Raw genomic sequence first — 113,161 nt, forward strand, 5'->3', positions numbered from 1 at the left:
TGTGGCTGAAGGCCGACGAGAAGATGTGGACGTCGAAGGCCAACCCGCAGGCGGCCGAGCTGCTCAAGGGCCGCTACGTCTCCGGCCCCACCAGCGAGCCCAAGCTCAGCGGCATGACGAAGGCGTGCAACCTGGCCGCGATGCAGGCGCAGATGGGCCAGGACGACAGCGGCACGGAGACGATCACCAAGGGCGCGGTCACCACCGTCGACGGGCAGCAGGCCGTCCCGATCAGCGCCAAGGGCACCACCATCAGCGTCGCCACCACCGGCAAGCCTTACCCGCTGAAGATCGAGGACACCAAGGACGGCACCGTCACCACCCTGACGGACTGGGACAAGCCGGTCCCGGCGAAGGCGCCGCCGGCCGACCAGACCATCGACATCACCAAGCTGCAGAAGTCCGGGCAGCAGGGGCTGTGACCGCCGCCGGCTTAGCCCGCCCCCGGCGGGACGGACGGGACGGACAGAGGGCACCGGGACGCGCTCCCGGTGCCCTCCACGCGCTCCCGGACGCCCCCACGGCGCACCCCGCTCCCGCAACTCCCGTTTTGAGTCGGCCGCCTGTGGGTCACTAGGATCTTCGGATGATCATCACAAGACGGCTGGCGGCGGGCGCCTGCGCTCTGCTCGCCGCACTGGCCGGAGGTGTCGTGCCGGCGCAGGCCGCCGACGGGCCCTCCAAGGATTCCCCGAAGGTCGAGCTCGTACTCGACGTCAGCGGTTCGATGCGGGCCCGCGACATCGACGGCCAGTCCCGCATGGCCGCCGCCCAGCAGGCGTTCAACGAGGTCATCGACGCCACCCCGGAGAGCGTGCGGCTCGGCATCCGTACGCTCGGCTCCCGCTACCCCGGGGACGACAAGGCGGTCGGCTGCAAGGACAGCACGCAGGAGTACCCCGTCGGCCGCCTCGACCGGACCGAGGCCAAGGCACGCGTCGCCACCCTGCGCCCCACCGGCTGGACGCCCATCGGCTACGCCCTGCGCGGCGCCGACCAGGACCTCGGCGAGGACGGCGGCACCCGCCGCATCGTCCTCATCACCGACGGCGAGGACTCCTGCGGCCAGCCCGACCCGTGCGACGTGGCGCGCGAACTCGCCGCCAAGGGCACGCACTTGACCATCGACACGCTCGGCCTGGCGCACGACGACAAGACCCGCGAGCAGCTCACCTGCATCGCCGAGGCCACCGGCGGCACGTACACCACCGTGCGGCACACCAAGGAGCTGTCGGGCCGCATCAAGCAGCTCGTCCGCCGCTCCGAGACGCCCGTCGACGACACGCCCAAGCCCACCAAGGGCGCGGACGCCTGCTCCGCGGCGCCCGAGATCGGCGCCGGTGTGTGGACCGACCGCGAGACCTTCGGCGAGCACCGCTGGTACAAGGTCAAGGTCAAGCCCGGCCAGGAGCTGCGCGCCGCCGCGAGCGTCGGCGCCGACCGGCCCGTGGACCGCGACTACGGCATCCTCGTCAGAGCCGTCGGCGACGGCGGCCAGGAGCTCGTCCGCGGCTCCGACGCCGGCAACGGGCGCACCGACGTGATGTCCTCCGGCCTGCGCTACCCGGTGAGCAAGGGCAAGAAGGACTCCAAGGGCGACGCCGACGCGCGCACGGTCTGCCTGGAGGTCTCGCACTCCTTCTCCGCGCCGGCCTCCGTCAAGCGCGACCCCGGCCTGCCCGTCGAACTGGCCGTCGACCTGGTGAAGTCCCCGGACAAGCCCTCCGACCTGGCCGCGTTCGGCCTCGGCCGGGGCTGGGTGCTGCTCGCCGTCCTCGTCGTCACCGGCCTGGTCGCCGGTCTGCTGTGGGGCTGGCTGGCCCGCTGGCGCGTCGCGATCTGGAGGGCCAACTGATGCGTGTCGCACGGACCCTGACCGCCGGGCTGCTCGCGGCCGGCGCGCTGTTCACCGTCTCCGGCACGGCGGTGGCCGACGCCCCCGCCGGGACCAAGGGCCAGAACGGCGACCCGACCGAGGCGGGTACGTCGTTCCGTACCGCCACGGCCGTCAAGCAGGACCAGAAGGCCACCGCCGACGGTACGACCGGTGACTACCTCTACTGGCAGTTCCCGGCCGGAGCCGGACAGCGGCCCACCGCCAAGGCCACGGTCAAGCTGCCGGAGGCGAGCGCCCGGCACGGTGCCGCCACCTGGCAGCTGGACGTCTTCGACGGCCTGCGCCGCCGCCAGGCGTGCGCCGAGGGGGAGCAGACGAAGCGGGTGTCCCAGCAGGACGCCACCGTCACCCTCAGCTGCACCCTGCGCGCGGTCCGGCCGTACGCCGAGCGCTGGTCCAACGACCCGCTGCCGGGCGCGTACTACATCCGCCTCACCGTCGCCGACGGGCCCGACCAGGACATGGGCCTGCCGGTGCACGCCGAGGTGGAGGCGACCGCCGAGGACGCCGGCGGCAAGTACGCCGAGGGCGGCGAGCTCGGCGCGCCGCTGCACGCCGGGGCCGTCTCCGAGCCGGAGGACGGCTGGAACGGGAGCTGGTGGTCGGACCGCTGGCTGTGGACCGTCGGCGGCGCCGTGCTGGGCGCCCTCGCGGCCATCGGCGGCTACACGCTGACGCGGCGCCCGCGCCGCGCCTGACCCGCGCGCCGCGCACGGGAAGAGGCCCCCGGGGATCCGTTCCCCGGGGGCCTCTCCGTCTTTCAGCCCGCCGGCGGCTCGCCGTGCACCGCGTCGACGTACAGGTCCAGCAGGTCCTCGGTGAAGTAGGAGCTGTACGAGATGTCCGGAGTGTCACCGCCCGTGTGGTAGCCGCCGATCACGCCGATCAGCGTGTACCCGCCCGCCGCGCCGCGGATCAGGAACGGGCCGCCCGAAGTGCCGCCGACGTATCCGGCGCAGGGGATCTCCAGGAAGTCGCCGGGGGCCTTGGGGTCCGTACTGGTGTAACGGCGGGTGGTGGAGCGGCAGTCGAGGGGCTTGGGGTACTTGGCGTCGCTGTTGCCCGGGTAGCCGATCAGCCGGACGTCGGAGTGCCGGTAGCCGGGGTGGAAGGCGAGGTCGAAGCCGCCGGTCACGCGCTCGACCGGGGTGCCGTCCGCGCGGTCGCCGAGCCGGACGACGGTGTAGTCCCAGCGGGCGCCGCCGTCGGTGCCCAGGTCGTAGTAGCGCTGGTCGATGTAGATCGCCTCGACCGGGAAGACGCCGTGCGGTTTCAGCCCGTCGTGGTACTGGGGGACGAACGACAGCCGGCGCTTGGGATCGGGGCGGCGCAGGCAGTGCGCCGCGCTCACCACCAGGTTGTGGTACGGGCTGCGGACCACCGTCCCGCCGCAGAACCGGCCCTGGCCCTGGCCGTCGGTCCAGAAGAAGGTGCCCACCTGGGGCAGTCCGTCGAAGGGGTGGCTCGGGGGGACGGGCGCCTTGCGGGCGTCGGGGGCCCCGGGGGTGCCGGGAGCGGCCGCCGCCGCGCGGCGCGCGGCCTCGGCGGGGAGGGCGGCGGCCATCCGGTCGGCGGTCCAGTAGGCGTCGGCCGCGGCGGCCAGGGCGCGTTGTCCGGGGTCGGCGGCGGCGCGGCCGCCGGGGGAGAGGGCCGTGAGGCCGAGGAGGAGGGCTGCGAGAGCGGTTGCGGCGAGGGGTCTGCGCATGGGCGGGTTCCTCTCCGGTGCGCGGGGGCACATACGAGGTGAGCGTGTCATCCTCCACCCGGCGGGAGGGGTGTGGCGAGAGGCGGACGCGACAGGATTCACCAGGACGCCGGAGCCGGCCCCCACGGGCTCGGCCGCTTGGTCCAGCCCTTTCTGACCTGCCATCAACCGACGGTTAAGTCCGTCATCCGCTCGTAATCCGGAACGGACTAGTGCTGGGCGTCCGCGCGTGACAGGATGCCCATCGCGACCCCTCAGGGCTTAACCGGCCGTGAGGTGGCCGTGCGAAACCAGGCACCTGGAACGGGGGGACACATGGCGGTCAGGGGGGACAGAGCGGCGGGAGACACGGGCAGCCCACTGGCGGGGCGGCTCAACTACCTGTTCGCCAACATGCACCCGCCGGGTGCGCCGTACACCAACGCCCATGTCGCGGAGGAGATCAGCCGCGGCACGGAGGAGTACGGCGGGGTCACGCTCACCGAGCAGTACCTGTCGATGCTGCGCAACGGCAAGCGAGCCAACCCCAGCCCGGACGTGCTGCGGGCGCTGGCGAAGTTCTTCGCTGTGCCGGTCGGCTACCTGATGGGCGACCTGTCGGCGCCGCAGACCGCCAGGGTGGAGGAGGAGGTCCGCTTCCTCGTCGCGATGCGGGACCAGCGGGTACGGGCCATCGCCCTGCGCTCGGTGGGCCTGCCGCCCGAGGTCCAGGACAGCCTGACCACCATCATCTCCCAGTTCCGGCAGCAGATGAACCTGCCGTCGGACCCGCCGGGGGCGGGGGGTGAGGAGCGCCCGTGACCGTCGTGGCGGACGATCGGCTCTTCACCCACTGGCGGCGTACCGAGGACGAGGACGGTGCAGTCATGCGGGTGGGGCGGATTCGCCGACGGTGCAAGCAGCTCATCGCCGAGCTCGCGCTGCCGGCCTCCACCGATCTCCGCGGCCTGTGCGACGTCGTCGCCCGCCGCGTGGGACGGCCGATCCACCTGGTGCCGATGAGCCTCGACGGCGTCGTCTCCGGCATGACCGCCACCACCGACGACGGCTACTGGGTCGTCTACGAGCTCAAGACCTCGCCCTGGCACCAGGTCCACATCGTGCTGCACGAGATCGGGCACCTGCTGCTCGGCCACGACCAGGACCCGACGGTCACCGAGGACGCCCTCAAGGTGTGGACGCCGTCCGTCGACGTCGCCACCGCCATGCGCCGGATGGGGCTCACCATGGGCCTGGCCCGGCACCACTGCTACGACAACCTCACCGAGCGCGAGACCGAGATCCTCGGCACCCTCCTGATGGAGAAGGTCGTACCGCCCCCGCCCGGCCAGGAGCAGCCGCTGGAGGGCCCGGCCGCCGAACTCGCCGCCTCCCTCGGCCCCGCGCTCCAGCACGTCCGCCGGACCCGGGCCGACGACGGTGACGCCGGCGGGACGGACGGGGGCGGTGGTGCCGGTGTTTGACGCCCTCTACCTCACCTTCTCCGCCGTCACCTGGGTCATCGTCGCTTACAAGGCCCGCGCCTGGTTCCGCGACCGCGGCAACACCGACCTGGGCCTGACCGCGCTGATGACCGCCGGCGTGCCCGTCGTCTTCCTGTTCTCCGCGCCGAGCGTCTACCGCGCCTTCGACCGGCTCACCGGCGTCGCCAACCTGGCCATGGTCTTCCTCTACTCGGCCGTCGTGCTGTTCGCCTCCGGCGCCACCGTGCTGCTGCTCCGCTGGACCAGCCGCGGGGACGCCGCGGCGCACGCCCGCGCGGTGGCCCGGTCCCGGTTCGCGGTGGCCGCCGTGGCGGCGGCCTGGACGGCGGCGATCGTCTGCTTCGCCGTCGGCCGCCCGGACGCCGTCGAGCACCCCCGCGACTTCAGCACCGCCTACGCCGACGCCCCCGGCGTGGTCGCCTTCCTGGCGCTCTACCTCGCCATCTTCGGGACCAGCCTGGCCGGACTCGGCGTGCTGTGCCCCCGCTACGCCGCCACCCTCGGCCCGTCCTGGCTCTCCAAGGGGCTGCGGACGCTCGCCGCGGGCTGCTGGCTGGGGCTGCTCTACTGCGCCTGCAAGCTCGCCGGGTTCGTCCTCACCTGGGCCGGCCGCGACGTGTACTGGCTGTCCAACGGCGTGGCCCCGATGAGCGCCTCGGTGGCGGCCCTGCTGGTCCTCCTCGGCTTCTCGCTGCCCGCCGTCGGCCCCCGCGCCACCGCCTGGCGCCGGCTGCGCCGCCTCCACCCGCTCTGGGAGGAGGTCACGGCGCACGTCCCCGAGGTGACCATCGGCACCTCCCGCTGGGCGTCCCGGTGGCCGCTGGCCGACCTGGAGTGGCGGGCCAACCGGCAGATGGCCGAGATCCGCGACATCCAGCGCGGCGTCCGCCGCCACGTCGAGCCCGCCGCCCTGGAGATCGCCCACCGCAGGGCGGACGCCGCCGCGCTGGACGAGCGCCGGCTCGCCGCCGTGGTGGAGGCCGCGGCCTTCCGCCGGGGCCTGGCCAACCAGGCGACCGGCCACGTCCCGGTCCCGCACGCGGACAGCGTGGTGGTGACCGTCAGTTCCGACCCGGCGGCCGAGCACGAGCACCTGGCGCTCGTCGCCGACGTCTTCCACGACCAGCTGGTCGACGCCGTGCTCAAGGAGTTACGGGAGACCAGTGCGGAGCGCCGTCCCTCCTGAGGGCGCGCGACCCACAGACGTGGCGGCCATGGACGGGGGTCACGGCCGCCCGCGGCGCGGGCCGGTGCCGGTGCCCGTTCTCACGGGACCGCCGCCGGCCCGCGCCGAACTCCTGCCCGGGGCGGGGGAAAAAGCCGGATCGCCCGGGGCGGGTGAAAAGCCGGACCGGGCGCGTCCGCCCACCGACCGCCCGCCTAGGGTCGGAGCCATGCGACCCATCGACCTACGCCCCCTCATCGCCGACCCGCACGGCACCCTCGCCGCCCTCCGGGAAGCCGGCCCGGTCCACCGCGTCCAGGGCGCGGACGGCAACCCCGCCTGGCTGGTGACCCGTTACGAGGACGTGCGCCGGGCGCTCGCCGATCCGCGGCTCTCCCTCGACAAGCGCAACGCCAAGCCCGGCAACTACGCCGGCCTCTCCCTGCCCCCGGCCCTCGACGCCAACCTGCTCAACATGGACCCCCCGGACCACACCCGCGTCCGCCGACTGGTGGTCAAGGCGTTCACCCCCGGCCGGGTGGAGAAGCTGCGGGAGCCGGTGCGCCGCCTCGCCGACGGGCTGCTCGACGGCGTCGAACCGGCGGGCGCCGCCGATCTGCTGGCCGCCTACGCCGGACCGCTGCCCATCATGGTCATGTGCGACCTGCTGGGCATTCCGCAGGAGCGGCGGCTGGACTTCCGGGCCTGGACGGACGCCCTGATCACCCCCGACCCGGCCCGGCCGGAGGCGGCCCGCGAGGCGGTGGGGAACATGATCCGCTTCTTCACCGGCCTGATCGCCGCCAAGCGCGCCGAGCCCGCGGACGACCTGCTGTCCGACCTGATCGCCGTCCGGGACGCCGGCGACCGGCTCTCCGAGGACGAACTGACGTCACTCGCCTTCCTCCTGCTGTTCGCCGGCTACGAGAACACCGTCCACCTGATCGCCAACTCCGTGCTGGCGCTCCTCGACCACCCCGAGGAGCTCCGCGCCCTGCGAAAGAATCCGGACGGACTCGCGGCGGCCGTGGAGGAGCTGAACCGCTGGGACGGCCCCGGTCCGCTGGCCATCCGCCGCTTCCCGCTGGAGGACGTCGAGATCGGCGGCGTCACCGTCCCGGCCGGCGAGACCGTCCTCCTCTCGCTGGCCTCCGCCAACCGCGACCCCGCCCGCTTCCCCGACCCCGACCGCCTTGACCTGCACCGCAACAACTCCGGGTCGCTGGCGCTGGGCCACGGCATCCACTACTGCCTGGGCGCCGCGCTGGGCCGGATGGAGACCGAGACCGCGCTGGCGGCCCTGCTCGACCGCTTCGAAAAACTGGAACTCGCCGTTCCGAGAGAGGAACTGAAGTGGCGTCCGTCCATCCGCGCGCGTGGCTTGATTTCGCTCCCCGTGCGCTGGTCGGCGACAAGCCGAACACGTTTTTGATGCATAACCCATCCTTGATGCGGTAGAACTGTCTTCGAGCCCGCCCGGTGTGCATCCCCCGTCGCACCGGGCGGGCCTTCGCGTACCCGGATCCGGGCGCACGACGAACCGGCCCGTCGCGATGACGGGCCGGGGGAACCGGGTGAGTGCTCCGCGCGGCGCCGGAGCGCCGGGAGCCGCCGTGGCGGCGCCCGCTCAGCCGCTGCCCGGCGGGAACTTCAGCAGGGCCACCGCCGCCAGCATCTGGATGCTCACCGCCGCCATCGCCTTGCGGGTCGGCAGGTGGTGCTGGCCGCGGATCAGGAGGGTGGCCAGGGCGCAGCCGAAGACGGCGGAGGCCGCGGCGGTGGCGCGGACGGGGATCGAGGCGCTCGGCAGGCAGGAGTCCAGGGCCAGCCGGGGGAGGTCGGTGGTCCAGAAGACGAGGACGAACAGGCTCGCCGTGGGACCGGGCCGGCCGTTGCCGCCCAGCCGGCGGGCGATGGCGTGGGTGACCAGGCCCAGCAGCACGCTGGCGAGCAGCACGACGCCCGAGCCGATGGCCATGGCCTCCAGGGCGAGCGCGGGGCTCACGTCCCACTGGGCCCAGAACGAGTCCTTGGCCATGGTCCCCAGCGCCCCGCAGAGCAGGCAGAGGAACATGGCGGCGCCCCAGACGCTCCGGTCCCGGGCCTCGTCGAGCACTTCGACGGGCCGGTACCAGAGCCCGAATATGAGCCGGTGCCAGAGCAGCTTGCGCCGTCCGGAGTCCGGGGGGCGGGGGGACGTCGTGGTGGTCAGGGGCATGGGGGCGATTCTCTCACCGCCCTGGGCGGTGATCCCGGGGCGGGCGCGGGGACCGCCCCAGGGCGCGGGTCCCGACGGGGCGTCAGGCGGGCGTGGGCTCCACCGGGCCGGCGCCCGCATCCGGTTCCGGGGCGGCGCCCTCACCGGCGCCCCCATCAGCGCCCCCGCCCGTGTCCCCACCGGCCCCCGGCAGGTACTCCTCGCTGATCTCCCGCGGCCCGAACGGCCACACCCGCTCCACCCGCGCCCACAGCAGGAAGGCCAGACAGCCCGCGCCGAACCAGGCCAGCGACCACTCGATGGGGTGCCGCCCGGGCGAATTGCGGTCCGCGTAGCCGTAGATGACGAGCCACCCGACCAGCGCCACCAGGCTCGGCAGCGGGTAGAGCCACATCCGGTACGGGCGCGGCAGCGTCGGCTGGCGGCGCCGGAGGACGGTCACGGCCGCGATCTGCCCCAGCGCCTGGACGAGCACCATCACCGTGGTCAGCAGCTGGATCAGCGTCGCCAGGTCGGTGTGACGGCCGATCAGGAAGCCGACGCAGCCGATGGCCCCCATGCTCAGCAGGCCGAGGACGGGGAAGCGGTGACGCGGGTGCAGGGTGCCGAACGCACGGAAGAACACCTTCTCCCGGGCCGCGTCGTAGGGGATCCGGGAGGCGCCCAGGAGGCCGGTGAAGACCGACGCCACGGCGGTGATCAGGATGAGCACGGTGACGGCTTCGGCGGCCCCCTTCCCCCAGGTGCGCTCCAGCACGGCGGAGGCCACGGAGGACGAGGCGACGTTGTCCGCGTCGAGCATGTCCCGCCAGTCCACGACGCCCAGGGTGCCGATCTGGAGCAGCAGGTAGATGCCCATGATGCCGAGGATGGAGTAGATGATGGAACGCGGGATGGTGCGTCCGGGGTCCTTGATCTCGGCGCCCATGTAGGCGGTCGTCCAGTAACCGCCGTAGTCGTAGATGCCGATGGTCAGCCCGGCCGCGAAGCCGATCCAGAAGTGATTGCTCGTCAGCTCGAAGGCGTGCGGCGGGTAGGTGAACGCCCGGTCCGGGCTGAAGTGGGTGAACGCGGCGGTGATCACCAGCACCACGGCCGCGATCATCACGCACCAGAGCACCGCCGTGATCCGGGCCATGTTCTCCACCCGGCCCCACAGCAGCGCCACGACGACCACGATGAGCGCGAGACCCGTCAGGTCGCCCTGCGTCGGGGTCATGCCGGGCCAGAGGTACCCCAGGTACTGCACGAAGCCCATCACGCCGCTCGCCATGGCCAGCGGCACGTAGAGCATGGCCGTCCAGACGAACAGGAAGGGCATCAGCCGGCCCGTCCGGTACTGGAACGCCTGCCGGAGGTAGACGTAACTGCCGCCCGCGCCCGGCAGGGAAGCGCCCAGTTCGGCCCACACCAGGCCGTCCGCGAGGGCCAGCAGCGCCCCCGCGAGGAAGCCGATGACGGCCTGCGGGCCGCCGAAGGCCGCGACCATCAGCGGGATGGTGACGAACGGGCCGATCCCGCACATCTGGCTCATGTTGATGGCGGTGGCCTGGAACGGCCCGACGCGGCGGACGAATCCGCCCTGACCGTCCGGCGCGTCGGCTCGCTCTCCCGCTCTCTCCGCCATGGCGGCCACCCTTCCCGTCGGCGCGATACCTGCACTCGTACACCGGCCCGCCCGGCCCGTCCATCACCCCGGACGAGGCGGGCCGGACCGGTGCCCGGCCACCGCCCGAACGGCGCACGGGAGTTGGGGACCGTGGGCCGGACGGGATGCTGGGTGACTCTGGCCGGGCGCTCCGCACCGAGTCAAGACCCGGGGCGCACAGGACCGGAGCGCGGCACGGGACGGAAGCCGGTACCGCGACCGGAGCGCCCCCCGAGGCAGGACATGACAATCGCCACTCTCGGTGCATCCGCACTGGCAGGGGCGTTACAGTGACCCGGCCGTGGTGTTCGGGAAGACCGGTGCAGGACCCTCCCCAAGGAGGATCCGATTCCGGAGCGGCCCTCGCCACTGTGATCGGGGAGTGACCGTCCCGTTCCGCGCGGCCCACCGGGCGCGTGGAGCCACTGGCCGCAGCCGGCTGCCGGGAAGGCGGGGGCGGACGCGAACGAACCCGTCAGCCAGGAGACCGGCCACGGCATCTCAGTGAACCGATCCACGAGGTGCTGGAGCGTGAACCCCCAATGACCCTGCCCACCGACGCGTCCACCGGTGCGCCCGCCGATGTGGCCGCCGGGCCGTCCGCCGCCTTCCGCTGGCGCCGCCAGGACACCATGCGGACCGCCGGCCTGCTCGCCGTCATAGCCGCCCTGCACGTCGTCGCCTTCGGCGTGCTCTTCCTGCTCGTCGTCCCCAACCACTACGAAGTGGGCTCCAAGGTGTACGGCGTCGGCCTCGGCGTCACCGCCTACACCCTCGGCATGCGGCACGCCTTCGACGCCGACCACATCGCCGCCATCGACAACACCACCCGCAAGCTGATGGCCGACGGCAAGCGCCCGGTCTCCGTCGGCTTCTGGTTCGCCCTCGGCCACTCCAGCGTCGTGGTCGTCATGGCCGCCCTGGTCTCGGGCGGGACGCACATGGCGAGCACGCTGATGGACGAGGACTCGTCCACCCACCAGACCCTCGGCGTCGTCGGCACCTCCGTCTCCGGCGGCTTCCTCTACCTCATCGCCGCCCTCAACCTCGTCGCCCTCGCCGGCATCCTGCGCATCTTCCGTGCCATGCGCGAGGGCCGCTACGACGAGACGGAGCTGGAGAAGCAGCTCGACTCGCGCGGCTTCATGAACCGGATCCTCGGCCGGTTCACCCGCTCCATCAGCCGCCCCGGCCAGATGTACCCGCTGGGCTTCCTCTTCGGCCTGGGCTTCGACACCGCCACCGAGGTCACCCTGATGGTCATGGCCGGCAGCGGCGCCGCCGCCGGGCTGCCCTGGTACGCGATCCTCTGCCTGCCGCTGCTGTTCGCCGCCGGCATGAGCCTCTTCGACACGCTCGACGGCACGTTCATGAACTTCGCCTACCAGTGGGCGTTCTCCAACCCCGTCCGCAAGGTCTACTACAACCTCACCATCACCGGCCTGTCGATCGCCGTGGCCTTCCTCATCGGCACCATCGAACTGGTCGGCGTGCTGCACGAGAAGCTGGACCTGGACGACGCGGTCACCGGCTGGATCGCCGGGCTCAACCTCGACAACGTCGGCTTCGTCATCGTCGGCCTGTTCGTGGTGGTCTGGGCCGCGGCCCTCGCCTACTGGCGCCTCGCCAAGGTCGAGCAGCGCTGGGCCGCGCGCGGCGCGACGGCCCCGGCGGCCGAGGGCTGACGGCTCTACGTCCCGGCGGCGTCCGTCCTCCGTCCTCCGTTCTCCGTTCTCCCGGCGACAGGACTTCCTTCCGGTCGTGCTACGGCGGAGGGGCGGACGGGCGGACGCCGCCGGGGCTACCGTGGGAACGGAAGCGTCCGCTCTTCGACGAGGAGGCCCATGGAACGCGAGAAGATCACCCTCACCGGTGTCCCGGAAACCCTCCTCTCCACCCTCTACGCCCGCGCCGTGGACAGCCGCTCCCGCCACTCCCTGCTCCACGACCGCACGGCCCTGGACACCGTCCGGCGCGTCGACTACGACTTCCGCAGGACCGGCATGACGTCCGTGAACGCGGCCGGCGTCGCCCTGCGCGCCCGCTGCCTGGACGACTGGACGGCCGAGTTCCTGGCCCGGCACCCCCGCGCCACCGTGCTCCATCTGGCGTGCGGCCTCGACACCCGGGCGCACCGCGTCGCCCGGTTCCCGGAGACCCGCTGGATCGACGTCGACCTCCCCGAGGTCGTCGCCCTCCGCAACCGCCTCCTCCCGCCCGCCGACGGCGATCACCGCACCCTCGCGACCTCCGTGACCGCCGACGGCTGGCTGGAGGAACTCCCCGCGGACCGGCCCGTGGTGGCCGTCCTCGAAGGACTCGTCCCGTACCTGCGGCAGGAGGACGGCGAGCGCCTGATCCGGCGGATCACCGCCCATTTCCCGGGCGGACAGCTCCTGTTCGACTGCCTCAACGGCCTGGGCGTCCGCGCGCAGCGGCTGATCCCCCTCTTCCGCAGGACCGGCGCGACGCTGCACTGGGGCATCGACGACCCCCGCGCCCTGGAACGCCTGCACCCCGGCCTCACCTGCCTCGATGTCATCCGCGGCTGCGACCTCCCCGGCGTCCGCCGGATCCCGCCGCTGTCCCGCGCGGAGGCCCGCCTGACGAGCCTCGTGCCGGGGCTGCGGGACGTGTTCCGGCTGGTGCGGTTCGAGTTCCCGGCCGGCGAAGGGCGTTGAGAGGCGCGGAGGGGCCCCCGCGCCCTTACCGGGCACGTGCCGCGCGAAGAAGGAACGCACCAGCCGCCGCACCGCCGGGACCGACCGCTCGGGCCGGGCCGGGCCGACGAGCGCGTTCCGGTCCCGGGCCGGCATCAGCCCCGCCGCCTGCAACCGGGGTGCCAGGGCCGCGTAGTCGGTGAACACCCAGTGCCCGGCGCCGTCGAGGCGGCGGCGCCGGGCCCGCCCGAGCGGGCCGGCACGGACGGCCAGGAGCGCTCGAACCGCTCGTCGTGGAAGCCGTCCGTCCCGACCAGGAGCAGCGGCCGGTCCGTGCCCTCCCGCGCCACGGGCTGCCCACCTTCCACTGGACGGGTCACCCGCTCGTCGCCGACCTCCCCGACGGCCCGCTCGGCCTCACCTACCCGGCCGGCCCCGGCCTGCCGCTCGACCCCGCCGCGGCGGAGGGACCGGCCGAACCGCTGACCGCCGTCCTCGGCCGGACCCGCCACGACGCCCTGCTCCCGCTCGCGGACGAACACACCACGACCGGCCTCGCCCGCCGCCTGGGCGTCGGCAACGCCACCGCCTCCGCCCACGCCGCCGCCCTGCGCGGCGCGGGCCTGGTCGCCTCGGCCCGCCGGGGCCGGGCGGTGCTCCACCGCAGGACGGCGCTGGGGGACCTGCTGGTACGGCGGTGAGGCGCCGTCCGACCGCGTCGCCTACGCCCCCGCCGCCCCGATGTGCCGGCGGTAGGAGGTGCTCAGCTCGCCCACGTTCACCGACGCGTGCACCACCCCCTCCGCCCCCGCCGTGTGCTCCCGCACCAGTGCCAGCACCGCCTCGCTCAGCGCGGCCTTCGCCTCGTCGGTGCGTCCCGGCAGCACCGCGACCTCGACGTGCACCAGCGACTGCCCCGGCAGCCCGTCCGCCACCACGACCTCCTCGCAGCGGCGGAACCGCGTCTTGCAGTTGGTCGCGGCCGTGTCGAGGACCCGGGCGGTCAGCGGGTGGAGGGCCAGCGCGAAGGCGCGCGGGTCGAAGGCGCCGGCCAGGGACGCGGAGTAGTCGACGGCGAAGTGCGGCATGGGAGGCTCCCGGTGTTCACGATGCGCGAGTGGATACGACCGAACGAGTGATCATCCTCTCGTACGTCCCCTCCGGCGCCGACTTGCCCGACCCGTCACCCCCGTCACACTGGAACCATGCCCGAACTGCCGGAAGTCGAGGCGCTCGCGGCCTTCCTCGGCGAGCGGCTGGCCGGCCGTACGGTCGAGAAGGTACTGCCGGTCGCGGTGAGCGTGCTCAAGACGTACGACCCGCCGCTCACCGCCCTGGAGGGCCGGCCGGTGGCCGGGGTCCGCCGGCACGGGAAGTTCCTGGACATCGCCACCGATGACGGCCGCGCCGGCCCTCACCTCGTCCTCCACCTCGCCCGGGCCGGCTGGCTGCGCTGGCAGGACGCCCTCCCCGCCGCCCCGCCGCGCCCCGGCAAGGGGCCGCTGGCCCTGCGCGTCCGGCTGGCCGGCGGTGCCGGCTTCGACGTGACCGAGGCCGGCACCCGGAAGCGCCTCGCCGCGTACTGCGTGCACGACCCCGCCGACGTGCCGGGCGTCGCCCGCCTCGGCCCGGACCCGCTGGCCGACGCGTTCACGCCCGAGGTCTTCACCCGGCTGCTGCGCGACGAGAAGCGCCGGCAGGTCAAGGGCTTCCTGCGGGACCAGAGCGTGATCGCCGGCATCGGCAACGCCTACTCCGACGAGATCCTGCACGCGGCCCGGATGTCCCCGTTCAAGCCGACGTCGGGCCTGACGGACGAGGAGGCCGCCGCCCTCTACGAGGCGCTGCGGACGACGCTCCGGGACGCCGTCGAGCGCTCGCGAGGGCAGGCGGCGGCGGGGCTGAAGTCCGGGAAGAAGAGCGGGCTGCGGGTGCACGGGCGGACCGGCGAGCCCTGCCCGGTGTGCGGCGACACCATCCGCGAGGTGTCGTTCAGCGACTCGTCCCTCCAGTACTGCCCCACCTGCCAGACGGGCGGCAAGCCGCTCGCCGACCGGCGGCTGTCCCGGCTGCTGAAGTAGCGCGGGGTCAGTCCCGAGGAACCCCGCGCGCGTCCGCGTGCGCCAGCTCCGAGTGCCGGTACGAGTAGGTGAAGTACACGACGAGCCCGATCACGAACCACACCGCGAACCGCACCCACGTCTGCCACGCCAGATAGGTGATCAGCCAGATCGAGGCGGCCACCCCGATGCCCGGCACCACCGGCACGCCCGGGCAGCGGAAGCCGCGGGGCAGCTCCGGCCGCTTGTAGCGGAGGACGATGACGGCGGTGCAGACGACGGCGAAGGCCAGCAGGATGCCGATGTTGGTGAGTTCCGCGGCCTCCCCGATCGGGACGAACCCCGCGATGAGCGCCGAGGCGACGCCCACGATCCAGGTGACCCGGGTGGGCACGTGCCGCGTCGGGTGGGTGTGCGCGAACCACTTGGGCAGCAGCCCGTCGCGGCTCATCGCGAACCACACCCGCGTCACCCCCAGCATGAAGGTGAACATCACGGTGAGGATGCCGATGATCGCCCCGACCGCGACGACATCCGCGATGCCGTTGAGCCCCACCGACTTGAAGGCGGTGGAGAAACCGCTCTCCTTGTCGATCTCCGTGTAGTGCTGCATCCCCGTCAGCACCAGGCACGCCAGCACGTACAGCACCATCGAGATGCCCAGCGAGTACAGGATCGCCCGGGGCATGTGCCGCTGCGCGTCCTTGGACTCCTCGGCGGCCGTCGACATCGCGTCGTAGCCGAAGACCGCGAAGAAGACGGTGGCGGCGCCGGTGAACGCACCGCTGACGCCGAACGGGAAGAAGGGGTGGTAGTTCTCGGTCTTCACGTGGAAGAAGCCGACGACCACGACCAGCAGCACCACCACGATCTTCAGGCCGACGACGATCGTCTCGAAGCGGGCCGCGTTCTTGATGCCCAGGGTGAGCAGATAGGCGATCAGCAGGCAGAGCACGGCGGCGAACAGGTCCACCCGGTGGCCGTCCCCGGTGCCGGGCGCGCCCAGCATCCAGTGGGGGAGGTGCGCGCCCGACTCGGTCACCAGGAAGTTGGCGTACCCGGAGATGCCGATGGCGACGACGGAGACGATGGCCGTGTACTCCAGCAGCAGGTCCCAGCCGATGAACCAGCCGCCGATCTCGCCGAGCACCGCGTAGCCGTAGGTGTAGGCGGAGCCGGCGCGCGGGATGAGGCCCGCGAACTCGGCGTACGAGAACGCCGCCGCCGCGCTGGCCACGCCCGCGATGAGGAACGAGACGAGCACCGCGGGCCCGGCCGTGCCGTTGGCGATCGTCCCGGCGAGGCTGAAGATGCCGGCGCCGATGATGCCGCCGACGCCGATGGCCGTGAGCTGCCACAGCCCCAGGGTGCGGGTCAGGTGCTCGCCGTGCGCCTCCGCCGTCTCCGCCTCTTCGATGGTCTCGATGGGTTTGCGGCGCAGCATGCCGTGCCCGGCCCGGAGCCCTGCCATGTCGTGTCCTCTCGTCGCCCTGTCCCCGTGTCGGCGGGACGCTGACGGCGGCTCATGATGGTGCACCGGAACCGGTGACGGAAGACGCCGCTCCGGTCCCGTCCGGCCTTCGGCCGATCCGTCGTCTCCCGTGACTCTCCCCGGCGCCTCAGCCGGTCAGTCTCCGGCCGATGGCGGGCACCGCCGCCGACCGCCCGGTGCCCCAGCGGCCCGGCTTCGGGCCGACGGTCAGCTCCAGCCGCTCCCCGCGCCGGAGCGCCGCCGTCGTCAGGTACGTCCGGTCGAAGGCGGTGCCGTCCAGCCGGGCGGTCTGGATGTAGCGGTCGGTGGCGGAGGTGCCGGCCGCGGTCACGGTGAACCGGCCGTGCGGGTACCAGTGGCGGTCCAGCCGCAGTTCGACGCGGTCGAAGACCGGGGTGCTCAGCCCCCACACGTCCGTCCCCGGCCGCACCGGGTAGACGCCGATGGCCGAGAGGACCATCCAGGACGACATCGTGCCCAGGTCGTCGTTGCCGGTCATGCCGTCGGGCGCGTCCGTGAACAGGGTCAGCGCGGCGTGCACGACGTCCGTGGTCTTCCAGGGCCGGCCGGTGGCGAGGTAGGTGTACGGCGCGATGAGGTCCGGCTCGTTCTGCGGGTTGTACTTGTCGGCGTTGTAGTAGTCGTACGGGCCGTGCACCCACACCTCGCGGGCGGTGCGGGCCGGGTCGGCGAGCAGCTTGTCGTACGCGAAGAAGGAGTCCAGCCGCTTCTCCGCCGCCTCCCGGCCGCCGATCAGCTCGATCATCCCCGGCAGGTCCTGCGGGACCAGCCACTGGTACTGCCAGGCGGTGCCCTCGTGGAAGCCGGGGCTCTTCGCCGGGTCCGCGGAGCCGGTGAACGCGCCCTTGGCGTCGCGGGGCCGGAAGAAGCCCGTCGCCGGGTCGAACAGCTTCCGGTAGTTGCGCGAGCGGTCCGCGTACCGCCGGGCGTCGTCGTGGTGGCCGAGTGCCTCCGCCGTCTCCGCCAGTACCCCGTCGGCCAGCGCGTATTCGAGGGTCGCGGAGGCGCCCTGCTGGAAGTCGGAGTCGCCGGGCTTGTGCCGGGACAGCTCGGGCGCCAGCGGAACGTAACCGTCCGTCAGATAGCGCTCGTTGCCCTCCCGGCCCAGGTACGGGGAGTCGGCGGGCGGCGCCCCGTCCGCGTTGCGCTTCAGCGCCCGGTACGCCTCCTCCTCGTGCCCCGCGAGCAGCCCCTGCCGGTAGGCGTTGGTGAGGTACGGGGTGACGGGGTCGCCGGTCATGATGTTGGTCTCCACCGGCCCGTACCCCCACTTGGGCAGCCACCCGCCCTCGGCGTCGATCCGCAGTACGGACAGCGCCATGTCACGGGCCTCGGCCGGCGCCAGCAGGGCCAGGAGCTGCGCCTGGGTGCGGTAGGTGTCCCACAGCGACCAGTTCTGGTAGTACGTGAACCCCTTGGCCTCGTGCGGCTTCCCGTCCCAGCCGAGGTAGCGGCCGTCGGTGTCGCTGCCGGTGTTGGGGGAGAGGAACGACCGGTAGAGCGCCGAGTAGAAGGTGCGGCGCAGCGTCCGGGTCCCGCCCTGGACGGCGACGTCGCCCAGCCGCTTCTCCCACGCGGCGCGCGCCGCCTCCGCCGTCCGGTCGAAACCGGCCTCCTCGGCGGCCAGATTGCGCCCGGCGCCGTCCGCGTCCACGTAGCTGACGGCGGTGGTCGCCTCCACCCGCTGCTCGGTACGGGTGTCGAAGCGCACCCAGGCGCCGTTCCGCCCGGTCCCGGAGGACGCCCGGGAACCGCTGGTCACCCGCTCGCCCTCCCAGGTGCCGTAGGCGGTGAACGGCCGGTCGAAGCGGGTCAGCGTGTGGACGGTGTACGGCCGGGTGTCCTGGCAGAAGCCGCGCCCGGTGACCGAGGCCCGCACCGTGCGGTCGTCGACGATCTCCACCTTGCTGGAGACGCCCCGGTGCAGCGACTGACCCGCGTTGATCAGGACGTTGGCCTTGTCGGTGGCGGGAAAGGTGAAGCGCTGCCGCCCGGTGTGCGTGGTGGCCGTGAGCTCGGCGGTGACGCCCGAGCCGAGCTTGACGCGGTAGTAGCCGGGCCGGGCGGTCTCGTCGGCGTGCGAGAACGCGGCGGCGTACTTGGCGTTGTCGGTCTCGGTGACCTCCCCCGTGGTCGGCAGGACGGGCAGGTCCCCGCCGATCCGGCAGCCGACCCCGGAGAGATGCACGGCAGAGAAGCCGCGGATATGCGTGTGCTTGTAGTCGTAGCCCATGGCGTGGCCGGTGTCGGGGGAGAGCTGCACCATGCCGAACGGGACGGCGGCGCCGGGGAAGGTGTTGCCCTCGTTCTTGGTGCCGATGAAGGGGTTGACGAGGTCGGTGAGCCGCTCGGCGGCTTCCTGCCCCGCAGGCGTGTCGGCCTGTCCCGCAGGTGTGTCGGCGGGGGCGGCAGTGGCGGTGGGGGCCGGTGGTGCGAGGGCGGCCGTACCGCCCAGGGCCGCCGCCAGGGCGAGGAGGGCGACCCTGGTGCGCAGCCGCGGATGTCCGGTCCGTCTCCGTCTCATCGTCCACGTCCCTCGCGTGCCGGCGGAAGGGTGTCGGTACGCCCCCGGGCGGTTCCGGCGCGCCACCGACATCGCTTTTCAGGGGGAGGCTCGTCCCCGAGGGACGGGGAGTCAAGGATGCGCCGAGTGGTGGGCGTGGTGTTCCGGCCGCCCGGCGGACGGCACCGCGACGGGCGGTGACCGGCGTGCGGAGGTGGAGCGCGTGACGGGCGAACTGCCGGTGTACGGCGGGGAATGGCGGTGTCGTGGGCGGTGGTGCCGGTGTACAGTACCGGCGACCAGTTCGAACAATTGACGGAGCGTCGGCTCCGCGCGGAGGCGATGGCCTTCCGCACGGGAAACGGCGTCCTCGTCCGACGACAACCGAATGAGCGGCGCACCCGGGGAAAGCCGGTGGAAGACCGGCGCTGACCTGCAACCGTGAGCGGAGCCCTGCCGGGCGGCGATGACGAAGGCCGGCGGAACCGCGAGCCGGACCGCCCGGCGCGCCGTGGTACCGCTTCCCACTGTCACGGTCTGCAGCGTGGAGCCCTGAGCCCTTGATCCTCCGGCTTCCGGTCCGGGTCCGGTCTCCGTCCGGACCACCGGCGGGGCGCCGCGCGGGCCCGGGGGCCCGGGCGCGGGCCCCAACGAAGGGCGTTTGATGGCCGGTCGGATACGCGCGTCGGTGGCCGCTCTGGCGCTGGCCGCCGCTTCCGTCGCTTCCGGGCTCGCCACCGCGGGCGACGCCGCCGCCGTGGACACCGGCCGCGGCAGGCCCGGCTTCTGTCCCGACGGCGACGGGGTCACCGTGGTCGTCGACTTCCAGGGACTCGGCGGCAGCACGATCGTCCGCTGTGCGCCCGGCGGCCAGTCCACCGGCCTGACCGCCCTGAAGAACGCCGGATTCCGGATCGCCGGGACCCTGCGGTGGGGCGAGAGCTTCGTCTGCCGGATCGAGAGCAGGCCCGAGCCGCGCCGGGAGTCCTGCGCGGACACGCCGCCCGCCGACGCGTACTGGTCCTACTGGCACGCGCCGAACGACGGACGCTGGACGTACAGCCAGTGGGGCGTCACCAACCGCACGCCGCCCGCGGGGAGTTTCGAGGGCTGGTCGTTCTCGCTGGGCAAGGAGGCGGGCGGAGCGCCCGCGCCCCGGGTGGCGCCCCGGCGCCCGGGAACGCCCGTACCGCCGCGAGGGGAATCCCAGCGGCCCCGGCCGGGCGGCGGCGAGCCGGGACGCCCGGCGGGCGGCGGGGGAGGGGGCGCCGGCGCCCCGCAGGGCGGCGGTTCGGGCGACGGCGGGCCGGGTGCCGGGCGGCCCGCCGGGACCGGCGGCTCCACCGGAAGTGGCGGTTCCGGGGGGAACGGCGGTTCCGTGGGCGGTGGCGGGTCGGCGGCCGGGAGCGGTGGCTCCGGCGACCGCCGGGATCAGGGCCGGGACCAGGGCTCCGGCCGCCCGTCCGCACCCGGGAGCGGGCCCTCCGGCCCGGCGGCCCCCGCCCAGGGCGGCCCGGCCACACCCGGGGCGCCCGGGGTGGGGGACGAGCGGACCCCGGGCCCCCAGGACACGCCCACCGAGGCCGCCGACTGGACCGGTGGCGAGGACGGCGGCAAGCGCACGTCCGCCGACAGCCCGCGGACCGTCGCGCACAGCTCGGACGGCGGTGGTGGTGTGCCCGTCGGCACGATCCTGGTGGCCGCCGCCGCGGCCGGACTCGCCGGCACCGCGTCCGCCACGGCCTGGCGCCGCAAACGTGCCGCACGAGGTGACAGCGCACCGTGATGTCCGCACGCCCTCACGGCGTCCCGCGCGCTCCGCTGGTCCTGCCGCGCGCCCTGCACCCGGGCGCGTGGTGGCTGTGGGCCCTGGGCCTGGCCACCGCCGCCGGACGCACCTCCAACCCGCTGCTGCTGGTGCTCCTCGTCGCGGCGGCGGGCTGCGTCGTCGTCCGCCGCCGCGGGGACAACCCGTGGGCGCTCGCCTTCCCCATGTACCTGACGCTCGGCGCGTTCATCGTCGTCTCGCGCGTCGTCTTCCGCGTGGTCTTCGGCGGCGGCCAGGGGGAGCACGTCCTGTTCACCCTGCCGGAGGTGCCGCTGCCGCACTGGGCCGCCGGCATCCGGCTGTTCGGCCCGGTGGCCGCCGAACAGGTGCTGGGCGGCGTCTACGACGGACTCCGGCTCGCCGCCATGGTCGTCTGCGTCGGCGCCGCCAACGCCCTCGCCAACCCGAAGCGGATGCTCAAGGCGCTGCCCGGCGCCCTGTACGAGATCGGCACCGCCGTCGTCGTGGCCCTGACGGTGGCGCCCCAACTCGCCGAGAGCGTCCGCCGCGTACGCCGTGCCCGAGCCCTGCGGGGCGGCCGGCAGCGGGGCCTGCGCGCCCTGCGCGGCATCGTCATCCCGGTCCTGGAGGACGCGCTCAACCGCTCGCTGGCCCTGGCCGCCGCCATGGCCTCGCACGGTTACGGCAGCACCGGCCGCGCGAGCCGCCCCGCCCCCGGGCCCCGCCGGCTGACCGGCGCCCTCGTCGTCGTCGGGCTGCTCGGCGTCTGCGCGGGGCTGTACGGCGTCCTCGGCTCCGACACCCCGCGCCGGCTGGGAACGCCGTTGCTGCTCGGCGGGCTCGCCGTCGCCGTCCTGGGCTTCGTGCTCGGCGGGCTGCGCGCGGGGCGCAGCCGCTACCGGCCCGACCGCTGGCGGGCCGCCGAGTTCCTCGTCGCCGGCTCCGGCATCGCCACCGGCGCCCTGCTGTACCTGGCCTCGCGCGCGGACGCCGCCGACCTCTACCCGTCGCTCTCCCCGCTCACCTGGCCCGAGGCGGGCCCGCTGCCCGTCGCCGCGATCCTCGTCGGCGCCCTCCCGGCGTGGCTGGCCCCGGCGGCGCCGGTGGCCGTGCCCCGGGGACCGGACGACGAGCCCGGCCTGACAGCCGCTCGGGGAACGGCCGTCGGGAGGGTGATCATTGACGAGGCGCCTGAGGTGTCCGAGGCGGCCGAGACGCCCGAGGTGTCTGAAGTCCACGAGACGCTTGAGGCCCACGAGACGCCCGACGCTCACAAGGCCCCCGACGCTCACAAGGCTCCCGACGCCCACGAGGCGTCCGCCGGGAAAACCGCCCCCGCCGGGTCGTCCGCGCGGGAGGCGCTCGCGTGATCACCTTCGACGACGTCACCGTCACCTACACCGGGGCCGGCCGGCCCACCCTGCGAGATGTCCGCCTCCACCTGCCCGAAGGGGAACTCTGCCTGGTCACCGGCCGTACGGGCGTCGGCAAGTCCACCCTCCTCGGCGCCGTCAACGGCCTCGTCCCGCACTTCACCGGCGGGCACCTGAGCGGTGAGGTGACCGTCGCCGGCGTCTCCACCCGGCAGGCGCCGCCGCAGGAGCTCGCGCACCTCGTCGGCGTCGTCGGCCAGGACCCGCTCGCCGGGTTCGTCACCGACACCGTCGAGGAGGAACTGGCCTACGGAATGGAGCAGTTGGGCACCCCGCCCGACGTGATGCGCAAACGCGTCGAGGAGACCCTCGACCTGCTCGGCATCGCCCCCTTGCGGCACCGCGCCCTCCGCACCCTCTCGGGCGGCCAGCAGCAGCGGGTCGCCATAGGTTCCGTCCTCACCCGCCATCCGCGCGTCCTCGTCCTCGACGAGCCGACGTCGGCGCTCGATCCCACCGCGGCGGAGGAGGTTCTGGCCGCGATCACCCGGCTCGTCCACGACCTCGGCACCACCGTGCTGATCGCCGAGCACCGGCTGGAGCGCGTTCTGCAGTACGCCGACCGGGTCGTGCACCTGCCCGGCGACGGCCGGGTGGCCGTCGGCACCCCGGCCGCGGCCGTCCGTGACGCGGACGTGGCCCCGCCGGTGGTCCGCCTCGGCCGGCTCGCCGGCTGGGACCCGCTCCCCCTGTCCGTCCGCGACGCCCGCCGCCTGGCCGGGCCGCTGCGGGAACGCCTGGCCGGGCGGGCGCCGGAGGCGGTCGCGCCGCCGGGCGCCGGGGGAGCCGACGACGCGCGGAGGACCGTGCTCGCGGCCCGGGACGTCGTCGTGGGGTACGGATCCGTGCGGGCGGTCCGAGGGGTGTCCCTGGACCTGGCGGCCGGTGAGGTCGTCGCGCTGATGGGCCGCAACGGATCGGGCAAGTCCTCGCTGCTGTGGGCCCTCCAGGGCTCCGGCCCCCGGCGCTCCGGCCGGGTCGACGTGGCCGGCACGGACCCGGGCCGCGTCCCGGCGCGGAAGGCGCGCGGCCTGGTGGGGCTGGTGCCGCAGACGGCGAGCGACCTGCTGTACCTGGAGAGCGTCGACGCGGAATGCGCCCAGGCCGACCAGGAGTCCGGCGCCGCGCCGGGCACCGCGCGCGCTCTCCTCGACGACCTGGCCCCCGGCATCCCCGGCGCCCGGCACCCCCGCGACCTGTCCGAGGGGCAGCGGCTCGCCCTCGTCCTCGCCGTCCAACTCGCCGCCGCGCCGCGCGCGGTGCTGCTGGACGAGCCGACGCGGGGGCTCGACCTGCCCGCGAAGGAACGTTTCACGGCACTGGTGCGGCGCCTCGCCGGCGAGGGCCGCGCGGTGGTCGTCGCCACGCACGACGTCGAGTTCGCGGCCCTTACGGCGGACCGCGTCGTGATCACGGCCGAGGGCGAGATCGTCGCCGACGGGCCGGCGGCCGAGGTGATCGTCGCGTCCCCGGCGTTCGCGCCCCAGGTGGCCAAGGTGCTGGCGCCGCAGGCGTGGCTGACGGTGGAACAGGTAGCGGGGGCGCTGGCTCCCGCCGGACGGCCGGTCGCGGTGGAGAGGGCGGGGGCGTGAGCGGGAAGGACGTGGCCTACGAGGCGGCCGGGGCGGGTGCGTTCGCCGAAGGGGGCGCCGGCCGGGGCGCTCGTCGCGGGGAGTCGGGTGAACCCGGGGAGCGTCGGACCGCCGGCTCCCATGACCGGGCCCCCGGCGCTCAACCGTCCGGCGGTACGGCCTCCGCATATACGGGAGACAGGGGAGGCGGCATGACCGCTGCAGCGCCCGCGGCAGACGGCGTTCCCACCGGTGTGCGGGCCGCGGGCGGCTGCGCCGCGGGCGCGGACGCGCGGGGCGGCGGGCCCGCACCGGTGACGGCCGAGCCGTCGGCCGCCACCGGCGGGACGGCGTCGACCGCCCCGGCAGGCCCCGCGCGAAAGAACGGTGCGGAGGACGGCGGGCCCACCCGTCCCGCGAGGATCGCGAAGCCCGGGCGGAGCGCCGCCGCCCGCCCCACCCGCCGTGTGCCCGTCATCCGCATCCGTTTCCGCAGCGGCCTCGTGCTGATCCTGGCGAGCCTCGCCGGACTCGCCATGTTCTTCTGGCCGTTGTTCGGCTCGGCGGAGCCGCGCGTCGGCGGCATGGCACACACCGCCGACGCGCCGCTGGTCTTCGTCGTCGCCATGCCGGTGCTGCTCGCCGTCGTCCTGGCGGAGATGGCCTCCGGGGACATCGACACCAAGGCGCTCGCGATGCTCGGCGTCCTGTCGGCCGTCAACGCGGGGCTGCGCCCGCTGGGCGCGGGGACGGCGGGCATCGAGACGGTGTTCTTCCTGCTCGTGCTCGCCGGACGGGTCTTCGGGCCCGGCTTCGGCTTCGTCCTCGGCGCCACATCGCTGTTCGCGTCGGCGCTGCTCACCGGGGGTGTCGGGCCGTGGCTGCCGTTCCAGATGATCGCGTCCGCGTGGATCGGGCTCGGCGCCGGCCTGCTGCCCAAGCGGGTCACCGGACGAGCGGAGATCGCGCTGCTCGTCGGGTACGGGATCGTCGTCGCCTACGGATTCGGCTTCCTCATGAACATGTGGTTCTGGCCGTTCACGGCCGGGCCCGACACCCAGCTGTCGTTCCAGCCGGGCGCCCCGCTCCTGGACAACCTGCACCGCTTCGCGGCGTTCACGCTCGTCACGTCCACCTTCGGCTGGGACACCGGCCGAGCCGTCACCAACACCGTCGCCATCCTGCTCACCGGTCCCGCCGTCCTCACCGTGCTGCGGCGCGCCGCCCGCCGGGCGGCGTTCGACGCACCGGTCACCTTCACTCCGGCGTCCCGCCGATGATTCCCGAGGAGAGAACCGCATGACACAGTCCGTACGTTCGGGCAGAGGCGCCGCCCTGCCGCTGGCGCTGGTCGGGGCGGCGCTGCTGTCCGCCGGTACGGCGGGGCTCGCGTTCGCCGGCGAGGCGCCGGCGGAGGGGCAGAAGGGTGCTCAGGCGCCCCTGCCCGCAGCGGCCGAGGCCGCCGCCGCCTGGGCGGCACACCAGTTGGACGCGCGCTCCAACGCCCAGTGGGACCATGGCTTGACCGCCGACATCGTCATGGGGCTGGCCTCCACCGGTACCGCCGGAAAGACGGCCGAGCGGGCGACGGACTTTCTGGAGGTCAACGCCGGGCAGTTCATCCAGGCCAAGGGCAAGGGCAAGGTGAACGCCGGAGGAACTGCCAAGCTGGCGCTGGTCGCGGAGATCATGCACCGCAAGCTCAAGGACTTCGGCGGGTACGACCTGTCGGCCCTGCTGCAGGGATCTCTGCAGAAGAACGGCCGGTTCAAGGGCTATGAGGGCGACTCCTCCAATCAGTTCACCCAGTCCCTCGGTGTCCTCGCTCTGCAGCGTGCCGGCGGTGCGCCCAAGGAGGCCGTCGACGTCATCGCGGCCAGCGAGTGCAAGAACGGTGGCTTCCCGCTCGCCCTCAAGGAGAAGCCCAACCCCGACACCTGCACCCCGCACACGGATGCCACCGGCATGGCGGTGCAGGCCCTCCTCGCGGCGGGGCGGACGGCCGAGGCGGAAGCCGGCCTGAAGTGGCTCGTCGAGGAACAGCAACTGCCCAACGGCGGCTTCGCCGACACCAGCCAGACGCCGGGCGCGCCGAAGGACAAGTGGGAAGCGAACGCCAACACCACCGCGCTGGCCGTACAGGCGCTGGTGGCCGGAAGGCGCACCACCGAGGCGGACCGGGGCATCGACTGGCTGCGCAGTGTCCAGGTGGCGTGTGAGGCCAAGAACCCCCATGACCGGGGGGCGGTCGGATGGAAGCAGCGCGTCGTCGACGGCAGCACCCTGCGCGCCACCGCCCAGGCCATCCCCGCACTGGCGCGGCAGCCCCTGGCCGACATCAACGGCGGGAACATGAAGGACGACTCGGTCCCGATGGTCTGCGCTGGAGACACCGGCGACACCGGTTCCAACGGTGGGCGCACGAAGTCGCCCAGCCCTTCCCAGTCCGCCACGACGGGCAACAGCCCGTCCCCCGAACCGTCGACAGCCGCTCCGAGTCAGACGGCCACCGCCACGGCCACGCCGACGGCGACCGCGACGTCCACGTCGGACACCACGACCGGAGGCGGTTCCGGCGGTACGGGTGGCTCCTCGTCCGACACCGGCACGTCGTCCGGTACGAGCACGGGCGCCACCACCGGCTCCGGAACCGACAACGCCAGCGGCAGCCTCGCGCGCACCGGTGCGAACACCGCGTACCCCGTGGCCATCGGCGCGGGCGCGCTGCTGCTCGCCGGGTCGGCCGCTGTCGTCGTGTCGCGGCGGCGCCGCCGGGACGACGCGGGCTGAGCCGCCCACAGCCCCCCCACCACACCACGAAAGGTACGTTCCATGCTCGCTCCGCTGACCCGTAAGGCCCTCGTCGCCACCGCCGCCCTCGGCCTGGCCCTCGCCGCGCCGGCCACCGGCGCCGTGGCCGCCGCCCCCAAGGCCGCCGCCCCGGCGCCCATCACCGTCAACCTCACGGTGAAGGGCTCCGGCGGAGTCCTCTTCAGCGGTGACATCAAGACCACCGGTCACGACGTCACCACCGCCACCGGCGGCACCCACAAGTGCGACGGCACCAACAACAAGGCCAACCCGACCCCGGGTGCCACGCCCACCGCCGCCCTCGACGACGCCTCCAAGAAGAAGGGCTTCACCTGGGACGGCACCTGGTACGCGTCGTTCGACGACTACCTCGTCAACCGCATAGCCAAGGACACCGGGAACGACGAGTACTACTGGAACATCGCCGTCAACGGCACCCCGACCAGCGTCGGCGGCTGCCAGTACAAGCTCAAGCAGGGTGACAAGGTGGCCTTCACCTGGACCGCCCTCTGATCCGCCGCTAACGCGCCCACCCGACCCGCCGCATCCTGAGGACCGTACGCACCATGCACCTCACCGAACTCGCCGCCGTAGGACCCTTCTTCGCGCTCCGCACGGACGACGACGAGCTCGGCGGCCCCGGCCCCGGTGGCTACCTGCCGCTGGGGGAGGGGGCCGTGCGGCTGCGGGTGGAGACCGTGGGGCGGCGGTTGGGGACGGAGGAGGGGCGGGTCGCGGCTTCGGTGGCGTTCCAGGGGGTCGCCGGGCGGCTGCTGTCGGTGGCGCTCGGTGCCGCCGTGCTCGTCGGGCGGGTGCCGGACCTCGCCGGGGACGGGCTCCGGTGGCACCCGCTGCTGACCGCGCCCGACGACCTGTGGCTGCCGGACGCGCCGTTCCTGCCGTCCGGCACGGATCCGGTGGCCGGGATCGCCGCCGCCGTCGTCGAGGGGCGCCTCGCGCCGCTGCACGATCTGTTCCGGACCGCCGTCCCCGTCTCGTCGCGAGTGCTCTGGGGCAACGCGGGGTCGGCGCTCGGGGGCGCCCTGCGGGTGCTGCACGCCTGGTGTGCGGAGCGGGGGCGGGGCGGGGAGGCCGCGCGGGCGGTCGGGTACGCCCGTTCGCTGCTGGAGCATCCGCTGCTGGCGGGGACCGGCCGGCTGACCGGCTCGGCGACCGGGCCGGAGTTCGTCCGTACCACCTGCTGCCTGTACTACCGGGTGCCCTCCGGCGGTATGTGCGGCGACTGCGTCCTGCGCCACCCGCCCCGGGCCGCCGCCGGGGCCGCGCGGGGCTGACGGGCGCGTCCCGTCAGTCGCCGGACGCGGCGCGGGCGCGCGGTCGGGCGCGTACGTGCATCCGCTCGCCCTGCCGCCCGAAGATGCTGAGCATCTCGACCGGGCCCTCCCCAGTGGTGCCGAACCAGTGCGGCAGCCGGGTGTCGAACTCGGCGGCCTCGCCCGGGCCGAGGACCAGGTCGTGGTCGGCCAGGACGAGGCGCAGCCGGCCCGAGAGGACGTAGAGCCACTCGTACCCCTCGTGTGTGCACAGCTCCGGCGTCTTCCTGCTCGCGGGCAGGACGGACTTGAAGGTCTGGAGCGGGCCGGGCTGCCGGGTGAGCGGGACGACGACCTGGCCGTTGGCGCGCCGGGGCGTCATGCGGACGCGGGGGTCGCCGACCTCCGGGGCGCCGACCAGTTCGTCCAGCGGCACCTGGTGCGCCTGCGCGATGGGCAGCAGCAGCTCCAGGCTGGGCCGTCGCTGACCGGACTCCAGGCGCGACAGGGTGCTCTTGGAGATGCCGGTGGCCTCGGACAGCGCCGCCAGGGTCACCCCGCGCTCGGTGCGCAGGCGCTTGAGGCGCGGGCCGACCTCGGACAGGGCGCGGGAGATGGCGGGTGAGTGGTCCACGCCGTCATTGCTACCCGGACGTCCCGGAAATGGCAAGTGGTGTTGCCGCTACGGGGAAGGGGGTGTCCATGGCGGCGCCCACGCGGCTGCTTCCGGGGTGCGGCCAGGGCGCGCGCCCTGGCCTCCGAACGGATCGCCGACGCCCGCGTCCCGCTCGGCGCCGGACCCACCCGAACCGCCGTCGCCGCCGAGCCGCGGGCCTCCCGATGGACACGGGGCCGCGCCCCCTGCGTCCCGGTGACGGCCGCCACCGAGGGCCGAAGCTTGACCGCGGCGGAAAGCCTCGGCCCGTTGCGCCGATCGCGGAAGAGGGCGGGCTAGCCGTCGCGTCGGCGGCCGTCGCGGACCACCGCCAGCCCGCCGACCCGGGTCGTGATGCCCGTCGGCCCGCGTCGGGCCGAAGCGAGCACGCTGGCCGGTCGGCCGAGGGCGTCACCCTGCTCCACCTCGATCGCGACCGTCCGCGCCCCCGTCGTGTCGAGCAGGTGGGCGGCCAGGCAGCCGGTGCTGTTGGCGTTGGCGACGTCCTCGTCGACACCGATCGCCGGCGCGAACATCCGCGCCGCGCCCGGCCGGTCGTCCACCGGCGGTACGTACACGAAGCAGCCGAGGAGCCCGTACCGCCGGCTCGCCTCGGTCAGCGTGCCGAAACGCGGACGGACCCGGAGCAGCGCCGACCGGTCGCGGACCGGTACCAGCATGCGTGGTGTGCCGGGTGAGGCGATCCGCGGCGCGTCGGTCGGATGCAGGTCGTCCGCGGTGAGCCCGAGCGCGGTGACGATCGCGGTGCGCTCGTCCGGTGCCGGGTGACGCAGCGCGACGAGGCCCTGGTCGAACCACACCTCGATGCCGGCGGGGCGGCGGATCGCGATGGTGTCGAACGTGCGGCCGCCGGTGTGCTGGCGGTCGTTCAGCTCGCCCAGCGCGGTGCGGGCCAACCGGACGGCCTGCGCGGCGACGGTGCCGTGGCCGCAGCCGGACAGTTCGGCGGCGGTGAAGAACCGGACCGGAAGGCCACCGTCCGGCGTCCGCACCGGGCCGAGGAACGCCGCGTGCGAGGCGCCGGCCGCGGCGGCGACCGTACGCCGGTCCGCGTCCGTCGCCGCCGGATCGTCGTCGGCGACCGCCGTGGGGCTGCCGCCCCGGCCGTCGCGCCGTACACACGCGTCGACCACCGTGACATCCGGCCAGGACATCGGCCCCCCTTTGACCCTCGACGAATCGGCAACCACAAACGACGTCCCGCCGCCGGCCGGACCCGGCTGCAACGGCCGACCGAACGCGTCCCGGGGCGTACCGTAATGCATCGGCCGGTCCTGTCATCGGCCGGTACCGCCCCGCACCGGATGGCGGATGACGACCGCGCCGCCGGCGGCACGGTGGACGAGGTCTCTTCACGGCGCGAACCCGCGGGCCGCGGACTGTTGCCGGATTGCGCCGGTTCGCGCCGGACCTTGGCTACAGCCCCTTCCCGTTCTTCCCGCAGAGTGCCGCGCCGAGGAAGCGGAAGGCGTCGGCGCCCGCCTTGTCGTTCTTGGTGATGTCGGGGTCGCTGCCGAGGGCGAGCGTCACCTGCCGCCGGCCGTCCGCCGTGCCGAAGCTGAAGGTGGCGTAGCCCGGCACGCTGCCCGTGTGGCCCAGCATGAGCGTGCCGTCCGCGCAGATGTTGGTGGTGCCCTCCAGGCCCAGCCCGTAGGACCGGCCCTCGCGTTCCCCGCCGTCCGGCGTCAGTTCGCGCATCTCCTTGTTCAGCCGGGCGGGCAGCAGGCGGCCTTCGCCGAGGGCGCGGTAGAAGGTGTTCAGGTCGTGGGCGTTGGAGACGACGTTGCCCGGGCCCCGGAAGACGTCCGGGTCGTACGCGGTGATGTCGGTGTAGGGCGCGGTCGGGCGCGGGAACCGCTCGTAGCCGTGCAGGTGGCGGCCGGGGAGCCGGGTGTCGGACGGGACGGAGGTGTTCCGCAGGCGCAGCGGCCGGACGACGCGACGGTCGATCTCGTGGCCGAGCGAGTGGCCGGTGAGGCGCTCGATCAGCAGCCCCAGCACCACGTAGTTGGTGTTCGAGTACTCCCACTTGCCCTTCTCGCCGGGCTCGAAGGGGGACGGCTCGGTGAGGGCCAGGGCGATCAGCTCACGTGGTGTCCAGTGGCGGGTGCGCAGCTTGCCGAGGTCGCCTCCGATGCTCTTGACCAGCGCGTCGGTGTAGTTGGGCAGGCCACTGGTGTGGTGCAGGAGCTGGCGTACGGTGATCCGCTTGCCGTGGCGGCCGGCCGGGATGACGCCCGGCAGGCTGCGGTCCACCGGGTCGTCCAGGCCGACGCGCCCCTCCGCCACCAGTTGCAGCACCACCGTGGCGACCAGGCTCTTGGTGACGCTGCCGGCGCGGAACCGGTCGTCGGGGGAGGGCAGCCGCCCGGAGCGGAGATCCTCCACCCCGGCGGCGCCGCGCCAGACCCCGCGCTCGTCGCGGACCTCCGCGACCGCTCCGGGTATGCCGTCGGCCACCACCGCGCGCAGCGCCCGCCGCAGGTCGGCCCGGTCGGTGGCGCCGTGCTCGCGCGTCCCGTCCGTCCCCTCCGCCCCAGCCGTCCCGCCCGCCCCGCTCGTCCCGGCCGGGGCGGCGAGCGCGGGCGCCGCCCCGGCCAGCAGGGTGGCGGCGAGGAGAGCGGTGACGGTGCGGGTGCGGCGGCGGTGCTGGACGGTCACGGTCATGGAGGCGCCGGGCCTTTCGGAGGGTCGCGGGCGGTGGCCGGCACGGAGTCGGCGGTCACCGCTGGGATGCGCGGTTGTGCGCGATCACCAAGCTTGGCGCCCGCCCCCGCCTTGTTGATCATGCCGGGGGAGGACGCCGTCCCCTAGGGGGATCCGTTACGAACAGGGGGACCCGCCCTCGAACAGCCCGTCCAAGTGCCGGTCGACGGCCGCGAGGGCCGCCTCGGGCGTGACCACGCGCAGTTCGAGGAGGGTGGTGAACCCGGTGAGCGCGAGCAGCAGGTCGGTCTCGATCGCCGGATCGCGGTCGGGGGCGATGTGGCCGTCGGCGATGGCCTGGCGCACCAGGCGTTCCACCGCCTCCCGCCCCTGGAGGAGCCCGGAGCGCGCCCGCGCGTGGACCTCCTCGTCGTGCAGCGCCTCCAGGACGTAGGCGGCGCTCATCCGGCTGTTCGCGCGGGCGTCGGGGTGCAGCGGGAGGGTCTCGGCGAGCATCGCCCGGAGGACGTCCTGGGGGTGCGGGTGCTCGCCCAGTTCCGCCAGGCGGCGGCCGACGCGCAGCGCGGTCTGCTCGGACGCGAAGTCCATGGCGAACGAGAGCATCGCCTCCCGCGAGGCGAAGTAGTGCTGGAGCGACCCGTGGGAGAGGCCCGCCTCCCGTGCGACCTCGCGCAGTGTCGCCTGGGCGACGCCGTGCCGTTCCACCACCCGCCACAGTGCTCGGGCGATCGTCTCGCGGCGTTCGCGGTGGTCGACCTGCTTCGGCATCGTCGGCTGCCTCCCGGGTGGCGTTTTCTTACGGTTGACATAATACAACTGGCCGATAACCCTGGAAAGCGTCTCGCGACAGACGGCCGAAGGGGAGGCGACATGGCGGACCAGCCGAAGGTGCGCACGGCGGAGGGCGTGTTGGAGGGGCGGTGGCGGCAGGGGTGCGCGGAGTTCCGCGGTGTCCCATACGCCGAACCGCCGGTGGGGGCGCTCCGGTTCGCCGCCCCCGTCCCGGCGCGCGGATGGGAGGGGACGCGGCAGGCGGTGGAGCCCGGTCCCACGGCGCCGCAGTCCGGCCCGGTGCAGACCCGGAGGGGCGGCGGCACCGACTGGCTGACGCTCGACATCGGCACCCCCGACCCGGGCGCGGCGGGGCTGCCGGTGCTGGTGTGGATCCCCGGTGGCGGCTATCTGACGGCGGACGCGAGCGACCCCATGTACGACCCGGCCGCCCTGGCCGCGGCGGGGATCGTGGTGGTGAGCGTCAACTACCGCGTGGGCGCGGAGGGTTTCGCGCTGCTGGACGGCGCCCCGGCCAACCGCGGTTTCCTCGACCAGATCGCCGCCCTGCGCTGGGTCCGGCGGAACATCGCCGCCTTCGGCGGGGATCCGGAACGGGTCACCGTCGCCGGCCAGTCCGCGGGCGCCGGCTCGGTCGCCGCCCTGCTGACGATGGAACGGGCGCGGGGCCTGTTCCGGCGCGCCGTCGCCCACTCGGTGCCCGGCGTCCACCTCACCCGCGAACTGGGCGAGCGCGTCACGTGGACGCTCGCGCACCGGCTCGGCGCGGCGCCCACCGCCGCGGCCCTGGCCGCCGTCGACCCGTGGCGCCTGGCCGACGAGGTCACGGCGCTCGGCGCCGAACTCCCCGGGCCGTACGGGGAGTGGGGACGGCTCGCCCGCATCGGCGTCGCCGTCGGACCCGTCGTCGACGGCGAGGTGCTCCCCGAGTCGCCCTGGACCGCGCTCGGCGCCGGCCGCGCGACCGGCACCGAACTCCTCGTCGGCCACACGCGCGACGAGTTCCGGCTCTTCAGCGTCATGAGCGGCCGGGCGGGCACCTTCACGGACGAGGAGGCGCGGACCGCCCTGGACCTGTTCGCCCCGCGACCGGGTGGGGCCGACGCCTACCGCGCCGCCTTCCCCCGGGCCACCGCGGAGGACCTGCTGGAGACGGTCTACTCGGACGCCCTCTTCCGGATGCCGTCCCTCTGCCTGGCCCGGGCGAACGCGGCGGCGGGCGGCACGTCGTACCTCTTCGAACTCGCCCTCGCCGCACCGGCCTTCGGGGGCGCCCTCGGCGCCTGCCACAGCCTCGACGTCCCCCTGGCGTTCGGCACGCTCGACAGCCCCAACGGCGTCGGACTCCTCGGCGAGCACCCCACCGCCGCCGCCCGCGCGGTGTCCCGCGAACTCCTGCGCGCCTGGACGGACTTCGTCACCTCGGGCGACCCCGGCTGGTCGGCCGCCGGTCCCGACGCGTGGACGACCCGCGTGCTGGACGCCGATTCCCGCACGCGCCCCTATCCCGAGGAGGCGTCGGCCCGTATCTGGGAGCGGCACCGGCCCACGCCCTTCGGCCTCGGCGAGTAGCCCGGAGGCCCGGGACGCCGCTCGCCGTCGCCTGTGACAGGCTGTGCCGACCGCTGATCACCGATCATCGATCACCGGTCACGTACCCGACGACGCCCCACCCTTGGAGGACCGATGGCCACCCTGCGGACGATCCACGACGTACCGGTATGGATGTGCGACGCCGACGGCGCGGCGATCCGCGGTGAGGCCGACGTCCTGGACCTGATAGGCGACGCCGGCTACCACGGCGCCCAGTGGGTCGCCCTCCCCGCCGAGCGGCTCGACGAGGCGTTCTTCCGGCTCCGCACCCGCTTCGCGGGCGACGTCGTGCAGAAGTTCGCGAACTACCGGATGGGCCTCGCCGTCATCGGCGATATCTCCCGGTACACGGCGGACAGTTCCGCGCTGCGCGACTTCGTCCGCGAGTGCGACCGGGGGCGGCAGACGTGGTTCCTCGCCGACCTCGGGGAACTGGAGGAGCGGCTGAGGGCCTGAGGGGCCGACCGGGCCGCGAGGCGCCGGTCAGGGACGTCACTCCTGCCTGCCGCGGGGCGCGCCCCGCGGCGTTCCGCCCACGGTGAAGTCCGGCCCCACACGCTCCAACCGTCACTACAGTCCGGTTCCATGACGACGATCACCACACGCACGGTGGAGTACCCCGCTGACGGCCTGACCATGTTCGGGCACCTGGCGCTCCCCGCCGGCGCCGGCCGCCGGCCCGCGGTCCTGCTCGGCCCGGAGGGGCCGGGCCTGAACGACGTCCTGCGCCACCGGGCCGACGCCCTGGCCGAACTGGGCTACGTGACCCTGGCGTTCGACCTGCACGGCGGGCGCTGGTTCACCGACCCCCAGGAGATGCTGGCGCGGTGCACCCCGCTGCTCGCCGACCCCGACCGGATGCGCGCGATGGGCCACGCCGCGCTCGACGTCCTGCGCGCCGAACCGCGGACCGACCCGGACCGGATCGCCGCCATCGGCTACGGGACCGGGGGCGCGATCGCGCTGGAACTCGGCCGCGACGGAGTCGACTTCCGGGCCATCGGGACGATCAACGCGGTGACCACGGGCCGCCCGGGCGAGGCGGCGCGCATCCGCTGCCCGGTGTGGGCCGGGGTCGGCTCGGAGGACCCGATGATGCCCGCCGCCCAACGGGACGCCTTCGCCGCCGAGATGCAGGCCGCGGGCGTCGACTGGCGCCTGATGGTCTACGGCGGAGCCCTCCACGCCTTCCACCACCCGCCGATCGACCACCCCGACCAGATCCTGCTCCCCGGCGTCGGCCACCACCCACGGCACGCGGAACGCGCCTGGCACGACCTCGTCGGCCTGCTGGCCGAGTGCGTGCCCGTGACGGAATGAGCCGGGGCGCCGTCGCCCGACCGCCATGGGCAGGGCCCGCCCGCTCGGGGCGTGTGGATCCGGTCGGGGCGCCGGTCAGCCGGGGCTGACGGTGCCGCGTGCGTACATCAACGTCCCGGTTCCGTAGGCGAGATGAGTCGTACCGTCCTTGCCGAACTCCAGGGACGGCCAGCCGCCGCCGGTGGCGACCGGCTGACTGGTCCACCCCGCGGGCCCGCGCCTGGCGAGCACGACCTGACCGCCGTCGAGGTAGGCGACGAACAGGGTCTGGTGCGGGTCGCCCGCGGCGGAAGGGAACCGGGGGCCGTTGGCGTCGTTGCCCGCGGCGACCACCTCGATCGTCGGCTCCGACCCCAGCGAGCCGGACCAGGCGCGCACGGTGCGGGTCCGGACGTCGGCGTACGCGACGAGCACCTTGGCGAAGAGGCCCCGGGCCATGGACACGCTCTCGGCGGCGCGCATCTCCGAGTCGATCACACTGTTGACGAAGGTCGGCGGATGGGTGTCCCCGACGTCGCTGACCTCTTCCTGCGCCAGCTTCAGCGGTTGCGGGATCACGGGCGACCCGTCGTCGAAGCCTTGGAAGTAGGCGAGCCTGAGCCCGGCGCTGCTGTCGAAGGCCAGCGACAGGCCCGTCCTCACATCGCTCGGTCCGTCGACGCCGCTGATCTGCCAGGATCCGCCGACCTTCCGCGCGACCGCCGCGGAGTCGCCGTGGAACCCGTCGCGGTACCCGACGGTCGGGGTGTCGGCGAAGGGCGGATCGTTCAGGTTCGGCTCGATCTGCATGGAGACGTCGGCGGCGGAGCGCACGATGATCCCGGCCTGGGTGGGGATCTCCTCGAGGGACCAGCCGTCGTCGCGCCTGGTGCCGAAGATCGCGTTGTCGCTGTTGCCGTCCCGGTAGGCGATGTGCGGGACGCCGCCCGAGTCGAAGCTCAGACTGATCCGCACGTCGTCCCCCGCGGCGATGCCGCCCGTGTCCTCGTGCGTCCATTGACCGTTCAGCCGACGGGCCACCCTCACGGCGGTGCCGGCCGCGGTACCGACCACGTAGGCGATGGCGGGCGCCCCGCTGCCGTCCACGGTGAGGGAGGACTGCCCGAGAACGGAGGAGTCATCGACAGCCTCTACGGTGAACTGAAGGGCATGAGTGGTCATGGCGAAGGCCTCCTTTCCACACGGGAGAGGTGCGGGTGCGACGCCTCGAAGGGTGCGGCCCTGCCATGTCTCCTACAGGTTACGACGCTCACCGGCGGCCTGCTGACCGGAGCGCTGACTCGACCGCCCTGTCAAGCCGGCTCTCACGCACACGAACGACCGACGACGGCCCCCGTCCTCATGCGGGCCGGCATCTGGCCCGTGCACCCCTTCGCCGACCCCGGAATGGTCCAGCTCGGCGAGTGGCTGCCGATGCACTGGCGCGAGCTCAAACAGCCCCAGCGCCGCCGGCTCGCTGCCCTGGGACTGAGCCCGGACGTCACCGAGTCCCGTGAGCGCGAGTCCTTCGCCGAGGTCGTCCAGCACACCCTCACCACCCACGCCCGCCCCCTCTTCGCCCGCATGCTCCACGACGGCTCGCCCCTCTTCGAGGAACAGGTGGTGGACCCGGACGGGCCCGTCAGGCCGTTCGCCGCCTGTCGGAAGGGCCGTACCGGGAAGACGGCGATGCCCAGCTTCTCGAAGTCCTGGACCTCCACTTCGCCGCCCAAGCCTTCCTCTCATGACGCCACGAAACAGGAGAGACATGTTCGCCATGCGTTCGGCCACGTCCGACGACATTCCCGCCGTCGAAGGCATGATCCTCGCCCGCTCCGCATGGCTGGAGGAGCGCGGCCTGCCGAGCTGGAGGGAGAACGCTGCCGACCTCGCAGGGCAGGCGGAGAACCTCGAGGGCGACGTCTGGGTCCTTGCCGACGACGAGGACGAGAAGGTCATCGGCTTCATCACCGTGCAGGACCAGACCCCGCGGTGGGGCTGGACGGACGAGGAACTGGCCGAGCCGGCGTACTACCTGTACTCCAGCGTCACCGACCCCGCGTACCGCCGACACAAGCCCGGGACCACCATGGCCCTGTGGGCCGTCGACCGAGCCGCCGCCGAGGGCAAGACCTGGGTCCGCCGCGGCTGCAACTTCCCCGGCCTGGTCGCCTACAACGAGAGCCAGGGCTTCCGACTCCTCCACGAAGTCCAGCGCACCAACACCCGCGTCTATCTCATGGCGCGGCGTGCCCAGGCCGTCAAGGACCTCCACGAGCGCTTCGCCGTTCTCCGGGGCTGACGCGGGGCCACGCTTCCCCCGCTGTGCGCGGCGGGGCGGGACGGGGCCTGATTCTGCCTCGGGCTTTCAGTCGCCGTCCTCCAGGCGGAAGCCGATCTTCAGGCCGACCTGGTAGTGGCCGACGCCGCCGCCCTCCGCGAAGTGGCCGCGGATCTGCACCACTTCGAACCAGTCGGAGTCAGCTTGCACAAAACCTGTCGCTAGGTCAAGTTCTCGCAGGTCAGGGCCGTGTTCGAGTGGAACCGGCCAGTCCTGGCCAACTTATTTAGTTAGTTTGATTCCTAGAGGTGGGTCCCGGTAGGCTCCGTGCCAACGAAGCTCAAGCACTGGATGATCGGCGCTGCTCAAGCCGCCCAGTCGAGTCAGGGGAACGCGACCAGCGACCCGACTGGGCGCCGCGCCGGCGCAGGTTCCAAGGATGGAGATAGATGCCCAATCAGCGGTCCACGGAGACGGTTCAGAGGAACCTTCTCAAGGGTGCCGAGAACGGAACGTTCAACATCACCGAGATCCGTCTCAGCTCTGAGGCGACCTTCCGAACTGATGTTGAGAAGTGGATGAGTGAGAACGCTGGTGTCTCTGCTCAGACGGTCCGAGGGGCCGACTTCTATCAGCTCTTCCAAGAGTGGTCGAAGAAAGTTCCGAAGAGTCACGAGAAGACCATCGAAGAAGCTGTTGAGGAAGAGGTGAGGGTCGAGTCTCAGGGGCATGAGCGCACTGTCGAGGAAGAGCTGGACGATCTTCCTTACAGCACTGCGATCGAAGGTCCCAAGGGTCGCCCACTTCTCGACAAGAAGGCGTGGCACGGCATCGCAGGGGAGATCCTGGAGTACGTATCGCCCGACACCGAGGCTGACCCTGCGGGCATTCTCGCAACCCTTCTGAGTACCTTCTCGTGCATGGTCGGCCACGACCGCATCGTTCACGGCCCAGTGAAGCAGCGAGTCAACGTCTGGACCATCCTCATCGGCGAGACCGGCGAAGGACGGAAGGGTACGGCAACCGACCGCGCCCTTGAGGTGCTACACAGGGTCGGGGACTCGTTCTTCAAGAACAACACCACGACCTCGCTCAGCTCCGGCGAAGGTCTCATCTACTCCGTCCGTGATGGCATGGACGAGGAAGAGATCGCGCGCCGCGAGGAGAACGGTCAGAAGGTGGACTACGGAGTCGACGACAAACGTCTCCTGGTGATGTCCACCGAGTTCGCCACCATCATGCAGAAGACCCACGGCAGCACGCTCGGCCCGGTCATGCGCGACGCCTGGGACGGCAAGACCCTCAACATCCACTCCATGGATGCGGAGGTCGCTACCGACCCGCACATCACGATCGTGGGCCACGTCACCGGACAGGAATTCGCCGACCGGCAGAAGACCGCGGAAATGGCTGGCGGCACGTGGAACAGGTTCAGTCCGATCTTCGTGCACCGGCCTCACGAGATCCCGTGGCCCGAGGACCCGGACGACTGGGAGCAGCGCCTCGAAGACTTCGCTATGAGGCTTCGCGATGCCGCCTACAAGGCAGGCCGGGGAGATGACCCGGTGGTGTGGAGCAAGGAAGCTCAGCTCATGTACCGCCGAGAGATCTACCGCGAGTACGCCAACACCTCGAATGACAACGAGGTCATGAAGCAGTTCACCACCAGGCGACTGCCGAACCTCGTTCGAGTGGCTGGCACGTACGCGCTCATGGACGGACGTGATGTCGTCTCACTGGAAGACCTCGAAGCGGCCAAGGCATTCGTGGATTACTCGATCGCGTCAGCTCGGTTCGTCCTCGGTGAGTTCATGTCTGGCACCAGTGGACGTGCGGTGATGAAGGCTGAGGAGCGAGACGCGCAGGACAAGGAGATCCTGGCCAGGGCGTTGCAGCAGGCTGGCGAGGAAGGTCTGACTCGCACCTTCATCCAGCAGAAGACCTTGAAGTACCGGCGCAAGAAGGACGAGATCTCCGGGTTCATCGCAGACCTGGGCGCCGTTGTCGTGAAGCGCGGTTCGGGCGGCAGGCCCACGGAGTTCGTGGTCCACCCGGACTTCGCACCCATGGACAACGCGTAGAGAACCGCTGATCGAACACAGGGAAGAGTGCTTGTGAGCAGGACCAACAATTTGGGCTTCGCGCGCCTCGCGGCCGAGGCGATGAACGCAACTTACCTCCGGGCTGGACTGATTGAAGCTGTGGAGCTGGATGACGAGCGTTTCGCGGATTGGATGCGCCGGAACTTTGCGGGCAAGGTCAACGGTCACGATCTACTCCGCATGGAGCCCAACCTCGTGCGTGCAGCGGTCAAGGTGTGCCTTGCGGAGGAAGCTAAGACGCCTGTCTTCGCTCGCACCGTCCGGGCGTACAAGGAGCGCAGCGACAAGCAGAACTGGGATGACCTGTTGGAGCAGGTGAGTCGTGTCGCCTGTCACGACTACGAGTCCACCAGGGACGACCATCGGAAGACGATGGAACTGCTGTGGAACTACTTCGAAGGCAAGGGCTCGTGGCTGCGTGAGCACTACGAGCAGGCCAAGGGCGTCCGCGATGACTCGAAGCTCGGCATCTTCGTGAAGGTCTATGAGAGTACGGTCGGGCTCGCCAAATAGGGTTGTGGATGTAAAGAGTCAAGAGGCAAAGGTCTGTGAGTGAATGAGATGTTTGCCTCTTCTCTTTGGGTTGGCACTTGACACCCACATACCTCAGTATGGATTGCATGAGAGGCAAGCAAGATCCTGGAAGCCTGATCGTGTCCACGCTTGAGAAGGCGTGGAGAGATATCCAGCAGCACAACCCTTCAGTGCCTGAAGTCATCTTCATCACCGGAACCGGTGTCGAGAAGGACGGTGTGAAGTGGGGCCACTTCCATGCAGAGCAGTGGGTCACCGAGTCCGGTCGGGTGCACGAACTCTTCGTCTCGGGCGAGGCCCTTAATCGTGAGCCCGTCGAGACCATGACCACCCTCCTCCATGAAGCCGCGCACGGCGTCGGCTACGAGCAGGGCGTCAAGAACACCTCTCGGAGGGGGAAGTATCACAACAGGAAGTTCGTCCAACTCGCCGGGAACCTCGGCCTCATGTGGCCGGACGGGCAGAAGCCGGACACGACGAGGGGGTTCTCCGAGGTCGTCATGAGGCCCGAGACGGTCACGCTGTACGCGGCGACGATCGAAGCCCTCAAAGCCGGGCGGGCGGCGTGGCGGGAGCTGGGACTCGCGCCGGCCGATGAGGTGAAACCCAAGTCCACGAACACCAAGCCGAAGGCTGAGTGTGCCTGCCCCGGCCGGTACATCTGGACCGCGCGACGGACGCTGGAGGAAGCTCCCGTCATCTGCGGCACCTGCGAGGAGGAGTTCCAGATAGCCGCGTAACGAGAAAGAGCCCCCGACTGACGGGATGACTGGATCATCGTGTCAGCCGGGGGCGTCTCTCAGCTGGTCAACCGGTACGTGCCGGTATCGAGGTTCACGTCAGCGATGCGGGGTAGCTCGTGCGTGTCCGTCACCTGTGGAGCTGTCTGCTTGCGCAGGGCCTTGTTCTCCGTCAGGAGCAGCGCGAGCTGTCTCTCGTGGCCTTCCAGCTCGGGGGTCTCCGCGAGGGCTTCCTCTGTCTTCTGGTCCTCCACCTTCTGGACCTGGTAGCCGCCGAACAGGGTCGTGGCGACGACGCCAAGAATCGCTTCCTGGGGCAGCCCGGGTATGTACACCGTGAACAGAGCCAGCAGGGCGCTCACGAGGCCGAGCGCCTTGGCAGGGTTTTCCTTGATCTTGTCGAGCATGATGCTCCTTTCTCGTTAGCCGCCGAGGTAGCGCATCGGATCGACCTGAACGCCGTTCACGATGAACTCAAGGTGGAGGTGGGCGCCGGTGACGTTGCCGGTGCTGCCGACGTCGCCGATACGGGCGCCGGCGTCGACCGCCTGGCCCACGGAGACGCTGATGGCGGACATGTGCGCGTAGCGCGTCTTCACGCCGTTCTCATGCTGGACCACGACCGACTGCCCGTAGGCGCCAGCCCAGCCGGCCTCGATGACCTGGCCAGTGCCGGCCGCCACGATGGGCGTGCCCTGGGGGGCGGGGAGGTCCAGACCCGTGTGGTGGCCGCTGGCCCACATCGAGCCCTGCTGACCGAACGGAGTGCCTGGGGCGGCCTGGACCGGCTTCACCCAGTCGCCCACGGCAGACGTGGTCTCCTCCGGCTGGACCTCCGGGACGTCCTTGCTCGGGTCGTACGGCTTCCCGTGCTTGCTCGGAGCATCCGCGGGCTTCCCTCCGGAGAACTCCACGACGAGCTTGGCCGCCGCCAGCTCGAACGAGGCCGGAGCCATCGGCGAACCGGAGCGCTGGACCTTGTGCGACGCCTCCCACAGCGGCATGGACTTCCACCCCGGAGCGAGTTCCTTCATGGTCGTGAAGAACTTCCGCGCCGCGTAGGCCGGGTCCGTGACCTGTGCGTGGGAACCCCAGCCCATCGAGGGGCGCTGCTGGAACAGGCCAGCGGAGTCACGGTCTCCGCCCTGAAGGTTCTGGAGCCTGCTCTCCTGGTACGCGGTCGCGATGCCGATCACAGCGGCACGCGGACCGTCCTGAGTGCCGAAGATGGCGAGTGCCTGGTCGTAGATGACGCGGGCGTTGTCCGTCTCGGCAGCGGTCAGCGGCCGGTCCCAGCCCTTCTGTACCACCGGGGGCTTGGCGGGCATGACGTCCCCGAGCGTGACGGTGGAACCTTCCGGACTGACCGGCTTCACAGGCTTTAGCGGCTTCGGCTGCTTGTTGGTCTCGCAGGTGCAGGCTGTGCCGTTGTTCACCGTGTCGGGGACGAGGATGCTCTTCCCGTCAAGGTTCACGTGCTGGCCCGGGAAGATCAGGTCCGGATCAGGGAACCGGCCCTTGTTCATGTCGAGCAGCTTCTGAAGGCTGATGCCGTGCGTCACGGCGATACCCCACAGGGTGTCGCCCTTCCGTACCGTGTACTTCTTCACTCCCTGGTTCGGCTTCTCCGTATCCGGCTTCGAGGGAGTGACAGGCGTGTTCTCGCTGCTGGTAGTCGGGTCGGGCTTGCGATCGGGTGTGGGCTTGGCATCCGGCTTCTTCGACGGCTCCTTGGTGGGCTGCGGCTTCTGAGTCTCCTTCTTATCGGGGATGTTCAGCTTCTGGCCCTCGTTGATGCGGTTCGGGTCCTTCACCTGCGGGTTCGCTGTGAGGAGTTCCGCCAGGGTGACGCCGAGGATGGCGCAGATGCCGATCATGGTCATGCCGCGCTTGACCGTGAACTTACCGATGGGCGGCTTCCCGCTGCCCCCGTTGTCGGGAAGGATCGCGGTCTGGTCGGTCGAGCCTGCCTTGTACTTCGGCCGAGCGAACCCGTGGATGCGCGGGTTGCTGATGTCGGTCCACTTCTCGTAGACCCCGTCGCCGTTGTAGTACGTACCTCCGTACGAACCTCCGGTGTTGCCACCGATGACCCGTATTCGATCGCCGGAGACCTCGGTGACCATGTCCACGTGAGTCCCGCCAGAGGGCCCGTACATGACCAGGTCGCCGGGCTTGGGGCCCGAACGGTGAAACTGGCCGCGCTCCTTGAACCAGTCGGTACACGCCAGGCAGGACGCGGTAAGCGGGACCACATCGGTGTTGCCGGTCTTCACAGCCAGCCATGAGATCCAGGTCTGACACCAGGGCTGGTTTTGAGCCCAACCGAGACCGGGGACCTCGGGCGGGTACTTCGTCCAGTTGTCCTGTCCTTCGCGGTAGCCGAGCTGAGTGCGGCCCTTGTCGATCATTGACTTGGCGGTGTTCGCCACGTCGCCTCCTTTCGTAAGCCCTTGCGGGCATGCGAAAGGCCGCCCACTGGGGCGGCCTGAGTTAGTTAGTTATTTGGATGCTTGGGGCGGACACCTCCCGGGCTGTCGCGGGTGCCGTGTTGTGCGGCGCTGAGCAACTACTCCGAGCCGGGTTTGGTCGCCGTCGTCTGAGGCGTGATCCCGTGAGTGCGGAGCTGATGCTCGAAGTCCGCGGCGACGCGGCGCCAGTAGTCCGCAACCTCCTGCATCTGCTCCAGCGCCTTGTTGGCCTCGGTGCGCCAGCGCTCCAGGTCCTGAATGTGCTGGGCGCGAGCCTTGTTGAACCCATCCCGCCTTGCCTGGGATGCCCTGAAGAAGAGGCCGAGTGAGGTGATTCCGCCTACACCGAGGAGGGCCGTGATTATTTCTGCGACTTGCATCGCAATGTCCTCCTTCCGGATTACTGGCCGTGGAAATTCGCCTTCAGGTACCCGCCGCCGGTGAAGATCGGATCAGCTCCGTTAATCGCGACCTTGGCGTAGATGTAGATCCGTTCACCCGCCTGGTAATACTGCTTCGGCGTCGTATAGACCTTGGTCTTCATCCTGGAGCCGGTATTGGGGGTGTAATCCTCGACGAAGAAGTCACGCCAATCGCCTGGCTTAATCCGGTGGGAAACAGTGGTGCGGATACCTGCGTCGTACGTACCGTCGCATTCCAGCTGAACGGAAAAGGTGTAATAACCCTTCACTCTGACCTCAAGGGCATGGCCGTGCCCATCCTGTTCTGACATCAAGGCCATGCGGTTGATGGTCCCGCTCCAGGGGACGAGGTACTGGGCTCTACTTGTGAACGAACCCGCCTTGGAACGCAGGTCCGCGTTGATTATTTTGGGATGCCGTCCACCACCTTCTTCAAGGCGTTGATGGCGTTCAGAAGCTCGGCGTCCTTCTGTGCAAGTTCGGCATCCTTCGCGTCGAGGGTGCGATGCTTCCCCCTCGCTTCCGCCATGAAATCTTCCAGACCCGGGGGGATGCTAGGAGTGTTCTCCAGTTTTGTGATCCTGGCGGCCTGGTCGCTCATCTTGATTTCCGTGGCCGTGATGCGCCCCTCGTGGACGGCGTGGTTCTGCTCTCCCTGCATGACCTTGCTGATCACGCTGGAGAAGGAGTTGTCCCCGCCGGCATCGAGGACGTGGAAGGCGCCCTCCTTGGAGTAGAGAATCGCCGCACCGCTCGTAGCGGCGGTCGGCACCTTGTCCGAGTCGTGCAGGGCGACGATGCCGCTGTCGATGACGACGTTGCCCTGCTGGTCGACGGACACCGCCTTGTGACCATCCTTGCCGTGAACGGACAGCATCTCGGCGCGCTCGTCCGTCTGCTGGAGAACCGGCTTTCCGCGAACCTCAAGATCTCCGTCGATACGCGCACCGCTGTTTGCCTCCAGCTTGCCCGGGACGCCCTGCGGCCCAGGTGCGCCCTGGGGCCCGACAGGGCCCGTTGCGCCGGTATCGCCCTTGGGCCCCCTCGGACCGACGTCACCGGGGATGCCCGGCTCGCCGTCGAGGCCGGGCTCACCGGCCGGCCCCGCCGGCCCCGTGTAGAACACCGTCGAGGTGTCGATATTGCTGTAGTCCTGGAGATCCTTGATGTTCCACTCTTCCTGGCCAGTCGGAAGGTGCACGAAGAACCGGCGGACCGGAAGGCCGGCCAGTTCCTCGATGACCTCGTAGTGGAGACCGCCAAGTACCTCGGTGTGGAATGTTCCGGTGACGTCGAGTTCAGTCACTCGCGAGGAGCCGCCGATCACGCTCTGGTCGAGCCGATAGAACTGCTTCTCCGGGACTACGAATCGGACGCGGCCTCTGTGCGGCTCGCCCATGGGATTGAGATAGGTTCCCCTGACCTTAACTATTTCCAAGTGAACTCCTTAGCTGGGGCCCGGCTCGCGGTTCAGGCTGTAGACGCGAGCACCCCAGTCGTCCTGGCGATGAACGCCCGCGCCAGGGTTGTGCTTCAAGTCGAGCAACTTGCCGTTGTCTGCGGTCTTGTAGGTACTGAAGGAAACATCCGGTGGACGGATCTGCGCCTTGTCACGTGTCCGTGAGCCGCTGCCCTTGCCGTTCTCACCGAGCACGTCACTGTTCATGCTGCGAGCCCACACAACGAACCATCGCTTCGAGTCGATCTGCTGGGTTGCGTGCAGGCCGTCATCGAGATTCATGTGCTTCCACTCCATCTCGAAGCGGTGCAGCTTCTCCGCGGACCCCGCCTTGAAGAGGAAGTTCGGGCCCCACCCTGCGATGTCGGACCGCCATTCCGGGGGAGAAGCGCCATGCTCGCGTGTGACGCCGATGCCCATCTGAAACTCCGAAGACCCGGCGAACTCGAACTCCAGACGAAGGAGATCGGTGCGGGAGCCGTGGGCCTGGATGATGTACCAAGGCCGCCAGCCGTCCGAGTTCACCAGAGCCCGCCACTGGTGCGTGGTGACGCTGTAGGACAGGCTCCGGCCCGTCCAGCCTCCGAGGTCTGCCCCGACGCTCAGGCTCGGCCGTGAGACGGATGTGACGAAGGCCCTGCTGGTCGTCGTCGAGGTGAGCGCGCCGGCCGTGGTCACGCTGGGGGTACCTACAGAACCGTGCGCGGACACGCTGGTCGGGTAGTTCACCGAGATACCGCCCGAGAACTGCTGGTGCCGGAGAGGCTGCCAAGCGTTGAGGTACTGCGTGGCTGCCACCTGTGACACGGGGTACCGGTCGATCACGGCATCAGGAGGCGGGAACTCCAGGCTCTTCAGTCGCCTGTCGATGCTCGCCAGCGAGTTGTCGAGCCCGCCGGCGAAAGCGCGTTGGTTGGCCACTACTCCCACTTCCCCTTCTTGAACAAGCTCTCCTGGACGAGCGTCAGCTCACACCGGTCGGTGCCGTCGCCTTCAACGCGGACGCGGTTTTCCGTGACCACGAAGGGCTCCTTGATGTCGATGAATCCCGTGTTGGCCTCCAGGTTGATCTTGACTCCCAGGTTGGGGTTCAAGGTCTGCGGGTCCTGGTAGGCGCTCGGGTAGGTGATGACCCGCGGCACGCGTATCCCCTTGTTGCCAAAGGCCAGTTGCGTCTCCGCGCGCGAGTCGAGTGTCTTGGCGTCGCCGATGCGGTCGAAGCGGCCCACGACGTCACGGACGGGGACCTCGCGTCGAAGCAGGGTGTTGTCCTTGCGGCGTCGGATCGGGAGGTTGCCCGACCTGCCGATGGCGTAGGAAGTCGTCGCGATCTGCGTGCCGTCGAAGTAGATCTCCGGGACTTCGCAGTTCACACGGTCCCTCAAGGCCGGCAGGGGCTTCCCGTCACGGCCTGTGGCCCATTGAGGGGTCCGGTCCCTGGTGTTCTTGAGCCAACACCGCAGGTACTCGTCTGGTTGGCCCTCGTTGGCCCGCGCCGAGTCCATCAGGAGGAAGAACCCGTTCAGGTCGTCGGCCATGTCGTAGAAGTCGTGAGCGATCTCCCGCCACTCTCCTGGCTGGGCGTTCCACTCGTACTTGCGACCTGTGTTGACGAGCTGGTTGTACTCGGTGTTGATGCCCCAGTTGACGTTCTCACCCCACATCTGTCCCCGGATGAGGTCGATCTGTTCTTCTCTCCGGAGGACCCCGCTATGGTTCCGTGTCTCGTAGAAGGACATGAAGTCGCGGGCATGCATCTGGAGTGTGCGGTCACTCATATCCATCCGCATGTTCCAGATAATTCCGGACCACACGAGATACCCATCCTGCCGGTCATCCCACTCTTCAGACTTGCGAACGATCCCCAGGCAGTAGTGATACGGCTCGATGCCGGACAGCTTCTTGAGCTCTGGCTGCCACTCCTCGGGACCATCCAGCGGGATAGTGACAGTGGCCTGCCCAATGTCGTCCAGCTTGAAGCTGTACTGGATATCAACAGCCGGGATGCCCTTCGCTACGATGTACGGCCGGAATCCCTTGTACTTGAGGCTGTGCGTGGTGTGGAGCGGGTGGCCGGGATCGTCGTACCGGTAGTCACCCATCGGTCTCCACTTGTAGATCCGAACCTCATAGGGGTTCTGGGGCACGGTCTCCTCCCTTCCACAGCGAAGAGGGGCGGCTCGGGCCACCCCTCTTGCCTGCGGCGCTTGGTTAGTTATTGAGATTCTTCGAGCGGGTGGGTCAGGAGACCTGCACCAGTGAGATGCCGGAACTCACGTCGTCGGTGACCGTGGCATCGCCACCCACCGACCGGACGTAGGCGTACACGCCATCGCCGGCACCCAGGTAGACCAGGCCCGAGCAGCTGACGCGCCACTCGATGTTCTGCTCATGAGTCGAGTAGGACTGGCCCGTGATGATGTGGTTGTCGGCCTTGCGCTTGAGCTCGACGAAGAACGTGCCGGACCGGGAGTACTTGGTGAACCCGTTGACCGTGCACATCACCTGGTACATGCCGCTGACCCTGGCCTTCGCGACTCCTGCGTTCCGGTCGAAGTCGCTCTCCTCGGCGTACCACTTCTGCTTGAACGGAACGACCTTCCAGGCCGCACCCACCGTGACCGACTTGAAGACGCCCCGGGAGAAGAACGATGCCTTCTGCTCGACGCTGCCGACACGGGTATTGAGCTTGGACACCTCGGCCTTGTTGCGGTTCACCTCACCGGTCAGGGCCTCCGTGGCCTTCTTGAGCATGTCCGCGGTCGATGCTGCTTCGGTGGCCCTGGCGATGGCCTGCTTACCCTGGTCAGCGGCGGCGGAGACCTCGTTGATCACATCTCGCTCACCGACGTACAGGCGGCCGTCACCCTGGATGCGTATGTTTCCGGTGTAGCCCTCAAGGCTCTTCAGGTCGCCCTTCTCGCCCTTCTCGCCCTGGTCGCCCTTGAGGCCCTGCGGGCCAACGGGCCCGATCGGGCCGATATCGCCCCGGGGCCCCTGGGGGCCCATGAGACCCGCCAGCTCGATCCACGCCACGACTGGTTCGGAGCCCGCGGGCCGAGACTCATCATTGATGTACTGCTTCTGCCAGACCGCTCCAGTCCCGGTGTGCAGGTACATGTCGCCGGCCGAGCCCTCGGAATCCGTGGGATTGCTGGAGTTGGCGTACCACTTGTCTCCGGAGAGGACGCCCATGGTGACCCACTTGCCGGCCTTCCGCTCGAAGAGCTCGTAGTTGAAGGAGTTGTTGGTGTTCGGGTTGGGCGTGTGGGTGCACTGGATGTAGAAGTTGCCGTCGTAGGCATCGACCGGCGGGGTCTCCGTACCCTGACGGATCGAGGACCCGTCGCGCACCCACTTGTAGTCGCCCTGGAGCATCCAGCGGCTACCCGTCAGCAGGTCCATGTACTGGGTCCCCGGACGGAAGAACGACCGCTTCGCGGCGTCCGTCGTAGGTGCCAGCGGAGGGGCGCCTTCGCGGGCGGGCCCCGTCTTGGTGACGAGGTACTGATCCGTCTGCGGGTGGAGTCGGTAGTCCTGGATCTCCCAGGTGCTCGGGGTAGGCCGGGTGAACCGGGCCAGGACGAGTGAGCCGTCCTTGGCGTCAGTCAGGGAGGCGACGACCTGGGGGACGATGTCCACCGGCTTGTCGAGCCCGCTGAGCTCCGGGCTCTGGACCTGGAGGACGATGAAGCCCGAGTTTGCTGTCGTGGTGAGAGTGAACTGCTTGGGCTCCGTCCGTTCGATCCAGAGCAGGCCCTGACGGTTGTCCTTGTTGTTGTCCTTCACCCAGGCCCGTCCCGGAGATATGAGGACGGTGTTCGTGGCATCCACATGGGGATCGACGTAGAAAGATTCCTGAGTCTCGATCCCCTTCGTGAAGTCCATCATGGAGCCGAACATCCTGCGGAAGTCCTTTGCCGCGTACTTGGCTCCATTCGTGAAGTTAACGTTGGTCACATCTGCCATTTGTCATCCTTAGATAAACTTGTCGAGCGTCCAAGAGACCTGCCCGCGGAGATAGGGGACACTTGCATAGGCGAAGGCGCGCGGCCGGATTTCTTCTCCGGGATTGCCTGACATCAGGTAACACATCACGGTCGTCCCCGCGTCGAGTCGGAACCACTGGGAGAACGCCAAAGCGGAAGTCACCTCAGTGCGTCGTCCGAACTGCGTGATGAACGCCTTCTTGCTCTTGGTGTCGAACTCGAACATGTCTGAGGGGCCCAGTTCCAGGGGTAGGCGCCCGTACTTCGTGATCCCGATCTTCCCGACCAGGTCACCCGTGGGGGCCTCAAGTGCCAGAGCGTCCACGCTGTATCCGGTTGGTGGTTTGCGTACCTCCACCCAGACGCCGCCCTGTGCCGGGCCGTAGACCTTGAAGGCCATGTCGGATGGGGCCATTGAGCCGTTGGCGACCACGGCCGGCATCTGGTCGCGGATCTGGGCCGTGTTGGGTATCTCTGCCGCAGTCCCGTTGGTGAAGTCGAACATCGGGGCGTCGGGGCTGGTCACGTCGATCCCGCCCTTGTCCCAGGTGCCGGCCGTCATGTCCCGGTGGTACGTGCCGGTCGCCCTGATCCACGGGTCGGTGCAGTCGAACTGCACGTCGATGATGGGCGACAGGGTGGACGCATATTTGCTGTCGATGGTCACCGAACGCTTCCGTACGCGGCCCCGGACCTTTGCCATGGCGCCCTGAGCCACACCGGGGATGCAGAAGTGGAGCTCTTCCTCCCTTTCCCCGTACGTGAAGGCGCCGTTGACCTCACCCATCAGGTCGGCCAGTTTGGTCGGGTCCTTGGCGACGACGCGGAAGCTGAGGTGGATCGTGCGACCGCGCATCCAGTCGCGCCCCGGCCAACGCCCGTGGGTGGCCACCATCTCGATGTCGTAGTCCTTGATTTCAGGCATGTCACCGATACCGGAGATCTCCAGAGGGATGAGCGGGGAGTCGTCCCCGAGGAGGACCCCGCGGTACCACAGGGTCCAGTCCTTCCCCGGGAACTTGTCCGTCCGTGCGCTGTCTCTCAACGTGTGACCCTTCCACGCCAAAGGGGCCGCCCATGAGGACGACCCCTTACTTAGTTAGTTAGATGTTTGGGGCAGGCCCCTTCCGTCGCTCTTGAGCGGCGCTGATCAGCACCTCATCGCGTGATCCGCTTCAGCTGCCAGGCCACCTCGCGAGAGATCGCGAGCGGGTCGGCGTTGGTGCTGGCGTTCACCGTCACCTGGTTCTGCGTGACGGGCTCGGCGTCAGAGGAGCGCTTCTCCGTAGGAGAGTTGAGGGCTGAGGATAGGGCGCCTCCGCTTTCGTACGAGGAGTACGTCGATTCGGGCAGTTCCTCGCGGAACTGGTCCGCATCGAAGGGTGCCGCGTACGCGAGCATGAACGGGCTCATGGCCATGGGCGCCATCGAGTAGGCAGCGGAACGCGACTCCGAAGCGACCTTGTTGATCTCGGTGACCGTCTTCGTCGTGTTGACCTGCACGTTGATCGTGTAGGTCTGCGAAGTCACCGCGTTCAATGCCGACTTCATGGAGTTGGCGGCCGTGCGGACCGCGTTCGCCGCCCGGTTGGCCTCGGTCTGCACCGTGTTCGCGTAGCCGGGCCACTTGTCGCCGGCATCCTTCGGGACCGCACCTAGTGCCTTCGTGGCTTCCCTGCTGTGCGAGTCGATTCGAGACTTCGCCGTGCTCAGTGTCGTCTCGATCTTCTTGGCCAGATCGTTCCATGCCTGCGAGCTGGTCACGTTCATGTTCGTCGTGCCGGTCTTGGCGTCGTTGACGATCTTGTCCCACGTCGCACGAGACGATGCACTCATGCCGTCGTAGGCCGACTTCGATGCCTCCTTGGCGCCGTCCATGTTGGACTTGATGCCGTCCTTGCCCTTCTGGGCGCCCTGCGTCGCCTGCTGAGCCATCCGTTCGGCCTGGAGTGCCACCGCGTCGGCCGTGGCCGAAGAGCCAGTCTGGAGCGAATCGAAGATGGTCTTCGACTTGTCGTTCATGGTGTTCATGTGCGTCGTCCAGGACACCTCGGCCTGGGATGCGGCGGTATCGACACGGATCTGAGCGTTCTCGGCGGCGGTGCCGATCCCGTTGTTGATCTGGTCGGTGTACTCCTGGATGTTGGACCAGTTGGTGAGGATTCCGTCCTTCATCTGGCCGTGCGCCTGGGCGACCTGCTGTGTGGCTGTGAGGGCCTGCTGCTGGATCGCGAGGAGCGTCGAGTTCGTGCTCTCCTGGAGGTCATCGAACATCGTCCGCGTGTCCTGTGCGGTCTCCTTGTTGTCCGAGGTGAACTTGCCCTTCAGCCAATCCCAGGCGCCGCCCAGGGACTTGAACGCACCGGGCAGGTCGCCGGTCATGAGCTGCGAGGCCGCGGTCATGCCGGCGGCCAGCGGAGTCAGCAGGTCAACGAAGCGGGCGAGACTGTCAATCAGGGCCGGACCTATGGCCTTTGCCAGGTTGGCGAAGTTCTCACCCAGGCTCACCAGGGCCGCGATCATCTCCGGCTTCGTCAGCTCCGTCATGAGGTCGCCCATGACGACGACCATGCGCTTGATGCTCTCCACCACGGAGGAGTCGGAGAGATTCGTCAGGATCTCAGCGATCACGTCGCCGATCGCCATCATGATGTCAGGCGAGGCGTTCGCCCAGACCACCATGAAGTTCTCCAGGGCGGGCATGACCTTCTCCATCGCCGCGCCGATGCCGTCGAGCACGGTGGGCAGGACGCGGGCGCCGGCGGCCATGAAGCGGGCCATGGGTTCGGCCGAGTCGGAGAAGGCTTGAGCGATGGCCTCGAATGCCTTGCCGAAGTCCTCGCCGTGCCGGGTGGCCTCCTCGACCCATCGGCCAACGCCCTGGCCCAGAAGGCGAAGCCCCTCCTGGACGTGCGTCATGAACGAGTCGAACTCGGTGGTGTCGAGCGCTCTGCCCATCCGCTCACCGAGTTCATCGAAGAACGCGGCGACCCCGTCTGCGACCTTGCCCAATGCGGTTGCTCCGTTGGACATGTTGACCATGAAGCGGCCCAGGGCCATGACCACCACATCGATCCCGCGGCCCATCTCGCGGACGACTCCGCCGAACTTCTCGCCGTTGGCGGCGAAGAGCTGAACGAAGTTGCCGAAGGTTCGTCCGAGGCCGATGAAGGTGTCCTTCAGGGCATCGGCGAAGGCCACCATCCCCGACTCTTGAAGAGCGCTTGTGACTCTGGGGAGTACCTGGTCGACAAAGCCTGTCAGCGAATCGACCAGTGGCTGAACGAACTTGGACCCGGCGTCGAAGAACTCCTCCAGTTCCGGGCTGATCTTGTCGAGCCACTTCACGATCCCGTCGAACGCCTTATCGAAGGCGTCGAACATGCTCGACGCGGCAGGTCTGACCTTGGACTCAAGGACCGACTTCAGTTCCTTGAACTTCTCCTTCACCTTGTCGGTGTTGAGAAGCATCAGGCCCAGCGCACCGACCATCGGCAGCAGTGGAACCGTCGCCAAGGCGAGCGCAGCCGCGCCGGCCGAAGCCATCGCAAGGGCCATGGCGCCCAGCAGGCCGACGATGCCGACCGCCGCACTGATCATCGAGGCGAGGGCGGCACCCAGCGCCGAGATGACGCCGACCAGGGCGCCGCCCGCGAAGACCACCAGGCCGAAGGTCGAGGCCAGCACGACCAGCGTGATGACGAGCTGGGGGATGCTGGAGGCCATCGAGACGAACGCCTGGCCCATCTTGCTGGCGAACCCGGAGGCCGAATCCGCCATGCCCGCCAGTGATCCGGTAATCCGGGCCGACATCGCGGCGAAGGCTCCTGACCCCTCAGCCGCCGCGGCCGTCGCGGAGGCTCCCACTTTCAGCAGGCCGGCGCCCAGAGCCGCCGCCACACCGATCACGCCGGTCAGGACAGCGCCGAGACTCTTGAACGCCAAGGTGCCTGTACGCCAGAGCGAGTTGAGCATCCGGGCCGCGGTGTAGATGAAGTTATTTCGGATGTTGGTGGTGATGACCACCTCGCGCCGATGCGTCAGCCACGCGAGACGGGCGGCCACGGCAGCCACACGAGCGTTGTCGAGGTCGGGATTGATGTCCACCTCTCGCCGGCGCTCCAGAGCCTTGAGGGCGGTCCTCGCGCGGGTCGCGTCCAGGTTTGCCTGGATGTAGACGTTCCGGTGCCGGTCCTCCCCGCCGAGCGCCGCAAGGCGCATGCGTGCACGGGCGTCGTCCAGCTCGGCCCGGAGCTGCACGTGACGGTCGCGGACCAGGCGGTCAAGTTCGAGCTCGGCCTTGACCGCATCGACCTCCGCCCGGAGAGCGATCTCCTCGTTCTGCAAGGCCCGACGGATCTTGCGCTTGAGGGCAGCGTCATCAATGTCGACGTCGAGCTTGTTGTCCTTGATCACCGCGTCAACGGTCATCGTCCGATCTCGTGCCGCTGCCGCCAGCTTCGCCTTGGCCGCAGTGGTGTCCGCATCGACCTTGACGTTGATGCGCCGATCTCGCGACAGGGCTTCGAGTTGGCCCTCGACCTTCGCTGTGTCAGCGACGACTTCGAGCTTCAGCTTCTTGCCGTTGAACCAGGCGATCAGCTTCGCTATCTCACGCTTGAACTTCGAGGTGTCGGGAACGACTCGGATATTGACCGCACCAACGGTCTTGCCGCCAGGTCCGTCAGCCATGGAACCTCCCTAACTTACTTTGAACGGGGCCCCCTTCCCTTCTGTCGAAGAGGAGCGGGCCAGGATTGCAGAGGGAATGGCAAACGTTTTCTGGCCGCTTTCGCCGTACAGCTCGCGATCCTCGGACGGGTCTGGAAGCTCGTCATCGAGGGCGTTGGCGAATGGGTTGTACTTCTTCTCGTTCTCCTTGGTGGCACCCGGACGGCGGTATGGCTCGGGCTGTTTCACGCTCCTCGGGTTCTTTACCTTGGAGCGGATAAAGGAGGTATGCATGGACTGAATCGCATCCAGCATCTCGGCCAGGATGAACGTGTTGCGGTCCCAGCCGAAGTCGGAAACGCCTCCCTCGCAAAGCGCCCTGCTCTTGAACGCAGACTCCAACGGCAAGTGCTCGATGAGCGCGAGGCAATAGCGGGGAGGCAGCTCTCCAGTGAAGAGGCCGTGAATGTCGATTCCGTAGAACCGCATCAGGTCAGCAGCTATCTCTCCGCCGAACTCGTCAAGGGCTTTGCGGAGGCTTAGGAGTTTCCCGCTTCGCCCTCCTCCATCCAAGCCGTGAAGACCTGATTCCGAGCCGACATCGGCAGCTTATCGAGTGCATCGCGGAGGCCGTCCTTCTTGTCGGCCGCAGCAACCAGGCACTTGTCCATGGCATCGATCTTGCCCTCTTCGGAAACCTTCTCGCTCTGGATGATGTCGATGTACTTGAGGACCGACTTGAAGTCGGCACCCGGAAGGTTCTCGAATCGCCGCAGCTTGATGGTCTCGCCCTTGAGTCCCTTCAGCTCAAGGGCCGGAGCCTTCTCCGCCTCGGCCAGCAGTGCCTTGAAGTCCAGAATCGCCATAGTCTTTCTCCCTTTCAGAAAGTCGAATGTGAATGCCTCCCTTTCGCCTGGTGAGCGCAGGCCGAAGAAACCCCCCGGAGCGGAAAGGGAGTAAACACTCCGGGGGGTTGGTATTAGAGGTCGCGGTCCGCCGTGATGCGGACCTTCGGGAACACGCGTCCCAGGCCGTCTCGGTCAGAACCGGGGATAATCTTGTTGTCCTTGTCCAGCTCCAGGTAGGCCCGGCCCTTCACGATGGAGGCCCGAACGGGAACCTCGGTAAGGGCGGACGGGTCCAGCGTGATGCTGTCGGCGCCGATCAGACGTACCGAGGGGTAGTACCAGGCCACGACGTGCTTGCCGTCCGTGCCGATGATGTACAGGGCCTTGTCGGTCGTGGTCGGAGTGTTCGGGATGACGAACTGGCCATCCACAACAGCGGAGTCGCCGGCGCCGTAGTAGAGCTTCAGGGTCTCCAGGCTGATATCCGCCAGGTTCATCGTCATGGAATAGGACTTGGGCGGCGAAGTCACCTCAAGCGCCGGCACCTGCCAAGTGCCAAGAGTCTCGGGGTCGTCACCCTCGACGGCCATTTCGATGCCGTTCTCAAGAGAGGTGTTGCCGATGGAGACCCACTTGGCCGCGATCTCCTTCAGGCCGTCCTTGTAGGTGAAGGAGATGTCCCTGCCGGTCGGCTCGAAGGGGAACGTCGGAGGAGCGGGTGTATCGACCGGCGCGACGTAGACGTAGCCGGTCTTCGGGGCGAGAGCGTAGTGCTTCGGCTTCAGCTCCTCGGGGGTAGGCATGTTGCCTCCTTTCAGCCCGTCAGGGCATGGCAAAGGGGCCGCCCATCAGGACGACCCCTTAGTTAGTTATTTGGATACCTGGAGGAGCCCCCCTCACCGGTGGCTGTGGACGATGTAGCTCGCGACGAACCGGTGCACGTCGGGGTGGTTGAGCTGGGTGTCGCCAGGCGAGTAGAGGGGCCCCGTCACTTCCTTGAAGTGCGAGAGGCCGGGATTCCCGGGCTCGGACTTCGACCGGAAACGTTCAGTGCAAGCGGCCTTGAGGGAAGCTCGGACCTGACGAGCGAGCAGTGACGCTTCCCGCCGCGAGTTGTGGAAGGCGTGGACCGTGAAGACTCCCGCGTCAAGGTGGTTGGAGTCGCGGGCCGTGCCGGAACTCTTGCGGATCATCACGAGCGGAAAGAGGTCGTACCAATCGTTCGGCATGGCCACCCGGATCGTCGGCTTTACGCCGAACTCCTTGTCCAGGTAGACGCCGACAGCTTCGATGACGATTGCCTCGGAGTCGGGGAGGAGGTAGGCGGTCAACTCAATCCCTCCTCGATGATGTGGATTCCCTCGACCCACCTGAGCTTGGGGCCGCGCTTGGTCTCGCGTAGCCAGTGGCCGTAGTTGATGCTGATGATGTTCGGGTCCGTGAAGACGATCGCATAACCCTTGTTGTGGCGCCGGATGTCGATGTGATTGATCAGCCAACCCGAATCGACGTGCCCGGCCGCCTTGGCCATGACCTTGGCCTTCTGCCTCTCCGCAGCCTCCTTCAGGGCTGCGGTGACACCGGGGAGGCCGGCCACGATCTCGTTAGTCCTTGGATCGACCCATCCCATGGCCGCCTCTCCTCTCGATGACCGCCGTAGCGAATTCAGTTCGCCTCGAACCTCGGTGTTTGCGTGGATACTCGCTCACGGTCCACGAGCGGCCTTCGAACTCGACCTCCGCCCACCTGTACGTGGGGAAGTCGCGTGCGATGAGCTTGTACCGGCCAGGTTCCGACCATCCCTGGGACGCGTTGTCGTCGGCGTCGATGGGCTGGGCGAACACCCGTAGGACGTGGGTCTTTCCGCGGCCCGGGAGCTTTCCTCCATACCCGTCGTCCTCCTCGGCGTGCTCGTGCACCACGATCTCGACAGGAGGGCGATTGAAAATTCCCATAGCCCTCCTTGCTATTCGGTGTCGAGGACGGTCTCAACGTTCTCGTCGTACGGGTATGCCTTGCGCTTGTTGATCTGGACGGCTCGAATCACGTCCAGCGTGCGGACGCCGTACTTGTTGGCCAGTTTCTCGATGAGCATGACCTCGGCCTTCGACGGAGCAAATCCGTTCGCTCCCTGTTCCGCGTAGCGGTACTGGTATTCACCGGCGCCCTCGGACACGAAGTTTTCGGGGTTGCGCATTCGGCGCTCGGCCATGGCCAGTGTCACCGCCCGGACTGCCGGAGGAGCGGGGACCTTTCGGCCTCCGTCCTCGCACCCCCAGTGGGGACTTCCGTATGCCCTGACGATGTCCGACGCGTCAGCCAGGGCGGCTTGCGCCTGGGCGCGGTCGGCGTCGTCCGTGAACGGCTTCCCCATGCGGGCTTCAAGGTCTGCCAGCTTGCCCAGAGGTTCACACATAGATACCTCCTAGGGGTCGAAGGGGCCCCGAAGGGCCCCTTCGCCACTGGTTACTTGGGGGTGGCCGCAGTCTTCGGCTTCAGCTCGACCTTCGCCTTGATGCCGCGGATGACCTTCTTGGTCGGCTGGACCTTGCCGGTCTTCTTGTCGCGGTAGATGTCGTCCACGACCGCGACGCCCGCGTAGGCGGAGAAGAAGGAGCGCTCGGACGCGGTCTCGCTCATGTAGTCGCGAATCCAGCGGAGCGCGTAACCGCCCTGGGCCTGGGAGGCTCCGAACGTCACACTCGGGGGAACGATGGGAGCGCGGGTCACGAGCTGCACAGCAGAAGGGTGGTAGGCGTAGAGCGAGTCCGGGTCGATGTGGTTCGACTGGATCAGGGTGAAGCCGTAGAGCTTGCCGATCACCGCCTCGCGGAGTGCGGTGTCCGTGCCGGCCTCGGAGACCCGCGTCAGGTTGGGGTCGTTCATGAGCAGGCCGGCGACGTTGGCGCCCAGGACCAGGAAGCGGCCGGAGCCCGGGACGTTGTTGGCGGTCAGCTCGGCGGCCATAAAGGAGATCTGGAAACGGATCTGCTGGGCGATGTCGATGTAGTTGCCCGGCTCGTGCTCGATGGTGAGCTTGCCCGCGGTGGTCTTCTCGGCGGCAGAGAACTGCTCCAGCGCGCCAGCGACGATCCGCTCCAGGCGGTTCACGACAGCGTCGGTCTGCGGAAGCGCGACCTGAGTCGCGAAGTCCTCGATCTCCAGGGAGAGTTCGGCGTCAGAGAGCTGGATCGCACTGTAGACGTGCTTGTTCAGCTCGACATTGAGGACGGACTCCTTCTTCGACTCGACGGCGATCCTGCCGTCGGTCCGCTCGCCAGTGCCGGGAAGAAGACCTTCCTGGTTGCCGTCGAGCATGAAGGGCCGGCGGATCGCGACGGCCTGGCCGACGGTGCCGTCGAACTGGTCGGCGCTCTGCTTCTGGACGGTGGCCGCAAGGACCGTCGCCGCTTCGAGATTCGCGATCGATGCGGAGACGAGCTTGTCTGCATTGATGAACTGTCGATCAGCGGTGGAGCTAATAGCCAAGGGGTTACTCCTTCTGTAAGAGGACATGAAGAAGCCCCCTGTCGACAGGGGGCCGCGTGTGGATGTGAAATTTGGTTATGTGGATGTCAAGTGCGAGATCTGTTAAAGGCCGCCGTTGACACCACGGCGATACGCCTGGACAAGGCCCTTCGGGTTGAACGGCTTCTCGGACGGATCGAGGCCGCCCTTCCCCAGTCCGCGCGGAGCGTGCACGATCGCGGACAGCTTCTTGGCGTCCGTTGCAATCGACTCATAGTCGGCACCCTGAAGGCGCTCAACCAGCTCGGCAGGCAGAGAGAACTCGTTGGCGATGGTCTGCCGAAGGAGCTTCTGCTCGACCTCGGCGACACGGCCGGTGGCCGCGTCCAGCTCAGCCCGGATCTTGTCCGCCTCGTCATTGCTGGACGTATCAGAGAACTTCGACTTCAGGGACTCGAACTCGGCCGCCAGGGCCTCGTACCGCTCCTTGAAATCGGCCTCGGAACCAGCGCCGGTCGCGATGGTCTCCTTGACCTCTTCAGCGACCTCAGCAGGAGACTCCGGCTCTGCCTCGACCACGTTCGTCGTCTCCTCGACGGGCGTGGTTCCCTCCGCGACCTCCGGCACCTCCGCCGGAGTCTCGGAGACCTCAGTGACTTCCTGAGTCATGTTCTTCTCCCTTTCGTTCCTCTTCGATGTAGCGGTTGAAGTCCTGGACGCTCGTGGCACCCGACTCCTCCCAGAGCCTCTTCGCTTCCTTCACCGCGTCAGGGTCGTCGTATTTGTTCGAGAAGATCGGAGCGACCTCGCACCGGCAGTGCGGATGGAACTCGCCGCCCTTGATGCCTCCGCCAGACCTGGCCGAGGCGTACACCGCCCCTCGCGAGGCCACCATCAGGCAGAAGCCACAGGCGCCGGCTTCCGGCACCCGCATCCAGCGCAAGGCCCGCGGATCGAGCCGCGTGGCATCCACGACCGCTTCCCGCCCGCCGTCGCTGACAGCCTTCTGGGCATCGCCCTGCACGCCGGTCGCGATGCTCTCTAGGAGGTCGTCCAGCTCATCCAGCGACTCCAGCGACAGCACATCGGAGTCCGGGTTCTTGCGCTGAGGCTCCCGCTGGACCTTCTTGATTTTCTCGACCACAGGCTTGGTGATCGACTCCTTGATGTCCTCCCGCGAGAACGGGTCCTTGTGCGCCCACGGCGCCGGACCCTCATCGACCTCAGCCGGTACGCCGCCGCGCTGCGGCTTTTCCAGGCCGGCACCCTCGTGGAGCCTGTCCCAGAGGTCACCCGATGACCACCGCGTGCCGTACCCGTCGTCCAGGACCCGGCCCGTCCAGATCAGCCGGAGAAGCTGATAGAACGCGATGGCCAGGGTCTTCGACTGCCCCCGCAGGTCAGTGATCTGTGCGTGGAAGTCGCGTGTGAAGCCCTCTGGGTCACACATGATCGCGCTCGGCCTGGTACTCATCACCGTCATGTATGCGGCCGTCTTAGCGCGCAGGCCGAGGCGATCCTGGCCTTCCTGGTACAGCTTGAGCGCCTTCTCGGTATCAAGCTGTCGGCTCATTCGCCTTCACCTTGCCCTTCGGCGTGCGCGGCGTGCGGCCGGGGCCAGCCGCACCCTTCCGGGAGCCTGGACCAGTCGGGGCCTTCGGCTTGCCACCCGGGGCGGGGGCCGGCGCTTCGTTCTTCTCCGGCTTCGCCTGCTCCTGATCAGCGCCGCTCAACTTCGGCTTCGAACCTTCGGCCTGCCCCTGGGGCGACAGCAGGGCCTCGCCCAGGCGCTCGCGGACGAGGTCAACGTCCTGCTGGCTGAAGCCCGGGATCTTGGTGAGGACGATATCCACGGGCACGTTCATCTGGGTGAGCTTGAGGCCGGCATCGACGGCCTGGGCCAGCGAGCGGTTGCCCTTGTCGGCCCACTGCACCTGAGTGTCCTCAACCTCGTAGCCGGTCTGGTCGCCGGAGACCAGCGCGCACAGTCGGAGCACCAGCTCCCAGGACTCCCCGAAGGAGTTGCGGATCTCGTCGATCTTCCGCTGGAAAGCCGACTCGGCCGCGGCCAATGCGTCGGCGGAGAGATTCGCCAGCTTGCCCGACAGCAGGTAATGAGGCGGGGTCTCCGTGACCGCACACATGTGTCTTACGGTCAGCTCGATTGCCTCAAGGAAGTCCCCGGTGGGGGCTGCCGGTAGCTGCCCGAACTGTGTGTCGGGGCTGGGGCTCACCAGCATGGTGCTCGGGTCCAGGACCGGCGGGACGAAGGTGGGCTGTCCGTCCGCGTCCAGGATCGGCATGCCGTTCTCGTCCACCCGCTCGACGGGAGCGAGGCCGGTGGCTGTCCTGATCGCGAACCCCGTGTAGTGCTGCGCGATCAGAAGGCTCAGGTACATCTGGTTCAGCTTGTCCTGATAGCGGATGATGCCCTCGACCATGCCGGTCACCCGGCCGTTGAGGTCCATCTTCGGCGTGAAGCGGATGACCGGGCAGACGCCCAGGCCGTGAGCGCGCTTGTTCACGATCTGCGGCTCCTTGCCGCCAAGGACCAGGTCGTACACCATCTGGTCGTCCCAGAAGCGTGCCCGCGTCGGCTCCTTCTCGGAGTACGTGTTGCTCTCGATGTAGAGCGCGTACATGGGGAACGGGTCGAACACCGGGTCGTCGTAGCCGGCGAACACCTTCATCGAGTGGTAGGCCCGGATCTCCGGCACCTTCGGGTCGATGAGCCCCGGTGCCACCGACACGTACGCCTGACCCGTCTCGATCGCCGTGCGGTGCACGAGGGCCTGGCGCTGGTCCATCCGATTTTTCTGCCAGAACTGCCACTCTGCCGGGTTGCCCGTCACGTCCGGCCGGCGGTAGCCCTCGACCGACAAGGCGTTCGTCGGGGCGTCGACCAGTAGCGGGATGATGTTGTGGATTGCCCTCTTGACGAGTTCCTTGAACTCCGGGTTCGCCTTCCGGGGAACATACGGGGCAGTGTGGAGACCTCGGGTGTACCGATCGATGAGGGACAACTTCTTGTAGTCCTTCTCGATCTGCTTCAGTGCATGCTCGATGCGCTCGTTGAAGTCGGTTATCTGGCTTGGGAAGACGACATCTTCCTTCTTCTTCTGAGCCAAGTGTTAGTGCCTTCCTCTAGAAACCTCCGATCGTCTGGAGAGTTGCTACAGGCTTAGGCACCGTGTGCTTCCCGGACTCAACCAACCGCGTTCGAGCGATGAACGAAAGGAGAGTGGCCGCGTAGGCGTCCACCTTGTAACTGGAATCGCGAGACGCCTTGCCGAAGCTCACGCCGAACTTGTTGTGTCGCTTCTTGGCGTTCTCGACATGTCGCTTCAGGCCGAAGTGACCGCTGTGGGAGACCTTGCCGTTTTCGACGGCACCGACAAAGGCCATGTTGGAAGTCGTGATCTCCCGTTGGTTGCCCCGCATGTCGTAAGCGACGTGGGACTTGCCGCTGGGCTTCACGACGAGGCGAGGACCGTACTGCTCGGACCACTGGTTGACGTAGGTCTCCCAGAACGCCGTGTCGCTGAAGAACGCCTGGACCTTGTAGGTACGGAACACCCAGTCGACCATGTCGCTGACTTCGTCCTTGTCCACCTTCCAGACCTGGCCTTCAGGTCCGTCGGGCTTCTCCCATATCGCGATGGGCTGGACGAAACAGTCCCGCACGCGCATGGCCACGATGGCTGTCGCGTCGTCCGCCTCACCGCCATCCAGGCCCAAGGTGATCTGGTCGCCGGCACGCAGCTCGGTGTCTGCCTTGCACTTGCCCCAGGCCACTGGATCGATCAGCGCGTCCTCCGCGGCAGTTACGAGGTTGCAGTACTTCCGAAGGATCTCCTCGTACGTGATCACGCCGCTGTAGCACTGGTCCACGATCGCGTCGAAGTCCGCCCAGTACGCATCTCCGTAGGCCGCCTTGATGGCCTCGCGGAGCTGGTCCTCGTTCTCGATGTCGAAGTCGGGGTGCGCGCTGCGGGCCTCGTAGTAGAGACCGGTCTTGCGCTGCTTCCCGTCCTGCTGTCGCTGCCAGGCGGTGTGTACGCGCTCAGCCACCGAGTCTTCGCCGACGATGTACGCGTTCGTCGCCATGAGGATGCGACCGCCGACCTTGGCGGCGTTGGCCGAGGCTGTGTTGAAGACGTTGTGGCCTCCGTTGGACTCGTTCCAGTGCCACGTTTCGTCCATGAAGAGAGCCGATGGCCGCCCGCCTTCCGCGGAACGGTACGAGGCGGTCTTCGCCTCCAGGAGGCAGAACGTTCCGTCCGCGTGCCGGGCGTGGTACCGCTCCTGACCCGGGTCGATGCTGTATCGCTCGATCGCGTCCGGGTGGAACAGGGAGTGGAGCGTGAGCGTCACGTTCTTCACCTGGTCGATGTTCACCGCGTACAGCTGCACCCAGGGCTCGTCGGCGTGCTTCCCGATCGCGCGGCCGGCGTCATCGAAGTGGCTGAACCGGCACGGTCCAAGGAACTCGATGGCGGCCAACGTGGCGAAGAAGGGGCCCTTGCCGGTGCCCTTCGCGAGCTGGAGACAGCCTGTGGTCCAGACGAACTTCCCGCGGTCATCGACCTCGTACCAGCGAAGGATCGTCCGCACCTGAGAAGGCGTGTACTCCCAGTCCTCGCGGAAGTTCTCGCGGGTCCAGCGGAGGATTTCCCAACCGAGCGTGCGGTGTTCGCACATCCGGTTTCCAAAGGTTGCACAAGGACTGCACTGGGGAACGTAGTCGTCCTTGATAGTCAGGACGGCTTCCACGTTCCTCCTATCGGTACAGGGCCCGGACCAGCTTCTCCGCCAGTTCCTTGGCCGCGTTGATGTTCTTGTCTCGGTCGCCCTGGTCGCGGACGAGGATCACCGACTCCTTGAAGGGAGGGGCGAAGCCGTCGTTGTGGAGGATGACCTCCGTGCCGTAGTCGAGGACGACTGCTGACGCGACCCGGATCTCGTTGTCGGGCTTGATGTACAGCACCCACTTACGAGCGAAGACGGTGCTGTCCTGCCTCCAGTCGAACGTGCCGTCCCATGCCATCAGACCTCCTAGATCGCGTTCGCGTACTTCTCCATGAGTGCGGTGATGTCCGCGTCGATGTCCCGCGACTCGACCTTGGTCAGTTCCATCTGCGCGATACGCCGACTGGCCTCCGTGGTCAGTAGCAGCGAGCACGCCTTGATGACGACCGAGAGCATCCGGCCGGACATGTGGACCCCGGCGTTCAGGTGCCGGTTCATCGCCTCAGCGACGTAGACCGCGAAGGCCACGTCAGTCCGCTGATAGAAGGCGCTCTGGCCGCTCTCGCGGAGGCTGAGGAACCACTCAGCGGTGATCTCGCACCAGTGGTCGAGCGGGGCGGGCCAGTCGACGGGGCCGGGGTCCACGCTGACACGCACGCGGCGCCTGGTGGCCTCCGTCGTAAGGAAGTCCTCCAGGGCCTGAATCACGCTCGTGAGCGAGTCGACGCTGATGCGGTCCTCGTAGCGAGTGAGGGAAGCGTGAGCGGCCTCGATGACATACCGGAGCTGTGCCCAGTCAGAGGGCTCGAAGTAGAACGCCTGCGGTGACTCCCCGAACGCCCGCCAAAGGCGCTGGGCGATCGGGTGCCACGTTTCATCCAGCCCGTCACGGGCCGCTGCCACGTTCCGGTAGTGCTTCGGTGCTACCTGGACCTCGACGTCGTCCTTGTTGCGCCGGCGCCGTTCCTCCGGCCGCTTCGGGGCCGGACCGCTGTACCCGCTGCGCGCCATCAGCTCTCCTCGTCCAGGTCTTCACACAGCCGGGTGCAGAGGAGGCCCCCATCCTGTGTGGCTACGCAGTCCGCGCAATCGCCGTTCCAGAATTCGTCAGCGCTCAGAGCGTCGTCATCACTGGTGAACGCGTCGTCGTAGTGACCCAGGAACTCTTCGAACTCCCGCTGACGACGGGTCTCGACTCGCTGAAGTCGATCGGCCCGCTCTTCGAACGCAGACCTGAACCGGCTCTTACTCATTGCTCACGAATTCCATCCTTGATAGTTCAGCGGGAAGCCCCCGGGAGTGGAAGCTCAACCGGGGGCCTCAACCGCAGCATCGAAACCCAAAAGGGTTCGGTTGGGGGCGAGTGTCTGACGAAATCAATCCGGACCTCGCCCGCCCTCGGAAAGGAACTGTTTCCCCTCACTTATATAGAGGGGTTACATCAGAGCTTTCGTAACTCCACTTGAATGTGAACCAGGCCATAGGAGCTATTTGAGGCTCCCGGGGACACGGTTCCCTCGCCTTGGCAGCGCACGGGCCGAGCGGGCTCTCCTCCTGCCCTCCGCGGACTCTTGGGCAGTCTTCTTGGCATGGTGGAACTGGCAGAGCACCTGAACGTTGTCCAGGCGGTTCAGACCGCCCTGCGAGACGGGCACGATGTGGTCTACCGCGGCGCCGGCCACGAGGCACGGCAGACCAGTGTCGTACCTGGTGTGCTGGCACAGGCCGGAATCCCGCCGCCAGGCCGAGGAGCGGAGGCGGGGCCAGTTGCCTCGGTAGGAGCTGCCAGTGCCGGCTTCCCAGCCACAGGTCTTGGTGGAGTCTGGTGGAGTCCAGGTCAAGAGACCTCCAGAGGGTTAGTTAGTTATTGAGATCTTTAGGCGACCCCTGTGGGTAGGGGTTTCTTTTCTTTGGATCTGCGACTCATGGGAGCAGATCTTTCTTTTCTTCCCAGAGGCAGCCTTTGAGGGCTGCCTTTAGATCTCACTCACGAGCAGGGCCGCCTTTAGGGGCGGCCTGATCAGCCTCAGCGTTCGTCGTTCGCTCGCTGCGCTCACTCTCTCCTCACTTAGGTAGAGGTGTTACGCAGATAAGGCACGTAACAGCACACACGAGAAAGGTGACTCACCTCACATGTATAGGTATGCTCTGCTGCTCGGCCTGGGAGTCGGCACAGCTGAAGTCGCCACCAGTGATCACGGGGTAATGCTGGGGGCAGGGGCGTGAAAGTGGGCCTGCGGTTTCGCTGAAGTGAGCCAGCCTGTGCGCAGAGAGTGAAGAACGCCCACCCTCTGCGTTCCTGGACCCGTACAGGATCGGAGGCCCTATGACGCCTCGGTCTCTCTATATATGCGATCGGAGGCACCCCCCTCTCCATCCCCAGCCGTTGAAATAAAAATTTTCTGAACCTCAAAGATGAAGTTCTCGAAATGTTTTCGTTTGAACTTTTCATCATTGAATTGAATCGCGAACATTCGATCAATCGAAAGAATCGAATTGCATTACGTTGCACACCTATGCACGCCATCCATGCCCGTGCACTCACCACGTGCCGCACTGTGCGCGCGTGCACTGCACTACTGGCGACGTGCGTTGTTGAGCTCAGCGCAATGCCCACCACGTGACGCCCACTGTTCAACGGTTGAGTGCATCAAGTGCCGTGCTGTCGAGTGCGGCCGTGCACTGCGATGCACCGTGCCCACGATGCGGGCCCGATGACGCACTCAGACCCGACACCGACGGACGTACGACGTGCCCCGACGCCCGTCAGGCGGCCCCGTCGCAGTGCCCCATAGCTGCACCCCGCACACTGTGACCCAGTGCACAAGCAGTAGGTAGTGAACGGTTCTGACCTGCGGTTTCATGGAGCGCCGCACAACACATGGGTACCCCCCACCCCCATCTGTTCACACGTCTGGACTTGTCATCCACAAACCAACAGGCGTAATGTTCAGGTCGTCAGCAGGACACGACGACAGCCGCCCGAAGCGGCCGAGTGACCATCGCCGACACAGCGCATAGCTAGTGCGCATACAAGGACGGAAACGCGTCAGAAGCGACCGCACACCTTTGACCCCCGCTCACGATCGGGAGGTGGTGATGGTATCGGACCGACTACGCCCGTGGGTTCCCGGCAAGCCCTGTCAACCGGTGTAGCGCACTAGAAAGCGCTGCTTAGTAGCTTGGACAGCTACTCGGGAATACCTCTCGGGTGGCTGTACTGGCCGCTAAGCGGCTTGACATCCACAAACCAAAAGTTGGTACGGTGGATACACGACAACCCGCACCGAATGGAGCGAACAACGTGATGATCTACGGTGACAAGGGCCTGATGGACCTGAGCGCGAAGCTCGCCGAGCGGACTCCGGCGCACGACATCATGATCGAGCGCCACGAAACCGCGTGGGGCGAGAAGTACAAGATGGCCAAGTACACCTGCCAGGAGACTGGCGAGACCCTGGCCCACGTGGAGTACGTGGATCAGGACACCGTCGAGGATGCGTGGGCCGAGGCAGTGAACGACCTGCTCATAGACCGCATCCAGGAGAAGCTGAACGTGCCCATGCCTGGCGTCTCTCTCGCTAAGACTCCGGTCACCCGACTGCGTACGTCTCTGGCGAAGGATCTTCGACGCAATGACCTGGACTCCCTTGCGGACGCGTTCTCACCGAGCATCCGCACCCTTCTCGCGGCCTAGCACTTGTCATCCACAAACCTGAAAGGGTTGTTTGGAACGTGATTACGCTTGAGTACATCGCTGCTGAGACGCAGGTCAGTGGAGGTTTCTCCTGGGCCAGGAACCAGAGCAACCCGCACTTCGGGTACATGGTGGCCACGCCCGGACATGAACAGGTGATACGGGGCTGGGACGGGAGTACTGGGCAGATCGCATCCTTCGTGGCCGAGCACATCTTGAGGGTGGCGGCCAGCGACAGCCTGTGGTTCGGGTCCTGGATGGAGAACGGGGATCTGTACCTAGACCTCTCGGAGAACATCATCGACCGGGAGAGGGCTCTCCAGGCTGGCCGGGAACGCGGGGAGATCTCCATCTGGGACTGCGAAGCCGGAGAGGTTGTGTACCTCTGATGGGGAACGAGCTGAGCACCGTTGCGGGGATGTACAAAGGCTTGCTTCACGGGGTGGACCGCCACGGATACGCCGACGTGGAATTCCCCAACGCCCACAAGGCAACCGCCTTCGCTGCGGGGTTCATCAAGGGGCAGTCGATGATGCGCCAGGAGTGGGCGCCAGGGGTGGACGGATACAGCGTCAACCTTGATCACCCAGTGGTCTTGACCTTCAATCTCTCGTCCTTCACCAAGTCCCTGACTTCCTGACGATCTTTGATCGGACACCCGCTGTGCGGGTGGTCGGTCATGGACTGTCAGTCCAGCTCCACACCTAACAAACGTGAGGAATGAACCATGCCGTTTGCTAACGAAGTTGAGTGCAAGAGCTCCGTCTTCATCTGCCCAGACCCCGAGTGCGAAGGAGTCATGGAAGCGAACGCGATGGGCTGGCTCACCCTGGAAAAGGGCTCGGACGGCAAGCCGACGCTCTCGGTTTACGGCTTCTCTGAAGCGGACTACGCGGTCACCTGCTCGGAGTGCGGGAGTGACGGAGACGCGGAGCTTGAACAGGCCGTGGGCCAGATCATCTACGGCGATGGCACCACGGGGTGGTTCCGTGGCTGAGTACATCGTGACGCTGGTCGAGACAGCCTCGTACGAGGTGCGGGTGACGGCGGAAGACCGCGACGAGGCGCAAGAGCTGGCACTGGAAGAGTTGTGCAGCGCCGACCAGATCAACGACTACTTCGACGAATCAACGGGGTTCGAAGTGGACGGGGTTAAGAAGATCAAGACGAGGATTTTGGTGGCGGCCTGATGCTTCGGATCATGCACCTGTCGGACGTGAAGGCCGACCCCGGAACTCCCGAATGGAACCACGGGTACAGGAAGACCCGAGCCAACTTGACTCAATGGCTGGGACGGCCTGAGTCGTCGTACGACATGGTGGCTGACGCTATTCGGTGGGAGTACTGGGGTGCTCACGACGGTCGTGAGCGTGCAACGATCGCCAACACGGCCAACGCTCTCTGTCGACTCTTCAGCTCGGCGGACCCGAAGTTCGGGGACTGGGAAGCTGTCCGTTTCATGTGCCGGGCCTACGACGAATCTCGCTGCTCCCATGAGGGACGCCACGTTTGTGTCGAGCAGCTGGAAGCAGAGAAGCGAGAAACGGCGGAGCTGAGTCATGCGGCTTAACGAATGGTCGGGGACCGTCCTGTGTAGCGGTTGCAAGATGGACTTGCACGCCTACCCGGAGGACTACGAGGCCGACATCACATCGGATGTGTACTGCGGGCACTGCGAGAACGAGCACCACGAGTGTGAGGTGCCGGAACCGGTGGCCGCACTCCTCCGGGAAGCTCTGAAGCTGCACCGGGCGCGGATGAACGACGAGTACGACGATCTCAACGACCATGACGATGCGTGTGTGGAGCTGGTCTCCCAGCTAGCCGAGTACGTCTTGGAGCGGCGCGAGGCGACCGCCCACAACTAGGGACCAAGGTCCCCGCCGGCCTGGGGTGGAGTGCATCCACCGCGGGGCCACCAACGACGCAACGGAGTATGACTGTGGGACGCATGAAAGACATCGTGATCTTCGCTGATGAGCATGGCTACGACGAGGATGACGTTAAGGACTTCGCTTACGAGTGGGTACCTGTAGTCGAGACCGACCGGCCACTGTGGGCTGTGCTCAACTCGTACCGGGTTATGGATGAGCGTGATATCCACGACGGCGACACTGAAGCCTTCATGGACTACCTCCCCTTGTGTCAGTGGGATGTTGAGGAGGCCGGGACCACTTTCAAGGACAGGTACCACGGGCAGTGGGAGTCCCTGGAGGAGTACGCCCGACAGTCGCTCGATGACACTGGATTCATGGCACTGAGGACTGAGCGGACAAGTGCGTTCAGGGAAGACGTGTGGCTCTCCTATCGGGACGTGCTCAGGTTCTGCCGAGAGAACAAACTCCAGAAGCCGCCGATAGACGTAGCAGCTTGGGAGAGGCACTACAGCATCAGCCGCAATGGGCACGTCTTCCAGGCGGCAGCGTGACGGACTACGTCTTCGTGTTCATCGCCAGCAAGAACACCGCACCGCCGAGGACGCGAGTCCTGTGGCGGGTGACCCGCGACGAGGCCAAACTGATCTGCTCCGACCCTCGGACGGCGGCCAGGCTGCACATGCTGTGTTGGACGGCCAGGCCGGGGATCTGGCGGGAGGACTGGGAGTGGGTGAAGGACAACGGCAGGTACGACGATGTCCTGAGTGACCTTGGCGTTGAGCCCGCGAATGAAATGAGCTTGGCGTGAAGAAGAGCAACGCAACTCAGGAAGCGTATAGGAAGCACGAGACGACTTTGAATCAGCTGTGGATACGCAAGGCCAATCTGCCTGACTGGAAAGAGCAATTGGCGGCTATGAGTCAGCCAGCCGAGCACGTGATTGAGGAGGGTGAGGGAGAAGATGAGGGCCGCAGCCGAGAATTCTGGGTGCGGACCGTGGCTGACGGACACCGTTACACCCTCTCCTTTGAGGCTTCTCCCCGAGGTGTCGAGGTGCTGTGGTACGTGGACTCCCCTGAAGAATTCGACGGGTTCGAGGCATCCTTTTCGATGGAGATCACACGCCAGGACGCCCGTCACCTGTTGGCAGTCGTTGAGCGGGAGATCGGGCTCGGCCAGTGAGCGCGGAACGGATCGCTGAGTTCAACCGGATCTGTGACGAGCAGCGGGAACACCTCAACCGGTGCACCGAGTGCGATGTGGCGGTCGGACGCCTCTGCAAGGTGGTGCACGGTCAGATCGGTGATCTCGCCAAGCTGATCAGGTCCTTCACGGATGAGGAGTACCGCGAGGTGTTTGGGAAGGACCGGCGTCAGTGAAGGGTCGGCCGCCGAACCCTCGGCGCATCCGGCACGGGGTGCGCGTCAAGTACAAGAGCTACAGGTGGACCTTCGACGGAGTGGTCATCGGAGCTGTCTACTCGGACAACCCGATGAAAAAGGATCACATCACGGCCGTGGTGATCCAGCCGGAGCGATACGGCCTGAAGCGCCATACGTTCGAGGAAGAATGCAAGGACATGGAGATCGTTCCCATCGAGCGCGTACGGATACGGAGGGACTGAGGTGTTCACCTTCAAGCGGGAAGTGGAGTGCCGGGGTTTCTACGTGATGAAGCAGGGCTGGCGATGGCCCCGGCACTCGGTGGCGTGGTGCCCACCGGGGCCCGCTGGCCTGGCTGAGGCCCAGAGGATCGCAGGAGCCATCAACGCCAGGGGCGATGTGGTGGCGTACATCGAAGCGGATGTGAGGCAGTCATGAGCAGGTACAGCGGGTTCGCCGCTTGGGTTCGAGAGATGGCGATTGAGGTCGGGTACGCACTCGATGTTCCGAGGTCTGGAGCGGTGAATGATCTCGGCGAAGCTGTGGGAACCGCCTGCTACAACGTGTCCCGTGTCCTATCAGGCCGTCGTGTCCCTACCTACAGCTCCTGGCCGGCATGGGCAGACGCTCTCGGTGTCACCGAGGAGTTGTTCCGGAAGAAGGCGAAGGATGCGATCTGTGGGCGGTGACGCTGACACGCAGCGATGTCGGAAGTGCCAGCGTGAGATCGCGTCCGGCTTCGAGGAGCACAGCTTCGATTGCGTGCCCTGGTTCACCCAGGCCCTGAGCTTCGAGGGCCTGGTGCCCGGAGACGTGGTCAACGTGGCGGTGACGGAGAAGAGCCCGTGGTTCAGGGCCACGGTGCGAACCACCCACCCCGCTGGCGCCCTGGTGGACGTCGAAGGCTCGGTGATCACACAAGGAGATCCTGAGCTGGTCGTTGCGGACTGGACCCAGTACGTGACCCAGAAGAGCCGAACAGGAGAGGACGTTTGGTACCGATGACAGAACAGCAGAACACGGTGAATGTCGCAGAGTTGCAGGTCGGGACCCACATACGGGTCGTAGGCCGGGATACCCGCGGTTGGACGGTCGTACGTGAGGGCTACCTCGTGGCTGAGCCGAAGCACACGACTGCGCAGTGGGACCTCAAGCGCCGGAGAGTGGTCCGGCTGCATGTGGACAAGGAGCCGGACGCCTTGCCGAGCCGCCAGAACTGGACGACGGTCCTTCCCGATGCCACTGCGGTGGTGGACTGAGCGTGGGCAAGGGGACGACTAAGGGGTCGGTGACGCACACCCGGACCCTCGACGACGGGCGCGTGGGCTGCTACCTCCCATGGTGCGGTAAGCCGGCCACGCGATGGATCGACATGGAGCGCTGGGGGATCAAGCGTTGGCTGACCACGTCGTATTGCGACGACCACGGCGAATGGGAGCTGGACAGCTCGGATTCAACCATGAGGGAGCGCAAGATCCAGTGATAGTTGAGTACGCCGTCGTGATCATCGCTCAGGCTGAGGACCGGCCGACTCGCGTCACGGTCGAGGGCGAGGAGGTGACGCTCCTGCTGGATGCGGTCCTCCACCGGGCCAAGCAGCTCAACGCCCAGGGCGACTACTACGGCGCCGAGCCGTACGTGGACCTGCACACTGACCTGATCAAGCAGATCTACGGAGTCAGCTTCTAAGGACGACCGCGGGGGGTGGCACACGTCACCCCCCGCTCATCTATTTGACATCCACACGCCTTATCCATAGCGTAAGAAGTGAGCGGGGCAGTGAGAGTAGCGATCCTCGTTGATCAGCAGAGCCACCTCCGAGATGAGGACTGGCGCTGTCGAGTTCGAGTTCATGACTGGCGTTGTCGAGATGTGTTGAGGGAAGCTGTTGAATTCCGGGACACGCCTTGGGTTATCGACGTCGAAGATCGGGAGGAGGCTAACCGTGTTATCTGGGGCGAGCTCGTGAGCGACCGTGTGGGACCTGGGACCGTCACTCATGCCGAGTTGGTTCAGGAGTACGTGGATCACGACACGACGTATCTACCTTGCGTGAATCTGAGGGAGTAACAGTTGACCTTTGCGTTTCCAGCGATGGAGGCCGTTCCGGTAACTGTCCTGACAGCAGCGGCTTTCCGCGGGCACGAAGTGGAGGGCGAGACCATCGTTGCAGCGCTGATCGCGACCTGGATGCTCGGAACTGCGTGCTTTGCTGTGTCCCACATAGCTGGACTTGTGCTCACGTTGGGTGCGATCGGAACAGCCTGCTGGACGAAGGTAAGACCCTCCAGCGGTGACTAGCCGTGATGCCTTCACTTGACAACCACACGCGTGAAAATTACGATCAAGGACATGGCAGAGAGCAATGAGGCGCGAGAAGAAACTCTCGCGCGACTCAAACGGGAGGGTCCGAGCCCGGAGAGCATCAAGTACCTCCGGAGCATGAAGGACCCGCTGACCGTGGCGCAGATCGCTGAGCTTTTCGGTATCACTCGCCAAGGCGTCTACCACCACATCGGCGGCAAGACTGAACAGCTTGCCCAGAAGGATCGCACCAACATCAAGGAGTTGCGTCCCTTCACGGTCCCCTCTCATCAGCAGGCGTGCACGCTGTGGAACAACATCACGGCGACGATCAAGTACGCGCTCGACCCGACGAGCCTGAGTGACACCCGGCTGCGGGTGATGAAGAACTGGTGGCGGACGCTGGACAAGAACCTCGTGATCGTCGCGGACAAGGACGAGGCCGGCAACTACCTCGCGAAGTGCGGTGGGTGGCGCCTGGAGGACCGGGTCCCGAGCGACGGGGACATGATCGTCCGCCCCCACACGGAGCCGACGGAGCAGCAGCGCCGCGTGCTGAGCTGGAAGATCATCGAAGAAGCTTTGAAGAAGGACGCTTAACCGGCCGGCAGGGAAGGTGAGCCCCCAGGGGGCTCACTTTTTTCCTGGCCACTTGACATCCACACAGATTGACTGGAGGTTGCCCACTTGAGCACGACCATCGAGGACCGGGCGGAGGCGTACAGGACGAAGCCGCGGTCCGTGTCGCAGGTCAAGCAGTACGAACAGTGCCCCTATGCGTACTACCTCGCCAGGATCGCGCGCGAGCCCGAGCTACAGGCGGCCTGGCTCGCTCAAGGTGTGGCCGTTCATGCCGCCGCCGAGGAGTGGGAGAAGAGCGAGAGGACCATGCCACTCACTGAAGTGCAGGCGGTGTTCGGGCGGGTCTACACGCGCATGGCCAACGAGTCGCTGGCAAAGGAGCCAGCCGAGGAGAACTGGCAGGCCAGTGGACAGTACGCCGGGTTCACGGACCTTGAGCGCCGTTGGCACCTGGGCAGGGAACAATGCGAGAAATATGTGAACTGGTATGAGAAGAACCCCGCCGAGGCCATCTGGAAGTCCCCTGACGGCATACCAGCCATCGAGCAGCGCTTTGATATTGAACTCGATGGCGTGAAGGTGATCGGCTTCATGGATCAGGTGATTGATCATCCCAAGCACGGCCCCCTCGTCCGGGATATCAAGACCGGAGTCGTACCCAAAATGGACGATTCATTCCAGCTTGAGACATATGCCATCGCTTTGGAGCAGACTCACGATGTGGAATGCGTAGCCGGTGACTACTGGTCAGGGAAGACTGGACGGCCGAGCCGGGTGAGGAAGCTCGTCGGCCGCGCGGCAGTCGAGGACCGGTTCAAGCGCATGGACGAAGGGGTGAAGGCCGGAGCCTTCACCCCCACGCCGGCGCCGGAGACCTGCTCCAGGTGTCCAGTGCAAAGGAGCTGCGCCTTCGGCTAAGCAGCGAGGCTGTCTCGGCACTCCGTGAAACGGGAAAGCGAATCACGTTCGGCCGCGGTCAGGCGCCGGACCCGGCCCTGTGTCGAGTCGTAGGCAGCCATGAGCGTGCTCGCCTTGAGATAGGTAGCCTGATCGTCCTGGATTTCGCATTCCAGGGAAAAGGAAACCGCTTTCATGCCGGTCACTCTCGCGACGATCGCAACCGGCTCGGTGCGGTAGACCAGCGGCTGAAGGAATTTCATAGTCTGTTCGGACACAACGAAATTCTGCCGCAACCGTTCTTGCGGGTCGCTGGGGACCAGATCCGCGAACATGTTCACTCGCGTCTCTTCCAGGTACCGTGCGTAGACCGCGTTGTTGACATGTCCGTTCGCATCCATATCGGACCAGCGAATCGGGCATTCGAAGGTAAAGAAGGTCACGCTGGTTTCCTTGTGTCCGTATCGTTCGGCGGAACGATGAAGCCGCTGGGGCTCTCCCCCTCCTGGGGCCAGGTCATGATGACGAGGCGGAGATCGTCGAACCGTGCAGGAATAAAGACCTGCGAGATGAAGTCGAATTCCCGCTCGAACTTCTGGATGTAAAGCCGAAAATGGTGTCCGTCGCGGTTTGCGACGACGGTCGTGTCTTCGTCCCAGTAGCTCTTGATGAGTGGGTCCTCAAGAGCCTTTTCCAGGATCTCCGGGAGGATGCTGTGAGGCCGTTTGCGGGCCAATTCCAGACGGATCATGCCGAGGTAGACCCGTGCGTGAGTTTCCCAACTCGCCAACTGCTCACGGGACTCGTGACTGATGAGACCCCAGTGCATGATGTTCGCCCCGTCCGTGCGGACATACGGGAACCACTCGCCCGCGGGACGGTTGTAGGCGACGATGCGCCAGTCTGCATCTGATACGTAGGCCGGCTGCTGAGTCTGGTCAAGGACCAGCTGAATCGCACGATGCTCGGGCGAGTTGTAATCATGAGCGGCTGTCACGCCCGCTGGTGGATTGCAACCGATCGTATAGAGGAACAGCGTCAGGCGCTGATCGGTTTCCAGTAGGAGAGCGTCAGCAAGGCGCTCCATGGCGTCACGGTCAGGTTTAGGGGCGTATCCCTTTTCCAGGTCCCGGTACCACCGCTCGCTCATGCCGCAGCGTGCGGCGACGAGGGCCTGTGGCATCGGCTTGCTCTGCCCCATTTTCCGGCCTGCTGCTGCCCGCCATGCCCGGAGGAACCTGGGAAGCCCGGATATTTCGTTTTCAACTTCCGACTCGGAACGAAGGTCCCGGTCGTCGCCATTGCCCTGCACTTGCTCTATGTCCCTTCACGGCCCTGCACTTACCCGAGCGTAGGGCAGCGCCGAACAAGATCGCAATGTGGACTTATGGGACATCACGGAGGGTATAGCCAGGGTTGAGGCATGGTATAGGGGACGTAAAGCGCTAGTGGTGGGGCTCTTGTGTATACATACCGGCAACGTCGTTCCGGTCTTGCATGGGTGAGAATCAGCAGCGCTGACGGGCGAGCGGCCAGCCGGCCCCTGTAGCCCCCCAGTTGAGGCCGGGACATCTCGTACCGGACCCAAGCTCAGGCGGTTTGGTGCACCCCTGCATGTCGAACCGCCGCGAAGAACCCCTTGAGGAGTCGACAGCGAATGATCAAGAACTTCGTGCATCACATCACCTCCGACATGGTGACGACGTGCGACACGGAGTCGGCAGCAAATACGGCGTGGGATAACTGCCCCAACGCCGACGAGGTGGTCACGCACGGCGCGATGGACGCGGAACATGCGCGACTGCTGGTCTGCGTCCAGGCGGACATGGAGGAACAGATCCGCGAGGTCGAGCAGGCGGTGTTGGAGACCTGCGGGGTCAGGCACTCGAAGGTCGCAGACATTGCGCGGAAGTTGGTCGAGCGTGCGAACACCGCGGAACTGGAGCGGGCTCTGCTCAGGCGTATGGTGCGCTCCTTGGAGCGGCGGAACGAGGAGATCTATCACCTCCTGGAGGTGCGGACCGCGACGTTCAACACGACCCTCGCCGAGCTGCGCGCGGAGCTCGCTGCATCCAGCTCCCGGACGCGCCACCAGGCCGACGCAGCCTGAGCAGCGCTGCACAAACGTAAGGAGAGACTTGTACACACTCAGTCAGTCCATCCGGGCCAAGGGCGACTCGGGCGATCCGCTGCCCCCAGCCTTCAAGAGCATGGACAAGGCCGGCACCCGCTACATCCGAGGGCAGCTCAGCCTCACGGTGGCCGGCGGTGGCACGGGCAAGAGCGCCTACAAACTGAGCCGCATCCTCAAGGCCGAAACCCCCATCCCCACCATCTACTTCTCCGCCGACTCGTCGGCGGACATTCAGCTGTCGCGCGCGATCTCCATCCTGACGAAGATCGACATGGCGGAGTCCGTGGCCGCAGTCCGGCGCAACGACATCAGGGCCTACGCCCCCCTGCTCGATGGACACCCGGTGCGCTTCGACTACGGGGCCTCGCCCACGATCGACGACATCGAGACCACCGTGAACGCCTGGTACGAGCTGTACGGCGAAGACGCCCACATGATCGTGCTCGACAACATCACGAACATTCGCGGCGGAGGGGCAGGGAACGACGAGGACCCGTTCCAGGGCCTCGAATCCCTCATGGACTGGGCCAACGACATGGCACGCACGACAGGTGCCCACGTCGCCGGCCTCCACCACACGACGGGGCCGCACAACGACGGCAACAGCCCCATCCCGATGTCCGGGGTGAAGGGGCAGATCACCCGCGTGCCGGCGCTGGTACTCACCCTGCACAAGCCGGACGAGAACACCCTCGCGGTGAGCACGGTGAAGAACCGGGCAGGCCGGAGCGACCCCAGCGGGAACACGTTCGTGGAACTCGGCTTCGACGGCAACACCATGCAGATTACCGACGACAACTTCTCGACTGTGAGCTACTGATGACGGCATGTAAGGCAGGTTCACGGAAATGCGTCAGGTGCGAACGGTGTCGGGCTTCCCGCTTCTACTCGGGGCCGAGGGGCCGTGTGTGCCTCACATGTCAGAAGAAGGCTCGCTCCAGGGCATCGCACGAGTCACGCGTGCAAGCTACCTATGGGCTCGGGCCCGGCGAGTACGAGAAGCTGCTCCAGGCGCAGGATGGCCGCTGCGCGATCTGCCGACAGACACGGTCCACACGCCTTGACGTAGACCACTGTCACAAGACCGGAGTGGTCCGCGGACTGTGCTGCGCGAGGTGTAACAGGCAGCTGCTCGCAAGAGGGTTGAGGGACGACCCAGAGGTAGCAAGGAACGCAGCTGACTATCTGGAGAACCCTCCTGCTGTCCGAGTGCTGGGGCAGCGTTTTTTTCGCAAGTCAACTTGACATCCACACGCACTGGAGGCATAGTGATGATGAAGGCAACACCGCGAGCAAGCTTCGTAGTTGGCATCGAGAGCGGCCTGAGTGACGAGAAGGCCGACGAGATCGTGAAGATCGTGCAGGCCATCGTGAAGGGCATGGCCGACTCGCCGGTGAAGATCTCCTTCCAGCGTCACTTCACGTACCAGGATGAACGGCCGACGGGCCCGTTCTCTGTTTCGTACTGACCCAGACTTAACATCCACACAGGAGGTGTGATGCAGGATGAGGCCAACGGCCCCGCCCGGACCGGCAGTAGCCAGCGGTGCGACCGCGTGCCGGCCAGGTTCTTGGACCCGACATGGACCCTCATGAGCCAGGCTCACCGCAGGTTCCCGGTGATAGTTAGTTATCTGGATTCCTGGCATGGCCCGCTTCGCGAGCCGGAATGACGACATCGGACCTGGCCCGATCCGACAGGTAGTCATCCACTACTTCCCGCACTGGGATGCGCCGAACTACCGCTCAGGCTGGGTGAAATGCCTGTGCCCCTCGCACGACGAGGGTGACCCGTCGGCGAGCGTCAACTACGACCAGGGCTGTATCAAGTGCCAGGCGTGCGGCTTCAAGGGAAGCGCCTACTCGATCATCATGAAGGAAGAAAGTTGTACGTTCGGTGAGGCTCAGCGAAGAGCGGAAGAGCTTGCTGCTGGGAGCGGCCAAGACATTCCACGACCAGTTCGGGGGCAGTCCGGCCGAAGAGTATTTGGTCAGTCACCGCTGCCTGGACACGGAGGCGATCGACAAGTTCAGGCTGGGGTACGTCGGCGATTCGGTTCCTAGCGGCTTCGAGCAGTACAAGAACACGATCGCCGTCCCCTACCTCCGCAGGAGCGCACTCGGCAACTGGTCGGTGATGTCCATCCGCTTCCGGTGCGTCCGGCCGGAGTGCGTGAAGAACGAGGACGGCACCTTCCGTGATGACGAGGTGCACGTCGGCCACGGCAAGATGCAATCGATGGCGGGCGACACGCATCGCATCTACAACACGCTCGCCATCCAGGAGAACGCGGACGAGATAGCCGTCTGCGAGGGAGAACCGGACACCTGGACGACGGTTCAATGCGGACTCCCCGCGGTGGGCATCCAGGGCGTCAACGGTTGGAAGCCGCACTTCGACAAGCTCTTCGTCGGCTACAAGCGCGTGTGGGTCCTGGCGGACGGGGACGACGCCGGCCTGGAGTTCGCCGAGCACATCGCCAACAGGATGCCGACAGGGCTCGTCGTCCCCATGGGTGCCGGCCTGGATGTGAACAAGACGTACAAGACCCTCGGTCGCGAGGCCGTACTCAACAAGGTAGGTAAGTAATGGCCTTGACCGACGACAACGGAAAGCCCCTGACCCGAGCGCAGGAAATCATGAAGCTCGCGTTCAAAGAGCAGGGTGACACCCTCGCCGGCAGAATGCACGAGAAGCGCAAGGCGTGGGGCCCGGCCTGGGAGGCCGGTCTCGAAGCGGCACAGGACTTGACATCCATACGGAATGCAGGCGAAGACGTGGTGAATCACCCCCGCCACTACACCAGCCACCCAAGCGGGATCGAGTGCATCCAGGTCACGGAGCACATGACCTTCAACCTCGGCAATGCGGTGAAGTACATCTGGCGCGCTGGGCTGAAGGACTCGGACAAGACCCTCCAGGATCTGAGCAAGGCCAAGTTCTACATCGAGCGAGAGGCCGCGAGGCTCGGGCGCCCCAAGTGAGCCACCCGAGCCTGTTCTTAGCCACCACTCTTTACATCCACACAGGAAGACAGTTTATGACGCATGCCGAGATCACTGCCGACGAGTGGGACAAGCTGTACGCCGCAGCCATCAAGGCGGGTCTGATCGTCGCCAAGAAGTACCCCGGATCGATCGAGGCCGACGACATCACGCAGGGCATCATGGAGCGCTTCAGCGAGTGCGAAGGCGCCGCCCGCAAGCTGCTCGACTCCGGGGACGCGGCCGGGGACCGGACCATCTTCAAGGCCCTGCTCATCATGGCCAATCAGGTGGCATCCGCCGAGATCAACCGGCACCGCCAGTTCCACGGCAACTTCAGCTACACCACAGACCACGTACGCAAGCTGCTCGCCGCCGGCCTCCTCGTCGGGCAGGAGGAGGGCAACATGTTCGACGCCCAGCTCAACGCCCTCGCCACCGGCCGACGCTCGAAGAAGGACTTCACCACCCGCGTCAACGTGGACGACAAGATCGACCTGGAGCGCGGCTTCACGCAGCTCAACCCCGAGCAGCGGCGCATCCTCACCCACCGATACGTTCACGGCGAAACCCTCGCCGACGCGAAGGACCGGGTCTACCTCGGCCGAGCCATCGAGGCACTGACCATCCGCATGAACGGCAGCGCCGCCACCAGTCAGGCCGAACACGACGGCCCCGGTAGCCGACGGGCGGTTGCCAACGCCAGCGCGCGAGCCATCACCGGGAACAGCTATGACGGCTGACCTCTGGCTCACCCCCTGGGGGGACCTCAAGGACCCCGACGACTACGAATACCGGCAAGACACCCAGCAGGAAGAGAACCCCGCATGAAGTTCACCCAGACCGGCCGCGACGTGTTCAAGCGCACCTACGCCCGCCCCCTCCCGGACGGCTCCCTTGAGGACTGGAGCCAGACCGTCGAGCGCGTTGTGCGCGGCAACACCGAACTGGTGGCCGCCAAGCACATCGAGCCCGGCGAGGTCGAAGCCCTGACCGAGATGCTGACCAACCTGGAGATCGTCCCGGCAGGCCGGCACCTCTGGGCCTCCGGCGTCGCGGGCCGCCAGTTCCTCTACAACTGCCACGTCGCCCCCTGGTCCGGCGGCCTGGCCGATCACGTGGAATTCACCTTCATGCGACTCATGGAGGGCGGCGGAGTGGGCGCACGGTACGGCCGCGACGCTCAGCCCGAAGAGCCCGTCATGAACGAGCTGGACGTACACATCGTCTGCGACGAGCAGCACCAGGACCACGCCGCCATGAAGGAGGCTGGCTACCTCTCCGCGGAGTACGGGCACGAGTGGCCCGGGGCGTACACCGTCGAGGACTCCCGGGAGGGCTGGGCACGAGCTCTGGTCGATCTCATCGAGACCTACCTCCGTACCGACGTGAAGAACCGCAGGCGCGTCTACAACGTCAGCCGGGTACGTCACGCCGGCGCTCCGCTGCGCACCTTCGGTGGGACTGCTTCCGGGCCCCTGCCCCTGGCGAAGCTCCTGATTGAGGTCGCCCGGGTCATGAACCAGGCCGGCGCCTTCAAGCGCCCCGTGTCCGGCCTCGAAGCCATGGAAATCGATCACCTTGTGGCGGAGTGCGTAGTGTCCGGCGGCAACCGCCGCAGCGCACGCATGAGCATGATGCACTGGACAGACCCGGAGATCATGCAGTTCATCAACGCCAAGAAGGACGGCGGGATGTGGACGACGAACCTCTCGGTGATCACGGACAGCGACTTCATCAAGGACATCGACGGATCGACCGGAATCGAGCACGCCACCCAGGTCTTCGACGCGGTGGTGGACGCGATGTACGTCAACGGGGAGCCGGGTTTCTGGAACGAGGAACTGTCCAACCGGGACGAGCCGAACCTGACCGTGGCCACCAACCCCTGCGGGGAGCAGCCCCTCCCCGAGATGGGCTCGTGCACCCTCGGGCACGTGAACCTCGGCGCCCTGTGGAAGCCCGACCAGGAAGACCGTCTCTTCGAGGCGCACCGGCTCATGGTGCGGTACCTGATTCGTGCCACCTTTGGCGACATCACATACCCGAAGCAGCAGCGTGTGATGGAACGGGACCGTCGAATCGGGCTCGGCCATCTGGGAGTTCAGTGGTTCGCCAACCTCAACGGGCTCAAGTTCAGCGAGATGCCCGACAGCTGGATGGCGGGTCTCCTCACGGCCCTGTACGAGCACGTGGAGGAGACGGCGCAGCAGTACGCCCGCGAGATGCGAATCCCGGTCCCGGTCAAGCTCACGACCATCGCCCCGACAGGCTCTGTGTCCAAGCTCAGTGGTGTCAGCGAGGGCCTGCACCCGATCTACGCGAAGTACTTCAACCGGCGAATCCGGTTCTCGTCCATCGACCCGAAGCAGATCGAACAACTTAAGAACTATGAGGAGCAGGGGTATCACGTCGAGGACTGCGTGTACGCGCCGTTCACGAAGGTGGTGACCATCCCGACCGAGGACACCCTGATCCAGGAGGTGAACAATGCGGGCATCAACGCCGGAGGGGCTGACCGTGTGGTCGAGTGCGCCGACGACCTGTCCGTGGATGACATGTTGGCCGTCCAGGCGTTCTATCAGGAACACTTCGTGGACTCTGCGATCAGCTTCACGGTCAACTTCGACCCGAACAAGGTGAGTAAGCAGGCTCTTCGTTCAGCGCTGCTCAAGTACATGCCTGACATCAAGGGAACCACCGTGCTCCCCGAGGGCAGTTACGCCCAGGCGCCGTACGAGCGCATCACCAAGGAGGAGTTCGATGCCGCGTCCGCCAAGGAATCCGGTGACGCTGTGGATATCGACTGCGCCAAGGGCGCATGCCCCATCAAGTGACCTCTCACGAGATCTTCGACTTGACATCCACACGGCCGGCATGAGACCTTGAAGGTGAGGGGGATGAGGCGTGTGCCGCTCGAATGTTTGGCGCCCCTGTGCGCGGGATGCGCATCAAGCCCCACCCCCTCCCTTTTCTTTGCCTGCCGACTTTACATCCACACGGAAGACGATGAGCGCCGAACACACTCCGACCGTCATGGTCATGGTCAAGCGCGGCAATGGCGACTGGACGGAGATGTCCGGGGAGGAGTTCATCGCGCAGTTCACGCCCAACGAAACGGAGACCGCATGACCTTCGACCCCTTCGCCAACCACCCTGCCTCCCAGGCCAAGACCCCGACCGAGGGCGGCCCGGTCAACTCGGCCCCGTCCACTGCGGCCTTCAGCCCCACCACTGACAACAAGGTGACGCTGACCTTCAAGGCCGGCACCGGCTACGAGGCTCCCTGGATCGTCGTCCACGGCGCCAACATCGATGACGCCTACGAGCAGATCGAGGGCAGCGGCGAGAAGCTGGCGTCCCTCATGGACAAGGTCGCGCGAGCGGCCAACTACTTCCAGACCAACTACCAGCCCCCGGCCAAGCCGCAGGGCAAGCCCAGCTTCCAGGGCGGCAAGGTGCAGCAGCAGGCCCAGCCCTCCGGAGACGGCTACACCTGCGAGCACGGCGCCCGGAACTACAAGAACGGCGGATCGTGGGAGGCCCAGTTCTGCGGCGCCCCACAGGGCGTTCCGAAGTCCGAGCAGTGCCCTCCGCTGTGGAAGCAGAAGGACGGCAGTTTCAAGGCCAAGTAGCCCTCTCTCGCTGACTGTTCTCGTGGCCCGGCCCGACGCCGGGCCCCTTCTCACTGAAAGACATGCATGACTGAGATCGAATTCCGTTCGGACATGGACGTCGAGCTGGTGGACTCCATGGGCGGAGACCACAGCATCGTCCGAGCGGCCCGGGTGTCCTCCGGCACCGAGGCAGGAGACCCGGCCAAGGACAAGGGCCTGATCAATTTCCTGGCACGCGACCGACACGGGAGCCCCTTCGAGGCCACGGTGTTCCAGTTCAAGGTCACCGTTCCGTTGTTCGTCGCGAGGGAATGGTTCCGCCACCGGATCGGCTCCTTCAACGAAGTCAGCGGCCGGTACAAGGAGATGGAGCCGGTCTTCTACGTCCCCGACGAAGGCCGCCCGCTCAAGCAGATCGGCACTCCCGGCAAGTACACCTTCGAGGCCGGGAGCATCACACAGGGCCGGCACACCCGGACAGCACACCGGCAGGCCGCTCAGACTGCCTGGGACGCCTACCAAGAGCAGCTGGCACTCGGCGTCGCTCGGGAAGTCGCCCGCAACGTCCTGCCCCTGTCCCTGTACACGTCCTTCTACTGGACGGTGAACGGCCGCTCGCTGCTGAACTTCCTCAGCCTGCGGCGCGTCACCGCGGACACCACCGTCCCGACCTTCCCCCTGTGGGAGATCGACCGGGCAGCCGGCCAAGTCGAGGAGCTTGCCCAGCAGGTGACTCCCGAGGCGTTCGCCGCCTTCAACAAGCACGGGCGAGTGACCCCGTGAACTGGTGGATCGAAGACGAAGATGACTGCCGCGACTGCGGCGGCACCCGATGCATAGACGACAAGGAGACCAAATGATCAAGTTCTACTACCTCCCCGACTGCGCCCCTTGCGAGGCGACCAAGCCGCGAGCCATCCAGGCCGCGCAGCAGGCCGGGAAGGACATCCTGTTCATCAACGCGCAGACCCGTGCCCCCGAAGACCTGCACGCCGAGGGCGTCACGATCGCCCCCACCATCAGCAACGGCGTCCGGAGCATCAAGGGAGAGCAGACCTTCGAGCGCCTGGTCCGCTTCTTCGAGGAGGCCAACTGATGGAGACCGCATCGGCCATCCTCATCGGCGCCAACGCTGCCTTCCTGTTCCTCTTCGTCACGGTCGCCGTCCTCGCGGCCCGTAAGGGGAAGGAATGAGCTTCAACAACGTGATCCCCGGCTGGGTCGCCGCCCGCATGGCAGAGATCACAACCGAGCGGACCCTGCTCCACCAGGGCGCTGTGGCCGGCCCCCGGGAGGACCCGGACGGGAACCCGACCGTGTTGCTCACCGGCACCTACTACGAGGAGCGATGCGAGAGGACCGGCAAGGTCACCTCATCGCACTCCAACACCCTGCACCTGACGTTCGAGGCGGCCGTGCTCCTGCGCGCACACCTTGACGAGGCCATCAAGACCCACCGCATTTACAAGGAGTTCAAGCGTGCCTGACTACGGGGCCATGCCCGACCCGGATGAGTTCGCTCAGTACCTGAAGGACTCCGGATTCAACACCCTCGATGCCCAGATGAACGAGGCCACGGAGACGATCGCCAAGGTCATCACGAAGGGGGCCGAGTTGAAGAAGCACGCCCAGGCCAACGGCTTCAGTGAGGCCGTGGCAGAGGAGATCGGATTCGTCTTCATCGAGCGGCTGATCTCGAACGAGGGCGGCTCGAAGTGACGGACGCTCTGATCTTCGTCGAGTACCCGGACAGCTCCGTTGACGAGTTCACCGGAGAGGTCGTCTACGAACGGGACTGTGTCCTCATCTACGAAGAGGGCGGCACAAGTCACCGCATCAACCACCACCACACGCGCGCCGTGCACGTGCACCCGATATCTCAGGAGGTCTAACCATGTTCGTTCTCAAGTCCCGACTCGTCGCCGCAATGCGGCTCATGGTCGAGCAGGAAAAGGAGCTGGAGTTCCGCGCAGACGCGTACCTGAAGCTGCTCCAGAAGAATGCCGAGCTGGAGACTAACTACTCGAAGCTCGAAGGCGAGATCCGCGAGCTCAAGCTCTCGCTCCCCGCCCGTGACGCCCAGGGGCGCTTCTCTAAGCGCTGACACTTGACATCCACACGATAGGGGCCCGCTTCGGCGGGCCCCTCGTTTGTTTTACTTGGAGGACTTCCCTAGATGATCCGAATGTGCGTAAAGATTGCTGGCGCACCAGTAGTGATCAACGTACTGGAGGACTCTGGGGACATCCCCGAGTTCGTTGAGTGGGTGAGGCGCAACAGGAGTGCGCTCGGCTGTGACACCGAGACCACCGGGCTTGACTGGTGGGCCGACGACTTCCGGCTCCGCCTCGTCCAGTTCGGGAACCATGACGAGAGCTACGTACTCCCCGTCGAGCTGAGTGACGAGCTGCTGGGCGCCGCCGTGGGCGCCATCAGGTTCGTGAACAAGTTGATCTTCCAGAACGGCAGCTACGACCTGTTGGTCCTCGACGCCACGACCGATCTCACGATGGAGGAGATCTGGCCGAAGGTACTCGATACGAAGATCCTCGCCCATCTCGTGGACAGCCGCGGCGAGGCGGATGCTGGAATCGGTCACAGCCTGGCCTCCCTGACTAAGCACTACATCGACGACGGTGTGGCCGCGAAGATCAAGGGCTCCATGGCGGAGATCGCCCGGAGCCTCAAGACCACCAAGGCCAGGGTGTGGAAGCTGGTCGCCTGGAATCACGGCGGCTATCTCACCTACAGCGGCCTCGATCCGATCCTCGCCTTCCGTCTCGGCCGCATCCTGATACCGAAGCTGCCCCGCACGGTCTACCGGAAGACGGACATCGGGCCCGGCATCCCGCCGATGAACCTCATCGAGTTCGAGCACAAGGTCGCGGAGATCTGCGCGCTCATGAGCCGTCCAGGCATCGCGCTGAACCGGGACTACGCCCTTCGCCTGGAAGCCCGCCTGGCGCTCGAAGAGCACCGCTGGACCGCACGGGCCCAGGAACTCGGGTGCGAGAACCCGTGGTCGACTGAGCAGTGCGCCGACGCCTTCGAGGCGCGCGGTATCACCGTGTTCGACACGACACCGACCGGCAACCGGAAGGTGGACAAGGTCTTCCTCGCCGATTGGAGGGCGAGGGGTGACGAGCTGGCCGAGGCGATCTATCAGGCCAAGGCCGCGCGCAAGAAACGCAACACCTGGCTGCGCAGCTTCCTGGAGTCCGTGGACTCCAACGGCCGCATCCACCCCAGCATCAACAGCATCCAGGCCCGCACAGCCCGCCAAAGCATCCAGGGGATTCCCGCTCAGACCCTGCCCTCCGGCGACTACGAGATCCGGGCGTGCTTCGAGGCCAACGAAGGCCACATCGTGCTCTCGACGGACTACTCGAACATGGAGTTGAGGTTCTTGGCGGCCCACTCCGGTGACAAGCGGATGCTGCGCGCCTTCCGCAACGGCGAGGACTTGCACCAGGTCACCGCGACGGCCGCCGGCGTCTCCCGCAAGCTGGGCAAAATGACCAACTTCTTGATCGTCTTCGGAGGCGGTCCGGAGGCGCTTTCGTCGCAGGCCGGCATCCCGGTCCACGAAGCGAAGCGGATCATGGACATCTTCATGGAGACCTATCCGGGTGTCGAAGCCTTCATGAAGCTCAAGACCCAGGAGGCCCGGCGTCAGGGGTACGTCACCACGCCAAGCGGCCGGCGCCTCTACGTCGAGAAGAAGTTCGCCTTCCGCGGTACCAACTATTTCGTACAGAGCGGGAGTAGGGACATCACTTGCCGGGCCCTGGTCCGGCTGCACCACGCCCATCTCGCACAGTTCGCTCTCCTCCCGATCCACGACGAGATCCTGTTCTCGGTACCGATCGAGCACGCCGACACCGCCGCCAAGATGACCGACGAGCTGATGAAGGAAACCGTCCTGGGCCTGGAGATCCCGACCGATCCAGATCGCGGTGGAAAGTCGTGGGGCTCGCTCTACATGAAGGGTGTCGAGAACCTGACGAAGCTCGATGACTACTACCGGGACAACCCCGAACAGGCCCTTGCCGACGACAGGCGCCGGAACCCAGACGACCACGCAGCAGCCGCTTGAGCGGCGCTGAACAGGAAGAAGACATGCCGCTCACCGAATACCACGTCACGCACGGCACCCGCTGGCCCGGCAGGAAGGCCCAGCCTGCTCGCCCCGACTGGGACACGTACTTCATCGAGGGCGCCAAGTGGGCTTCCACCCGCGCCGACTGCACCCGTTCACAGGTCGGTGCCCTCCTCGTGGACGGGAACAACGAGCTAATCAAGTCCGGATATAACGGAGCACCCGCCGGGGTACCCGGCTGTGCTTCCGCCGGCGCCTGCCCGCGCGGGAAGCTGAGCGCCGAAGAGTGCGCCCCCGACAGCGACTACAGCAACTGCATCTCGGACCATGCGGAGCGCAATGCGATCCGCAGGTGTCCGCCGCATGAGCTTCCGAACGCGACCCTGTACTCGACAAGGCGGCCGTGCCCCGCTTGCTGGACGCTCATCGAAGCAGCCGGTATATGCCGTGTTGTCTGGATCGAAGAAGACGGTGAAGTAACTTCGACATCGCTGATCTAGCTTTACATCCACATCACTTGCCGAGTGACCTTGGTTCTATGTAGAGTCTTCTTCGTAAGTTCACATAGGAGGGAGTTCGAGGATGGCACTCAAGACATCTAAGGTCACGCTCGTAGAGGCAACCGTAGATGGGGTGAACTACTCGGGGAACGTCGAACTCACGCCCGCAAAGATGAAGGGCCTGGAGGCTGACGCCGAGGCGTACGAGGCGGCCGAAAAGGAGTACGAGGGCCAGGTCGAGAAGCTGAAGAAGGCTCGCGACACGGCTGCCGAGAAGTTCAAGAAGAGCCTGGAAGCCGCTGGTGTCCGTCCGATCGAGCCGAAGAAGCTCACCCCGGACGACTTGAAGAAGATCCGGCTGTGGGCGTCCCGAAACGGCCACACCATCAACCCCAAGGCCCGCATCCCCGGCACGATCCGCGCGGGGTACGACAAGGCCGCGGCCGAGGGCAAGCTCCAGGACGACGAGAAGATCTAGATCAATCACATGGCGGGGGCCGCACTGGGCGGCCCCTTCCAGGGAAGTAGTGCGTGAACAAAGTAGTAGTCATACCGGCCAACCTGGGTGCTCCGATCGAGGAGCTTGAGTGGCCGAAGGATCATGGCGAGCGCTTGGCGCTCGTACGCGAAAAGGTACAGCCAGCCGGTGACCTGATGCCCGTGTACGTCCCCGAGGCGTTCAACGGGTACCCGCTCGTGCTGTACGTCTGCGAGGAAACGCAGACCACCGGCCCGTGCGAGGGAAACCTCCGGGCCTCACTGATGATCACCCGTATCACGGACGAGCTGTTCCCGATCTACGGAAACACGCTGGGAGTACTGATCGGGCCTGGCGGCACGGAGCTGGGCTTCGCTGACGACGAGATTCAGCAGCTCAGGCGGCTCGCGGCGCCGTAACTATCTGACGGATCGTCAGCTTCTCTTGATCCAGCGACGGATGCCCCTGGAGCGCTACAGGGGCATCTGCTTGGGGTCAAGAGCGCCTGCGTCGTACGCTCGTGATATGACGAGCGCTGGTGAACGACTCAAGACGGTACGCAAGCGACGTGATTTGACCCAGCGGGAGCTGGCAGACGCTTCCGGGGTCTCAATCTCCACCCTCCGCCGCCTCGAACAAGGCGAACAGGAGACGGCCCGGATGGAGACCTGGCGGAAGTTCGCCGCGGCCCTCCGGGTGCCCACCATGACCCTCGTCGGTGATCGGGAGCAGGGGCCGGACGAGGCGGGGGAGCCTTGGGAAGCGGTGAAGAAGGCACTCAATACGCCTGCGGCACTCCTGGAGAGCGACGACGACGCCCCCACCGTGGAAGGGGTAACCGGAGCCCTCGACGACCTAGCGCGACTCGTCGCCCGCGACAAGTACCAAGACCTGGCCAACATCCTCCCAGCGCTACTTCGAGACGCTGACGCCCTCGGCACGGACGGCCGAGAGCTGCGCGTCCGTGCACTTCAGCGCGTCGGGTGGCTGCTCATCCACACCCGCCAGTTCACGGCGGCCGAAGACGCCCTGGCGCGCTCACTGGAAGAGGCCACCGACAGGGTTCAGGCCGCCGTGACGGTCGACTACATGTGCTGGTTGCTGCTCCGTCAAGGCAAGCTCACCGATGCCCGCGAGCTGGCCACCCAATGGGCCGACGACACTGAACCCGTCCGCCTGACCAGGGCCACCCCTGTGGAGCTGGCCTTGTGGGGCACGCTGCTGCTGCGGCTCTCCGGTACGGCGATCCGGGACAACCGGAGCGGAGAAGCCGAAGACGCCTTGAGGTACGCACGAGCTGCTGCTGAGGCGCTGGGCCGCGAGTGGCGATTCCCGCCGAACATCAGCAACTCCACGTTCGGACCGGTGACCGTTCTGCTCAAGACCGCCGAGAGCGCCGGCATCGTCGGGCAGCCGCAAGGAGTGCTGCGGATCGGCGACAAGGTGGAGAAGATCAGGAAGGCCAAGAGCCCGCGGTTCCGGGTGCAGATGACATCCAGCGACTGGAACCGTCACCTTCTCGACGTGTCCGACGCCCATGCCCGGACCGGTAACTACGGCGTGTGCGTAGGGAAGTTGTCGGAGATCAACCGCAGTGCGCCCGAGTGGCTGCCCAATCAGCCTTTCGCCCGGGACATCCTCGGGCGAGTGATCGAAGAGCGCCGGAAGTTGACGCCAGAGATGCGCGACCTGGCAACTGCCGTACGTCTGCCGCTCTAAACGATCACTCCGGGTACTTTCGTCGCGTGGGTATCGAAAGTACCAACGACAGGCGGCCTGGCCCCTCTTAGCGTGTCTCGACACACAGCACACGAGGGGCAGGCGAAGTGTAGTGAGACAGAGGAGTGACACCCGCGCGGGCCTGGGTCGGATGATGGCCCAACGCGACATGAACGGGGCATTACCGGTTTCGACGACCACCCCCACCCCCTTGTCGGTCGGGTGCGCCGTTCGCGCCCCGGGCGAGTCGGCCGACGGGGCCGACCTTGCCCCGGGGACCATGCGCTACCCCGACTGCACCTGCCGCCAGCACCGGGACGGCAGGGGAAAGCCGGACTCGTCGGTCCGGCTGCTGGCCAGTGGGGGTGCTCGATGACCGCAAGCCGCCCCGACGCCCCGCCGCAGCACGAGAAGCCGATCGACCTGCTGGAGATCGCACGCACCGTGAGCCGGGCCCTCAGTCCAGTGGTGAGCGTCCCGCCCAACGTGGAGACCTTCACCGACCAGCTTCGCGGGCATGTGCACTCCTTGCTCGTGGCGATCGATGAAGACGGAACCAACCCCCAGCGGCTCCAGCTGTTCACCGACGCCTACCGGCTGATGGAACTCACCCGCACCCCGGCGGCGACGCCGTTCTACGCCTGGGAGCGGATGCGGGGACTGGCCGAAGTCGCGCAGAGGCTCGCGGGGCTGTACGAGCTCCGGAACCCGACCGCCCGCCCGGCCCCGACTTCAGAGCCGCTGCCGCCCCGGGAACCCGCGAGCCGGCGCCCGATGCGCAGACCTCCGCGCGGCAGGATGTTCGTTGCCCCGGCCTCGACCGGCGAGCGACCCACCCAGGTACTCCTGGAGCAGGCGGAGGCACCCGCGGAAAGCGGGCACCAGAAGTCCTCGCCCCGGCTGGCTGCCTGTGAGGGGCAGGGCGACCGTGAGCCGTCGTGACCCCGAGTGGACTACGACGGAGGACCCGGGGATTTTGCAGGAGTTCTCCGTCGAGTGCACTGAGGAGGGCTGCGGGGCCGAGTTCGACATGAAGGGCGGGGAGGCCCTGGTCGAGCGCTGGAAGTGCCGCCACATGGACCGGACGGGTCACCGGCGGTTCTGGGAGACCTGGGGGCGCGCCACGATCCTCGCTCCGCCGCCCGGCGCGGTCGTCGCGAGCCAGATCGTAGGCCACCGGGCCCCCTAGAACTCCTGCCTCTCCCCTTGTGTCCCCCTCGGGGAGAGGCGGGTTCTCCAACTGGTCGCGCACGGCCCCATCTACCGTATTCAACAAGCCAGTTCGACTACTCTTCGTGAAGCCTTGGTCCACGTTAGGTGTCCTAGACTCGGGGCTTCGATCACACCAGCACAGCTCTCTGAAGCAGCTCAGGGAAGGAAAACTGCTCCATGACCGAAGCAACCGCCGAGTCCGAGCGCGCCGCAGAACTGCGAGGTGCCGTCGTGGATCGGCTCAAGGAGGACGGCACGATCGTGTCGCCCGGCGTCGAGGCCGCCATGCGCAAGGTCCCGCGTCACCTGTCCGTCCCGGAGGCGTCGCTCGAAGACGCCTACAACACCTACGACGCCGTGATCACTCAGAAGGACGAGCACGGCAATCACATCAGTTCGGTGTCCGCTCCGCAGATCCAGGCGATGCAGCTGGAGCAGGCCGGCATCCGCCCCGGCGACAACGTGCTGGAGATCGGCACCAACGGGCCGAATGCTGCCTACATCGCGGAACTGGTCGGCCCCACGGGGCAGGTCACCACCGTCGACATCGACCCCGCGCCAGCAGCCCGCGCCGAGCAGTTCCTCAACCAGACCGGCTACACCAACGTCAACGTGGTCGTTGCCGACGGCGAGGACGGTTTCCCCAAGAACGCCCCCTTCGACGCGATCGTGGTGACCGTCGGCGCCTGGGACATCCCGCCCGCCTGGGTTGACCAGCTCAAGGACGACGGCCGGCTCGTCGTGCCGCTGCGCATCAACGGCCTGACCCGCACCTACGGGTTCCTCCGGCAGGGCGACCACCTGGTTGCCACGAGCGCCCACGTGTGCGGATTCGTCGCGGTACGGGGCGCGGGTACGCACCACCAGCAGTCGATGCAACTGCCCGGAGACGAGGGCGTCACCCTGCGCTTCGACGAGGGACCGCCCGCCGACCCTTCGCTACTGGCTGGCGTCCTGGACGGCGCCCGCGCCGAGACGTGGACCGGGGTGACCGTCGCCAACCAGGAGCCCATCGGCACCCTCCAGATGTACCTGGCGACGCACGTGCCGACGTATTGCAGCATGTCCATCGACCCCGAACAGACCACCGGCAAGATCGGCCCCACCAACCTCGGCTTCTCGATGGTGGCGATCGACGGACCGAACTTCGGCTACATCGTGGTGCGCCGCAACACAGAGAAGAAGAACGCGGAGTTCGGGTTTCACGCTTTCGGCCCTGACGGGGCAGGATTCGTCGAGCGGCTGGCCGACATCGTCCGCGCCTGGAGCAAGCACCACCGCAGCGGGGACCCGCACATCGCCGTCTACCCGGCGGGCACACCCGATGACCGGATCTCCGGCGACCGGATCATCAACAAGCAGCACAGCCGGATCTCGATCTCCTGGCCGACCACGTAGAACGTGGCGCCTGGCCAGGTCTCTCGCACCATCCCATCGGATAGAGAGAGTGATCACATGACCACTGCCGTACTCGACAGCGTCACCGCTCCGATCGGACTCCCGGCCGGGGATCTCACCGACGAGGAATTCCAGCTGGAGGTCCGCGTCGTCGTCGCCGAGAGCCCCGTCTACAACTTCGACTGCCCCACCAGCGACGGCTGCGGCAACACCTGCGCCAACGGGGCCAGCTCCTGCGTCTCCACCATCGAAGACGCTGCCTGACGCATCCCTGTCGCCGGGGCGGTAGCCGATCGTGGCTGCCGCCCCGGCGCCACCTATATGCACGCCCCCATACGAGAAGAGGGGTACCAGTGGCATACGGATCACCCATCACGTACCGGTGGCAGCCAGGAACACTGCTACGCGCCTCCACCGCCTCTCGACAGATACCCGTGCCGGACCTCGACCTGTACGGCGACGACGTCACCGCTCAGGGCTGCCAGTGGCTCGCCGAGGTGTGGCGCGACCCGATACCCGACGCGCTGGCCGCCGCCAGCCCCGTCCTGTGTCAGCGCGTCGCCGAGATCCTGGACGGTGCCCCCAGCGATGCCCGCCGAATACGCCGGGTCGTCCGGTCCGTGGCGGCCTATCTCCTGCGCTGGAACCACCGGCCCACACCGTTCGGGGTGTTCGCCGGGGTGGCCCCCGCGGTGCCGGCTCACACAGCCCGGGTCCAGTGGGGAGACCGGTACCGGACGGTGCTCCGGCCCGATTCCGACTGGCTGACCGACGTCATCACCCAGCTGGAGGCAGACCCTGCTGTCCTTGCCCGGCTGAGCGTCGTCGCCAACAACACGGGCCGCTCACGCGGTACCCGGCACGTGGTGGACGGAATGCCGACCGACGCACGCACTGCTGGCTATGCCCCGGTCGAGCTGTCAGTCCGCCGCACCCGGCCCGTGGCGGCCGTGCTCGCCGCCGCCCGCACCCCGATCCCGTACGACGTGCTCGTGCACTCCCTGACCGAGCAGTTCCCCAGCGCGCGCCCCGATCAGCTCACCGGCCTGATCGCCGACCTGGTGAGCAAGCACATCCTGATCAGCTCTCTGTGGCCCCCGATGACATCGGTCGACACGCTTCACCACCTGTGCAACGAGCTGGAGAAGGCCGGCACCGCCAGCATCGCGGAACTGGCGTCCCAGCTCGCGTCGATCCGTGACGGCTTGAACCATCCCGATGCCGACGCCCCATGGACGCCCGGCGCCCGGCTGTCGCTCAGCATGCAGCGCGTGAGCGCTACCGGTCGCGTTCCGCTGCTGGTCGACGCCGCCCTGGACTGCGCCCTCCAGGTTCCCGAAGCCGTGCTGAACGAAGCCGCCGAAGCGGCTCAGGTCATGCACCAGCTGTCGCCCTACCCGTACGGGTATCCGCAGTGGCGCGACTACCACCAGCGGTTCCTTGACCGGTACGGCAACGATGCCGTCGTACCCGTGCTGGATCTGGTCGCCGACAGCGGACTCGGGATGCCGGCGGGGTTCCTGGGCTCGGAGCGCACCCGGCCGCCGTATCAGGTGACCGACCGGGACGAGAAGGTCATGCGTCTGCTCCAGGAGGTGATACTCGACGCCAGCGGTGAGCTTGTCCTGACCCGGGCGACGATCGCCGACCTGACCGCCGACCACACGGAACCGCTCCTGCCCGTGCCCCGGGCGGAGATAGCCGTGGAGATCCACGCCCCCACCGTGGAAGCCGTAGAGCGCGGCGACTACCGGCTACTGGTCACCGGAGCGCCCCGCCCCGGCAGCAGCATGTTCGGCCGGTTCGCGCACCTGCTCCCACCGCCCGCGCGGGCCGCGCTCACCGACTCGTACGCGACCGCGAGCCCCGGCGCGATCCCGGCACAGTTGTCGTTCGCCCCTCGGCGGCGCCGCAACGAGAATGTATCCCGCACCGCGCAGGTGCTGCCTCACATGATTTCCCTCGGCCAGTACCACGAGCCCGGCCCCGGCGTGATCCCGCTCGACGACCTGGCGGTAACCGCGGACGATCGCCGGTTCTACCTGGTCCGCATGTCGACCGGACAGCACGTCGAACCCCGCGTTGCCCACGCACTCGAAGCATCCGTCCACACGCCGCCGCTCGCACGGTTCCTGGCGGAGATCAACACCGCCCGCAGCCCTGCCTATAAGACGTTCACCTTCGGCGTCGCCAACACGCTGCCCTACCTGCCACGCGTCCGGTATAAGCGGGCGATCCTCGCGCCGGCCCGATGGCTGCTGGAAGCCGAAAACCTACCCACCCGCTCCGCGCCCATGGCCGACTGGAACAAGGCCCTGGACCGGTGGCGCGAACGGCTCCACGTCCCCGACCACATTGCCCTGGTCGAGAACGATCAGCAGCTCCCCATAGATCTTGATCAGCAGATTCACCGGGCCCTGCTCCGATCCTGTGTGGACCGGACGCGCCTTGTCGAGGTACGCGAAACCACGACCCCGCAGGACCGGGCTTGGATCGGCCGTCCTCACCAGATTCTGATCCCCCTGGCGAACTCAACCCTTCCCGATCTGACGCATCGTCAGATAGATGTCGCTGTCACCAGCCCCCTGATGCCCGGCCGGTCCCCCGTCCTGTACGCCCGCCTGTTCGCACACCCACAGCGGTACGACGAGATCCTGACCGGCCACCTGCCCAGCCTGCTCGACCAGTTCGCCACCGTGCCGCCTTGGTGGTTCCGGCGTCACCGCGATGCGGCCCACCCGGACTCCGACCAGCGCCTAGACCTTTACCTGCACCTCCCAGGTCCGGACACCTTTGGCCCGGCCGCTCAGCAGGTCCACGGCTGGGCCGACACCCTCCACCGCCAGCACCTGGCCTCACACCTAGAGCTGTCCACCTACCTGCCACAGGCCGGCCGCTACGGACACGGCTCCGCCCTGGACGCCGTGCACCAGGTCTTCGCCGCGGACTCAGCCGCCAGCGTGACCCAGATCCGTGCCGTCGCGGATGATGTGGCTACGGGGCAAGCCCTCACCGCTGCAAGCATGGTGGACATCGTCATGCAGTTCACCGGCGGCCCGGAACGGGCAGCCGACTGGCTGACCCACGCCTTGCCCCGCGAACACGGTCCGCTCTCCCGAGACCGGACTGCGCTTGCCCAGGCCCTGGCCGACCCCGCCCGCACCGCCCTGCTGGCCTTACCCGGAGGGCCGGACATCGCGGCCTCCTGGCAACACCGCGCCGCTGCCCTGCGCGCCTACCGCGACCAACTGGCCGCCGAGCGCGACCCCGACACCGTGTTGCGGTCGCTACTCGATCAACACTGCATCCGGGCTTTACCCGTCGACCCCGACCACGAACGCGCCGTCCGCCGACTCGCCCGAGCCTGCGCCCTGCGACACCGGGAGCGGCAGCCGTGATCACCACGACCAGCCCGGCCTTACTGGCGGACGCCTTCGCCAGGCACCTGGCCGTCCCCGCTCCGCCGCCCGAAGACCGGCCCTGGGCAGCGCAAACCCTGGCTACCGGCGCCGCCGGGACCGCCCTTCTCCACATCGAGCGCGCCCGCACCGGGCACGGCACCTGGCACCAGGCCCACACCTGGGTCAAGATCACCGTGGCCACCGACATCAGCGCCGCCGACACCAGCGGCCTGTACTTGGGAGCGCCCGCCGTCGCGTTCATGCTCGACTGCGCCGTCACCGCCGACGCAACCCGCTACCAGGACGCCCTGGCTGTCATGGACCGACACGTCATCGACCTCGCCCACCGGCGAGCGGACGCGGCTGAGGCCCGCATGCACGGCAGAGGCCCGGCCAGCTTCCACGAGTACGACATCTTCTACGGGCTGACCGGCGTCGGCGCCTACCTGCTCCGCCAGAACCCGTCCGGCCCTGCGATGGAACGCGTCCTCAACTACCTCGTTCGGCTGACCCGACCCACCCGGGACCAGGACCACGGGGAACTGCCCGGTTGGTGGGTCGGCCACCGCCCCGACCTCACCCCGGCCACGGTCCCCACCGGACACGCCAACCTCGGCACGGCACATGGCATCACCGGGCCGCTGCTGCTCCTTGCCCGCGCCCTGCGCCAGGGCGTCACCGTCGACGGCCACGGAAACGCCATCGACACCATCCTCGACTGGCTCGATGCGTGGCGGCAGGACGGACCAGCAGGACCCTGGTGGCCTGAGCACCTTCACCTCGGCGAACTCCGCGCCGGCCACCCCGCCCAACGGGGACCGGCCCGACCCAGCTGGTGCTACGGCACGCCCGGCATCGCCCGCGCCGGACAGCTCGCCGCCCTCGCTCGCCGCGACATCGCACGCCAGCGCCTGTTCGAGGACGCCATGGCCCGATGCCTGACCGACCCGGTGCAGCTATCCCGGCTTACAGACGCGGGCCTGTGCCACGGATGGGCAGGCGTTTACCAGACCGCATGGCGCGCGGCACACGACGCTGCCACCCCGGCCCTACGTGCCACCCTGCCCGGATTGGCCGCCGCCCTGACCCAACACGCTCGCCCCGGCCACGATCCGGGCCTCCTGCAAGGCGACGCCGGCACTGCCCTCGCTCTGACCACCGCAGCCCACGACACCGCGCCGACCTCGGGATGGGACGCATGTCTACTGATCGACTAAACCGACCCGCCCATCTGGAAGCGACCCTGCACGCCGTGCTGGAGGTCCTGACCGGCGCCAGCACGGACACCGCCGCAGCCCACGCAGGACTCGAACCCGTCGACCTGGAGGCCGCAGTCGCCGTCTACCAGCAGGCCGGGCAGCAAGCACTCGCCCAGCAGACGAGGCCCCCAGCGTGGCGTCAGCTGTACATCCAGTTCACCGACTGGGACAAGGCTGAGCAGACCGCCACCGACCATATCGCCCCCGTCCTGGAACTGGCTCAACAGGACAGGCTGATCACGGGCTGGTGGTTCATGCGCAAGCACCCATGCTGGCGAATGCGACTGCTGCCAGCCCCCAAGGCGCAGTTCCCGCCGGCACTGGCCGACACGCTGGACGCACTCACCGCCGACGGGAGAGTCCACCGATGGTGGCCCGGCATCTACGAACCCGAAAGCGCGGCGTTCGGCGGTGACACCAGCATGACCATCGCCCACACCCTGTTCCACTCCGACAGCCGCGCCATCCTCACCACAGCACGGGGAGAACTGGGCCGCCGCGAGTTGTCACTGCTGCTGTGCGCCACCATGATGCGCGCCGCCGGACTGGAGTGGTACGAGCAGGGCGACGTCTGGCACCGCGTCTCCCAGGAACGGCCCCTGCCCCCAGACGTGCCGGTTGCCAAAGTCCAGGCCATGGCCGGGAGCCTGCGGCATCTACTCCTCGCCGACACCAGCCCCACCAGCACGATGCTCCAGTCGGACCGGACGCTCAAGCCTGCCATCGACTGGGTCCGCGCGTTCCGGGACGCGGGGAAAGACCTCGGCACAGCGGCCCGTGAGGGAACCCTCGACCGCGGCCTGCGCGAGGTCACGTCTTACCACGTGATCTTCCACTGGAACCGGATCGGACTGCCGGCCCGCACTCAGAGCGTTCTCGCTCACGCGGCACGTACCGCGATCCTGCACACCGCTGACTCCTCGGAGAGGCTGATGCCGTGACCGCGCAACATCCGGAGGAGGGGCTCCACCGGCTCGCCAGGCGGTTTCCGCTGGTCAGCCGCTCCCACCTCGTCTATCCCAGCTTCACCGCCCGCATCGAAGAGGTACGCGCCTGCGCAGAGGAGTCGACTCAGGACAAGCCGCTTCTCGACCGGATCAACCTCGCGTGCGCCACCTGGAATCTGTCCGCACTGATCGCCTCCGACTGCGGCCTCACAGACTTGGCGACAGACCTGTGCCTGCGGCAGCTCCGCCTCTTCCAGGCAGCATGGCCCGTCACCGGGGACACCGCCATCGCCTGTCTCCAGCCGATCATCAACCTCGTACGCCTGACCGCCCGAGCGGCAGACCCGCATGCCGCCTATCAGCAGCTGATGAGCGTGTACCGCGCCGTCCATGACGGCGGCACCGTGATCATTCACGGTCATCCCATCGACCTCACGGGCTTCACCACCGACGCGACCCGGGACCACATCGAGCCCTGGCTACGATCCGTCCTGCTCGAAGACGGCACACGCCTCCTGGTCGCCACCGATCAATGGCCCCAAGCAGCAGAGCACGCGACCGTTTACGACACGGCGCCCGAACGACTGCACGACGGTAGGCAGGTGCATGTCATGGCAAGCCTGCACGCCGCCGACCCGGACGTCGCCAATTCCCTGATCGAGAAGGCCACGATCACCGAGCCATGGGAGAAGGCCGTCGCGAAGATCCTCCGTCATTACGCCGACCACCGTGCGGGCTGCGTCACGGCAGAGGGGTTCACGGCGGTGACGGGTGCTGTGTGGGATGCTCTGGAACCGACTCCACCGCACCTGCGTATGTTCCGGGTGAGGCTGGTCCTGGCGGCGGCCGAGCTGGCATCAGAAGGCTGCGAAGCCCAGGTGGCCCCCCTGCACAACGCGATCGTCATCGACACCACACAGTCGAACGACGCGTACGCTGCGCGCGAGATCCTGCGCCGCTCCGTCTTGCCGATCAGCGAGCGGCCACGTCGTGAGCTGGAAGCGATCGTCTGTGACGGCGGACTCGGCCGGGGGGCCCTGCCGGAGACGTCGCTGTCCACGCTGATGCAGGCTGTCAGCATCGCCGAAGCGAGCCTCACTCATTGTCTTGCCGATGAAGAGGCGGTGAGGCCGCTGGAAGCTCCATCATGTCCAGCGTCCAGTGCACCGTAGTGATCGGCTCTGCATCGTCGAGCTCCTAGCCGTGATGGACGACCTCACCCTGCTGCATGACGCCTACCTCTCCACCCTCGATTTGCCGGAAGCATGATCAGGTCTTGGCAACCGCCGTCGAGCGGGGTGAGATGGCCCTACGGGGCCGATCACTGGGGCAGGGGACGCAATGGCGCTGGCAGACTGGGGTCACATTCAGTTCTCGGGCGAAATCACGATCACCAGGTACGTGGGAGAGATCGGGGACGACCTGCGCGAGCCCCTGCACTGCCCAGAGTGCGGAACGGCAGAACGGCTCACCCTCGGCACACAAGGGGATGAGGGCCTGGTCGTGTGCCCCATCTGCGGCCACGAGTGGACAGATAGCCGGGTCACTGCACGTGACGTGAGGCAGATGCTCCACCTCGCCGCCATGGGACAGCCGTCGGCCTTCCCGAATGGTCAGATGCAGACCGTCGTCTTTCCCCCGCTGGACGAAGATCGGACCCTCGCTCCGCAACCGGAGTGGGTCGATGACGACCCGCGGGTCCGGTGGGAACTCGGCTGCTTGATCTCCACAGGGACGATGTTCACCCACTGCCTCCGCGCCGCCCGGCATCTGTCTTCCTTCGCCATCGCCTCGGACACAGGTGTCTACACCCGTCTCTATCCCCAAGCCGGCGGCAGCGCTGTCGACGCCCACATGGCAACGGTGCTCGTAGCCCTGTCTCTGTACGAGATCGCGTTCCAGGCGCGAGCCACGAAGATGTTCGAGATCCGGCTGGCGCAAGCAGTCAGCGCACTCGGCCCTGAGCGCGCTCGCAGAGTGAAGGACCTGCGGCCGATCTTCGACTTCGACCCCGACGCACCGTGCCATCTGCGCGTGACCGACGCGAACCGCATGGACACGGCCGAAGCGCACGATTGGGAGCGATGGCGCAGGACCGCCGTGGAGATCCTGGAGTTCAGCATCCAGGACATCGTCAACCACTCACACCTGTCGAAGTCGGCCGACGAGGTACGTGCTAGCGATCGGGAACGCCAGTGGTACCCGGATGATCTGACCTGGTACACGGGGAACCGGGTTTAAGTAAGGAAAAGCCCCCTGTTCCTATCGCGTGGGAACAGGGGGCTCAAGCTGCCCGCCTCGACTCGCGCCGCCCCCCGGTTCCGTGCACTGTGGATGCATCGGAACGAAGGAGCGGCCGACATGGGAGACCACGTCTACCGAGTCACCGAGATCGTTGGATCATCCACCGAAGGAATCGACCCAGCTATCCGGAACGGCATCAACCGTGCCTGCCAAAGTCTCCGCGAGGTCGATTGGTTCGAAGTCACCGAGATCCGCGGCCACGTCGAGAACGGACAGCTAGCCCACTTCCAGGTCGGCCTGAAGGTCGGCTTCCGTCTGGAGGACTCCAGCGGCTAGGCAGTGAGCTGCATCGCAGCCACGATCTTCTGGAACTCCTCGACCTTCTTGAGCCAGACCTCCTGGTTCAGGGCATCCACGATGCCGCCGGCCGCGTGGTGGGCCTTCTCGACCACGTCGTCGGGGTGCACGAGGAAATACAGGGGCTTCTTCGTCGTGCCAGCCGAGATGAAGCGGACCCCCAGGCCCTTCAGCAGCCAACCTCGCTGTTCCCAGTCCATCTCGCCCCAGCGCTTCCCGAAGGTCACGCCGGTCCCTTCTTCGACCCATCGAGACGGAACCACGGGGTTCTTCTCCAGTTCCTTGAGCGTTGCTGTGTGCTCTTCGAGAAGCTTCTCAGCCGCAATGTACCGAGGGTCGTCCTCATCGAACTTCAGGAGGCGACTGGTCAGCCGGTCCACGCCCTTCTTGACCTCCTCAATCTGCGGACGGTTGTCCACGCCGGGCTTGAAGGACTTGTGCTTGATCTCGATGCTCCCGAGGCGGTGCAGGAACGCAGACTCCAGCTCGGCCTTCACCTGCTCCTGGGGCCAGCAGAGTCCGAAGCGGCAGGCATCCATGTTGGTTGCAGGCTTCGTGGCGCACCAGAAGTAGGCGTAGTAGTTCTTGATCGCAGGTTGTGTCTTTGTAGCCTTCTTCTGGCTGTACAGCTCGTGCTGCTTGCGACCGCACAGGCAGTAGAGAACCCCGGTCAGATCACCGGACCCCACCTTCTCCTTCCCGCGGTACCTGTCGCCCCGCGCCTTGAGGATTGCCTGGAGAGCGTCAAACTCCGCCTGCGTAAGGATCGGGTCGCAGAACTTCTGCGGAAGACCATCGGGGCCCATGATGACCTCGCCCTTGTGGACCCGTTGCCCGATGAGCTGCTTCTTCGAGAGCATCTTCGTCATGGATCCGTGGCTCCAGAAGGTCCCCTTGACCTCCACATCCACGTTCTCGCGACCTTCAAGCGCGTTGACGTGGCGCTGGTAGTCGCGGGCGCTGAGGATCTTCCGCTTGTTCCAGTCCGAGACCAGACGGCCAGTTGTCCAGCCCTGCTCAACGATCCTGGAGTACGCCTCACGAACCAGCTTGCTGGTCACGGGGTCAATGACAAGCTTCCACCGGAACTTCCCAGAAGGCTCATGGAAGAACTTCTCGGTCCGGTATCCGAAGGGCCAGTTCCCACCAGGCCAGAGCCCGTTTTCGCGGAAGTCTTGAACCTGGTCGCGCTTCTTCTTCTTGATCGAGTCCAGGTACTCCGAGTCCTTGTACGACCGGAAGTGGGACATCATCCGGGAGCTGCGATCGTAGAGGTCGAAGCTCGGCTCTTCGAGGATGATCACGTGCTTGCCGTGCTCGCGGCACAGCAGCAGGAAGGCCATCCACTCCCAGTCGTCACGGGTGATTCGATCTTGAGCCGTGACCATGAGCGCTTCCCACTCATGGATCTTGGGAGAGACCATCCACTTCCCGAGCGAGGGGCGGTCTGCCAGGTTCACTGAACCGGAGACTGTGGCGTCTTCAACGTCGCCGACCATGTGGAAGCCGAAGCGCTTCTCAGCTGCGTCGTGCTCCTTCTTCTGCCGAACGAGGGCGGAGCTCGCCTCGGTGTCGTGGCTGATGCGTCGAACGCCAAGGACCCGGGTGCCGGCGCCGGGCTTGGGTGGTGCTATCTGCATGAGAGGGTGCTTGCCTTACGTCTCTGATCACACCCCCCGCCCGCAATGGTAAAGGACCGGTCAAGCGGGGAGGGGTTTTGTGATCTGTTCCTCCGACCAGTCGAGGTTGCGCAGCGTCTGCGACGCGCGGGACAGGCCGTTGCGGATGGCCTGGTCGACGCCCTCGGGGGACGAGCCGACGATCTCGGTCACGCGGTACGTGTGGTTCGTCATGGGTGGGGGTCCTCCCGGCGGCGCGCGTGCTGCTGACCCCACCACCGTCCGGCACACCGCGTGTCCGCGCGAGGCGGGCGCCGCCGTTGGCGTGGTCGCGAGTCCGGGGGGTGCGGCGGCGCCGGGTGGGGCATGGCGGGGGCAGCGGCCCCCGGGGCGCGTCCGGTCCGTCACCCCCGCTCGGTCACGTCCGGTGGAGGCGGCGGGCCGTGTGGTGGGCCCACCAGAGGTGTGCGGCGCCCGCCGCCGCGAGCCAGCCGGCCACGGCCGCCGGGGCGGGGCCGCGGTGGAGGAGGACGAGGGCGAGCGCCGGTCCGGTGGTGACCAGGGCGCCGAGGGGGCCGCGCAGATACCAGCCGGCCAGCTGGAACATGGCCGTGTTCCCGAACGGAGTGTCCGTCCCCACCACCGCCTGCGGCGGCAGTGCTCCCCGGTACGCGCTGACCAGGGCCGCGCCGACCAGGGCGGGGACACAGCCGACGAGCACCGCGAGACCGGCGCAGCCCCGGCCGGCCGCCACCGCCACCGCCGCGCCCGCCGCCAGCCCGGGGACCAGCAGGGCGGCCGGGACGACGGCGTGCCACAGGGCCAGGGCGCCGGAGGAGTACGGGAGCTGGACGCGGCGGCGGAGGTCGTCGCTGTCCAGGCGGGCGGGCTCGACGAGGTGGGCGGCCGACAGGTACGCGGCGGTCAGCGCGAGGACGGCCAGGACGACCCGCGGGGTCGTCCGCGCCGCCGGGGCGAGGGCGGTGAGGGCCACCGCCGCCGCGAGCCGGACCAGCGCCCGTACCGGCCGGGCCGGCGCCCGGAGCAGCCCCGTCGCGTCCCGCCACGGTACGAGCAGCCACCGCCGGCGCGGCACCGGCAGCCGCAGGACGGGGCGGGAACGGGTCGCCGAGCGCCCGCCGCGCGTCGCCAGCCGTGCCTGGCGCAGCTCCAGGGAGAACACGGACGCCGTCATCCGCTCGGCCACCGTGGCCCGGGCGCGCAGGGCCGACGCCGGTATCGCCGGCACCGCCCGCGCGCCCGCCACCAGCACCACCGCCGTCGAGACCACCGACAGCGCGAGGGCTGCCGGCCACCCCGGGGCCGGGCCGCCCACGGCCGCCACCAGCGGCTGCGCCGGCCAGCCCCACGGACCCGACCACAGGAGTACCCGCCCGGTCCAGGGGCTCGCGTCCCTGTCCACCGCCGTCACGACGGCCAAGGCCAGTCCCGCGAGGACCGCCGCCGAGGCGACCGCTCCGACGACGCGGGAACGGCGGCTCTCCGACCGGCCCTGCCCCCGGCCGTCGTACCGTTCGACGAGCGCGCCGCAGCCCGCCGCGGTGAGCGCGACGGCCGCGCCGCTCCAGGCCCCCGCCGCCGCGGCCCACGCCCGGCCGGCGGTACCGGATCCCGGCGAGAGCGTCCCGGCCGGCAGCCCCAACACCGCGCCCGCCGCCGCGCCGACGGCCGCGGCGAGACCGGCGGCCCTCGCGAACCGGGGGAGCAGCAGCCGGCCGCGGTCCACGGGCAGCGGCAGAGCCCACCGGACGGTGGGCAGGTCCACCAGGACCGGTCCCCGCCAGGCCGCGCTGCGGACCAGCGCGTGGAAGGCGGCGGCGCCGAGGGCCGGGACGGTCACCGGCAGGGCGGCCAGGACCCGTTCCGCGGGCGCGCCCTGCGGGGACGCGGCGTTCACGGCCCGGGCGACGGCGATCAGCGCGGGCACCCACACGACGGCCGTCAGCGCGACGCCGTACAGCGTCACGACGCCGTCGCGCCGCCGTCGGCGGCTCTCCTCGCGGCGGGCGCGGCGCAGGAACTCCAGCGCGGCGCGGGAGGCGGAGGGACCGGCCTCCGCGGCCGGTTCCCCGACGAGCGCGTCAGCCACCGGTCACCGCCTCCGCGGCGGCGCGGACCCTGCCGGAGGCCAGGTCCAGGACGTGGTCGGCCACCGCCGCCGCCAGCTCGTCGTCATGCGTGACCAGCAGGATCGCGGCGCCCGCCGCCTTGTGGGCGCGCAGTCGCCGGGCCAGTCCGGCGCGGGCCGCGGTGTCCAGCCGCTGCTCGGGCTCGTCGAGCACCAGCAGGTCGTGCGGGCGTACGAAGGCCGAGGCCAGCAGCGCCTGCTGGACCTGTCCCGACGACAGCGCGTCCGGCAGCGCGTCCGCACGCTCCGCCAGCCGGTGGTCGGCGAGGACCCGCGCCACCGCGTCCTCCGCCGCCCGGCCCAGGCCGTGCGCCAGCGCGACGAACATCAGGTGCTCACGGACGGTCAGGTCCGGGTAGAAGGACGCGGCGTCCATGACGGCGGCGAGCCGGCGCCGCACGCCGGGGTCGTCCTCGCGCACGGGCACGCCGTCGAACAGGACCTCGCCCGACGTGGGCCGTTCCCGGCCGGTCGCCAGGCGCAGCAGCGTCGACTTGCCCGAGCCGTTGGGGCCGGTGACGGCGAGGCACTCGGCGCGCGCCAGGGTCAGGGTGACGGAGCGGAGTACGGCGCGGTCGCCGTAGTCGCGGCCGACGTCCGTCATCCGGAGGAGCGGTGTCCCGGACGGGGACTCGGGCATGGCGGGGTTCCTCCCCTGGGTGGTGCTGGTGGTGCTGAACGTCCGTGGGGGACGGGGGTGCCTACGGGACCACCGTCACCGGCCACCGGCCCGCCTTCACCAGGCGGACCGCGACCGAGCCGACGATGCGGTGGCCCGCCTGTTCCGACGCGCCGACGACGACCGCGTCGGCCTTGAGGTCGTCGGCCGCCTGCACCAGGCCCGAGTACGGGTCGCCGCGGAAGGTGTGGAACTCCCAGCGCATGGCGTGCGGGTAGAGGCCGCGCAGCCGCTCGGTGGTGGCGCGGATCTCCGCGAGCAGTTCCTCGGCGACCTCCTCGGTCACCTCGGCCACCGGAGCCCCGAACGCCGCGCCGCCCACCAGGACGGGCTGTACGTAGACGATGGCGAGCATCGCGTTCTGCCGGCGGGCCAGCCCGGCGGCGTAGGCGGCGGCACGCCAGGAGGACTCGGAGCCGTCCACCCCGACGACGATCACCTTGGGGCCGTCGGTGCCGCGTTCGAAGCCGGTCGGCAGGCTGCCGTGTTCGGGGGTGGGCTGCTCTTGGTTCACGGGGTCAGGTTACCCGGGGGTTGGTTTCGCCCCGGTCCCTCCCCCAGAGGGGCACCCCCAACGGGCTGATTCCAGCCCGTCCGGCGTTTGAGGACGAGCGGCGGAGCCGCGAAAAGGGGCCTGGGGCGCAGCCCCAGGAAGCGGCGAAGGGGCGGGACCGGGGCACCAGCCCGCCGCAGGCGCCCTACGGCACCGACAGCGACAGCGCGAAGCGCCCCGCGTCGTCCGTCCACCACCGTCGCAACTCCAATCCCGCGGCGGCGAGTTCCGACCGTACGCCCTCCCGTCGGAACTTCGCGGACACCTCCGTCCGCACCTCCTCGCCGGCGGCGAAGTGCACCGCCAGGTCCAGCGCCGGGATCTTCGCCAGCACGGCCCGCCGGGCCCGCAGCCGCATCTCGATCCACTCGTGGTGGGCGTCCCACAGGGCCACGTGCGCGAAGTCGGCGGGATCGAAGTCGGCGCCCAGCTCCCGGTTGACGACCGCGAGGACGTTCTTGTTGAAGGCCGCCGTCACGCCCCGCGCGTCGTCGTACGCCGCGACCAGCACCCGCTCGTCCTTGACCAGGTCCGTGCCGAGCAGCAGGGCGTCGCCGGGGGCCATGCCGGCCCGCAGGCCGGCCAGGAATTCGGCGCGTTCCGCGGGCAGCAGGTTGCCGATGGTGCCGCCGAGGAACGCGAGCAGCCGCGGCCCGGGGGTGTCCGGCAGGGCAAGGCCGTACTGGAAGTCGGCGACGAGGGCGTGCACCCGCAGCCCGGGATATTCGCCGAGCAGCGTCGCGGCGGCCCCGGACAGGGCGCTCTCGCTGACGTCCACCGGCACGTAGTGGTCCAGCAGGGGCAGCGCCCGGATGAGGTGGCGGGTCTTCTCCGAGGAGCCGGAGCCGAGTTCGACGAGCGTGCGGGCGCCGGTGGCGGCGGCGATGGCGGCCGCACGGGCGCTCAGGATCTCGCGTTCGGCGCGCGTCGGGTAGTACTCGGGCAGCAGCGTGATCTCGTCGAAGAGGGCGCTGCCCCGCGCGTCGTAGAACCACTTCGGCGGGAGCTCCTTGGGCGACCGGGTCAGCCCCTCGGCGACGTCGGCGCGCAGGGCGGCGGCGGTCGCGTCGGACGGGAGGGTGCGGGAGAGGACGAACTGGCTCACGGGCAGGGCTCCTTGCGCGTGCGGCGGGGCAGGGGAAAGGAAGGCGGAGCTCGACAGGGGACTCGAAAGGGGACTCGAAAAGGGAGGGGCTACAGGGACGTGAGGGCGACCCGCGCGCGGTCCGCCGACAGCAGCGTGCCGTCGGGCACCTCGGTCCAGCGCGGATCGTCGTCGTACGGCTCCGACGCCACCGCGATCCGCTCGCCGGGCCCCGCCAGGTACCACAGGGTGTCCCCGTGCGCGGTGGCCGTGACCGAGGCGCCGTCGGTGAGCAACAGGTTCAGCCGGGAGCCGGGCGCGGCCTCCGCGAGGGTGGTGACGGCGCCCGCGAGCGCCCGCCCGGGCGGATCGCCCTCGTCCAGCAGCCGGTGCGCCACCAGCGCCCAGACGAACGCCGCGTCACAGCGGGCCTCCAGCCGCAGCAGGGCGGCGGCGGGCAGCAGCGGGACGAGGGGCGCGGCCGAGCCGGGCCAGCCGGTGAGCGCGCCGTTGTGGCTGAACAGCCACGGGCCCGCGGCGAAGGGGGCCGCGGCGGCCTCGCCGTCGGCGCCCGGCCCGGTCGCGTCCCGCACCGCCGCCAGCAGCGCCCGGCTCCGGACCACCCGGACCAGGTCGGCGAAGGACGGGTCCGCCCACACCGGCCCGGCCCGGCGGTACCGGGCGGGCCGCGGGTCGCCGTCCGCGTACCAGCCGATGCCGAACCCGTCCGCGTTCACCGTCCCGTACCGCTGCCGGCGCGGCGCCCACGACTGCCGGACGAGGGAGTGCGGCGGGTCGGCGACGGACGCGCCGAGCGGGGCCTCGGGACCCAGCACGGCCAGGTGCCGGCACATCAGCACGGCTCCGGGTCGCGGGCCGTGCGGAAACCGGCGAAGATCTGCCGGCGCACCGGCAGGTCCCAGTTGCGGAACGTGCCCCGGCAGGCGACCGGGTCCACCCCGAACGACCCGCCGCGCAGCACCTTGTACGCGCTGCCGAAGAAGACCTCCGAGTACTCGCGGTAGGGGAACGCCCGGAAGCCCGGGTACGGCAGGAAGTCGCTCGCCGTCCACTCCCACACGTCGCCGATCAGCTGCCGGACGCCCAGCGGGGACGCGCCGCGCGGATAGGCGCCGACGGGGGCCGGGCGCAGGTGGCGCTGGCCGAGGTTGGCGTGCTCGGGGGTGGGGTCGGCGTCGCCCCACGGGTAGCGGCGGGAGCGGCCGGACGCCGGGTCGTACCGGGCGGCCTTCTCCCACTCCGCCTCCGTGGGCAGCCGCCGCCCGGCCCAGGCGGCGTACGCGGCGGCCTCGTACCAGCCGACGTGCAGCACCGGCTCGTCCGGCGGCACCGGCTCCACCACGCCGAAGCGGCGCCGCAGCCAGCCGCCCGGCGACCCGCCGTCGCGCCGCCAGAACAGCGGCGCCGTCAGCCGGTGCCGGCGCACCTGCGCCCAGCCCTCGGGGTGCCACCAGCGGGGGTCGCGGTAGCCGCCGTCCTCGACGAAGTGCAGGTAGGCCCGGTTGCTCACCGGCAGCGTGTCGATGAAGAACGGGGCCACGACGCGTTCGTGCGCGGGCCGCTCGTTGTCCAGCGCCCACGGCTCGGTCGAGGTGCCCATGGTGAACGGGCCGCCCTCGACGAGGACTTCGACGGGCAGCCCGGCCGTGTCCGGGGCGGCGGGCGGCGGCTCCGGAGCGGTGAGCGCGGCCGGGCCGGCCCGCAGCTGGTGGGTGATCAGCATGGTCTCGTCGTGCTGCTGCTCGTGCTGGGCGATCATCCCGAAGGCGAACGCCGCCCGGACCAGCGGGCCGCCGCCGTCTTCTCCGACCGGCGCGCGGTCGAGGACGTCCAGCGCCCGGCCGCGGACGTCCGCCACATAGCGGCGGGCCTCGTCGGGGGGCAGCAGCGGGAGCGAGGGGCGTTCGGCGCGCGGGTGCTCGAACGCGTCGTAGACGGAGTCCAGTTCCGGCCGCAGCGCCGCGTGCCCGCCCACGGCGCGCAGCAGCCACAGCTCCTCCTGGTTGCCGATGTGCGCCAGGTCCCACACCAGCGGGGACATCAACGGCGAGTGCTGGGCGAGGAGTTCGGGGTCCGGTACGCAGCCCGTGAGCGCGGCGGTGCGCTCACGGGCCGCCAGCAGGGCCTCCCCGGCGCGCCGCCGGAGCGCGCCGGGGTCCGTGCCGTCGTACTCCGGTCGGGGCTCCGGCCGGGTCTCCCGTCCGGTCCCTGGTCCGGTCTCCCGGCCGGTCTCCGGGCCGGTCTTCCGGCCGGTCTCCGGGCCGGTCTTCCGGCCGGTCTCCGGGCCGGTCTTCCGGCCGGTCTCCGGGCCGGTCTCCCGGCCGGGGGCCCCGCGTCCCGTGGCCCCGCGTCCCGTGGCCCCGCGTCCCGTGGCGGTCACGGCCCGCACTCCGTGCCCTCGGGCCGGTCCGCGACCAGGTCCAGCAGGTCGTCGGCGGGGCAGCGGCCCCGGTCCACGTACCGGGCGGTGAACGCGTCCACCGCCTCCAGGACCCGGGGCGAGGCCCCGAGCCGGGGGAGCGCCTCGCGCGCCGCCGCGAAGCAGCCCACCGCCGCGGCGTGCAGCTCCGGATCGGACAGGCCGTGCCGGGCGGCCCGGCGCCACAGCGGGTTGCGCGGGGTGGGCTCCCCGCCCGCCGCGTCGGCCAGCGGCTTCACCGCGCGGTACGCGGTCTCGGCGGCCGTCGGGTCGTCGAACAGCGCCGCCGTCACGGCGAGCGGCACCAGCCAGCCGTCCTCGCCCGGCTGCGCGTCGATCATGCGCATCTCCAGGTGGCCGCGCGGCCGGATGGGCGGGAACAACGTGGTCAGGTGGTAGATCACATCGCCCGCGGTGACCGGCCGCGGCTCGCCCGTGCGCAGCCACTCGCGCAGCGGCAGGCCCTGTACGGGCTGCCACGGTCCTTCCTCGCGCCGGATGAACATCACCTCCGCGTCCAGCGCGTACTCGGCCCAGGCCGCCCTCGGCTCCAGGTGCTCGGCCGGGGCGAGGGTGCGGCCCGGGTCCATCCGGGCGTAGGTCGCCTGGCGGGTGGAGCGCCAGCCGGTGGGCCGCCCCAGGTGCAGCGGCGAGTTGGCGAACGCGGCGGCCAGCACCGCGCCCAGCAGGTGCGCGTACCGCCAGCGGCGGTCGAACCCGAGCGGACCCGGGCCCTCGCTGCCGGCGTCGACGCAGACCTGGACGGACGCCGTCCGGCACATCACCGTGCGGCCGGCCCCGTTCCAGCGGTCGTAGTAGACCTCCATCGCGCTGTAGCGCCGGGTCTCCACCACCCGGTCGGGATGGGTCCAGGGCTCCTTGCCGTAGCCGGCGAGGAAGAGCCCGATGTCCTTCAGCTCGGCCCTGGCCAGGTCGAGATCGGCGGCCACCTCGTCCACGCAGGCGGTGAGGGAGGTGGCGGGCTGCGAGCTGAACTCGATCTGGCCGCCGGGCTCGATGGTGAGCAGCGAGCGCAGTGGAAGCTTGCGGAGCCGGTCGGCGGCGGCGTTGAGCCGGGCCGCTTCCACCGGGCGGGTCGGTTCGCGCAGGTCGTGGACGAGCCATTCCAGCTCGACGCCGAGGAGGCGGGGCGGGCCGGTCTTGAAGCAGATGCCGCGGACCAGTGCCGCCGCCTCGTCCATATCGACCGTCCGGGTCGCGCCTTCGCCATAGGCGATGCTCTCGTCGGTCACTCCGGGTGCCCTCCTGTCGGTCAGCCCCCTTGCCCTGTACCCCCAAACGGAGGGCCGAACGCGTGTCCCTGCGCTGGGAACCGGTCATGCCTGGAGGGCGCGCGGGGAGCCGCCCGGGAAAGGCGTAGACCATTGGGGCGGAGGCGACGGGCCCGTCCGGACCGGTCACCGCGGGGGAGGCGTACGGGCCCGGGGCGGCGGTCGCCCGGGCCCGGAACGGTGGGCACGCGGCCGGGCGCTGGGACGTCGCGGGCGCGGACGCCGTGCCGCCCCCGGCCGGCGCCGTCACGGATGGAGGGGGCGGAGGGGGCGACGCGGCGTACGAGGGACGGCCGGCGGAGTCTGGCCGGAACCGAGCGGCGTGCCCGTCAGACGGCGAACAGATCGGTGAACGCGTCGGTGGTGTCACCGACGTAGTGCCCGAAGGGGGCGTCGAAGTCCCAGATGAGGAAGAGGAGGAAGGCGATCAGCGCGCTGTAGAGCCCGGCGAGGAGCAGTTCGCGCGGCGACCGCCGGATCTGCAGGGTGTAGATCAGGCCCACGGCCACCAGCGCCCCGCCGATCAGGCCGAACCACACCACCCCCGGCATGGTGTCCCCGGCGCTCTGCGCACGGGCGTTGCGCGCCGCGTCCGCCGCCCCGGCCTGGTCCAGCAGCGGCTGGTACGACTGGCTCTCGCGGTCGTTCCTCGGCTCGTAGGCGGTGATGTCCGCCCGCACCTTGTCGAGCAGTTCCTTCCCCTTGTCGGTGAGCTGCCCGTCGTCCAGCATGCCCGGCCATTCCTTGTGCACGACGTACTGCACGTAGGTGTCGACGTCCGCCCGCACCTGTTCCCGGGCGGCCGGCGCGAACGCCTGTACGCGCTCCTGGATCTCGTGCAGCGCCTGCGCCTCGGCCTGCACGGTCGCCTGTGCGGAGTTCCTTGCCTCCCAGACACCGGCGATGGCCAGCCCGAGGACGATGGCGTAGACCACGCCGATCATCATCGTCATGTACTCGATCACGTCGGGCGTCTCGGAGGGATCCTCGCCGGCCCCCACCCGCCGCCCGCGCAGCAGGATCACGGACACGACGACCACGATCACCGCGACCATCGCGAGGACCAGCACCACCCACTCGTCCACGGCATCCTCCGGATTCGCCCCAACGGCGCGAGGGCGCGCGCCACCGAGATACTGCGGTGTGTGTCACCCGTTCAGCCGAGATGCGGGGTGGTTTCCTCCGATGGGATGAGGGCGTTCGAGGGGGCGGAGCGGATGTTCGGACGCACCGGTCCGGGCCGGTCGGCGTCGGTCGCGAAGGCGGACGCCAGAGCGGCGGCGCTCGCTCCCGGAACTCCCCCGACCCCACCGTGACAGCCGAGCCGCGACCCCGAGGAGGGGGCCGCGGCTCGCGCGTGCGCGAACATGCTGAACGCTGAGTCTGGCCACGCACGTCTGCAAGACGGTTAGGGACGACGAGGGCCGGGCCGTACGCGGCTGTGGGACCGCGCTCCGCGAGTTCCAGCGCCGGCTCCCGGCGTCTAAGTGCCCTCCGGCGCGGCGTCGAACCGGTATTCGTAGCCGATCACGTGCCGGTAGGGCAGGCACCACTCCCCGTACTCGATGATCCCCTCCCTGTCCCAGAGCCGGTGGGCGCCGGCGAGAATCGGGGTGCCGGTCTTGAGGCCGAGGAAGTCGGCTTCACGTGCGTCGGCGTCCCGGGCGTGCATGTCGTCCCGTCCTTCGACGGGGCGGCGGCCGGTGGTTTCCATGATGCGAGGGAGTAGCCCGGGGGCCTTGCCGGGGGCGGTGGACAGCAAATCCGGGACGGCCGCGGCGAACTCGGCCGGGTACCAGGTCACCGCGAGCATGAGCCGCTGGTGGCCGCGGCCGGTGTGCCACTGGCGGCGTACGACTTGGTCGCCTTCGTCGAGGTCGAAGAGGTCGGCGACGTACAGGGGCGGGACGGTGAGGGTGGCGTCGGTGACGATGACGCTCTCGCCCTCGCCGAGGACGCTCCCGGTGCGCAAGACTCGGGTGATGCGGTCGTACCCAGAGGACCCGGCCCGGGGCGCGTTGGCGATGAAGGTGCCTCGCTGGCTGGTGCGGATGTAGCCCTCGACTTGGAGTTGCCCGAGGGCCTTTTGCAGGGTGGCGACGGCGACACCATGCTCGGCGGCGAGGGCGCGGTGATTGGGGAGCTTGCCGCCTTCGGGCAGGTCACCGTCGAGGATGCGGCGGCGAAGGTCGGCCGCGAGGCGCATGTAGGGGTGGCGGGGCTCGGCTGGTTCGTGCGAGGTGGCTGTCATGGCGTGCCTCCGAACAGAGGTGTGACCTAGGCCAGTTGAGCGTACTAGGTCACTCTGCACTCTTGCTTGAGTCGACCTATGCCACGCTATGATGTGGCATAGGCCACCCAGATGTCTGTGTGGCTTACCTGCCTTGCTCCCCACATGAGCAGGTCGGCCGGACCGTCAGGCGCCACGCGTCTCCCGTGTCATCCCACACAGGTGGCTGCACGTCACCGTTCCGGAGGTTGCCATGGAAGTGCCGCTCACCCTCGGCTCACCGGCCCCTTCTCCGACCACCGACTGGACCGCCTTGCGCAGCTTCGCCGCCCTGCGTGGCCAACTGCGTGTGTCCTTCGGCCCCGCCTGCAACATCGCTTGCTGGTTCTGCCACGACGAAGGCGACATCCCGCCGGGACTGGCCCGGCGCGACCCGACGAAGAAGCAGCGCCCCCGCTCTCTGTGCGCGGGCCACTACCTCACAACCATCACCGCGTTGATGGAAGCGGGCCTGAAGCGGGTGTACTTCACGGGCGGTGAACCGCTTGCCTCGCCCCTGGCGCGGCCCGTGCTCCAGCGGCTCCCCGCCCCGGGTCCGGACGCCTCCTACACACTGATCACCAACGGCACCCGTGTCCGCGCCAGCCAGACGTGGCTTGCGGATACGCCCCTGAACAGGGTGAAGGTCTCCCTGCACTACTTCTCCGACGACACGTTCCGGGCCATCGCCGCGACCCGCCTCGGCATCGTCGCCGTCCTCGACGGTATCGAGGCGGCGCGCGAAGTGTTCGACCGTGTCGAGTTGAACTGCCTGTTGCTCAACGACAACGCCCACGAGATCCGGCCGATCCTCGACTTCGCTCTCGCCCGTCGCCTGCCGGTGCAGTTCATCGAGCTGGTCGGCACCGACTTCAATGCCGATCGCGCCGAGTCGGCCGCGCCGGCCGATGACGTCGTCGCCTATCTGCGGACCCTGACCGTCGAGGAACGCACCGAGATCGCCGGTGTCGGCCAGGGGCGGCGCGTCTTTCGCGTCGACGGCGTCGAGGTCGAGGTCATCCACCGCGGCCTCGGTCGCTACCATGTCGGCCAATGCGGCACCTGCGCGCTGCGCTCGCGTTGCGTCGAGGGATTCTGGGCCTTGCGCCTGGACCACGACGGCGGGCTGCAACCCTGCCTCCTGCGCGGCGATCTCCGCGCGGACGTCAAGGACCTGCTGCACGACCCCGTCCGCCTCGCCGAAGCGGTCGCCCGCCACGTCGCCGCCTTCACCGAGGGGACGCTGTGACGTTGCAACCCGCATACGAAGCGGATTCGTATCGGACGCCTCGAACCTCCAGTCGCTCATCGAAGTCCTGGTGAGGCGGACGCCCTCCACTAAGCTCACGCGCCATGAGCGACGACGAGCACCGACGAGGCCCGGCCCGCGACGCCGCCGTAGTGGTGGCCCGAGACGGCCAGGGCCTCGCCGCCGTTCTCAGCGCCCGCTTTCCCCGGCACGGTGGCGAGTATCTGTTCCTGCCCGGCGGCCGGC

At 68.3% G+C, this 113,161-nt stretch carries 122 protein-coding genes, 3 pseudogenes and 1 riboswitch (2 of these 126 cut by a window edge); of the genes and pseudogenes, 75 read left to right on the forward strand and 50 right to left on the reverse strand.

The annotated features are described in order from the left end of the window. From J7W19_RS28850 to J7W19_RS28860, 3 genes are all read left to right on the forward strand, one after another. Positions 1-422: the 3' portion of a hypothetical protein gene (locus J7W19_RS28850; protein ID WP_004938302.1), read on the forward strand. 364 nt of this gene lie to the left of the window's left edge; 422 of the gene's 786 nt are visible here — the last part of the coding sequence; its start codon lies off the left edge, out of view; its stop codon occupies positions 420-422. A 164-nt stretch (positions 423-586) separates the two neighbouring features. Next, on the forward strand, positions 587-1,855 hold the full coding sequence (locus J7W19_RS28855) for a VWA domain-containing protein (protein WP_004938300.1): 1,269 nt from the start codon (positions 587-589) through the stop codon (positions 1,853-1,855). Then, positions 1,855-2,595, forward strand: coding sequence for a hypothetical protein (locus J7W19_RS28860; RefSeq protein WP_004938296.1), 741 nt, complete (start codon positions 1,855-1,857; stop codon positions 2,593-2,595). The genes J7W19_RS28855 and J7W19_RS28860 overlap by 1 nt, the downstream gene beginning before the upstream one ends. A gap of 62 nt (positions 2,596-2,657) precedes the next feature. Here J7W19_RS28860 and J7W19_RS28865 read toward each other — a convergent pair whose 3' ends face one another. After that, on the reverse strand, positions 2,658-3,602 hold the full coding sequence (locus J7W19_RS28865; RefSeq protein ID WP_004938293.1) for a trypsin-like peptidase domain-containing protein: 945 nt from the start codon (positions 3,600-3,602) through the stop codon (positions 2,658-2,660). 315 nt (positions 3,603-3,917) lie between these two features. Between J7W19_RS28865 and J7W19_RS28870 the strand changes: the two genes are divergently transcribed. The 4 genes from J7W19_RS28870 (at position 3,918) to J7W19_RS28885 (ending at position 7,683) form a co-directional block, all read left to right on the forward strand. Next, on the forward strand, positions 3,918-4,403 hold the full coding sequence (locus J7W19_RS28870; RefSeq protein ID WP_004938287.1) for a helix-turn-helix domain-containing protein: 486 nt from the start codon (positions 3,918-3,920) through the stop codon (positions 4,401-4,403). After that, entirely contained in the window at positions 4,400-5,065 is a 666-nt protein-coding gene (locus tag J7W19_RS28875; RefSeq protein ID WP_004938284.1) for a hypothetical protein, read from the forward strand. Before J7W19_RS28870 ends, J7W19_RS28875 begins: the two co-directional genes overlap by 4 nt. Continuing rightward, the gene (locus J7W19_RS28880) at positions 5,058-6,272 is read left to right on the forward strand and encodes an MAB_1171c family putative transporter (RefSeq protein ID WP_040887496.1); all 1,215 of its coding nucleotides are present in this window, start codon (positions 5,058-5,060) and stop codon (positions 6,270-6,272) included. Before J7W19_RS28875 ends, J7W19_RS28880 begins: the two co-directional genes overlap by 8 nt. A 208-nt stretch (positions 6,273-6,480) precedes the next feature. Then, positions 6,481-7,683, forward strand: a complete 1,203-nt coding sequence (locus tag J7W19_RS28885) for a cytochrome P450 family protein (protein WP_004938279.1) — start codon at positions 6,481-6,483, stop codon at positions 7,681-7,683. Between the two features lie 195 nt (positions 7,684-7,878). On the opposite strand, the gene J7W19_RS28890 is transcribed toward J7W19_RS28885, so the two are convergent. Both J7W19_RS28890 and J7W19_RS28895 read right to left on the reverse strand, forming a co-directional pair. Beyond that, positions 7,879-8,469 carry a YIP1 family protein gene (locus tag J7W19_RS28890; protein WP_004938276.1) on the reverse strand — a complete coding sequence of 197 codons (591 nt, stop codon included), beginning with the start codon at positions 8,467-8,469 and terminating at the stop codon, positions 7,879-7,881. An 82-nt stretch (positions 8,470-8,551) separates the two neighbouring features. Then, a complete protein-coding gene (locus J7W19_RS28895) occupies positions 8,552-10,096 on the reverse strand; it encodes an APC family permease (RefSeq protein ID WP_004938273.1) in 1,545 nt (514 codons plus the stop codon). 306 nt (positions 10,097-10,402) lie between these two features. Then, positions 10,403-10,627, forward strand: a riboswitch (cobalamin riboswitch). Between the two features lie 32 nt (positions 10,628-10,659). On the opposite strand from J7W19_RS28895, the gene nicT reads away from it, so the two are divergent. The 3 genes from nicT (at position 10,660) to J7W19_RS28910 (ending at position 13,478) form a co-directional block, all read left to right on the forward strand. Continuing rightward, the gene (gene nicT, locus J7W19_RS28900; protein ID WP_004938270.1) at positions 10,660-11,802 is read left to right on the forward strand and encodes a Nickel transporter NicT; all 1,143 of its coding nucleotides are present in this window, start codon (positions 10,660-10,662) and stop codon (positions 11,800-11,802) included. A 159-nt stretch (positions 11,803-11,961) separates the two neighbouring features. Beyond that, positions 11,962-12,798, forward strand: a complete 837-nt coding sequence (locus tag J7W19_RS28905) for a class I SAM-dependent methyltransferase (RefSeq protein WP_004938267.1) — start codon at positions 11,962-11,964, stop codon at positions 12,796-12,798. A gap of 272 nt (positions 12,799-13,070) precedes the next feature. Continuing rightward, on the forward strand, positions 13,071-13,478 hold the full coding sequence (locus tag J7W19_RS28910; protein ID WP_004938265.1) for a hypothetical protein: 408 nt from the start codon (positions 13,071-13,073) through the stop codon (positions 13,476-13,478). Between the two features lie 21 nt (positions 13,479-13,499). Here J7W19_RS28910 and J7W19_RS28915 read toward each other — a convergent pair whose 3' ends face one another. Next, positions 13,500-13,865, reverse strand: a complete 366-nt coding sequence (locus J7W19_RS28915; protein WP_004938260.1) for a 5-carboxymethyl-2-hydroxymuconate Delta-isomerase — start codon at positions 13,863-13,865, stop codon at positions 13,500-13,502. Positions 13,866-13,982: 117 nt separating this feature from the next. Between J7W19_RS28915 and J7W19_RS28920 the strand changes: the two genes are divergently transcribed. Continuing rightward, complete coding sequence (locus tag J7W19_RS28920; RefSeq protein ID WP_004938256.1) at positions 13,983-14,858, forward strand: Fpg/Nei family DNA glycosylase; 876 nt, start codon at positions 13,983-13,985, stop codon at positions 14,856-14,858. Between the two features lie 7 nt (positions 14,859-14,865). On the opposite strand, the gene J7W19_RS28925 is transcribed toward J7W19_RS28920, so the two are convergent. Together J7W19_RS28925 and J7W19_RS28930 are read right to left on the reverse strand one after the other, a co-directional pair. Further along, a complete protein-coding gene (locus tag J7W19_RS28925) occupies positions 14,866-16,308 on the reverse strand; it encodes an amino acid permease (RefSeq protein ID WP_004938252.1) in 1,443 nt (480 codons plus the stop codon). Positions 16,309-16,456: 148 nt separating this feature from the next. Then, entirely contained in the window at positions 16,457-18,874 is a 2,418-nt protein-coding gene (locus J7W19_RS28930; protein ID WP_004938249.1) for a GH92 family glycosyl hydrolase, read from the reverse strand. Between the two features lie 643 nt (positions 18,875-19,517). Here J7W19_RS28930 and J7W19_RS28935 point away from each other — a divergent pair. The 7 genes from J7W19_RS28935 to J7W19_RS28965 all read left to right on the forward strand — a co-directional run bounded on the left by J7W19_RS28935 (position 19,518) and on the right by J7W19_RS28965 (position 27,752). Next, complete coding sequence (locus J7W19_RS28935) at positions 19,518-20,639, forward strand: hypothetical protein (RefSeq protein ID WP_004938246.1); 1,122 nt, start codon at positions 19,518-19,520, stop codon at positions 20,637-20,639. Next, positions 20,639-22,012, forward strand: a complete 1,374-nt coding sequence (locus J7W19_RS28940) for a CbiQ family ECF transporter T component (RefSeq protein ID WP_004938243.1) — start codon at positions 20,639-20,641, stop codon at positions 22,010-22,012. Before J7W19_RS28935 ends, J7W19_RS28940 begins: the two co-directional genes overlap by 1 nt. Continuing rightward, entirely contained in the window at positions 22,009-23,667 is a 1,659-nt protein-coding gene (locus J7W19_RS28945) for an ABC transporter ATP-binding protein (RefSeq protein WP_004938240.1), read from the forward strand. Before J7W19_RS28940 ends, J7W19_RS28945 begins: the two co-directional genes overlap by 4 nt. Before the next feature lie 446 nt (positions 23,668-24,113). After that, the gene (locus J7W19_RS28950) at positions 24,114-24,926 is read left to right on the forward strand and encodes an ECF transporter S component (RefSeq protein WP_040887445.1); all 813 of its coding nucleotides are present in this window, start codon (positions 24,114-24,116) and stop codon (positions 24,924-24,926) included. Positions 24,927-24,945: 19 nt separating this feature from the next. Next, on the forward strand, positions 24,946-26,436 hold the full coding sequence (locus J7W19_RS28955; RefSeq protein WP_004938235.1) for an LPXTG cell wall anchor domain-containing protein: 1,491 nt from the start codon (positions 24,946-24,948) through the stop codon (positions 26,434-26,436). A 42-nt stretch (positions 26,437-26,478) separates the two neighbouring features. Continuing rightward, positions 26,479-26,970: a DUF4430 domain-containing protein gene (locus J7W19_RS28960; protein WP_004938234.1), complete on the forward strand. Its 492-nt coding sequence runs from the start codon at positions 26,479-26,481 to the stop codon at positions 26,968-26,970. A gap of 53 nt (positions 26,971-27,023) precedes the next feature. Further along, positions 27,024-27,752 (forward strand): (2Fe-2S)-binding protein, encoded by a 729-nt coding sequence (locus tag J7W19_RS28965; protein ID WP_004938231.1) that lies wholly within the window; start codon positions 27,024-27,026, stop codon positions 27,750-27,752. A gap of 13 nt (positions 27,753-27,765) precedes the next feature. On the opposite strand, the gene J7W19_RS28970 is transcribed toward J7W19_RS28965, so the two are convergent. From J7W19_RS28970 to J7W19_RS28985, 4 genes are all read right to left on the reverse strand, one after another. Next, entirely contained in the window at positions 27,766-28,365 is a 600-nt protein-coding gene (locus tag J7W19_RS28970) for a helix-turn-helix domain-containing protein (RefSeq protein ID WP_004938228.1), read from the reverse strand. 317 nt (positions 28,366-28,682) lie between these two features. Then, positions 28,683-29,561 carry a PhzF family phenazine biosynthesis protein gene (locus tag J7W19_RS28975; protein WP_004938224.1) on the reverse strand — a complete coding sequence of 293 codons (879 nt, stop codon included), beginning with the start codon at positions 29,559-29,561 and terminating at the stop codon, positions 28,683-28,685. Positions 29,562-29,823: 262 nt separating this feature from the next. Then, the gene (locus tag J7W19_RS28980; protein WP_004938222.1) at positions 29,824-31,074 is read right to left on the reverse strand and encodes a serine hydrolase domain-containing protein; all 1,251 of its coding nucleotides are present in this window, start codon (positions 31,072-31,074) and stop codon (positions 29,824-29,826) included. A 156-nt stretch (positions 31,075-31,230) separates the two neighbouring features. After that, a complete protein-coding gene (locus tag J7W19_RS28985; RefSeq protein WP_004938219.1) occupies positions 31,231-31,842 on the reverse strand; it encodes a TetR/AcrR family transcriptional regulator in 612 nt (203 codons plus the stop codon). 102 nt (positions 31,843-31,944) lie between these two features. On the opposite strand from J7W19_RS28985, the gene J7W19_RS28990 reads away from it, so the two are divergent. The 3 genes from J7W19_RS28990 to J7W19_RS29000 all read left to right on the forward strand — a co-directional run bounded on the left by J7W19_RS28990 (position 31,945) and on the right by J7W19_RS29000 (position 34,779). Next, positions 31,945-33,438 carry a carboxylesterase/lipase family protein gene (locus tag J7W19_RS28990; RefSeq protein WP_004938212.1) on the forward strand — a complete coding sequence of 498 codons (1,494 nt, stop codon included), beginning with the start codon at positions 31,945-31,947 and terminating at the stop codon, positions 33,436-33,438. A 114-nt stretch (positions 33,439-33,552) separates the two neighbouring features. Next, on the forward strand, positions 33,553-33,915 hold the full coding sequence (locus J7W19_RS28995; protein ID WP_004938209.1) for a DUF4180 domain-containing protein: 363 nt from the start codon (positions 33,553-33,555) through the stop codon (positions 33,913-33,915). Between the two features lie 129 nt (positions 33,916-34,044). Beyond that, entirely contained in the window at positions 34,045-34,779 is a 735-nt protein-coding gene (locus J7W19_RS29000; protein ID WP_004938206.1) for a dienelactone hydrolase family protein, read from the forward strand. A gap of 75 nt (positions 34,780-34,854) precedes the next feature. Here J7W19_RS29000 and J7W19_RS29005 read toward each other — a convergent pair whose 3' ends face one another. After that, complete coding sequence (locus J7W19_RS29005) at positions 34,855-35,940, reverse strand: hypothetical protein (RefSeq protein ID WP_004938202.1); 1,086 nt, start codon at positions 35,938-35,940, stop codon at positions 34,855-34,857. Between the two features lie 586 nt (positions 35,941-36,526). On the opposite strand from J7W19_RS29005, the gene J7W19_RS29010 reads away from it, so the two are divergent. Continuing rightward, complete coding sequence (locus J7W19_RS29010; RefSeq protein WP_004938197.1) at positions 36,527-37,060, forward strand: GNAT family N-acetyltransferase; 534 nt, start codon at positions 36,527-36,529, stop codon at positions 37,058-37,060. Between the two features lie 66 nt (positions 37,061-37,126). Here the strand turns inward: J7W19_RS29010 and J7W19_RS29015 are convergent. Further along, a pseudogene (locus J7W19_RS29015) lies at positions 37,127-37,234 on the reverse strand (dodecin family protein); the annotation flags it as partial. A gap of 254 nt (positions 37,235-37,488) precedes the next feature. On the opposite strand from J7W19_RS29015, the gene J7W19_RS29020 reads away from it, so the two are divergent. From J7W19_RS29020 to J7W19_RS29030, 3 genes are all read left to right on the forward strand, one after another. Beyond that, positions 37,489-39,120 (forward strand): YfjI family protein, encoded by a 1,632-nt coding sequence (locus J7W19_RS29020; protein ID WP_004938192.1) that lies wholly within the window; start codon positions 37,489-37,491, stop codon positions 39,118-39,120. Between the two features lie 33 nt (positions 39,121-39,153). After that, the gene (locus J7W19_RS29025) at positions 39,154-39,654 is read left to right on the forward strand and encodes a hypothetical protein (protein ID WP_004938188.1); all 501 of its coding nucleotides are present in this window, start codon (positions 39,154-39,156) and stop codon (positions 39,652-39,654) included. Positions 39,655-39,761: 107 nt separating this feature from the next. Continuing rightward, a complete protein-coding gene (locus tag J7W19_RS29030) occupies positions 39,762-40,415 on the forward strand; it encodes a hypothetical protein (RefSeq protein WP_158688713.1) in 654 nt (217 codons plus the stop codon). Positions 40,416-40,474: 59 nt separating this feature from the next. Here J7W19_RS29030 and J7W19_RS29035 read toward each other — a convergent pair whose 3' ends face one another. From J7W19_RS29035 to J7W19_RS33900, 25 genes are all read right to left on the reverse strand, one after another. Beyond that, positions 40,475-40,822, reverse strand: a complete 348-nt coding sequence (locus J7W19_RS29035) for a hypothetical protein (RefSeq protein WP_004938182.1) — start codon at positions 40,820-40,822, stop codon at positions 40,475-40,477. Between the two features lie 15 nt (positions 40,823-40,837). Continuing rightward, positions 40,838-42,847, reverse strand: coding sequence for a peptidoglycan DD-metalloendopeptidase family protein (locus J7W19_RS29040; protein ID WP_004938181.1), 2,010 nt, complete (start codon positions 42,845-42,847; stop codon positions 40,838-40,840). Positions 42,848-42,984: 137 nt separating this feature from the next. Continuing rightward, positions 42,985-43,266, reverse strand: a complete 282-nt coding sequence (locus tag J7W19_RS29045) for a hypothetical protein (protein WP_004938179.1) — start codon at positions 43,264-43,266, stop codon at positions 42,985-42,987. Between the two features lie 20 nt (positions 43,267-43,286). Then, positions 43,287-43,628 (reverse strand): hypothetical protein, encoded by a 342-nt coding sequence (locus tag J7W19_RS29050; RefSeq protein WP_004938176.1) that lies wholly within the window; start codon positions 43,626-43,628, stop codon positions 43,287-43,289. Between the two features lie 83 nt (positions 43,629-43,711). After that, a complete protein-coding gene (locus J7W19_RS29055) occupies positions 43,712-44,746 on the reverse strand; it encodes a collagen-like triple helix repeat-containing protein (protein WP_201768174.1) in 1,035 nt (344 codons plus the stop codon). Between the two features lie 9 nt (positions 44,747-44,755). Then, on the reverse strand, positions 44,756-45,688 hold the full coding sequence (locus tag J7W19_RS29060) for a hypothetical protein (protein WP_004938172.1): 933 nt from the start codon (positions 45,686-45,688) through the stop codon (positions 44,756-44,758). After that, on the reverse strand, positions 45,688-46,914 hold the full coding sequence (locus tag J7W19_RS29065; protein WP_004938170.1) for a hypothetical protein: 1,227 nt from the start codon (positions 46,912-46,914) through the stop codon (positions 45,688-45,690). Before J7W19_RS29065 ends, J7W19_RS29060 begins: the two co-directional genes overlap by 1 nt. A 94-nt stretch (positions 46,915-47,008) precedes the next feature. Continuing rightward, positions 47,009-48,736, reverse strand: coding sequence for a collagen-like triple helix repeat-containing protein (locus J7W19_RS29070; RefSeq protein WP_201768173.1), 1,728 nt, complete (start codon positions 48,734-48,736; stop codon positions 47,009-47,011). Between the two features lie 9 nt (positions 48,737-48,745). Then, the gene (locus J7W19_RS29075) at positions 48,746-49,681 is read right to left on the reverse strand and encodes a hypothetical protein (RefSeq protein WP_158688712.1); all 936 of its coding nucleotides are present in this window, start codon (positions 49,679-49,681) and stop codon (positions 48,746-48,748) included. Between the two features lie 233 nt (positions 49,682-49,914). Continuing rightward, a complete protein-coding gene (locus J7W19_RS29080) occupies positions 49,915-53,448 on the reverse strand; it encodes a hypothetical protein (RefSeq protein WP_004938165.1) in 3,534 nt (1,177 codons plus the stop codon). Between the two features lie 9 nt (positions 53,449-53,457). Beyond that, complete coding sequence (locus tag J7W19_RS29085) at positions 53,458-54,000, reverse strand: hypothetical protein (RefSeq protein WP_158688711.1); 543 nt, start codon at positions 53,998-54,000, stop codon at positions 53,458-53,460. After that, entirely contained in the window at positions 53,967-54,293 is a 327-nt protein-coding gene (locus tag J7W19_RS29090) for a hypothetical protein (RefSeq protein WP_004938159.1), read from the reverse strand. Before J7W19_RS29090 ends, J7W19_RS29085 begins: the two co-directional genes overlap by 34 nt. 113 nt (positions 54,294-54,406) lie before the next feature. Continuing rightward, complete coding sequence (locus tag J7W19_RS29095) at positions 54,407-55,078, reverse strand: phage tail tube protein (protein ID WP_004938155.1); 672 nt, start codon at positions 55,076-55,078, stop codon at positions 54,407-54,409. A gap of 93 nt (positions 55,079-55,171) precedes the next feature. After that, complete coding sequence (locus J7W19_RS29100) at positions 55,172-55,606, reverse strand: hypothetical protein (RefSeq protein ID WP_004938154.1); 435 nt, start codon at positions 55,604-55,606, stop codon at positions 55,172-55,174. Then, positions 55,603-55,872: a DUF5403 family protein gene (locus J7W19_RS29105; RefSeq protein WP_004938149.1), complete on the reverse strand. Its 270-nt coding sequence runs from the start codon at positions 55,870-55,872 to the stop codon at positions 55,603-55,605. Before J7W19_RS29105 ends, J7W19_RS29100 begins: the two co-directional genes overlap by 4 nt. Positions 55,873-55,879: 7 nt before the next feature. Further along, a complete protein-coding gene (locus J7W19_RS29110) occupies positions 55,880-56,230 on the reverse strand; it encodes a hypothetical protein (RefSeq protein WP_004938146.1) in 351 nt (116 codons plus the stop codon). Positions 56,231-56,241: 11 nt separating this feature from the next. Beyond that, complete coding sequence (locus tag J7W19_RS29115) at positions 56,242-56,691, reverse strand: hypothetical protein (RefSeq protein WP_158688710.1); 450 nt, start codon at positions 56,689-56,691, stop codon at positions 56,242-56,244. A gap of 50 nt (positions 56,692-56,741) precedes the next feature. Next, positions 56,742-57,764: a P22 phage major capsid protein family protein gene (locus J7W19_RS29120; RefSeq protein ID WP_004938142.1), complete on the reverse strand. Its 1,023-nt coding sequence runs from the start codon at positions 57,762-57,764 to the stop codon at positions 56,742-56,744. Between the two features lie 102 nt (positions 57,765-57,866). Then, on the reverse strand, positions 57,867-58,412 hold the full coding sequence (locus J7W19_RS29125) for a hypothetical protein (protein ID WP_004938139.1): 546 nt from the start codon (positions 58,410-58,412) through the stop codon (positions 57,867-57,869). After that, complete coding sequence (locus J7W19_RS29130; RefSeq protein ID WP_004938136.1) at positions 58,393-59,316, reverse strand: VG15 protein; 924 nt, start codon at positions 59,314-59,316, stop codon at positions 58,393-58,395. The genes J7W19_RS29125 and J7W19_RS29130 overlap by 20 nt, the downstream gene beginning before the upstream one ends. After that, entirely contained in the window at positions 59,300-60,871 is a 1,572-nt protein-coding gene (locus tag J7W19_RS29135) for a phage portal protein (RefSeq protein ID WP_004938133.1), read from the reverse strand. Before J7W19_RS29135 ends, J7W19_RS29130 begins: the two co-directional genes overlap by 17 nt. 16 nt (positions 60,872-60,887) lie before the next feature. Continuing rightward, positions 60,888-62,516: a terminase TerL endonuclease subunit gene (locus tag J7W19_RS29140; protein ID WP_158688709.1), complete on the reverse strand. Its 1,629-nt coding sequence runs from the start codon at positions 62,514-62,516 to the stop codon at positions 60,888-60,890. Between the two features lie 7 nt (positions 62,517-62,523). Next, positions 62,524-62,790: a hypothetical protein gene (locus tag J7W19_RS29145; RefSeq protein WP_004938126.1), complete on the reverse strand. Its 267-nt coding sequence runs from the start codon at positions 62,788-62,790 to the stop codon at positions 62,524-62,526. Between the two features lie 8 nt (positions 62,791-62,798). Beyond that, on the reverse strand, positions 62,799-63,503 hold the full coding sequence (locus tag J7W19_RS29150) for a phage terminase small subunit (protein ID WP_004938124.1): 705 nt from the start codon (positions 63,501-63,503) through the stop codon (positions 62,799-62,801). 476 nt (positions 63,504-63,979) lie between these two features. Further along, on the reverse strand, positions 63,980-64,174 hold the full coding sequence (locus J7W19_RS33900) for an HNH endonuclease (protein WP_040887439.1): 195 nt from the start codon (positions 64,172-64,174) through the stop codon (positions 63,980-63,982). A gap of 1,622 nt (positions 64,175-65,796) precedes the next feature. Between J7W19_RS33900 and J7W19_RS29160 the strand changes: the two genes are divergently transcribed. The 16 genes from J7W19_RS29160 to J7W19_RS29235 all read left to right on the forward strand — a co-directional run bounded on the left by J7W19_RS29160 (position 65,797) and on the right by J7W19_RS29235 (position 73,252). Continuing rightward, positions 65,797-66,189 (forward strand): hypothetical protein, encoded by a 393-nt coding sequence (locus J7W19_RS29160; protein ID WP_004938116.1) that lies wholly within the window; start codon positions 65,797-65,799, stop codon positions 66,187-66,189. A gap of 38 nt (positions 66,190-66,227) precedes the next feature. Continuing rightward, positions 66,228-66,578: a hypothetical protein gene (locus J7W19_RS29165; protein WP_004938112.1), complete on the forward strand. Its 351-nt coding sequence runs from the start codon at positions 66,228-66,230 to the stop codon at positions 66,576-66,578. Further along, positions 66,578-66,829, forward strand: coding sequence for a hypothetical protein (locus J7W19_RS29170; RefSeq protein ID WP_004938110.1), 252 nt, complete (start codon positions 66,578-66,580; stop codon positions 66,827-66,829). Before J7W19_RS29165 ends, J7W19_RS29170 begins: the two co-directional genes overlap by 1 nt. Positions 66,830-66,988: 159 nt before the next feature. Next, entirely contained in the window at positions 66,989-67,186 is a 198-nt protein-coding gene (locus tag J7W19_RS29175) for a hypothetical protein (RefSeq protein ID WP_158688707.1), read from the forward strand. Further along, a complete protein-coding gene (locus tag J7W19_RS29180; protein ID WP_004938104.1) occupies positions 67,179-67,379 on the forward strand; it encodes a methyltransferase domain-containing protein in 201 nt (66 codons plus the stop codon). The genes J7W19_RS29175 and J7W19_RS29180 overlap by 8 nt, the downstream gene beginning before the upstream one ends. A gap of 417 nt (positions 67,380-67,796) precedes the next feature. Further along, on the forward strand, positions 67,797-68,057 hold the full coding sequence (locus J7W19_RS29185; protein ID WP_040887437.1) for a hypothetical protein: 261 nt from the start codon (positions 67,797-67,799) through the stop codon (positions 68,055-68,057). Positions 68,058-68,140: 83 nt separating this feature from the next. Then, positions 68,141-68,617 (forward strand): antirestriction protein ArdA, encoded by a 477-nt coding sequence (locus J7W19_RS29190; protein WP_004938095.1) that lies wholly within the window; start codon positions 68,141-68,143, stop codon positions 68,615-68,617. Continuing rightward, the gene (locus J7W19_RS29195; protein ID WP_004938094.1) at positions 68,614-68,874 is read left to right on the forward strand and encodes a hypothetical protein; all 261 of its coding nucleotides are present in this window, start codon (positions 68,614-68,616) and stop codon (positions 68,872-68,874) included. The genes J7W19_RS29190 and J7W19_RS29195 overlap by 4 nt, the downstream gene beginning before the upstream one ends. Continuing rightward, positions 68,871-69,248 carry a hypothetical protein gene (locus tag J7W19_RS29200; RefSeq protein ID WP_004938089.1) on the forward strand — a complete coding sequence of 126 codons (378 nt, stop codon included), beginning with the start codon at positions 68,871-68,873 and terminating at the stop codon, positions 69,246-69,248. The genes J7W19_RS29195 and J7W19_RS29200 overlap by 4 nt, the downstream gene beginning before the upstream one ends. Then, entirely contained in the window at positions 69,245-69,445 is a 201-nt protein-coding gene (locus J7W19_RS29205) for a hypothetical protein (RefSeq protein WP_004938088.1), read from the forward strand. The genes J7W19_RS29200 and J7W19_RS29205 overlap by 4 nt, the downstream gene beginning before the upstream one ends. Positions 69,446-69,483: 38 nt before the next feature. Beyond that, positions 69,484-69,690, forward strand: coding sequence for a hypothetical protein (locus J7W19_RS29210; protein WP_158688706.1), 207 nt, complete (start codon positions 69,484-69,486; stop codon positions 69,688-69,690). Positions 69,691-70,126: 436 nt separating this feature from the next. Beyond that, the gene (locus J7W19_RS29215) at positions 70,127-70,453 is read left to right on the forward strand and encodes a hypothetical protein (RefSeq protein ID WP_004938078.1); all 327 of its coding nucleotides are present in this window, start codon (positions 70,127-70,129) and stop codon (positions 70,451-70,453) included. Continuing rightward, complete coding sequence (locus tag J7W19_RS29220) at positions 70,450-70,707, forward strand: hypothetical protein (RefSeq protein ID WP_004938076.1); 258 nt, start codon at positions 70,450-70,452, stop codon at positions 70,705-70,707. Before J7W19_RS29215 ends, J7W19_RS29220 begins: the two co-directional genes overlap by 4 nt. 220 nt (positions 70,708-70,927) lie before the next feature. Further along, complete coding sequence (locus J7W19_RS29225; protein WP_004938071.1) at positions 70,928-71,137, forward strand: hypothetical protein; 210 nt, start codon at positions 70,928-70,930, stop codon at positions 71,135-71,137. Positions 71,138-71,800: 663 nt separating this feature from the next. After that, a complete protein-coding gene (locus tag J7W19_RS29230) occupies positions 71,801-72,352 on the forward strand; it encodes a helix-turn-helix domain-containing protein (RefSeq protein WP_040887434.1) in 552 nt (183 codons plus the stop codon). Between the two features lie 87 nt (positions 72,353-72,439). Next, positions 72,440-73,252: a RecB family exonuclease gene (locus J7W19_RS29235; protein WP_004938067.1), complete on the forward strand. Its 813-nt coding sequence runs from the start codon at positions 72,440-72,442 to the stop codon at positions 73,250-73,252. On the opposite strand, the gene J7W19_RS29240 is transcribed toward J7W19_RS29235, so the two are convergent. Next, complete coding sequence (locus J7W19_RS29240) at positions 73,249-73,674, reverse strand: acyl-CoA thioesterase (protein WP_004938064.1); 426 nt, start codon at positions 73,672-73,674, stop codon at positions 73,249-73,251. The two genes, J7W19_RS29235 and J7W19_RS29240, sit on opposite strands and share 4 nt — an antisense overlap. Then, a complete protein-coding gene (locus tag J7W19_RS29245) occupies positions 73,671-74,543 on the reverse strand; it encodes an MmyB family transcriptional regulator (RefSeq protein ID WP_267939165.1) in 873 nt (290 codons plus the stop codon). Before J7W19_RS29245 ends, J7W19_RS29240 begins: the two co-directional genes overlap by 4 nt. A 345-nt stretch (positions 74,544-74,888) precedes the next feature. On the opposite strand from J7W19_RS29245, the gene J7W19_RS29250 reads away from it, so the two are divergent. The 32 genes and pseudogenes from J7W19_RS29250 to J7W19_RS29400 all read left to right on the forward strand — a co-directional run bounded on the left by J7W19_RS29250 (position 74,889) and on the right by J7W19_RS29400 (position 99,560). Continuing rightward, positions 74,889-75,341 carry a hypothetical protein gene (locus J7W19_RS29250; RefSeq protein WP_004938060.1) on the forward strand — a complete coding sequence of 151 codons (453 nt, stop codon included), beginning with the start codon at positions 74,889-74,891 and terminating at the stop codon, positions 75,339-75,341. 28 nt (positions 75,342-75,369) lie between these two features. Further along, positions 75,370-76,185: an AAA family ATPase gene (locus J7W19_RS29255; protein WP_004938057.1), complete on the forward strand. Its 816-nt coding sequence runs from the start codon at positions 75,370-75,372 to the stop codon at positions 76,183-76,185. Continuing rightward, positions 76,185-76,610 carry an endonuclease VII domain-containing protein gene (locus J7W19_RS29260; protein ID WP_201768172.1) on the forward strand — a complete coding sequence of 142 codons (426 nt, stop codon included), beginning with the start codon at positions 76,185-76,187 and terminating at the stop codon, positions 76,608-76,610. Before J7W19_RS29255 ends, J7W19_RS29260 begins: the two co-directional genes overlap by 1 nt. Positions 76,611-76,636: 26 nt before the next feature. Next, the gene (locus J7W19_RS29265) at positions 76,637-76,834 is read left to right on the forward strand and encodes a hypothetical protein (protein WP_004938054.1); all 198 of its coding nucleotides are present in this window, start codon (positions 76,637-76,639) and stop codon (positions 76,832-76,834) included. 178 nt (positions 76,835-77,012) lie between these two features. Continuing rightward, a pseudogene (locus J7W19_RS33905) lies at positions 77,013-77,219 on the forward strand (hypothetical protein); the annotation flags it as partial. 43 nt (positions 77,220-77,262) lie between these two features. After that, entirely contained in the window at positions 77,263-77,955 is a 693-nt protein-coding gene (locus J7W19_RS29275; protein ID WP_004938050.1) for a toprim domain-containing protein, read from the forward strand. Further along, positions 77,955-78,350: a DUF3310 domain-containing protein gene (locus J7W19_RS29280; RefSeq protein WP_004938047.1), complete on the forward strand. Its 396-nt coding sequence runs from the start codon at positions 77,955-77,957 to the stop codon at positions 78,348-78,350. The genes J7W19_RS29275 and J7W19_RS29280 overlap by 1 nt, the downstream gene beginning before the upstream one ends. Positions 78,351-78,406: 56 nt before the next feature. After that, positions 78,407-79,093 (forward strand): hypothetical protein, encoded by a 687-nt coding sequence (locus tag J7W19_RS29285; RefSeq protein WP_004938042.1) that lies wholly within the window; start codon positions 78,407-78,409, stop codon positions 79,091-79,093. Between the two features lie 84 nt (positions 79,094-79,177). Next, positions 79,178-81,187: a ribonucleoside-triphosphate reductase, adenosylcobalamin-dependent gene (nrdJ, locus tag J7W19_RS29290; protein WP_004938039.1), complete on the forward strand. Its 2,010-nt coding sequence runs from the start codon at positions 79,178-79,180 to the stop codon at positions 81,185-81,187. A gap of 172 nt (positions 81,188-81,359) precedes the next feature. Then, positions 81,360-81,482, forward strand: coding sequence for a hypothetical protein (locus J7W19_RS33555; RefSeq protein WP_267939167.1), 123 nt, complete (start codon positions 81,360-81,362; stop codon positions 81,480-81,482). Further along, complete coding sequence (locus tag J7W19_RS29295) at positions 81,479-81,985, forward strand: hypothetical protein (RefSeq protein ID WP_004938035.1); 507 nt, start codon at positions 81,479-81,481, stop codon at positions 81,983-81,985. The genes J7W19_RS33555 and J7W19_RS29295 overlap by 4 nt, the downstream gene beginning before the upstream one ends. Positions 81,986-82,051: 66 nt before the next feature. Continuing rightward, positions 82,052-82,750, forward strand: coding sequence for an FAD-dependent thymidylate synthase (gene thyX, locus J7W19_RS29300; protein ID WP_004938032.1), 699 nt, complete (start codon positions 82,052-82,054; stop codon positions 82,748-82,750). A gap of 73 nt (positions 82,751-82,823) precedes the next feature. Beyond that, the gene (locus tag J7W19_RS29305; protein ID WP_004938027.1) at positions 82,824-83,063 is read left to right on the forward strand and encodes a hypothetical protein; all 240 of its coding nucleotides are present in this window, start codon (positions 82,824-82,826) and stop codon (positions 83,061-83,063) included. A 94-nt stretch (positions 83,064-83,157) separates the two neighbouring features. Next, positions 83,158-83,454, forward strand: coding sequence for a hypothetical protein (locus J7W19_RS29310; protein WP_004938023.1), 297 nt, complete (start codon positions 83,158-83,160; stop codon positions 83,452-83,454). After that, on the forward strand, positions 83,447-83,686 hold the full coding sequence (locus tag J7W19_RS29315; RefSeq protein WP_004938019.1) for a hypothetical protein: 240 nt from the start codon (positions 83,447-83,449) through the stop codon (positions 83,684-83,686). Before J7W19_RS29310 ends, J7W19_RS29315 begins: the two co-directional genes overlap by 8 nt. Then, positions 83,683-83,859 carry a hypothetical protein gene (locus J7W19_RS29320; RefSeq protein WP_158688705.1) on the forward strand — a complete coding sequence of 59 codons (177 nt, stop codon included), beginning with the start codon at positions 83,683-83,685 and terminating at the stop codon, positions 83,857-83,859. Before J7W19_RS29315 ends, J7W19_RS29320 begins: the two co-directional genes overlap by 4 nt. Positions 83,860-83,861: 2 nt before the next feature. Beyond that, on the forward strand, positions 83,862-84,071 hold the full coding sequence (locus J7W19_RS29325) for a hypothetical protein (RefSeq protein WP_004938017.1): 210 nt from the start codon (positions 83,862-83,864) through the stop codon (positions 84,069-84,071). A gap of 72 nt (positions 84,072-84,143) precedes the next feature. Next, a complete protein-coding gene (locus J7W19_RS29330) occupies positions 84,144-86,063 on the forward strand; it encodes a DNA polymerase (protein ID WP_078587589.1) in 1,920 nt (639 codons plus the stop codon). 23 nt (positions 86,064-86,086) lie between these two features. After that, positions 86,087-86,566: a deoxycytidylate deaminase gene (locus J7W19_RS29335; protein WP_004938014.1), complete on the forward strand. Its 480-nt coding sequence runs from the start codon at positions 86,087-86,089 to the stop codon at positions 86,564-86,566. A gap of 82 nt (positions 86,567-86,648) precedes the next feature. Next, positions 86,649-87,044 (forward strand): Lsr2 family DNA-binding protein, encoded by a 396-nt coding sequence (locus J7W19_RS29340; protein WP_078587588.1) that lies wholly within the window; start codon positions 86,649-86,651, stop codon positions 87,042-87,044. A 53-nt stretch (positions 87,045-87,097) separates the two neighbouring features. Further along, on the forward strand, positions 87,098-87,463 hold the full coding sequence (locus tag J7W19_RS29345) for a hypothetical protein (protein ID WP_158688704.1): 366 nt from the start codon (positions 87,098-87,100) through the stop codon (positions 87,461-87,463). 106 nt (positions 87,464-87,569) lie between these two features. Continuing rightward, a complete protein-coding gene (locus J7W19_RS29350) occupies positions 87,570-88,763 on the forward strand; it encodes a helix-turn-helix domain-containing protein (RefSeq protein ID WP_040887462.1) in 1,194 nt (397 codons plus the stop codon). Between the two features lie 372 nt (positions 88,764-89,135). Then, a complete protein-coding gene (locus J7W19_RS29355) occupies positions 89,136-89,705 on the forward strand; it encodes a DUF6415 family natural product biosynthesis protein (RefSeq protein ID WP_004938004.1) in 570 nt (189 codons plus the stop codon). A gap of 34 nt (positions 89,706-89,739) precedes the next feature. Further along, a complete protein-coding gene (locus J7W19_RS29360) occupies positions 89,740-89,952 on the forward strand; it encodes a hypothetical protein (protein WP_040887430.1) in 213 nt (70 codons plus the stop codon). Between the two features lie 200 nt (positions 89,953-90,152). Further along, a complete protein-coding gene (gene fxlM, locus J7W19_RS29365) occupies positions 90,153-91,373 on the forward strand; it encodes a methyltransferase, FxLD system (RefSeq protein WP_004937996.1) in 1,221 nt (406 codons plus the stop codon). Between the two features lie 57 nt (positions 91,374-91,430). After that, positions 91,431-91,637, forward strand: a complete 207-nt coding sequence (locus J7W19_RS29370) for an FxLD family lanthipeptide (protein WP_004937995.1) — start codon at positions 91,431-91,433, stop codon at positions 91,635-91,637. A gap of 170 nt (positions 91,638-91,807) precedes the next feature. Then, positions 91,808-94,771: a lantibiotic dehydratase gene (locus tag J7W19_RS29375; protein WP_004937990.1), complete on the forward strand. Its 2,964-nt coding sequence runs from the start codon at positions 91,808-91,810 to the stop codon at positions 94,769-94,771. Next, complete coding sequence (locus J7W19_RS29380; protein ID WP_004937986.1) at positions 94,768-95,991, forward strand: lanthionine synthetase C family protein; 1,224 nt, start codon at positions 94,768-94,770, stop codon at positions 95,989-95,991. Before J7W19_RS29375 ends, J7W19_RS29380 begins: the two co-directional genes overlap by 4 nt. Before the next feature lie 35 nt (positions 95,992-96,026). Beyond that, positions 96,027-96,974, forward strand: coding sequence for a thiopeptide-type bacteriocin biosynthesis protein (locus J7W19_RS29385; protein ID WP_325176101.1), 948 nt, complete (start codon positions 96,027-96,029; stop codon positions 96,972-96,974). Beyond that, positions 96,971-98,152, forward strand: coding sequence for a hypothetical protein (locus tag J7W19_RS29390; RefSeq protein ID WP_051072442.1), 1,182 nt, complete (start codon positions 96,971-96,973; stop codon positions 98,150-98,152). Before J7W19_RS29385 ends, J7W19_RS29390 begins: the two co-directional genes overlap by 4 nt. Positions 98,153-98,321: 169 nt before the next feature. After that, positions 98,322-99,221: a hypothetical protein gene (locus tag J7W19_RS29395; RefSeq protein WP_004937984.1), complete on the forward strand. Its 900-nt coding sequence runs from the start codon at positions 98,322-98,324 to the stop codon at positions 99,219-99,221. Between the two features lie 120 nt (positions 99,222-99,341). After that, complete coding sequence (locus J7W19_RS29400; protein WP_004937981.1) at positions 99,342-99,560, forward strand: dodecin; 219 nt, start codon at positions 99,342-99,344, stop codon at positions 99,558-99,560. Here J7W19_RS29400 and J7W19_RS29405 read toward each other — a convergent pair. From J7W19_RS29405 to J7W19_RS29455, 11 genes and pseudogenes are all read right to left on the reverse strand, one after another. Beyond that, positions 99,557-101,221, reverse strand: coding sequence for a recombinase family protein (locus J7W19_RS29405; RefSeq protein WP_004937979.1), 1,665 nt, complete (start codon positions 101,219-101,221; stop codon positions 99,557-99,559). The genes J7W19_RS29400 and J7W19_RS29405 overlap by 4 nt on opposite strands. Positions 101,222-101,311: 90 nt before the next feature. Next, a pseudogene (locus J7W19_RS29410) lies at positions 101,312-101,434 on the reverse strand (dodecin family protein); the annotation flags it as partial. Positions 101,435-101,618: 184 nt separating this feature from the next. Then, a complete protein-coding gene (locus J7W19_RS29415; RefSeq protein WP_004937973.1) occupies positions 101,619-103,310 on the reverse strand; it encodes a DUF6297 family protein in 1,692 nt (563 codons plus the stop codon). Continuing rightward, complete coding sequence (locus tag J7W19_RS29420) at positions 103,303-103,989, reverse strand: ABC transporter ATP-binding protein (RefSeq protein WP_004937971.1); 687 nt, start codon at positions 103,987-103,989, stop codon at positions 103,303-103,305. Before J7W19_RS29420 ends, J7W19_RS29415 begins: the two co-directional genes overlap by 8 nt. Before the next feature lie 61 nt (positions 103,990-104,050). Continuing rightward, positions 104,051-104,542 (reverse strand): universal stress protein, encoded by a 492-nt coding sequence (locus tag J7W19_RS29425; RefSeq protein WP_004937966.1) that lies wholly within the window; start codon positions 104,540-104,542, stop codon positions 104,051-104,053. Positions 104,543-104,726: 184 nt separating this feature from the next. Further along, positions 104,727-105,686 carry an L-histidine N(alpha)-methyltransferase gene (egtD, locus tag J7W19_RS29430; protein ID WP_004937964.1) on the reverse strand — a complete coding sequence of 320 codons (960 nt, stop codon included), beginning with the start codon at positions 105,684-105,686 and terminating at the stop codon, positions 104,727-104,729. Between the two features lie 89 nt (positions 105,687-105,775). Next, complete coding sequence (egtC, locus tag J7W19_RS29435) at positions 105,776-106,519, reverse strand: ergothioneine biosynthesis protein EgtC (protein ID WP_004937961.1); 744 nt, start codon at positions 106,517-106,519, stop codon at positions 105,776-105,778. Then, positions 106,519-107,808 (reverse strand): ergothioneine biosynthesis protein EgtB, encoded by a 1,290-nt coding sequence (egtB, locus tag J7W19_RS29440; RefSeq protein ID WP_051072444.1) that lies wholly within the window; start codon positions 107,806-107,808, stop codon positions 106,519-106,521. Before egtB ends, egtC begins: the two co-directional genes overlap by 1 nt. Before the next feature lie 254 nt (positions 107,809-108,062). Further along, entirely contained in the window at positions 108,063-109,307 is a 1,245-nt protein-coding gene (gene egtA, locus J7W19_RS29445; RefSeq protein WP_040887455.1) for an ergothioneine biosynthesis glutamate--cysteine ligase EgtA, read from the reverse strand. 419 nt (positions 109,308-109,726) lie between these two features. Further along, positions 109,727-110,482, reverse strand: coding sequence for a bestrophin-like domain (locus J7W19_RS29450; RefSeq protein ID WP_004937949.1), 756 nt, complete (start codon positions 110,480-110,482; stop codon positions 109,727-109,729). A 398-nt stretch (positions 110,483-110,880) separates the two neighbouring features. After that, positions 110,881-111,648 carry a GntR family transcriptional regulator gene (locus J7W19_RS29455; RefSeq protein WP_004937945.1) on the reverse strand — a complete coding sequence of 256 codons (768 nt, stop codon included), beginning with the start codon at positions 111,646-111,648 and terminating at the stop codon, positions 110,881-110,883. Between the two features lie 232 nt (positions 111,649-111,880). Here J7W19_RS29455 and J7W19_RS29460 point away from each other — a divergent pair, with 232 nt between their 5' ends. Continuing rightward, on the forward strand, positions 111,881-112,915 hold the full coding sequence (locus J7W19_RS29460; RefSeq protein WP_004937944.1) for a radical SAM protein: 1,035 nt from the start codon (positions 111,881-111,883) through the stop codon (positions 112,913-112,915). A 104-nt stretch (positions 112,916-113,019) separates the two neighbouring features. After that, positions 113,020-113,161, forward strand: partial view of an NUDIX domain-containing protein gene (locus tag J7W19_RS29465; RefSeq protein WP_004937941.1) — the beginning only. Its footprint extends 308 nt past the window's final position; only the first 142 of its 450 coding nucleotides appear in the window; the start codon lies at positions 113,020-113,022; its stop codon lies beyond the right edge, outside the window.

This window comes from Streptomyces mobaraensis NBRC 13819 = DSM 40847, from assembly GCF_017916255.1.
Taxonomy (GTDB): Bacteria; Actinomycetota; Actinomycetes; order Streptomycetales; family Streptomycetaceae; genus Streptomyces; species Streptomyces mobaraensis.

Coding starts and splice junctions, on each gene's coding strand:
- J7W19_RS29130 (WP_004938136.1), bottom strand. CDS start 59,316: ATGAGCCGACAGCTTGATACCGAGAAGGCGCTCAAGCTGTACCAGGAA.
- J7W19_RS28885 (WP_004938279.1), top strand. CDS start 6,481: ATGCGACCCATCGACCTACGCCCCCTCATCGCCGACCCGCACGGCACC.
- J7W19_RS28915 (WP_004938260.1), bottom strand. CDS start 13,865: ATGCCGCACTTCGCCGTCGACTACTCCGCGTCCCTGGCCGGCGCCTTC.
- J7W19_RS29405 (WP_004937979.1), bottom strand. CDS start 101,221: ATGCAGATAGCACCACCCAAGCCCGGCGCCGGCACCCGGGTCCTTGGC.
- J7W19_RS29045 (WP_004938179.1), bottom strand. CDS start 43,266: ATGCAAGTCGCAGAAATAATCACGGCCCTCCTCGGTGTAGGCGGAATC.
- J7W19_RS29370 (WP_004937995.1), top strand. CDS start 91,431: ATGACCACTGCCGTACTCGACAGCGTCACCGCTCCGATCGGACTCCCG.
- thyX (WP_004938032.1), top strand. CDS start 82,052: ATGACTGAGATCGAATTCCGTTCGGACATGGACGTCGAGCTGGTGGAC.
- J7W19_RS29110 (WP_004938146.1), bottom strand. CDS start 56,230: ATGGGAATTTTCAATCGCCCTCCTGTCGAGATCGTGGTGCACGAGCAC.
- J7W19_RS29260 (WP_201768172.1), top strand. CDS start 76,185: ATGACGGCATGTAAGGCAGGTTCACGGAAATGCGTCAGGTGCGAACGG.
- J7W19_RS29460 (WP_004937944.1), top strand. CDS start 111,881: ATGGAAGTGCCGCTCACCCTCGGCTCACCGGCCCCTTCTCCGACCACC.
- J7W19_RS28940 (WP_004938243.1), top strand. CDS start 20,639: ATGTCCGCACGCCCTCACGGCGTCCCGCGCGCTCCGCTGGTCCTGCCG.
- J7W19_RS29220 (WP_004938076.1), top strand. CDS start 70,450: ATGACAGAACAGCAGAACACGGTGAATGTCGCAGAGTTGCAGGTCGGG.
- J7W19_RS29030 (WP_158688713.1), top strand. CDS start 39,762: ATGAGAGGCAAGCAAGATCCTGGAAGCCTGATCGTGTCCACGCTTGAG.
- J7W19_RS29125 (WP_004938139.1), bottom strand. CDS start 58,412: ATGACTCAGGAAGTCACTGAGGTCTCCGAGACTCCGGCGGAGGTGCCG.
- J7W19_RS29095 (WP_004938155.1), bottom strand. CDS start 55,078: ATGCCTACCCCCGAGGAGCTGAAGCCGAAGCACTACGCTCTCGCCCCG.
- J7W19_RS29455 (WP_004937945.1), bottom strand. CDS start 111,648: ATGACAGCCACCTCGCACGAACCAGCCGAGCCCCGCCACCCCTACATG.
- J7W19_RS28865 (WP_004938293.1), bottom strand. CDS start 3,602: ATGCGCAGACCCCTCGCCGCAACCGCTCTCGCAGCCCTCCTCCTCGGC.
- J7W19_RS29170 (WP_004938110.1), top strand. CDS start 66,578: ATGGGGAACGAGCTGAGCACCGTTGCGGGGATGTACAAAGGCTTGCTT.
- J7W19_RS29395 (WP_004937984.1), top strand. CDS start 98,322: ATGGCGCTGGCAGACTGGGGTCACATTCAGTTCTCGGGCGAAATCACG.
- J7W19_RS28975 (WP_004938224.1), bottom strand. CDS start 29,561: ATGTCCTGGCCGGATGTCACGGTGGTCGACGCGTGTGTACGGCGCGAC.
- J7W19_RS29285 (WP_004938042.1), top strand. CDS start 78,407: ATGACGCATGCCGAGATCACTGCCGACGAGTGGGACAAGCTGTACGCC.
- J7W19_RS28930 (WP_004938249.1), bottom strand. CDS start 18,874: ATGAGACGGAGACGGACCGGACATCCGCGGCTGCGCACCAGGGTCGCC.
- J7W19_RS29010 (WP_004938197.1), top strand. CDS start 36,527: ATGTTCGCCATGCGTTCGGCCACGTCCGACGACATTCCCGCCGTCGAA.
- J7W19_RS28955 (WP_004938235.1), top strand. CDS start 24,946: ATGACACAGTCCGTACGTTCGGGCAGAGGCGCCGCCCTGCCGCTGGCG.
- J7W19_RS29355 (WP_004938004.1), top strand. CDS start 89,136: ATGACCGCAAGCCGCCCCGACGCCCCGCCGCAGCACGAGAAGCCGATC.
- J7W19_RS29325 (WP_004938017.1), top strand. CDS start 83,862: ATGTTCGTTCTCAAGTCCCGACTCGTCGCCGCAATGCGGCTCATGGTC.
- J7W19_RS28870 (WP_004938287.1), top strand. CDS start 3,918: ATGGCGGTCAGGGGGGACAGAGCGGCGGGAGACACGGGCAGCCCACTG.
- J7W19_RS29175 (WP_158688707.1), top strand. CDS start 66,989: ATGGAAGCGAACGCGATGGGCTGGCTCACCCTGGAAAAGGGCTCGGAC.
- J7W19_RS28890 (WP_004938276.1), bottom strand. CDS start 8,469: ATGCCCCTGACCACCACGACGTCCCCCCGCCCCCCGGACTCCGGACGG.
- J7W19_RS29070 (WP_201768173.1), bottom strand. CDS start 48,736: ATGGCAGATGTGACCAACGTTAACTTCACGAATGGAGCCAAGTACGCG.
- J7W19_RS29080 (WP_004938165.1), bottom strand. CDS start 53,448: ATGGCTGACGGACCTGGCGGCAAGACCGTTGGTGCGGTCAATATCCGA.
- J7W19_RS28860 (WP_004938296.1), top strand. CDS start 1,855: ATGCGTGTCGCACGGACCCTGACCGCCGGGCTGCTCGCGGCCGGCGCG.
- nicT (WP_004938270.1), top strand. CDS start 10,660: ATGACCCTGCCCACCGACGCGTCCACCGGTGCGCCCGCCGATGTGGCC.
- J7W19_RS28980 (WP_004938222.1), bottom strand. CDS start 31,074: ATGACCGTGACCGTCCAGCACCGCCGCCGCACCCGCACCGTCACCGCT.
- J7W19_RS29150 (WP_004938124.1), bottom strand. CDS start 63,503: ATGGCGCGCAGCGGGTACAGCGGTCCGGCCCCGAAGCGGCCGGAGGAA.
- J7W19_RS33555 (WP_267939167.1), top strand. CDS start 81,360: ATGAGCGCCGAACACACTCCGACCGTCATGGTCATGGTCAAGCGCGGC.
- egtC (WP_004937961.1), bottom strand. CDS start 106,519: ATGTGCCGGCACCTGGCCGTGCTGGGTCCCGAGGCCCCGCTCGGCGCG.
- J7W19_RS28965 (WP_004938231.1), top strand. CDS start 27,024: ATGCACCTCACCGAACTCGCCGCCGTAGGACCCTTCTTCGCGCTCCGC.
- J7W19_RS29310 (WP_004938023.1), top strand. CDS start 83,158: ATGAGCTTCAACAACGTGATCCCCGGCTGGGTCGCCGCCCGCATGGCA.
- J7W19_RS29115 (WP_158688710.1), bottom strand. CDS start 56,691: ATGTGTGAACCTCTGGGCAAGCTGGCAGACCTTGAAGCCCGCATGGGG.
- J7W19_RS29250 (WP_004938060.1), top strand. CDS start 74,889: ATGATCAAGAACTTCGTGCATCACATCACCTCCGACATGGTGACGACG.
- J7W19_RS29145 (WP_004938126.1), bottom strand. CDS start 62,790: ATGGCATGGGACGGCACGTTCGACTGGAGGCAGGACAGCACCGTCTTC.
- J7W19_RS28985 (WP_004938219.1), bottom strand. CDS start 31,842: ATGCCGAAGCAGGTCGACCACCGCGAACGCCGCGAGACGATCGCCCGA.
- J7W19_RS29400 (WP_004937981.1), top strand. CDS start 99,342: ATGGGAGACCACGTCTACCGAGTCACCGAGATCGTTGGATCATCCACC.
- J7W19_RS29420 (WP_004937971.1), bottom strand. CDS start 103,989: ATGCCCGAGTCCCCGTCCGGGACACCGCTCCTCCGGATGACGGACGTC.
- J7W19_RS29330 (WP_078587589.1), top strand. CDS start 84,144: ATGATCCGAATGTGCGTAAAGATTGCTGGCGCACCAGTAGTGATCAAC.
- J7W19_RS28920 (WP_004938256.1), top strand. CDS start 13,983: ATGCCCGAACTGCCGGAAGTCGAGGCGCTCGCGGCCTTCCTCGGCGAG.
- J7W19_RS28960 (WP_004938234.1), top strand. CDS start 26,479: ATGCTCGCTCCGCTGACCCGTAAGGCCCTCGTCGCCACCGCCGCCCTC.
- J7W19_RS29190 (WP_004938095.1), top strand. CDS start 68,141: ATGAAAGACATCGTGATCTTCGCTGATGAGCATGGCTACGACGAGGAT.
- J7W19_RS29075 (WP_158688712.1), bottom strand. CDS start 49,681: ATGCCTGAAATCAAGGACTACGACATCGAGATGGTGGCCACCCACGGG.
- J7W19_RS28935 (WP_004938246.1), top strand. CDS start 19,518: ATGGCCGGTCGGATACGCGCGTCGGTGGCCGCTCTGGCGCTGGCCGCC.
- J7W19_RS28855 (WP_004938300.1), top strand. CDS start 587: ATGATCATCACAAGACGGCTGGCGGCGGGCGCCTGCGCTCTGCTCGCC.
- J7W19_RS29000 (WP_004938206.1), top strand. CDS start 34,045: ATGACGACGATCACCACACGCACGGTGGAGTACCCCGCTGACGGCCTG.
- J7W19_RS29050 (WP_004938176.1), bottom strand. CDS start 43,628: ATGGCCTTGATGTCAGAACAGGATGGGCACGGCCATGCCCTTGAGGTC.
- J7W19_RS29020 (WP_004938192.1), top strand. CDS start 37,489: ATGCCCAATCAGCGGTCCACGGAGACGGTTCAGAGGAACCTTCTCAAG.
- egtA (WP_040887455.1), bottom strand. CDS start 109,307: ATGGACGAGGCGGCGGCACTGGTCCGCGGCATCTGCTTCAAGACCGGC.
- J7W19_RS29350 (WP_040887462.1), top strand. CDS start 87,570: ATGACGAGCGCTGGTGAACGACTCAAGACGGTACGCAAGCGACGTGAT.
- J7W19_RS29090 (WP_004938159.1), bottom strand. CDS start 54,293: ATGGCGATTCTGGACTTCAAGGCACTGCTGGCCGAGGCGGAGAAGGCT.
- J7W19_RS29185 (WP_040887437.1), top strand. CDS start 67,797: ATGGACTTGCACGCCTACCCGGAGGACTACGAGGCCGACATCACATCG.
- J7W19_RS28925 (WP_004938252.1), bottom strand. CDS start 16,308: ATGGCAGGGCTCCGGGCCGGGCACGGCATGCTGCGCCGCAAACCCATC.
- J7W19_RS28905 (WP_004938267.1), top strand. CDS start 11,962: ATGGAACGCGAGAAGATCACCCTCACCGGTGTCCCGGAAACCCTCCTC.
- J7W19_RS29295 (WP_004938035.1), top strand. CDS start 81,479: ATGACCTTCGACCCCTTCGCCAACCACCCTGCCTCCCAGGCCAAGACC.
- nrdJ (WP_004938039.1), top strand. CDS start 79,178: ATGAAGTTCACCCAGACCGGCCGCGACGTGTTCAAGCGCACCTACGCC.
- J7W19_RS28995 (WP_004938209.1), top strand. CDS start 33,553: ATGGCCACCCTGCGGACGATCCACGACGTACCGGTATGGATGTGCGAC.
- J7W19_RS29335 (WP_004938014.1), top strand. CDS start 86,087: ATGCCGCTCACCGAATACCACGTCACGCACGGCACCCGCTGGCCCGGC.
- J7W19_RS29230 (WP_040887434.1), top strand. CDS start 71,801: ATGGCAGAGAGCAATGAGGCGCGAGAAGAAACTCTCGCGCGACTCAAA.
- J7W19_RS29340 (WP_078587588.1), top strand. CDS start 86,649: ATGGCACTCAAGACATCTAAGGTCACGCTCGTAGAGGCAACCGTAGAT.
- J7W19_RS29005 (WP_004938202.1), bottom strand. CDS start 35,940: ATGACCACTCATGCCCTTCAGTTCACCGTAGAGGCTGTCGATGACTCC.
- J7W19_RS29035 (WP_004938182.1), bottom strand. CDS start 40,822: ATGCTCGACAAGATCAAGGAAAACCCTGCCAAGGCGCTCGGCCTCGTG.
- J7W19_RS29265 (WP_004938054.1), top strand. CDS start 76,637: ATGATGAAGGCAACACCGCGAGCAAGCTTCGTAGTTGGCATCGAGAGC.
- J7W19_RS28990 (WP_004938212.1), top strand. CDS start 31,945: ATGGCGGACCAGCCGAAGGTGCGCACGGCGGAGGGCGTGTTGGAGGGG.
- J7W19_RS29305 (WP_004938027.1), top strand. CDS start 82,824: ATGATCAAGTTCTACTACCTCCCCGACTGCGCCCCTTGCGAGGCGACC.
- J7W19_RS28895 (WP_004938273.1), bottom strand. CDS start 10,096: ATGGCGGAGAGAGCGGGAGAGCGAGCCGACGCGCCGGACGGTCAGGGC.
- J7W19_RS29280 (WP_004938047.1), top strand. CDS start 77,955: ATGGCCTTGACCGACGACAACGGAAAGCCCCTGACCCGAGCGCAGGAA.
- fxlM (WP_004937996.1), top strand. CDS start 90,153: ATGACCGAAGCAACCGCCGAGTCCGAGCGCGCCGCAGAACTGCGAGGT.